The 115,343-nt window shown below is 40.2% G+C and carries 91 protein-coding genes and 10 pseudogenes (2 of these 101 cut by a window edge); 30 read left to right on the top strand and 71 right to left on the bottom strand.

The genetic code is table 11. From position 1 onward, the window contains the following. Positions 1 to 30 carry the 5' end (the start) of an IS4 family transposase gene (locus tag NST97_RS03475; protein ID WP_094245809.1) on the bottom strand. Its footprint begins 1,332 nt before the window's first position, so only the first 30 of its 1,362 coding nucleotides appear in the window; the start codon lies at positions 28 to 30; its stop codon lies beyond the left edge, outside the window. 285 nt (positions 31 to 315) lie between these two features. On the opposite strand from NST97_RS03475, the gene NST97_RS03470 reads away from it, so the two are divergent. Next, entirely contained in the window at positions 316 to 471 is a 156-nt protein-coding gene (locus NST97_RS03470) for a helix-turn-helix transcriptional regulator (protein ID WP_261308713.1), read from the top strand. A gap of 45 nt (positions 472 to 516) precedes the next feature. Then, positions 517 to 762, top strand: a complete 246-nt coding sequence (locus NST97_RS03465) for a hypothetical protein (RefSeq protein ID WP_237282932.1) — start codon at positions 517 to 519, stop codon at positions 760 to 762. Positions 763 to 1,032: 270 nt separating this feature from the next. Here NST97_RS03465 and NST97_RS03460 read toward each other — a convergent pair whose 3' ends face one another. The 10 genes and pseudogenes from NST97_RS03460 to NST97_RS03415 all read right to left on the bottom strand — a co-directional run bounded on the left by NST97_RS03460 (position 1,033) and on the right by NST97_RS03415 (position 8,795). Next, positions 1,033 to 2,859: an IS1182 family transposase gene (locus NST97_RS03460; protein WP_341342927.1), complete on the bottom strand. Its 1,827-nt coding sequence runs from the start codon at positions 2,857 to 2,859 to the stop codon at positions 1,033 to 1,035. A gap of 417 nt (positions 2,860 to 3,276) precedes the next feature. Further along, entirely contained in the window at positions 3,277 to 3,837 is a 561-nt protein-coding gene (locus NST97_RS03455; RefSeq protein ID WP_327873931.1) for a sulfurtransferase TusA family protein, read from the bottom strand. Positions 3,838 to 4,142: 305 nt separating this feature from the next. Continuing rightward, positions 4,143 to 4,507 (bottom strand): annotated as a pseudogene (locus tag NST97_RS03450) (rhodanese-like domain-containing protein). Between the two features lie 10 nt (positions 4,508 to 4,517). Then, a complete protein-coding gene (locus NST97_RS03445; RefSeq protein ID WP_066246720.1) occupies positions 4,518 to 5,000 on the bottom strand; it encodes a DsrE/DsrF/DrsH-like family protein in 483 nt (160 codons plus the stop codon). Between the two features lie 53 nt (positions 5,001 to 5,053). After that, positions 5,054 to 5,281 carry a sulfurtransferase TusA family protein gene (locus NST97_RS03440; protein ID WP_066246718.1) on the bottom strand — a complete coding sequence of 76 codons (228 nt, stop codon included), beginning with the start codon at positions 5,279 to 5,281 and terminating at the stop codon, positions 5,054 to 5,056. A gap of 96 nt (positions 5,282 to 5,377) precedes the next feature. After that, the gene (locus tag NST97_RS03435) at positions 5,378 to 5,638 is read right to left on the bottom strand and encodes a metal-sensitive transcriptional regulator (protein ID WP_063389517.1); all 261 of its coding nucleotides are present in this window, start codon (positions 5,636 to 5,638) and stop codon (positions 5,378 to 5,380) included. Next, entirely contained in the window at positions 5,605 to 6,000 is a 396-nt protein-coding gene (locus NST97_RS03430) for a sulfurtransferase (RefSeq protein WP_339211506.1), read from the bottom strand. Before NST97_RS03430 ends, NST97_RS03435 begins: the two co-directional genes overlap by 34 nt. 224 nt (positions 6,001 to 6,224) lie before the next feature. Beyond that, a pseudogene (locus tag NST97_RS03425) lies at positions 6,225 to 7,120 on the bottom strand (MBL fold metallo-hydrolase); the annotation flags it as partial. Between the two features lie 22 nt (positions 7,121 to 7,142). Beyond that, a complete protein-coding gene (locus NST97_RS03420) occupies positions 7,143 to 8,000 on the bottom strand; it encodes a carbon-nitrogen hydrolase family protein (protein WP_339211503.1) in 858 nt (285 codons plus the stop codon). A gap of 429 nt (positions 8,001 to 8,429) precedes the next feature. Beyond that, the gene (locus NST97_RS03415) at positions 8,430 to 8,795 is read right to left on the bottom strand and encodes a winged helix-turn-helix transcriptional regulator (protein ID WP_339192796.1); all 366 of its coding nucleotides are present in this window, start codon (positions 8,793 to 8,795) and stop codon (positions 8,430 to 8,432) included. A 412-nt stretch (positions 8,796 to 9,207) separates the two neighbouring features. Here NST97_RS03415 and zwf point away from each other — a divergent pair. Both zwf and gnd read left to right on the top strand, forming a co-directional pair. Further along, a pseudogene (zwf, locus tag NST97_RS03410) lies at positions 9,208 to 10,664 on the top strand (glucose-6-phosphate dehydrogenase). Positions 10,665 to 10,767: 103 nt separating this feature from the next. Further along, positions 10,768 to 11,670, top strand: a complete 903-nt coding sequence (gene gnd / locus NST97_RS03405) for a phosphogluconate dehydrogenase (NAD(+)-dependent, decarboxylating) (RefSeq protein WP_181555732.1) — start codon at positions 10,768 to 10,770, stop codon at positions 11,668 to 11,670. A 172-nt stretch (positions 11,671 to 11,842) separates the two neighbouring features. Here gnd and NST97_RS03400 read toward each other — a convergent pair whose 3' ends face one another. The 6 genes from NST97_RS03400 to NST97_RS03375 all read right to left on the bottom strand — a co-directional run bounded on the left by NST97_RS03400 (position 11,843) and on the right by NST97_RS03375 (position 20,337). Next, positions 11,843 to 12,868, bottom strand: a complete 1,026-nt coding sequence (locus NST97_RS03400; RefSeq protein ID WP_339211501.1) for a LacI family DNA-binding transcriptional regulator — start codon at positions 12,866 to 12,868, stop codon at positions 11,843 to 11,845. A gap of 22 nt (positions 12,869 to 12,890) precedes the next feature. Then, a complete protein-coding gene (locus NST97_RS03395) occupies positions 12,891 to 15,254 on the bottom strand; it encodes a glycoside hydrolase family 31 protein (protein ID WP_339211499.1) in 2,364 nt (787 codons plus the stop codon). 12 nt (positions 15,255 to 15,266) lie between these two features. Continuing rightward, on the bottom strand, positions 15,267 to 16,772 hold the full coding sequence (locus NST97_RS03390) for an alpha-amylase family glycosyl hydrolase (RefSeq protein ID WP_339211497.1): 1,506 nt from the start codon (positions 16,770 to 16,772) through the stop codon (positions 15,267 to 15,269). 103 nt (positions 16,773 to 16,875) lie between these two features. Beyond that, positions 16,876 to 17,718 carry a sugar ABC transporter permease gene (locus tag NST97_RS03385; protein ID WP_012749390.1) on the bottom strand — a complete coding sequence of 281 codons (843 nt, stop codon included), beginning with the start codon at positions 17,716 to 17,718 and terminating at the stop codon, positions 16,876 to 16,878. Continuing rightward, positions 17,718 to 18,998 carry a carbohydrate ABC transporter permease gene (locus NST97_RS03380; protein ID WP_339211495.1) on the bottom strand — a complete coding sequence of 427 codons (1,281 nt, stop codon included), beginning with the start codon at positions 18,996 to 18,998 and terminating at the stop codon, positions 17,718 to 17,720. The genes NST97_RS03385 and NST97_RS03380 overlap by 1 nt, the downstream gene beginning before the upstream one ends. A 64-nt stretch (positions 18,999 to 19,062) precedes the next feature. Continuing rightward, positions 19,063 to 20,337, bottom strand: a complete 1,275-nt coding sequence (locus NST97_RS03375; RefSeq protein ID WP_339211493.1) for a sugar ABC transporter substrate-binding protein — start codon at positions 20,335 to 20,337, stop codon at positions 19,063 to 19,065. Between the two features lie 256 nt (positions 20,338 to 20,593). Between NST97_RS03375 and NST97_RS03370 the strand changes: the two genes are divergently transcribed. After that, positions 20,594 to 22,360, top strand: a complete 1,767-nt coding sequence (locus tag NST97_RS03370; protein ID WP_094245760.1) for an alpha-glycosidase — start codon at positions 20,594 to 20,596, stop codon at positions 22,358 to 22,360. Positions 22,361 to 22,394: 34 nt separating this feature from the next. Here the strand turns inward: NST97_RS03370 and NST97_RS03365 are convergent, their stop codons facing one another. Beyond that, entirely contained in the window at positions 22,395 to 23,258 is an 864-nt protein-coding gene (locus NST97_RS03365; RefSeq protein ID WP_013877336.1) for an AraC family transcriptional regulator, read from the bottom strand. Positions 23,259 to 23,382: 124 nt separating this feature from the next. On the opposite strand from NST97_RS03365, the gene NST97_RS03360 reads away from it, so the two are divergent. Next, a complete protein-coding gene (locus tag NST97_RS03360) occupies positions 23,383 to 24,735 on the top strand; it encodes an MATE family efflux transporter (RefSeq protein ID WP_341342926.1) in 1,353 nt (450 codons plus the stop codon). A 654-nt stretch (positions 24,736 to 25,389) separates the two neighbouring features. Here NST97_RS03360 and asnB read toward each other — a convergent pair. Beyond that, the gene (gene asnB, locus NST97_RS03355; RefSeq protein WP_341342925.1) at positions 25,390 to 27,252 is read right to left on the bottom strand and encodes an asparagine synthase (glutamine-hydrolyzing); all 1,863 of its coding nucleotides are present in this window, start codon (positions 27,250 to 27,252) and stop codon (positions 25,390 to 25,392) included. 305 nt (positions 27,253 to 27,557) lie between these two features. On the opposite strand from asnB, the gene NST97_RS03350 reads away from it, so the two are divergent. Then, positions 27,558 to 28,106 carry a DUF2777 domain-containing protein gene (locus NST97_RS03350; RefSeq protein WP_081188621.1) on the top strand — a complete coding sequence of 183 codons (549 nt, stop codon included), beginning with the start codon at positions 27,558 to 27,560 and terminating at the stop codon, positions 28,104 to 28,106. Positions 28,107 to 28,138: 32 nt separating this feature from the next. Here NST97_RS03350 and NST97_RS03345 read toward each other — a convergent pair. Next, a pseudogene (locus NST97_RS03345) lies at positions 28,139 to 30,987 on the bottom strand (EAL domain-containing protein). Here NST97_RS03345 and NST97_RS03340 point away from each other — a divergent pair. Next, on the top strand, positions 30,954 to 31,160 hold the full coding sequence (locus tag NST97_RS03340; RefSeq protein ID WP_339195746.1) for a YheC/YheD family protein: 207 nt from the start codon (positions 30,954 to 30,956) through the stop codon (positions 31,158 to 31,160). The pseudogene NST97_RS03345 and the gene NST97_RS03340 sit on opposite strands and share 34 nt — an antisense overlap. Here the strand turns inward: NST97_RS03340 and NST97_RS03335 are convergent. Further along, on the bottom strand, positions 31,117 to 31,521 hold the full coding sequence (locus tag NST97_RS03335) for a hypothetical protein (RefSeq protein ID WP_328268072.1): 405 nt from the start codon (positions 31,519 to 31,521) through the stop codon (positions 31,117 to 31,119). The genes NST97_RS03340 and NST97_RS03335 overlap by 44 nt on opposite strands. 103 nt (positions 31,522 to 31,624) lie before the next feature. Between NST97_RS03335 and NST97_RS03330 the strand changes: the two genes are divergently transcribed. From NST97_RS03330 to NST97_RS03320, 3 genes are all read left to right on the top strand, one after another. Then, a complete protein-coding gene (locus NST97_RS03330) occupies positions 31,625 to 31,813 on the top strand; it encodes a hypothetical protein (RefSeq protein ID WP_012749319.1) in 189 nt (62 codons plus the stop codon). A gap of 99 nt (positions 31,814 to 31,912) precedes the next feature. Then, positions 31,913 to 32,815 carry a PucR family transcriptional regulator gene (locus NST97_RS03325; RefSeq protein WP_205424048.1) on the top strand — a complete coding sequence of 301 codons (903 nt, stop codon included), beginning with the start codon at positions 31,913 to 31,915 and terminating at the stop codon, positions 32,813 to 32,815. 168 nt (positions 32,816 to 32,983) lie between these two features. Further along, the gene (locus NST97_RS03320; protein ID WP_339211489.1) at positions 32,984 to 34,096 is read left to right on the top strand and encodes an ABC transporter ATP-binding protein; all 1,113 of its coding nucleotides are present in this window, start codon (positions 32,984 to 32,986) and stop codon (positions 34,094 to 34,096) included. Between the two features lie 50 nt (positions 34,097 to 34,146). On the opposite strand, the gene NST97_RS03315 is transcribed toward NST97_RS03320, so the two are convergent. The 6 genes and pseudogenes from NST97_RS03315 to NST97_RS03290 all read right to left on the bottom strand — a co-directional run. Further along, positions 34,147 to 34,389, bottom strand: a complete 243-nt coding sequence (locus NST97_RS03315; protein ID WP_062753933.1) for a hypothetical protein — start codon at positions 34,387 to 34,389, stop codon at positions 34,147 to 34,149. A 295-nt stretch (positions 34,390 to 34,684) separates the two neighbouring features. Then, positions 34,685 to 36,058, bottom strand: a complete 1,374-nt coding sequence (locus NST97_RS03310; protein WP_044899598.1) for an IS1380-like element ISGsp2 family transposase — start codon at positions 36,056 to 36,058, stop codon at positions 34,685 to 34,687. 94 nt (positions 36,059 to 36,152) lie between these two features. Then, positions 36,153 to 36,338 (bottom strand): annotated as a pseudogene (locus tag NST97_RS03305) (thiazole synthase); the annotation flags it as partial. Between the two features lies 1 nt (position 36,339). Beyond that, on the bottom strand, positions 36,340 to 36,543 hold the full coding sequence (gene thiS / locus NST97_RS03300) for a sulfur carrier protein ThiS (protein WP_062753947.1): 204 nt from the start codon (positions 36,541 to 36,543) through the stop codon (positions 36,340 to 36,342). After that, a complete protein-coding gene (gene thiO / locus NST97_RS03295; protein WP_309218821.1) occupies positions 36,543 to 37,673 on the bottom strand; it encodes a glycine oxidase ThiO in 1,131 nt (376 codons plus the stop codon). Before thiO ends, thiS begins: the two co-directional genes overlap by 1 nt. 42 nt (positions 37,674 to 37,715) lie before the next feature. After that, a pseudogene (locus tag NST97_RS03290) lies at positions 37,716 to 38,123 on the bottom strand (DUF561 domain-containing protein); the annotation flags it as partial. A gap of 167 nt (positions 38,124 to 38,290) precedes the next feature. Between NST97_RS03290 and NST97_RS03285 the strand changes: the two are divergent. From NST97_RS03285 to NST97_RS03275, 3 genes and pseudogenes are all read left to right on the top strand, one after another. After that, positions 38,291 to 38,461 (top strand): YbdD/YjiX family protein, encoded by a 171-nt coding sequence (locus NST97_RS03285; protein ID WP_094245753.1) that lies wholly within the window; start codon positions 38,291 to 38,293, stop codon positions 38,459 to 38,461. A 153-nt stretch (positions 38,462 to 38,614) separates the two neighbouring features. Beyond that, positions 38,615 to 39,543, top strand: a pseudogene (panE, locus tag NST97_RS03280) (2-dehydropantoate 2-reductase). Between the two features lie 134 nt (positions 39,544 to 39,677). Beyond that, positions 39,678 to 41,342 (top strand): glycoside hydrolase family 13 protein, encoded by a 1,665-nt coding sequence (locus tag NST97_RS03275; protein ID WP_339195606.1) that lies wholly within the window; start codon positions 39,678 to 39,680, stop codon positions 41,340 to 41,342. Here the strand turns inward: NST97_RS03275 and NST97_RS03270 are convergent. The 8 genes and pseudogenes from NST97_RS03270 to NST97_RS03235 form a co-directional block, all read right to left on the bottom strand. Continuing rightward, on the bottom strand, positions 41,299 to 41,748 hold the full coding sequence (locus NST97_RS03270) for a serine hydrolase domain-containing protein (RefSeq protein ID WP_339195604.1): 450 nt from the start codon (positions 41,746 to 41,748) through the stop codon (positions 41,299 to 41,301). The two genes, NST97_RS03275 and NST97_RS03270, sit on opposite strands and share 44 nt — an antisense overlap. A gap of 177 nt (positions 41,749 to 41,925) precedes the next feature. Beyond that, positions 41,926 to 42,564: a response regulator transcription factor gene (locus NST97_RS03265; protein ID WP_339195602.1), complete on the bottom strand. Its 639-nt coding sequence runs from the start codon at positions 42,562 to 42,564 to the stop codon at positions 41,926 to 41,928. 108 nt (positions 42,565 to 42,672) lie between these two features. Then, positions 42,673 to 43,638, bottom strand: a complete 966-nt coding sequence (locus tag NST97_RS03260) for a GAF domain-containing sensor histidine kinase (protein ID WP_420534723.1) — start codon at positions 43,636 to 43,638, stop codon at positions 42,673 to 42,675. Positions 43,639 to 43,831: 193 nt separating this feature from the next. Then, a complete protein-coding gene (locus NST97_RS03255; RefSeq protein WP_094245749.1) occupies positions 43,832 to 44,554 on the bottom strand; it encodes an SDR family oxidoreductase in 723 nt (240 codons plus the stop codon). A 39-nt stretch (positions 44,555 to 44,593) separates the two neighbouring features. After that, a pseudogene (locus NST97_RS03250) lies at positions 44,594 to 46,342 on the bottom strand (phospho-sugar mutase). A gap of 668 nt (positions 46,343 to 47,010) precedes the next feature. After that, positions 47,011 to 48,807, bottom strand: a complete 1,797-nt coding sequence (locus NST97_RS03245; RefSeq protein ID WP_341342924.1) for an IS1182 family transposase — start codon at positions 48,805 to 48,807, stop codon at positions 47,011 to 47,013. A 141-nt stretch (positions 48,808 to 48,948) separates the two neighbouring features. Then, the gene (locus NST97_RS03240) at positions 48,949 to 49,389 is read right to left on the bottom strand and encodes a CBS domain-containing protein (RefSeq protein WP_062756343.1); all 441 of its coding nucleotides are present in this window, start codon (positions 49,387 to 49,389) and stop codon (positions 48,949 to 48,951) included. A 105-nt stretch (positions 49,390 to 49,494) separates the two neighbouring features. Further along, complete coding sequence (locus NST97_RS03235; protein ID WP_081189041.1) at positions 49,495 to 51,183, bottom strand: glycoside hydrolase family 13 protein; 1,689 nt, start codon at positions 51,181 to 51,183, stop codon at positions 49,495 to 49,497. A gap of 146 nt (positions 51,184 to 51,329) precedes the next feature. On the opposite strand from NST97_RS03235, the gene NST97_RS03230 reads away from it, so the two are divergent. Then, entirely contained in the window at positions 51,330 to 51,770 is a 441-nt protein-coding gene (locus NST97_RS03230) for a disulfide formation protein C (RefSeq protein ID WP_339195588.1), read from the top strand. Further along, positions 51,767 to 52,261 carry a thioredoxin family protein gene (locus NST97_RS03225; protein WP_341342923.1) on the top strand — a complete coding sequence of 165 codons (495 nt, stop codon included), beginning with the start codon at positions 51,767 to 51,769 and terminating at the stop codon, positions 52,259 to 52,261. The genes NST97_RS03230 and NST97_RS03225 overlap by 4 nt, the downstream gene beginning before the upstream one ends. 653 nt (positions 52,262 to 52,914) lie before the next feature. Here NST97_RS03225 and NST97_RS03220 read toward each other — a convergent pair. Then, positions 52,915 to 53,313, bottom strand: coding sequence for a YhcU family protein (locus tag NST97_RS03220; RefSeq protein ID WP_081189044.1), 399 nt, complete (start codon positions 53,311 to 53,313; stop codon positions 52,915 to 52,917). 125 nt (positions 53,314 to 53,438) lie between these two features. On the opposite strand from NST97_RS03220, the gene NST97_RS03215 reads away from it, so the two are divergent. After that, positions 53,439 to 54,353, top strand: a complete 915-nt coding sequence (locus NST97_RS03215; protein WP_339195742.1) for an RluA family pseudouridine synthase — start codon at positions 53,439 to 53,441, stop codon at positions 54,351 to 54,353. 27 nt (positions 54,354 to 54,380) lie between these two features. Here NST97_RS03215 and NST97_RS03210 read toward each other — a convergent pair. Both NST97_RS03210 and NST97_RS03205 read right to left on the bottom strand, forming a co-directional pair. Further along, positions 54,381 to 55,004, bottom strand: a pseudogene (locus tag NST97_RS03210) (hemolysin family protein); the annotation flags it as partial. Further along, positions 54,967 to 55,227: a rhodanese-like domain-containing protein gene (locus NST97_RS03205; RefSeq protein ID WP_341342922.1), complete on the bottom strand. Its 261-nt coding sequence runs from the start codon at positions 55,225 to 55,227 to the stop codon at positions 54,967 to 54,969. The gene NST97_RS03205 and the pseudogene NST97_RS03210, both read right to left, overlap by 38 nt. Positions 55,228 to 55,565: 338 nt before the next feature. Here NST97_RS03205 and NST97_RS03200 point away from each other — a divergent pair, with 338 nt between their 5' ends. Beyond that, entirely contained in the window at positions 55,566 to 56,231 is a 666-nt protein-coding gene (locus NST97_RS03200; RefSeq protein WP_341342921.1) for a hypothetical protein, read from the top strand. 469 nt (positions 56,232 to 56,700) lie between these two features. Here NST97_RS03200 and NST97_RS03195 read toward each other — a convergent pair whose 3' ends face one another. The 4 genes from NST97_RS03195 to NST97_RS03180 form a co-directional block, all read right to left on the bottom strand. After that, positions 56,701 to 57,300, bottom strand: coding sequence for a response regulator transcription factor (locus NST97_RS03195; RefSeq protein ID WP_339211483.1), 600 nt, complete (start codon positions 57,298 to 57,300; stop codon positions 56,701 to 56,703). Beyond that, positions 57,297 to 58,439, bottom strand: coding sequence for a sensor histidine kinase (locus NST97_RS03190; protein WP_144598002.1), 1,143 nt, complete (start codon positions 58,437 to 58,439; stop codon positions 57,297 to 57,299). Before NST97_RS03190 ends, NST97_RS03195 begins: the two co-directional genes overlap by 4 nt. A 95-nt stretch (positions 58,440 to 58,534) precedes the next feature. Next, complete coding sequence (locus tag NST97_RS03185) at positions 58,535 to 59,566, bottom strand: fatty acid desaturase (protein WP_339195571.1); 1,032 nt, start codon at positions 59,564 to 59,566, stop codon at positions 58,535 to 58,537. Between the two features lie 975 nt (positions 59,567 to 60,541). Then, positions 60,542 to 60,706 carry an anti-repressor SinI family protein gene (locus tag NST97_RS03180; protein ID WP_242009324.1) on the bottom strand — a complete coding sequence of 55 codons (165 nt, stop codon included), beginning with the start codon at positions 60,704 to 60,706 and terminating at the stop codon, positions 60,542 to 60,544. Between the two features lie 304 nt (positions 60,707 to 61,010). On the opposite strand from NST97_RS03180, the gene NST97_RS03175 reads away from it, so the two are divergent. Next, entirely contained in the window at positions 61,011 to 62,255 is a 1,245-nt protein-coding gene (locus NST97_RS03175; protein ID WP_340733413.1) for an IS110 family transposase, read from the top strand. A gap of 218 nt (positions 62,256 to 62,473) precedes the next feature. Here NST97_RS03175 and NST97_RS03170 read toward each other — a convergent pair whose 3' ends face one another. The 4 genes from NST97_RS03170 to NST97_RS03150 form a co-directional block, all read right to left on the bottom strand. Further along, positions 62,474 to 67,114, bottom strand: coding sequence for a helix-turn-helix transcriptional regulator (locus NST97_RS03170; RefSeq protein WP_144598000.1), 4,641 nt, complete (start codon positions 67,112 to 67,114; stop codon positions 62,474 to 62,476). 1,316 nt (positions 67,115 to 68,430) lie between these two features. Continuing rightward, positions 68,431 to 69,597, bottom strand: coding sequence for a KamA family radical SAM protein (locus tag NST97_RS03160; protein ID WP_144597999.1), 1,167 nt, complete (start codon positions 69,595 to 69,597; stop codon positions 68,431 to 68,433). Positions 69,598 to 69,964: 367 nt separating this feature from the next. Continuing rightward, complete coding sequence (locus tag NST97_RS03155; RefSeq protein ID WP_341342920.1) at positions 69,965 to 71,326, bottom strand: IS4 family transposase; 1,362 nt, start codon at positions 71,324 to 71,326, stop codon at positions 69,965 to 69,967. Between the two features lie 233 nt (positions 71,327 to 71,559). Next, positions 71,560 to 72,366, bottom strand: a complete 807-nt coding sequence (locus NST97_RS03150) for a Cof-type HAD-IIB family hydrolase (RefSeq protein WP_066246706.1) — start codon at positions 72,364 to 72,366, stop codon at positions 71,560 to 71,562. A gap of 436 nt (positions 72,367 to 72,802) precedes the next feature. On the opposite strand from NST97_RS03150, the gene NST97_RS03145 reads away from it, so the two are divergent. Continuing rightward, positions 72,803 to 73,096 (top strand): hypothetical protein, encoded by a 294-nt coding sequence (locus tag NST97_RS03145; protein WP_066246704.1) that lies wholly within the window; start codon positions 72,803 to 72,805, stop codon positions 73,094 to 73,096. A 103-nt stretch (positions 73,097 to 73,199) separates the two neighbouring features. Continuing rightward, a complete protein-coding gene (locus NST97_RS03140) occupies positions 73,200 to 73,766 on the top strand; it encodes a spore coat protein (RefSeq protein ID WP_063389527.1) in 567 nt (188 codons plus the stop codon). Between the two features lie 65 nt (positions 73,767 to 73,831). Here NST97_RS03140 and NST97_RS03135 read toward each other — a convergent pair whose 3' ends face one another. Together NST97_RS03135 and NST97_RS03130 are read right to left on the bottom strand one after the other, a co-directional pair. Further along, positions 73,832 to 75,277, bottom strand: coding sequence for a DHA2 family efflux MFS transporter permease subunit (locus NST97_RS03135; RefSeq protein ID WP_339199873.1), 1,446 nt, complete (start codon positions 75,275 to 75,277; stop codon positions 73,832 to 73,834). Positions 75,278 to 76,350: 1,073 nt separating this feature from the next. After that, complete coding sequence (locus NST97_RS03130; RefSeq protein ID WP_094245736.1) at positions 76,351 to 76,950, bottom strand: nitroreductase family protein; 600 nt, start codon at positions 76,948 to 76,950, stop codon at positions 76,351 to 76,353. A 168-nt stretch (positions 76,951 to 77,118) separates the two neighbouring features. Here NST97_RS03130 and NST97_RS03125 point away from each other — a divergent pair, with 168 nt between their 5' ends. After that, a complete protein-coding gene (locus tag NST97_RS03125) occupies positions 77,119 to 78,006 on the top strand; it encodes a hypothetical protein (protein ID WP_341342919.1) in 888 nt (295 codons plus the stop codon). Positions 78,007 to 78,116: 110 nt separating this feature from the next. Here the strand turns inward: NST97_RS03125 and NST97_RS03120 are convergent, their stop codons facing one another. The 4 genes and pseudogenes from NST97_RS03120 to NST97_RS03105 all read right to left on the bottom strand — a co-directional run bounded on the left by NST97_RS03120 (position 78,117) and on the right by NST97_RS03105 (position 80,512). Then, on the bottom strand, positions 78,117 to 78,527 hold the full coding sequence (locus NST97_RS03120) for an acyl-CoA thioesterase (RefSeq protein WP_063389531.1): 411 nt from the start codon (positions 78,525 to 78,527) through the stop codon (positions 78,117 to 78,119). Positions 78,528 to 78,636: 109 nt separating this feature from the next. After that, complete coding sequence (locus NST97_RS03115) at positions 78,637 to 79,545, bottom strand: ketopantoate reductase family protein (protein ID WP_063389532.1); 909 nt, start codon at positions 79,543 to 79,545, stop codon at positions 78,637 to 78,639. A gap of 609 nt (positions 79,546 to 80,154) precedes the next feature. Beyond that, a pseudogene (locus NST97_RS03110) lies at positions 80,155 to 80,304 on the bottom strand (alcohol dehydrogenase); the annotation flags it as partial. Beyond that, positions 80,270 to 80,512, bottom strand: coding sequence for a hypothetical protein (locus NST97_RS03105; RefSeq protein ID WP_340733689.1), 243 nt, complete (start codon positions 80,510 to 80,512; stop codon positions 80,270 to 80,272). The pseudogene NST97_RS03110 and the gene NST97_RS03105, both read right to left, overlap by 35 nt. 350 nt (positions 80,513 to 80,862) lie before the next feature. On the opposite strand from NST97_RS03105, the gene NST97_RS03100 reads away from it, so the two are divergent. Beyond that, positions 80,863 to 82,959 (top strand): DNA topoisomerase III, encoded by a 2,097-nt coding sequence (locus tag NST97_RS03100; RefSeq protein WP_341342918.1) that lies wholly within the window; start codon positions 80,863 to 80,865, stop codon positions 82,957 to 82,959. Positions 82,960 to 83,439: 480 nt separating this feature from the next. Here NST97_RS03100 and NST97_RS03095 read toward each other — a convergent pair whose 3' ends face one another. After that, complete coding sequence (locus NST97_RS03095) at positions 83,440 to 83,640, bottom strand: cold-shock protein (protein WP_339199864.1); 201 nt, start codon at positions 83,638 to 83,640, stop codon at positions 83,440 to 83,442. Between the two features lie 266 nt (positions 83,641 to 83,906). Next, positions 83,907 to 84,347: a DMT family transporter gene (locus NST97_RS03090; protein WP_340806405.1), complete on the bottom strand. Its 441-nt coding sequence runs from the start codon at positions 84,345 to 84,347 to the stop codon at positions 83,907 to 83,909. 496 nt (positions 84,348 to 84,843) lie between these two features. Here NST97_RS03090 and NST97_RS03085 point away from each other — a divergent pair, with 496 nt between their 5' ends. Then, complete coding sequence (locus NST97_RS03085; RefSeq protein WP_341342917.1) at positions 84,844 to 86,265, top strand: LysM peptidoglycan-binding domain-containing protein; 1,422 nt, start codon at positions 84,844 to 84,846, stop codon at positions 86,263 to 86,265. Between the two features lie 70 nt (positions 86,266 to 86,335). On the opposite strand, the gene NST97_RS03080 is transcribed toward NST97_RS03085, so the two are convergent. The 5 genes from NST97_RS03080 to NST97_RS03060 all read right to left on the bottom strand — a co-directional run bounded on the left by NST97_RS03080 (position 86,336) and on the right by NST97_RS03060 (position 91,411). Then, positions 86,336 to 89,461, bottom strand: coding sequence for an MMPL family transporter (locus NST97_RS03080; RefSeq protein ID WP_341342916.1), 3,126 nt, complete (start codon positions 89,459 to 89,461; stop codon positions 86,336 to 86,338). After that, the gene (locus NST97_RS03075; protein WP_063389539.1) at positions 89,458 to 89,910 is read right to left on the bottom strand and encodes a MarR family winged helix-turn-helix transcriptional regulator; all 453 of its coding nucleotides are present in this window, start codon (positions 89,908 to 89,910) and stop codon (positions 89,458 to 89,460) included. The genes NST97_RS03080 and NST97_RS03075 overlap by 4 nt, the downstream gene beginning before the upstream one ends. A gap of 398 nt (positions 89,911 to 90,308) precedes the next feature. Then, complete coding sequence (locus tag NST97_RS03070) at positions 90,309 to 90,530, bottom strand: hypothetical protein (RefSeq protein WP_063389540.1); 222 nt, start codon at positions 90,528 to 90,530, stop codon at positions 90,309 to 90,311. Beyond that, positions 90,514 to 91,050 (bottom strand): RNA polymerase sigma factor, encoded by a 537-nt coding sequence (locus NST97_RS03065; protein ID WP_094245727.1) that lies wholly within the window; start codon positions 91,048 to 91,050, stop codon positions 90,514 to 90,516. The genes NST97_RS03070 and NST97_RS03065 overlap by 17 nt, the downstream gene beginning before the upstream one ends. Next, positions 91,034 to 91,411 (bottom strand): hypothetical protein, encoded by a 378-nt coding sequence (locus tag NST97_RS03060; protein ID WP_339211463.1) that lies wholly within the window; start codon positions 91,409 to 91,411, stop codon positions 91,034 to 91,036. The genes NST97_RS03065 and NST97_RS03060 overlap by 17 nt, the downstream gene beginning before the upstream one ends. A 387-nt stretch (positions 91,412 to 91,798) precedes the next feature. On the opposite strand from NST97_RS03060, the gene NST97_RS03055 reads away from it, so the two are divergent. Further along, entirely contained in the window at positions 91,799 to 92,506 is a 708-nt protein-coding gene (locus tag NST97_RS03055; protein WP_340881395.1) for a DsbA family oxidoreductase, read from the top strand. Positions 92,507 to 93,163: 657 nt separating this feature from the next. Further along, positions 93,164 to 94,333 (top strand): ISL3 family transposase, encoded by a 1,170-nt coding sequence (locus tag NST97_RS03050; RefSeq protein WP_021292746.1) that lies wholly within the window; start codon positions 93,164 to 93,166, stop codon positions 94,331 to 94,333. A gap of 66 nt (positions 94,334 to 94,399) precedes the next feature. Here NST97_RS03050 and NST97_RS03045 read toward each other — a convergent pair whose 3' ends face one another. Then, positions 94,400 to 95,722: a hypothetical protein gene (locus tag NST97_RS03045; protein WP_341342915.1), complete on the bottom strand. Its 1,323-nt coding sequence runs from the start codon at positions 95,720 to 95,722 to the stop codon at positions 94,400 to 94,402. Between the two features lie 105 nt (positions 95,723 to 95,827). Continuing rightward, positions 95,828 to 96,430, bottom strand: a complete 603-nt coding sequence (locus NST97_RS03040; protein WP_063389544.1) for a TetR/AcrR family transcriptional regulator — start codon at positions 96,428 to 96,430, stop codon at positions 95,828 to 95,830. Positions 96,431 to 96,514: 84 nt separating this feature from the next. Between NST97_RS03040 and NST97_RS03035 the strand changes: the two genes are divergently transcribed. Then, complete coding sequence (locus NST97_RS03035) at positions 96,515 to 97,066, top strand: hypothetical protein (RefSeq protein ID WP_341342914.1); 552 nt, start codon at positions 96,515 to 96,517, stop codon at positions 97,064 to 97,066. 126 nt (positions 97,067 to 97,192) lie between these two features. Here the strand turns inward: NST97_RS03035 and NST97_RS03030 are convergent, their stop codons facing one another. Genes NST97_RS03030 through NST97_RS03020 form a run of 3 tightly spaced genes read right to left on the bottom strand, consistent with a single transcriptional unit; the run spans position 97,193 to position 99,591 of the window. Then, positions 97,193 to 97,441, bottom strand: a complete 249-nt coding sequence (locus NST97_RS03030) for a hypothetical protein (protein ID WP_063389546.1) — start codon at positions 97,439 to 97,441, stop codon at positions 97,193 to 97,195. After that, on the bottom strand, positions 97,434 to 98,846 hold the full coding sequence (locus tag NST97_RS03025) for a radical SAM protein (RefSeq protein ID WP_339195537.1): 1,413 nt from the start codon (positions 98,844 to 98,846) through the stop codon (positions 97,434 to 97,436). The genes NST97_RS03030 and NST97_RS03025 overlap by 8 nt, the downstream gene beginning before the upstream one ends. Beyond that, entirely contained in the window at positions 98,836 to 99,591 is a 756-nt protein-coding gene (locus NST97_RS03020) for a prolipoprotein diacylglyceryl transferase (protein WP_341342913.1), read from the bottom strand. Before NST97_RS03020 ends, NST97_RS03025 begins: the two co-directional genes overlap by 11 nt. A gap of 574 nt (positions 99,592 to 100,165) precedes the next feature. On the opposite strand from NST97_RS03020, the gene NST97_RS03015 reads away from it, so the two are divergent. Further along, complete coding sequence (locus NST97_RS03015) at positions 100,166 to 101,380, top strand: Gfo/Idh/MocA family protein (protein ID WP_341342912.1); 1,215 nt, start codon at positions 100,166 to 100,168, stop codon at positions 101,378 to 101,380. 129 nt (positions 101,381 to 101,509) lie between these two features. Here the strand turns inward: NST97_RS03015 and NST97_RS03010 are convergent, their stop codons facing one another. The 4 genes from NST97_RS03010 to NST97_RS02995 form a co-directional block, all read right to left on the bottom strand. Next, positions 101,510 to 102,085, bottom strand: a complete 576-nt coding sequence (locus NST97_RS03010; RefSeq protein WP_063389550.1) for a TetR/AcrR family transcriptional regulator — start codon at positions 102,083 to 102,085, stop codon at positions 101,510 to 101,512. A 196-nt stretch (positions 102,086 to 102,281) separates the two neighbouring features. Continuing rightward, on the bottom strand, positions 102,282 to 104,075 hold the full coding sequence (gene cstA / locus NST97_RS03005) for a carbon starvation protein CstA (protein WP_063389551.1): 1,794 nt from the start codon (positions 104,073 to 104,075) through the stop codon (positions 102,282 to 102,284). A gap of 170 nt (positions 104,076 to 104,245) precedes the next feature. Next, positions 104,246 to 104,977 carry a LytR/AlgR family response regulator transcription factor gene (locus NST97_RS03000; protein ID WP_063389552.1) on the bottom strand — a complete coding sequence of 244 codons (732 nt, stop codon included), beginning with the start codon at positions 104,975 to 104,977 and terminating at the stop codon, positions 104,246 to 104,248. Continuing rightward, entirely contained in the window at positions 104,974 to 106,725 is a 1,752-nt protein-coding gene (locus tag NST97_RS02995; protein WP_341342911.1) for a sensor histidine kinase, read from the bottom strand. Before NST97_RS02995 ends, NST97_RS03000 begins: the two co-directional genes overlap by 4 nt. A 1,187-nt stretch (positions 106,726 to 107,912) precedes the next feature. Here NST97_RS02995 and NST97_RS02990 point away from each other — a divergent pair. Next, positions 107,913 to 109,445: an FAD-dependent oxidoreductase gene (locus NST97_RS02990; RefSeq protein WP_327873835.1), complete on the top strand. Its 1,533-nt coding sequence runs from the start codon at positions 107,913 to 107,915 to the stop codon at positions 109,443 to 109,445. A 127-nt stretch (positions 109,446 to 109,572) separates the two neighbouring features. On the opposite strand, the gene NST97_RS02985 is transcribed toward NST97_RS02990, so the two are convergent. The 3 genes from NST97_RS02985 to ppx form a co-directional block, all read right to left on the bottom strand. Next, complete coding sequence (locus tag NST97_RS02985) at positions 109,573 to 110,520, bottom strand: aldo/keto reductase family protein (protein WP_063389554.1); 948 nt, start codon at positions 110,518 to 110,520, stop codon at positions 109,573 to 109,575. A 180-nt stretch (positions 110,521 to 110,700) separates the two neighbouring features. Beyond that, a complete protein-coding gene (locus NST97_RS02980; protein ID WP_341342910.1) occupies positions 110,701 to 112,812 on the bottom strand; it encodes an RNA degradosome polyphosphate kinase in 2,112 nt (703 codons plus the stop codon). A gap of 33 nt (positions 112,813 to 112,845) precedes the next feature. Further along, entirely contained in the window at positions 112,846 to 114,378 is a 1,533-nt protein-coding gene (ppx, locus tag NST97_RS02975; protein ID WP_066246661.1) for an exopolyphosphatase, read from the bottom strand. A 513-nt stretch (positions 114,379 to 114,891) separates the two neighbouring features. Between ppx and mmgD the strand changes: the two genes are divergently transcribed. Further along, on the top strand, positions 114,892 to 115,343 hold the start of the coding sequence (mmgD, locus tag NST97_RS02970; RefSeq protein ID WP_063389557.1) for a citrate synthase. 658 nt of this gene lie beyond the right edge of the window; 452 of the gene's 1,110 nt are visible here — the first part of the coding sequence; it begins with the start codon at positions 114,892 to 114,894; its stop codon lies off the right edge, out of view.

The raw sequence follows: 115,343 nt of genomic DNA, 5'->3' as shown, positions 1-115,343 counted from the left end.
TTGATTGTTCAGTCTGTTATTCGTTATCATAATAAGAGACACCTCACCTGCTTTTGGTAATGTTTTTTCTGGACAATTAAACTATACCAAAAGTTGAGGTGTTTTTTTTGCAAATTTTTATGTCAAGAAGTATTCGAAACAACCAACAAACCCATTAACCGTAAGGCTTAGAAATCCAATTTACTGTGAGAAAGTTGAGTTAGTAATATATTTAAATCACCTTAATGCTACTTTACGGTTACATACTGCAACTATAAGATTCTTTAAAAATACTTAAAACATTTTTAAAATATTTTAACAAGGAGTGTAATAACAATGGATTTTCATAAAATACTAAAAAAGAAAAGAATAGAAGCCCATTTATCACAAGAAGAATTAGCAGAACAATTAAACATAAGCCGACAATCAATTTCGAAATGGGAAAATGAGAAAGGATATCCAAATATTGAAACGCTCCTAAAAATAAGTTAAATATTCAACGTCACAGTAGATGAGCTTTTAAAAGGAGATGATTACTTGAAAAATAAAATAATTCAAGACAGTAAAAAGTTAAAATACCCAAAATGGAAATCTTTCTTCGATATTTTAACTTTCATAGGTTTGATATTCATAATTGCAAAAATAATTGTATTTATAATTACTAAAGTAACTGGCAACGAAATTGGTTTCTTATCAGGATCCATAATTTATTCATTCCTACCGCTACTTTTAATGATTATTGGAGCTATTGGTACTGATATATTAAGCAAAAAATATAAATGATGCTTTATTCCAATTGCTTTATTGACGTTGAGCCTCGGAACCCTTAACAATCCCAAAACTTGTCGAATGGTCGGCTTAATAGCTCACGCTATGCCGACATTCGTCTACAAGTTTAGTTAAGGGTTCTTCTCAACATCAATAAATTTTCTCGGCATAAATGCGTTTATTTGCTTTGTCTACTCAGTAGACCTAGTAGACCCGACATAAATAAATTTCAACATCCAAGAGCGCACTTACATACCAAAAATGGTATCGTGCTAAAACCAAAATTTACGTGTGATAATCTAATAGCCTTATTTTACATTTTAAAAGGCTATTTAAAGCAAACTTTAAAGAGGGCTTGTCTAAAAAGTCCATAAAAACAGAGCGAATGGAGAAAACAATGAGTTTTTCCATTCGCTCTGTTTCCTTATTTTTGAAATTGGTTTGGGAATTTGCGGCCCATTTCAGTATGTTGTGGGCCATTGCCACAATCCCGAATTCTGTTCGGACTTTATGAAGCCCCCGTAACAGAAATCGAGTGAAACGCAAATTGCCCTTGATGTTACCGAACACACTTTCGACATCCACTTTACGCTTCGCATAAAGAGCTGCCTTTTGTTCGTCACCAAGAGCTGCTTTGGCTTTCGCTTTCATTTCTTCATAAATCGTGTTCCAATATACTCGACGATTTCCTTTGGCTTTCGTACACCCATTCTTCAACGGGCAATCCGTACAATCTTCACACTCGTACACTTTCAAATCTTGTATGTATCCAGATGCATTTTTTCTTTTTTGATAATACTTGAATACGACTTTCCGATTGTTCGGACAGATAAAGCAATCGTCTTCTTCGATGTATTTCCAGTTTTGTACTTTTGATAAATCCTTTTTAAACTTTTTACTTTGTTCCTTCAAATAGGTTTGGTATGGGGCTAATAATTCAAAACGAGGTTCTTTTTCTTCGCCAATCGCATATAAATAGTTTTCTTCACTCGCATATCCTGCATCGGCAATGACATACTTGAGTTTCTTTTCCTTCGGCATCGATTCCAATAACTTTTCCATAAATGGTTGGAAACAGCGAGTATCTCCTGGATTTTGATAAATTTCAAATCCCACGATAAATTGATGTTGTGTGGCGAGTTGAACATTATAACCCGCCTTGAGTTGGCCGTTTTTCATATGGTCCTCTTTCATTCGCATAAAAGTGGCCTCATGGTCGGTTTTCGAGTAGCTATTTCGTTCACCTAGAATCTGTTTTTGTACTTTGTATTTTCGTAATCGTGGAAGATAATCCGTTTGAATCGTTTTCAGTTGTTTGGTGAGTTGGGATTTTTTAGAGCGAAGTTCTTTTTTTCTTTCTTTGTCTTCTTCCTGTTTATAATCTTTTTCCAAAGCTTCTATTCTCTCAGAAAGTTGTGCCGATGATTTTTCTAATTCTTCTTCTAATTGTTCTTCTTTTAATTCCTCCAAGGCGATTTGGTGCGCTTCTTGTAGAAACGATTGAATTTTGGCTCGTAGTTTCTGATCATATTTTTCTACGGATTTTCGCCATACAAACGTATATTTGTTGGCATTCGCTTCTATTTTCGTACCATCCACAAAAATATGGTCGAGGTCGATAAGTCCTTGTTCTACTAGTTGAAGGACAAATTGTTCAAATACAGAATCCATCATGTTTGACATACGAACACTACGAAAATCATTTATTGTGCGATGGTCAGGGGTTTGCAATCCCGCCAACCACATCATCGGAAGATTTTCTTTCACCATTTGCGCTATTTTCCGACTTGAATAAACATTTTGAGTGTACGCATATAAAATCACTTTCAATAACATTTTAGGGTGATAGGGTGCACGACCCCCACCAACATAATGAGTATACAACACTTCATCCGGAATCGATTCCACCATTTCATCCACTAAACGGGCGACATGATTTTCAGGAATATACATTTCGATATCTAAAATGCTCATGACTTGACGATTGCAATAAGGTTGGAAAACTAGTTTTTTGCGTTTCTTATTCTTTTGAACCTCTATTTTTTGAATACCCTCTAGAGTCATTTCTAATTGCGTGTTATAATTTTCTTGAATAGTCATTTGATTATTCATAAGAAATCGTCCTTTCTGTAGAATGTTTTTTGGTCAATTTCATTCTATAAAAAAGGACGATTTTTTTGTACCCTAAAAACAGAAAAAAGGGCTGAGCCCAAGGTCGATTCAATCGACTTTTCGGACAGCCCCCTAGTAAGTGAATTATCCTTTTTAATTCGAAAATGATCGATCATGTTCTTTTTTTCATCATCGTATGCCTATTGCTTGATGCCCAAGGCGATAAATGAATTTTCGTCCCAATGCAATGAACCATCGATTAATTCACAATAAGGGACAATTCAATATTGAGAAATTTTGCCTTTCATTTTCCAATTGCAAAATAGTTCGCATGTATACTATAAAAATGTTTTTTTGTTGTTTAAAGATTTTTTGTACCTTTATCATATATTTGTATATTGATAACCAACTGTTCAATCATTGTTCAAGCGATCCATTCCATTCTGACATACCGGGGACAATATTCCATACGTTTGAAAACCCTTTTTCTGCTAATTTCTGGGCTGCCAAACTACTGCGCGTTCCCGTGCGGCAGACGACATAAATGGTCTTATCTTGCGGGAGTTCCTTGATCCGTTCCTCCAATTCTCCAAGAGGAATTGACAAGGCACCAGGAATATGCCCAAATGCAAACTCTGCCGGTTCACGGACATCTAAAATGATAATTGACGGATCATTTATTTTGTCTGCTAATTCTTCATTGCGAATAACATGGGGGAATTTCGCTTCATTCTTTGCCTCGCTCTCACTTGCTCTACGAATATAGTGCTTTAATATCCCCTCTTCTTCAATTGTACCGAGATAGTGATGTCCAGTGCTTTCTGCCCATGCTTTCATATCCGCTTTCGATCCTTTGTCTGTTGCTTGTACCTCCAGTACTTGTCCAGGCTGCAACTTATGAATCGCTTTTTTCGCTTTGACAATCGGCAGCGGACAAGACAACCCTTTAGCGTCTATTGTCATATCTACTTGAATCATGACTTTCTCCTCCTTAAATGGGAACTATTCTACAGGATCTTCTTATTTATGCATCAATTTCCGCAACTTTCCGATAGTTTTCGGCTCGTCTGCTTTTTCCTTCAAACAGCAGGCGAGAGTATTTTCTTTTTCTGTATCTAGTTCATTCTCCGAAACTTGAACAGTCAGGGCGTAATATTTATGGAACTAGAAATTTTCCTAAATCGACTTCTTCTAGTTCATGAACATCAATAACATTGAATGTTTTCCTTTTATGGAACAACGCCTCAAATTTCTTTAGCAGAATAGTTGTTTCATAGCAACCTTTATGACCAAGAGTTCATGCCGCCTTTTACATTGGTTACACGCTGAAATCCTAATTTCTTTAATAATTTGCTTGCTTTGGCGCTTCTCATTCCACTTTGACAAATCACAATAACTTCTTTATCTTTTGATAGTTCATGAACTCGTTTTGGAAGCTCGTGAAGCGGAATATTTTTAAAACCAGGAATATGATTCGTATGAAACTCAATAGGTGTGCGTACGTCAATGTAATGAACATCTTTTTTCGTAATTCCTTCTTTAATTGCACTACAGATATGATTCGCACTCCTTTTATGGGCAGAAACCGATTGACAACGAACCATATCACCAATAGAACTAGACCAATATTAATAATGGTTTGAACCATAGGCCCCACCTTAAATAAACAAATTGACATTTCCTTCAGAAGCATCTGCTAAATACGCAGCAACCCCTGCAAATTCGATGCCGTCTATTAATTCATCCTGTTGGAGTCCTAAAAGATCGACTGTCATTTGGCAAGCAACCAGCTTTATTCCTTGTTCCTTTGCCATATCGATTAATTGCGGCAGCGGCACAGCATTATGTTTTTTTATCACCCGCTTAATTAACTTCGCTCCTATTCCGCCAAAGTTCATCCGCGACAGTCCCATGCGGTCAGCACCACGCGGCATCATTTTCGCAAACATTTTTTCTAATAATCCTTTTTTCACCGGAACTGTCGAATCTTTACGCAATGCGTTAAGCCCCCAGAACGTATGAAAAATTGTAACCTCATGGTCATAGGCAGCAGCGCCGTTCGCGATAATATACGCTGCCATCGCCTTATCATAGTCACCGCTAAACAAGATGATCGTTGTTTTTTTCTTTTGCTCCGACACTTTGTTTCCACCTTCTTCCCAAAATACTCATAGGGGTATAAAGATAGCAAAAATTATCCCTTTTTGATCCAAAACGTAAAAACGCCATTTTCTTCTTTCATATTAACAACCGTATGTCCACTTGCCTTTGCCCAAGCGGTCAAATCGTTTTTGGAACCTTTATCCGTTGTATGCACCTCTAAAACTTGACCAGCTTCTAACTCATCAATTGCTTTTTTTGCTCTTACGACTGGCATTGGGCATGCAAAACCCTTTGCATCTAATACTTTATCTGCATTCATTGTCAATGACCTCCTTTAATATTACCATTACCCCTATATGTATATTAATAGGGATGAAAAAATCTGTCAACTTTTCAAAGAAAAGTTGACGTTCTTTTATCTGCTTTTTACTAACAGCTCTACAGCTTCTTTTACAAGGTGTTCCGTTTTTTCTCCATTTTCTAAGCTTTCACGGATACATTGCTCTAAATTGGAACTTACAATAACAGCAATAGTGCGATCAATAGCGTTTCGTGCAGCAGAAAGTTGAGAAATCACGCTTTTGCAGTCCTTTTCTTGTTCCATCATACCAATAATCCCTTTTACTTGTCCTTCAATTCGTTTTAGGCGGTTTTTGATTTCTTTGCTGTATTCCATTTGGCATTTCTCCTTTCTTTGCAAGGACAATCGGCCATTGAATAGCTCTTCACTTTAAAACCGCGGCTGCGCAAAAAGCGAATGCCTAAATTTTTTCCTACTTCATCACTTGCAATCACATGGATTGGTTTATCAGGAATTTCATAAACATGCCGTTTTAAATAAGCAAACGGTATGTGAAAGGAATTCGCAATGGGATAATGATTTGTTTTTTCGTTGTAATCACGAAGATCTAGAATCGTTAAAGAATTTATACTTTCATCGCGGTAGTCAACACACGGAACTCCTCTTATTGGATAATACCGCCGATAGACAGATATTGATAACAAAATAAATAAAGCCAAAAGCAGTATTCCTTCCAATTCTTCTTTCCACCTCATTCATTGTTTTTATTTATGAACAATTATATACATGTATAAGTATATAATCAACCGATTTATTTTTCTAAACAAATTTTTGGAACAGAGGCATTTTCTTTATTTGTTAGTTATCAATATAGCTTTCCCTTTACTTAATTTAAAAAATATTTGCGGAGGGAGAAAAAGGAGACTCGGCATGAATGACTCAAGTCTCCTTTTTTTAATCATTACCGGACTGCCCAACGGTTTGGACCGATTTCCATCTCGCGTTGCTGCTCTTCATCTGGATGAAGCTTTCCCATATTTGTTTGCCGAATTTCCTGATAAGCATTCGGTTGCGGAGGCAAGTTTTCCGTCACCGTTTTTCGAAACTCTTCTTCGCTCGCGATATTGAGACCATGATTTTTTGCGTACAACATACCTAATGTAGTACCAACACTACCATCGTCATTCATTTCACCCGGTACCATAAAATGTGCAGGCAAAACCAACAGGTCATCTGCTAATTGTTTATAGCGCTCATATAATGTCTTGCGCAAATCCCCACCCAATCCTGCGCTTTTCCAGCCAAATCCGGACGACCGATCGAATCGATAAATAAAACATCTCCCGTTAGTAAATATTGGTCATCTATAATAAACGAAGTGCTGCCAATTGTATGTCCCGGTGAGTAAACAGCTTCGATCACTGCATGACCGACCTGAATGCGGTCCTCATCTTGAATCGATGCATAGGAAAAGGTCACTTCTGTCGCATCTTTTGGAGGCAAATAGTACGTCGCTCCCAATTGTTCAGCTAACTTGCGGCCGCCGGAAATATGGTCTGCGTGCAAATGGGTATCAATGACATATTTAATAGAAATCTCGCGTTCCTTCGCAAACTCAACGTATACATCCGTCATGCGATTTGTATCAATAAGCGCACCTTCTCCGTTTGATTCGATCAAATAGGACAGGCAGCCTTTCCCGAGACGGACAAATTGATAAATCGCACCGCCGTTTTTCAGCTCAGCGATTTTGACCGGTTGTAAATGCTCGCTCCACGCTTTCATACCGCCTTCAATGGAATAAACATGTGAAAAACCTTCTTGTTCAAGCTGTTCGGCAACAAATAGCGATGATCCTTATAGAGCAGCTAGTCACATTTTATTTCCAATCCGGATAAAGATCCGTGCGTCGATCACGCCACGTGGTGACAGAACCGCTTTCGCGAACCTGATATAACAGCTCTAAATCGAGATCAGCGGTTACAATCATATCATGATTGATTTCTCCTTCTACCAAGATGCCGCGCGGAGGAAATGGGATATCGTTCGGTGTAATCACCGCCGCTTGCCCAAAATTTGCCCTCATGAAATCAACCGTAGGAAGGGAACCTACCGTACCAGTGGTGACGACATAAACTTGATTTTCGATTGCTCTCGCATGGCTGGTGTAACGAACACGATAAAATCCGTGACGATCATCGGTGCATGAAGGGCAGAAAATGACATCAGCCCCTTTCGCCTTTGCCATTCGAACGATTTCTGGAAATTCGATGTCATAGCAAGTCAACATCGCAATGGTTCCCTTGTCTGTTTCGAACACCTGCAAGCTTTCTCCAGGAGACATATTCCATTCCTTTACTTCCGTCGGAGTGATATGAAGCTTTGGCTGTTCGGCAACTCTTCCGTCTGGATAGAATAAATAAGCAACGTTGTATAATCGTCCGCCTTTACGGATGACATGGGTTCCTCCAATAATATGCATCTTTGTTTGCTTAGCCAAATTAATAAATAAAGACCGATATTGTTCTGTAAAATCAGGAAGATCTTGAATGGTCAAAGGTTGCCCTTGCTGGTTGCCAATAGACATTAGCTGGGTGGTGAAAAATTCCGGAAACAAGACAAAATCCGCCCCAAACTCTTCGGCTGTTTTAATATAATGTTCTACTTGTTTGGCAAATTCCTCAAACGATTGGATGGTATGAAGATGATATTGAACTGCTGAAACTCTCAGTTTCATAGTCTCCCCCTCTCTTGTTATCCATCTAGTAACGTTTCGCCCCAGTCAGTGGCGATACTGATATTATTAGACACATCATTCAATTTAACAAGTACACACTTTTGTGTTACATAGTGTGGAAAAGTATACTAAAAGAGGATAAACGAAAAAAAGGAGAATAAAAAAGAAGTCTGTAGAAACGATGAGGGATCTGATGATAGAGGCGATGCTTTGTGATCTGCAACCACATACATACAAAAAAACCAACGGACAGTGGATCTTTCATAAAGATGGTTGTCCGCTGGTTTTTTAACGTCTAATATAAACTTATTGCTTTCTTCATCTCTATATCGATAAGTGTGCATTTTCTATGAAAATTGCCTGCCTATAAAAGTATATTAAGGAGTACGAGCAGGGAGTTTTCGAAGCTTTAAAGGAGGAAAGTTTTTTCTACTTGGCGGCCTCATTGATTTTTACTTGACCTTTGACAACAGTCTCCATATAGTTTCTGCCCCATTCATACATAGCATCAAGAATTGGCATCAGACTTTTTCCATGCTCGGTCAGTGAATATTCTACTTTTGGTGGAACAACAGGATAGACTTCGCGATGAACAATTTGATCTTCCTCCAGCTCTCGCAACTGGTTAACAAGCATTCTTTGGGTGATCCCCGGCATGAGAGCTTTTAGTTCACTAAACCGCTTCTTTCCCCCTTTTCCTAGATGCCATAAAATAAGCATTTTCCATTTACCGCCTATAACAGAGAGTGTTAATTCTTTTTCACAGTTATACGTCTTGCCGCAAACGTGTCCCATCGTTTCACCTCCCATGTTTATTACAGCCCATGGTATACTCATTTTCACTTTATAATAATAAAACACATACTGTCAAATAAATGTATAAAGTGCGTACTTCTCAATAAATTTTATACGCATTATACTAGCATCTGTAAACCAATTACGAGCACTGGAGGGAGCAGCATGAATCGTTTTACTATTCCGCGCGATATTTATTTCGGAGAGAATGCTCTCGATGTTTTAAAAACGCTGGAAGGAACAAAAGCTGCCCTCGTCTTTGTTGAACTTTCATGAACGAAAAAATACAAGAACAAGACCTTCTTCCTGTTCACAAAAATACCAATTCTTGCAATGTAGTAAACCTTGTTACATCTGCTCTATCAGCTTTATTCTTTTTGAAAAATGTTTCAAAAAGACAGGGGGGATAACATTGGATTCGATGACCTTTGTCTTGTTTGGGGCAACAGGTGATTTAGCTAAACGAAAAATTTTCCCTGCATTATATAATTTATTTCTCGACCAAAAAATGCCTCAGTCGTTTTCCGTTATTGGGGTGAGCAAAAGAGAATTATCCGATGTTGAATTTCAAGCATATGTGGAAAATTCATTAAGAACATTTTCTAGACGTTTGACAAATGACCGTTCCAAAATGGAAGAGTTTCTCCATGCGTTTCGTTATACTTCTTTAGATGTAACGAATGCCCAAGGGTATAAAAAGTTGCTTGAAATGGTTCAACGACGTGAAAAAGAATTGAATATTCCTGAAAACCGCATGTTTTATTTATCTGTTGCGCCGGAATTTTTTGAGGTGATTGCAGCAAACATCAAGGAAAGTGGACTAGGATCCGCCAAAGGTTGGAAACGCCTGATTATCGAAAAACCGTTTGGTCACGATGTAAAATCAGCGCAAGATTTAAATAAAAAGTTAAGTCAAGCTTTTGAAGAAGACGAAATTTATCGAGTAGATCATTACCTTGGGAAGCCGATGGTCCAGAACTTGGAAGCTATAAAATTTGCCAACTCTGTATTTCAAGCAATCTGGAACAATCAGTATATAGCCAATGTACAAATTACAGCTAGCGAAACGGTTGGAGTTGAAGAAAGAGCAGGTTATTATGACCAGGCAGGGGCCATTCGCGATATGGTTCAAAATCATATGTTACAATTGTTGATGATGACCGCTATGCACCTTCCAAAACGGATCAGCGCAAAAGACATCCGGAATGAGAAAAGAAAAATCATGGAATCTCTTCGGCCAATACAGAAAGAAGAAGTAAGTTTACACGTTGTTCGCGGTCAATATGGTCCTGGAGAAATCGATGGAAAACCAGTTGTCGGATATAAAGAAGAACCCGGAATAACTGCTTCTTCAACAACGGATACGTTTGTTGCGGCTCGTTTGTGGATTGATGATGAGGTTTGGAGAGGGGTACCATTCTATATCCGCACAGGTAAAAGAATGAAGGAAAAGTCCACACGTATTGTGATTGAATTCAAAATCCATTAAAGGAATGGTATTTACCGAAAAATGAGAAAACAGCTCCTAATCTTTTAGTGATTCAAATCAATCCGAACGAAGGAGTTTCATTGCAATTAAATAATAAAAATGTATTAAACGATGGAAGGATTGAACCCGTCCATATGCACTTTACGACTAATCAGAAAGATGTACCCGAAGCCTATGAGCTCTTGATTTTCGACTCTTTATGCGGTGATTCGACTTTCTTTGCTCATTGGAACGAAGTTGAACTATCTTGGAAGTGGGTTCAACCCATTTTGGATGCATTTGAGGAGAATCTCCTTCCTCTTCACTCATATCTTGCAGGTTCGATGGGACCAGAAGCTTCTCATCAATTATTGGAGGAGGCCGGATTTCATTGGTGGTAGTTAAGCATGACTATAGGTTGTCAATATAAGAAATAGAAGCCACATTTAACAACAAATTTTCCTTACCTTATAAGATTAAAGACGTTTTTAGGAGGTCATTAACATGAAAATCGGGTTAATCGGTTTAGGAAAAATGGGATTCAACTTAGGTAAAAATCTCATCGACCATAAGCACGAAGTAGTAGCGTTCGATGTAAATGCAAATGCGGTTGAAGAAATAAAAAAATATGGAGCCAAAGGCGTATCTAATTTAGAGGAGCTCGCTCTATCATTAGAAAAACCAAGAATTATTTGGATCATGGTTCCACACACAGTGGTTGATTCGGTAATTGGCGAAATTACACCATTTTTAAGCAAAGGAGACATTGTCATTGATGGCGGCAATTCTCACTATAAGGAATCGATTCGTCGTTATAACGAACTAAAGGAGATTGGAATTCACTTTATGGATGCCGGAACCTCTGGTGGAGTGGAAGGTGCTCGTAACGGAGCGTGTTACATGGTTGGAGGGGATTCTGAAGCTTGGAACGTTGTCGAGCCTCTTTTCCGAGATACCGCTGTGGAAAATGGGTATTTATATACAGGAAAAGCAGGTAGCGGCCACTTCTTAAAAATGGTCCACAATGGGATTGAATACGGGATGATGGCGGCCATTGGTGAAGGATTCGAAATATTGGAGAAAAGTGAATTCGATTATGACTACGAAAAAGTGGCAAGAGTGTGGAATCACGGTTCTGTTATTCGTTCATGGCTCATGGAATTAACAGAACGCGCCTTTTCTAAGGATGCAAAATTAGAGGAAATCAAAGGGATTATGCATTCTTCCGGTGAAGGAAAATGGACAGTCGAAACGGCTTTAGATCTACAAACCGCTACTCCTGTCATCGCTATGTCTTTATTGATGCGGTATCGTTCATTAGAAACCGATACATTTACAGGCAAAGTGGTAGCCGCTTTACGCAACGAATTTGGTGGACATGCTGTAGAAAAAAATGAGGAGGAATAAGCCGTTATAATCATTTGAAGCATCTCCAGAAAAAACTTTTAAGGAAACAGCATAAAACTCCTCTATTTTCGATCAGAGAAATACAACTATCCATTCATGATAAATGAACTTCTCAATTTGAAAAAGCTGACTCTAAACGATCACGTGTAGGGTGACCGTTTGTGCCAGCTTTTTATTTCCGATAATAATCGCACGAAAACCGTCTGACAAGCCGATGCGGGATAATAATGCGCTTAATCGGTTCGTTCGGGTTAGCGATTTTTTCGATTAAGTTTTTCGTTGCTTCGTAGCCGAGTTGGAAGATATGAATGTCGACCGAGGTTAACGGCGGGCGTGACATTTCCGCCAGCAGCGTGTTGTTGAAGCTGACGATCGAAATGTCATCGGGAACGCGCAGTCCCATTTCATCCAATGTCTTCAGCACGCCTAAGGCCATTAAATCATCGGCAACGACGAGCGCTGTCGGCGGCTCAGCGAGCGAAAGCAGCTCTTTCATCGCTTCTTGGCCGCCTTCCTGCAAAAATTCTTCGTGCATGATATAGTCTTCGCGATAAGGAAGGCCCGCTTCTCTCAAAGCCTCCTCGTAACCATGCAATCGGTCGACAGTCACTAAATATTGCTTATTGCCGCCGACAAAAGCGATTCGTTCATGGCCGCGCGCGATCAAATGCTCCGTCGCTTCTTTGCCCGCCCGGTAATTGTCATTATCGACATGGGTGATTTGTTCTTCCTTTTGATGCGGCTTCCCGATGACGACAAATGGGAATTGATGTTTTTGCAAATATTTCATCAGTCTATCATTGATGCGCGAATATAATAAAATCACTCCGTCGACGCGGCGGCCTTGAAGCATGTCCACAACCCCTTCGTAAATTTCTTTTTCTTTTTCGCCTGTGGACATTTGCAAAGCGTATTTTTTTTCATGTGCTACTTTGCTGATGCCGCGGATGACTTCTGGAAAGAACGGGTTTTGCAGCGCCTGTTCCGCTGCGCTTGGCATGACAATGCCGATCACCTGTGTTGCTTGATTGGCCAAACTGCGCGCAATAAAATTCGGATGATAGCCAAGTTCTTTCATTGCCTGTCGCACTTTTCGCTTCGTCTTCTCACTAATTCGCGGACTGTCGGCAATAACGCGGGAAACCGTGGAGGGAGCCACGTTTGCTCGTTTTGCAACATCTTTTATCGTAACGTTCATCATTTACTCCCCCATTCGATGCTCATTCACTTTGGATGAGTAGGATACGCTGATGAGGATCAAATATCGCATTTTGTTCGTTTCCATCGATCGTGACTTTCGTCTGTTCCGTCGCGTGATGAATTGCAAAAGAGAGCTTCCAACTTGGTTGATACGTTCCTTCGCTTTTCGTTACGATATGCACGGAATTTTCGCCATATTCGACCTCAATATACATGCGTAAATAATCTCCCTTTTCGTAAGAGAACGTTTGTCCATCATCATCATACAGTACATACGTCGCTTTGCCACCATTGGCCTTATAAATATGAACAGTCCGATGTTCGTCCGGCATTTCTGTCGAACGCTTAACGTCACCTAAGGCAATAGCCGATCCTTGTTTAATGAAAATTGGCAATGTCTCTAAATCCGCAGAAATTAAATGGTATTGGCCGCCTTCTAGCACTTCGCCTGTCCAATAATCCACCCAGTTTCCTTTCGGGAAATAAGCGACGCGACGGGTCGTGCTCGGCGTCATGATCGGCGCAATTAATACATTGGCACCAACGAGAAATTCGTCATACAGATTATACGTGTTTTCATCATCCGGGTACTCGAAAAACAATGGTCTCATGACAGGTGCCCCTGTTTCATGTGCCTCCGCAAACAATGTATATAAATGTGGAAGCCACTGATAGCGCAATCGAATATATTTTTTTATGATGCGCTCATATTTTTCCCCAAACGCCCACGGTTCTTGACGGCGGAACCCAATCGCGCAATGATTGCGAAAATATGGCGTAAACGCCCCTACTTGCATCCATCGCGTCAACAGCTCTCCATTCGTGTTATGGGCAAAACCGCCAACATCCGGACCGCAAAACGCAACTCCAGATAATCCTAAGTTCATACACATCGGCAGTGACATTTGCAAGTGTTCCCAGAAGCTGCGATTATCCCCCGTCCATACCGCGGCATAGCGCTGAATGCCGGAAAAGCCAGCGCGTGTTAATAAGAACGGGCGCTTTCCGTTTAATAATTTTTTCATTCCTTTATACGTTGCTTCTCCCATCATAAAGCCATACACGTTATGAAGCTCGCGATGCGTTTTCGGATCGCCGTCGTTGTCGTGTATCACTTTGACGTCCATCGTTTTCGTTTCGTTAAAAACGGATGGTTCGTTCATGTCGTTCCAAATGCCTTCAATGCCTAAATCCGTATAAAATTGGTGCTTTTCTCCCCACCATTTTCGCACCTTTTTATTTGTAAAATCCGGAAACGCGCTCTTGCCCGGCCAGACTTCTCCAAAATAAACGTTTCCTTCGATATATTTGCAAAAATAATCATGGCGAATGCCTTCCTGGTAAATGACGTATTCTGGGTCTTCTTTCACTCCGGGGTCGACAATCGGAACAACACGAATTCCTTTTTGTTTTAAATCGGCAATGAGCTGCTTCAGATTCGGAAAACGGTTACGGTCAAACGTAAACACGCGATAGCCATTCATGTAATGAATATCTAAATAAATGACATCAAGCGGAATGTCTTTTTCGATAAACGTTTGTGCGATCTCTCTTACTTCTTGTTCGGTTTCATAGCTATAGCGGGATTGATGATACCCGAGTGCCCATTTTGGCGGAAGCGGCATTCGGCCGGTAAGATCCGTATATTGTTCTAACACGTCCTTTGGCGTTGGACCAGCAAAAACGTAATAATCAATGGCCCCTCCTTCTGCGGAAAAACAATACTCATCGGTCGCTGTTTGAAAATCAAATGTTGTTTTGTACGTATTGTCAAAGAAAATGCCATGCGCACTTCCATTTCGCACCGTCATAAAATACGGATGGGATTGGTATAACGGGTCCGTTTCCGGATTGTGTGGCGCATACACATCCGTATTCCACATCGTCATTGTTTCGCCACGCTTATCGAGGAACCCTGTTTTTTCACCAAATCCGTAAAAATGGTCAGCTTCATCCATCATTTTAAAACAGCATACTTCTCCTTGGTAGGTAAACGCCATCCCCTTTTTTCCTTCCGCAACAAGCAGTCGTCCATGATTGTCGTAAATGCGGGCGCGAAACGGTCGTTTTTGCAAAACAACCGTCAGTTTTGCCGATGTTAACGTCACCTCTTCCTCGGTTTCATGTACGGAGGCATCTACTTTTTCCGGCTCTTTTACGACAGCGACACTTGTGGACAAACTTGTTTCGCCAAAAGGGTTGAAGGCGATACGGACAATATCTTCACGGTAAAATCGAATTTTGACGATTCCTGTGTCGCAATGGAATGAAAATACGTGTTCCGTATGAGAAAATGTATGCATATTCCCGATGTCGATCCGGTGCGTTTCTTGCGTTTTGTCATCTTGTTCCGGCTGAATGGCGAAGCTTGTATCCTCGAGCATCTTTTTTCCCTCCTAGATTGTCTGTTTTGACCTTTTCTTTACATAATATAAAAACAACCCAAATAGCACATAAATGGCAATTAACGTTGCAATAAATGGAATATTGAGCCCCGTCTTTTTCGCAAGCACATAAATTTCCGCTGTCTCGCGATTTAAAATGAGATCATATCCGTCGCGATCGCTTCGGACTAAATCTCCTGCCAGCAGTCCGCGTAGTTCTTTTCCCGGGGCAAGTTGATTGTTTGTCAAATGAACCTTTCGTGTTTTTCCGGTATTGTTAATGGCAATGACCGCTGTTTCGTCTTTATACGTCCGCTTAAAGACAGCCATACCGTTTTTTTCATATAACAATGTAAAATCGCCGCGCCGTAGCGATGGTAGCTGTTGGCGCAGTTCCCCTAATTTTTTAATATAATCAATGATTTCCTTGTCAGTACGGAAATTCATTAAGCGACGATTATCCGGATCGTTCCCGCCGTCCATTGCAATTTCTGTTCCATAATACATAATCGGAATGCCCGGTGCAGAGAACAAATACGTTAAACCGAGCTTAATTCTCGTTATTGGATTTTGCTTATTTTCTATCGCAAGTCTTGTAAAACGTACCGTATCATGATTGTCTAAAAATGTTCCAAGCAAATACGGGCGATCGTAAAATGTTTTGTCATACTCCCATACGTCGTAAAGCGGCCGCAACGATTGATCGCGCTTGCTGAACACTTTCGTGATTTCGTTGTAAAGCGGATAATCGACAAACCCGTCGATGCCGTATTTTCCATAGTCGGCAATATAACGCGGGTCATCATTCCATACTTCTCCAAGCAGGAAAAAGTCTTTTTTCACCGATTTCACTTCTTTGGCAAACTCTTGCCAAAACGATTTCGGGACGTGTTTGACTGTATCAAGGCGATAACCGTCAATGTCCGTTTCTTTAATCCACCATTTGGCCATATTGATTAAATAGCGCTTTACTTGTGGATTTTCTTGCGCTAAATCAGGCAGTCCGAACACCCAGCCGTTTTCCACTTGTTGTTGGTCATCCCAGTTAAAAATGTCGTTTTTCTCATGAAACCAATCTTTCTTCGCTGGGTCGTTCAGCCATGGATGGTGGTAGCCGGTATGGTTGGCGACAAAATCCAGAATCACCTTCATGTTGCGTTTATGCGCTTCTTTCACTAACGTTTTTAAATCTTCCATCGTGCCAAAATGCGGATCGACTTTGTAAAAGTCTTGAATCCAATACCCATGATAGCCGCCCGGTTCATTTTTAAAAATCGGTGTCAGCCAAATCGCCGTAAATCCCATATCTTTAATGTAGTCTAGTTTGGCGGTCACTCCTTTTAAATCACCGCCGTGATATCCTTTTGGATCATTGACATTAACGTCTTGGTCATTCGTCGGATCCATGTTGTTAAAGCGGTCGACCATAATAAAATAAATTGCCTCATCTTGCCATGTCCGTTCTTCTTTTTCAGCAGCTTGTACCGGAACCGCACAAAAAAGAAGAAACGGAAGCATAAATAAAGCGAATACTCGATTCCCTATTTCCGCTTCCCCCCTTTATCTCTAGTATCGTTTGACTCATCGGAAAGGGGTAATACCAATTCTATCATAACGGTTATTACCCTTTTGTTCCACCTGCTGTTAAGCCAGAAATTAAATAACGTTGCAAGAATAAGAATACGATGGCAATCGGCGCAGCAATTAAAATAGAACCAGCGGCAAAACGAGTAAAGTTATTGGCAAATCGGTCGCTAATAAAGTTAAACAATCCGACTGCAAGCGTATATTTTTCTGGATCGCGTAAAACGATTGATGGCAATAAGAAATCCGTAAACGGTGCCATAAAATTGAACAGCGCCACAACCGCTAAAATCGGTTTCGCAAGTGGAAGCATAATTCGGAAAAACACAGCCAAATGTCCTGCACCATCAATGCGTGCCGCCTCATCAAGCTCACGTGGAATCGTGTCAAAATACCCTTTAACAAGCCAGGCGTTAAACGGAATTTGCCCACCGACATAAATGAGAATAAGTCCCCATAGAGAGTCTAAAAGCCCAAGCATATTTAGTAAAATATAAAGTGCGACCATCGCCATCAATGACGGAAACATTTGTAGCACAAGAAATAAATATAATCCCATTTTCCGTCCAACAAATTGGTAGCGGGAAAACGCATAAGCAATTAATGCTGTAAAAAAGACAGATAAAATAGAATTGGCAAATGCAACGAATAAGCTATTTTTATACCATAGCAAATAATCACTCTGCGGGCTTGTAAATAACCATTTATAATGTTCCAAAGACGGCTTTTCTGGAATTAACGATGCAGAATATAAGCTCGTTCCCGGATTGAATGACATGCTAATGGTCCAAAGAAGCGGATATGCGATAATAACAAACATAAATGCAATAAATAAATAAATCAACGTGACTTCGATTCGTGATTTTGTTTTTCGACTCATTAAATGTTCCCCTCCTCTTTAAAGGAACGTGTACGTCTAAATTGGTATAAAGCAAAGCCGCCCACAATCAATCCGATAATAATGGAAATCGCTGCAGCCATATTGTAGTTGTTTGTCGTAAACGTTAAATCATATACCCAAGAAATTAAAATATCGGTTCCTCCGGCATTTTGACCACGCACTGCCGGACCGCCATCGTTGAATAAATAAATAATATTAAAGTTATTAAAGTTGCCGGCATACTGCATAATCAATAGCGGAGCCGTCGCATAGAGCACATGCGGCAATGTAATCGAGCGAAACTTTTGCCAGCGAGAAGCTCCGTCGATGTCCGCCGCTTCGTACCAATCGCGGGAAATGCTTTGCAGCACGCCAGTAAATAAGGCAAATACGAACGGGAAGCCTAACCATGTTTGAATCAAAATTAAGGCGACTTTTGTCCAAAACGGGTCGTTCATCCATGGAATCATCACGCCAAATGCGCTTAAAATATCGCGGTTAATCGCTCCGAATTTATCGTTAAACATCGCTGCAAACACGAGAATCGTCACGAACGCTGGAACCGCCCACGGCAAAATTAATACAGTCCGAATGAACCGTTTAAATTTAATGCGCGGGTCATTGACTAAAAGGGCTAAAAATAATCCTAGCGCAATTTGCGAAGTGGTAGCGACAATTGTCCACACAATCGTCCAAGAAAATACGCTGAAAAATGTATTTTGCCAAATTGGCACGGATACTAAGTTTTTAAAGTTTTCAAACCCAACCCAATGCAACAAATGGCGCGGTGGAGAATTATATAAGTTATAATCAGTAAACGCTAGGGATACCATAAAAAGTAGAGGTAGCACGACAATAAATACCAGCATGACAAGACCAGGAGTGACAAATACATATGGGAATCCTTTATCCCAAGCGTTTTTGCAAGATTCGATCAGCGACGGAAACGGTTCTCCACGTTGAAGGCGAAGCGCATCTTTCCGCGCGTCCATAATATTAAAATAGTAAAGAGCGGCCGCAAATGCGATGATAATGACAGAAACTAGACCTTGAATTAACAAGAAAATCGAATGATCGACTTTCGGAATTTCCCCTAATGTAATGAGTCCCCATAATCCAATGTTTAAAAAGTTATAAAACGTCATCAAAAAAGCTGCTTCAATGATAATAAATAAAATCCCTTTGACATAGCGCCGATTGTATAATTGCCCTAAGCCAGCAAAAAGGACCGATAACACAACGGCAACAACCGGATTATGCCGCACCCTTTTTTCAGGCATGTTGTATCCCCCCTATACGTGATAAGAATGGTGGATAGAGAGCTCTATCCACCAAATTATTACGTCATTTTCCACCGCTTGCTGCGATTTTATCTTGAATCGTTTTTACTGCTTCCGTTAATACTGCTTTTGGATCATCACCTTTTGCGATGAATTGTAACGCATTGCCCATTGGATCCCATACTTGTGACATTTGCGGTACGTTTGGCATTGGCTCTCCGTATTGAATTTGCTCTGCAAATCCGGAAATTAATGGGTTATTTTTAATTTTTTCATTTGTTAACGCTTTTTCATTTGCTGGCATTTCACCCGCAACTTCATAGTAATGAAGTGAATTTTCTTCGTTAGTCACAAATTTCATAAAGTCCGTCGCCCATTCTTTGTTCTTCGAATAAGCAGATAACATCCAAGTTTTCACACCGACAAACGATTTTGGATGTTCGCCGTTTTCTAATACTGGAAGTGGAGCAGTCGCTAATTTATCCCCTAACGCATCACGATATGTGGCAATGTTCCATGGGCCACTAATAACCGTCGCTACATTTCCTTTTGTAAATAAGCCGTTCATAATATCTTCGTTAATTTCTTTTGGAATGTATCCATTTTTAAACCAAGATTGAACAAGTTCGGCCCCTTTTACAGCTCCATCATTTGCCAACCCGATATCGCTTGTGTCCACTTTGCCATCTTTGTTATGGAACACGTAGCCTCCATACCCTGCAAAGAATGGATAGACAAAATAGAAGTTTGCTGCTTCCATCAAGAAACCATATTGGTCTTTTGCAGCATTTGTTTTTTCTTTCGCGATTTTCATAAGATCTTCCATCGTTTTCGGAGCTTCAGGTACTAAATCTTTGTTGTAGAATAGACCGTATGTTTCCACGACAAAAGGTACACCATAAGTTTGACCGTCATAAGTAACCGCATCAATTGCTGTTTTGTTATATTCGCTTTTTGCATCGCCAAGATCAACTGGATCAGCTAAACCTTGGAGAACAATGTCACCAATGCGGTCATGCGGCTGGAAAAACACGTCTGGACCTTTTCCTGCCGGACCGTCCAGCGCTATTTTTTTCGCTTGATCAAGCATGTTCACAGCGACCATTTCAATTTTGATTCCTGTTTTCTCTGTGTATTTTTTAAAGATATCGCTTAATGCCTGTTTTTGCTTTTCTTCATCATTTACCCAAACAACTAATTTTTCTGGTTTTTTTACATTTTCTGTTGTAGTTTCCTTTTTGTTTTCTTTCACTTGTTCGGTATCACGCTTTGGACCACACGCAGCCAAAACGCCGATCAGAAGAATCATCACCATAAACAATGAAACAACTTTTTTCATATATCCCCCTCCTAAAAGTTAATTCACTTATAGCGCAATCGCTTGTATTAGGAAATCGTTTGCACAAAACTACAAAAAAAGAGTAAGTTATCCATGAAAACGATTGCACCGCTCACTTTCATTATATCGTCTATTTTTTATTTGACAAGTTTTTTTCAATAAAAATTTGACTTTTTTGTTCAATTATCCTACTCTTTAAGTACAAAAACATATTTATGTGCAAACGATTGCTCTTGTTAAAGGAGTGGCAAAGAAAATGTTGAAAGAAGCCATTTATCATCGTCCAAAAGATAACTTTGCTTATGCGTACAATGAAAAAACGTTACATATTCGCCTTCGTACGAAAAAAAATGATATCGAAACCGTTTACCTTCTTTATGCTGATCCGTATGAATGGGTAAACGGCGTTTGGCAGCTGAACCGTGCTCCCATGGTGAAAAGCGGGTCAGACGATTTGTTTGACTACTGGTTTATTGAAGTTGTTCCTCCATACCGCCGCCTTCGTTACGGGTTTGAATTAACAGCAGGCAGTGAAACGATAGTATATACGGAAAAAGGTTTTTACAACGAGGCACCAACAGATGATACCGCTTACTATTTTTGCTTTCCTTTTTTAAATAAAATCGATGTATTTCATGCGCCCGAATGGGCAAAAGATACGATTTGGTATCAAATTTTCCCGGAGCGCTTTGCAAATGGAAATCCGTCTTTGAATCCAGAGGGAACGCTACCTTGGGGAAGCGAAGAACCGACACCAACAAGTTTTTTCGGCGGCGATTTTGAAGGGATTATACAACACCTTGATTATCTTGTTGAGCTCGGTATTAACGGCATTTATTTTACTCCTATTTTCTATGCGCCATCTAATCATAAATATGATACGATAGATTATTTTGAAATCGATCCACATTTTGGAGATAAACAAACATTTAAAAAACTTGTTGATCTTTGCCATCAAAAAGGAATAAGAGTGATGCTAGATGCAGTATTTAATCATTGCGGTTACTATTTTGCACCGTTTCAAGATGTACTAAAAAATGGTAATAATTCAAAATATAAGGATTGGTTTCATATTCACGAATTTCCGTTACGGACAGTCCCAAGACCAAACTATGATACGTTCGCATTTGTTGAGCAAATGCCAAAGTTAAATACGGAAAATCCTGAGGTAAAGCAGTATTTATTAGATGTAGCAACATATTGGATTCGCGAGTTTGATATCGATGGATGGCGATTAGATGTAGCAAACGAAGTAGACCACCAATTTTGGCGAGAATTCCGTCAAGCGGTGAAAGCAATCAAACCGGATGTTTATATTCTCGGAGAAATTTGGCACGATGCAATGCCATGGCTTCGAGGCGATCAATTTGATGCTGTCATGAATTATCCATTTACGAATGGCGTTATCCGCTTTTTCGCCAAAGACGAAATCCGTGCTGAACAATTTGCTAATATAATTATGAACGTTCTGCATTCTTACCCAGCAAACGTCAATGAAGTCGCTTTTAACTTGCTTGGCAGTCACGATACACCAAGGATTTTAACGACATGTAACAATGACGTACGAAAAGTCAAACTGCTATTTTTATTCCAACTCTCTTTTACCGGTTCTCCATGCATATACTATGGTGACGAAATTGGTATGACAGGTGGGCAAGATCCAGGATGCCGCAAATGTATGATTTGGGATGAAAGTAAACAAAACCGCGATATATTAGAACATGTGAAAAAACTCATTTCGCTTCGCAAGACTCATCCTGCTCTTGGAAGTCGAGGAAATATTACATTTATTGATGCAAATAATGAAACAAATCATTTAATATATACGAAAACATACAAGCACGAAACGATTTTAGTTATGATCAACAATAACAACAAAAATATTGAAGTCACGGTCCCATTGTCTCTTAAAGGAAAACGGCTAACGAACTTATGGACAAACGAGCAATTTGCTGTAGAAGCAAAAACATTGCGTGCAAACATTCCTCCATACGGTTTTCTCCTCTATCAAGTAGAAAATTGATAAAAGGCGAGAAGGAAGTATCCTCTCGCTTTTTTTACATCCGATGCACAGTACGGCGATATTCTGTCGGTGTAACTCCTTCTATTTTTTTGAATAGCCTTGAAAAATAGGCGCCATCTTCAATTCCTGCTCTCTTGGCAATCGCTTCAATCGTTTCATTCGTTTCTGCCAACCATTTTTTTGCTTTTGACAAGCGATAATAATTCAAATATTGCACAAAACTCATGCCAATTGTTTTTTGCATGCAACGGGTAATGTAGTCAGGATGAAATCGTAATGATTGGGCGAGCTGCTGAATCGTAATCGGTTCAGCATAATGCCGTTCGATGTAAGCAACCGCTTCGGCACACACTTTTTCAGAAGCGCTTGGAATATGCAGCTCCTGTTTTTGCAATTGCCAAATGAATTCAACAAAATAGAGTAATTGCTTTAATGAACGATCTGGATCTCTTTCCTCATTCAGCTCGACTAATTGTTGAAGCAATTGTTCGATGCGTTCCCTTTGCTTTACTTTCGCATATTGCCGTATCCAAAAACGATATTGAACCGACTCGACATATGTTGCTTCCCTCTCAATGACATTTTGCCAGCTTAACGACTGTTTTGGAACAATGTCATATCCTCCTTCGATCGTAAAATGAAGCCAAACTAGTTGTGTTTCTTCCGTGCAAGGATAATGCCCGTAATGCTCTCTTCCCGGAATAAGAATAAGATATTCTCCTTCTTTTACAGCAAATTCCTTGTTTTCTTCTGTCATATATAAGCATCCCTTTTTCACATATAACAAATCAAACACAGAAAACGTCCGTCGAAAATGTTTTTGTCCTTTTGGAAATACGCTTTCTGCCCCTTTAATAAAAATCGGAAACGGCGGAAAAGAAAATGTTATGTATTCCATTCCAAACATCCTTTCACATGTCGGAAATATACAAATCAAATCGCTCTTTTCTCTTCTTATTATGCAATAAACTAGATAAACTTGATATAGTTTTAAAGTCGGAATGATTAAAGGAGTTGTCTTGATGAACACCGATCAGAAAAAACTTTCCTTATTTGCGCTGACATGGCCGATTTTTATTGAAACGCTATTATATATGGTCATGGGAAATGCCGATACATTGATGCTAAGCCAGTATTCGGATCACTCTGTTGCCGCTGTCGGCGTAGCGAATCAAATTATTGCTGTGATTATTGTCATGTTTAATTTTATTGCCTTAGCCACTGCCGTCTTAGTGGCGCAATATTTGGGGGCTGAAAGAAAGCAGCATGCAGTGGAAGTTTCGCTCATCTCTATCGCTGTTAACTTTTTGTTCAGCCTTGTACTTAGCAGTGTGCTATTCTTTTTCGGAAAGCCAATTTTATATACGATGAAACTATCGAACCATTTGCTTACAGAGGCGAACGACTATTTAATGATCGTCGGCGGATTTTTATTTATTCAAGCGCTCATTATGACCATTGGAGCTATATTAAAAAGCTATGGTTTTACCCGTGAAACGATGTACGTAACCATCGGCATGAACATACTGAATGTGATTGGCAACTACTTATTTATTTTTGGACCGTTCGATTTTCCAGTATTAGGAGTAAAAGGGGTGGCAATCTCGACAACCGTCAGCCGTCTCATCGGATTGATCGTTATCTTTTCTTTATTATTGAAACGGACAAAAATGCCATTTTCATTATCTGTTCTTCGTTCTTTGCCATTTCATCATATCCGGGATCTATTGAAAATCGGAATTCCATCCGCTGGAGAACACTTGGCGTACAATACGGCGCAAATGCTTATTACGTATTTTATTACTTGGCTTGGAGCAGAAGCGTTGACAACGAGAGTATATACGCAAAATATTATGATGTTTGTTTTTTTATTTGGCATTGCGATAAGTCAAGGGTCGCAAATTCTTGTCGGCCATCTCGTCGGGGCCGGACGCTATACAGAAGCATATACACGTTGTTTAAAAAGTTTGCGCAGCGCCATCGTCATCTCGATCACGATGGCATCGATTAGTTTCATTTTCTCAAGACAGCTGCTTTCATTGTTTACAGATAATGAACAAATTATCGAAACAGGCCGATTGCTTCTCTTATTGACAATAGTATTAGAGCCCGGACGTTCGTTTAATCTCGTTATCATTAGTTCACTGCGAGCAGCTGGAGATGTTAAATTTCCAGTATATATGGGGATATTGTCCATGTGGGGCGTTAGTGTTGCCATTTCCTATTTTCTCGGTATTGAGGCTGGTTTAGGACTGATTGGGGTATGGATTTCCTTTATTGCTGATGAATGGCTGCGTGGATTGCTGATGTTATGGCGTTGGCGTTCGAAAGTGTGGATGAGAAAATCACTTATACCAAGCATAGAAACTGCATAGACAAAAAGAGCTGCGACAAAGGCAGCTCTTATTCTTGTGCGCCCGGCATGGGTGTAATCTATAGGGTGAAAGTCCCGAGCTGCGAAGGCAGAAGTAGCAGTTAGCTTAACGCAAGGGTGTCCGTGGTGACGCGGAATCTGAAGGAAGCGAGCGGCAAACTTTGGGTCTCTCGGAACACGAACTTCATATGAGGCTAGGTATCACTGGGTGAGTTTGCAAGACAAAACAAAGCCCTTTCTGCCGAAGGTGATACAGAGTAAATGAAGCAGATGGATGGAAGGAAAGATTACACTCTTACCCGGGGAGGTCTGGCGGATATGTGAAGTACGCTTCATAACCTACTTAGTGATAAGTAGCTGAACCGTCAGAAGTCAGCAGAGGTCATAGTATTAGTTGGTCTAGAACAACTAAGAAGGACCGAACAATTAAGAGAGAATAGCCCTTGGCATTCAGTGAGTCATGATGAACACAGAAAACGTAGTACCTCACTTGAGGGAGGAAGCGGTGAATCCCGTGGGAGATCTCTTGGAGGGTGGAGTGACCACTGGCATAAAGAGAACAGCTATTCACGGAAGTTATAAAGACTTGCGTCAATTATCTTAATTGAACCGCCGTATACGGAACCGTACGTACGGTGGTGTGAGAGGACGGGAGTTAATCGCTCCCTCCTACTCGATTTATGGTAATGCCGTATTTTTGGAACCAAACATGCACTTGGCCAAGATACGCCAATAGTTGTGGTCCTGTCATTAACTGTCCAAACCAAGGCGCTTGGAATGATTTTCCTTCTGTTTCCACTAACTCTTCTATTTTTTTCGCATCAAAAAATTCATAAAGAATCGATGAGCGGTCGTGCAATAATTCTTTTACCCAATTTTTTACTAGCTTCGTATAAAGCGGATGGTGGGTTTTCGGATACGGGCTTTTTTTGCGATATAACACTTCCTCTGGTAAAATTCCTTCCAATGCCTTGCGCAAAATGCCTTTTTCGCGGTTGCCGTACATTTTCATCTCCCAAGGAATATTCCAAACATATTCTACTAACCGATGATCGGCAAACGGCACGCGAACTTCCAAACTCGCGCCCATACTCATGCGGTCTTTTCGATCCAAAAGCGTTGTCATAAACCAAATCATGTTCAAATAAAACAATTCGCGCCGCTTCGCATCTTCCGCACTTTCCCCTTCCAGTCTTGGAACCTCCGCGATCGTTTCACCAAAGCGCTTTTGTACATATTCATCCAGCTGCAATTTCTTTCTCCAATCTTCTTTTAATAAATCCATCCGTGCCTCTGTCGAACGCATCCAAGGGAATCCGTTCCGCGCTAAATCGTCAGGACGGTGAAACCATGGGTAGCCGCCAAAAATTTCGTCCGCACATTCCCCGGATAAACTAACGACAAAATCTTTTCTTATTTCTTTGCAAAACCATAGCAACGAAGAGTCCACATCCGCCATGCCTGGGACATCACGGACGATCACCGCTTCCTGTAAATGATGAAACAAATCTTCCTGACTAATGACACAATGATGATGGACGGTTTGGAATGTTTTTGACATTAGTTCAATCCAAGGCGCATCGGCATTTGGCTGAAAATCATTTGCTTTGAAATATTGGTCGTTCCCTTCGTAATCAATAGAATACGTATGAAGCTGTCCTTTTCCTTCTTTCGCAAACACCGTTGCGGCAATGGCGGTAATGGAACTCGAATCAATCCCGCCGGATAAAAAAGTGCAGACAGGAACATCGGAAACAAGCTGGCGCGTAACAGCATCAATAAGAAGAAAACGCAATTTTTCCACCGTCTCATCCAGCGAGTCTCTATGCACATCGCTTTGCACATTCCAGTAGCGCCATACTCTTATCCCTTCGCGGGAAAACTTTAACGCGTGCGCCGGGCGCAATTCTTTCATTCCGCGAAACACGCCATGCCCTGGTGTCCGTGACGGACCTAATCCAAACACTTCTGCTAGTCCTTCATAGTCCACTTCTGCTTTTACTTCCGGATGTGCCAAAATTGCTTTCATTTCTGAGCCAAATAAAAGACTATCATGGACATGCCGATAAAAAAGCGGCTTCACGCCAAGTCGGTCCCGCGCTAAAAATAGCTGTTCGCGCTGTTCATCCCAAATCGCAAAAGCAAAAATTCCGTTAAAATAATCAACACAGTGCTCTTTCCACTCTATATAAGCGTTTAATAATACTTCCGTATCCGAATGCCCTTGGAATGTATACCCCTTTTTTAATAGTTCTTTACGAATGTCTTCTGTATTATATAATTCTCCGTTATAACAAACGGTATAACGATACCCATTTTTCATTCTTGTCATCGGCTGTTTGCCGCCTGCTGGGTCGACCACGATAAGCCGCTTATGTCCAAATGCGGCATGTTCGCTAAACCAAGCATTTGTATCGTCAGGTCCACGTTTCGCTAATGTTTCTGTCATTTTAGAGATAATCTCTTTTTCCATTCGCAAGTCGCGCTGAAAATCAACCCAACCGGTGATACCACACATACGAACCAATCCTTTCTTGATAGATAACAAAAAAGCTATTTTTAACATAACACGTCTCGAACGCCATACCTTTTCTTTTCCTTAGCTAAGCCAAGCTATCTCGCGCTTGAGGGATTTTATCATAGTTCTTCCCGCCTTCGCTTTCTTTTTAACCTTCGCTTTCTTTTTAATTTGGCATTCTCCGTATTGGCATGATTCCATTTTATGCAGCACCTCTCATTTCGATGAATTGTCCGATTGTAAGAACGATGTGAATAAATGGAAGACAATTTGGCAAAACAGGAAATAAAGGAGGAGGAGGAAAAGTGAACATCGAACATCGTCTTCAATGCATAAATGAACAAAAACGAGCTTATATACAAGGAACGATTGAATTCGTAAACGACGAGTGGATCTTTTTTGATGAAGAAGATGAGGAAGCATCATTACTTGAGGAAATGACAGAAGGAAATATAGAGATTTTCCGCCATGGTCATTGGATGTGCGGCCAATTACAAAAAGACGGGATGGTCGATATAGGGATCGAAGTTTTCCCTCTTCAAAGCGGCGAACACGTCCGTTTTCGAAAGCGGCTTCCATACGCTTATCAACAATGGCTCGAATCGCTTTCGGATAAAACGTTTTTTCATTTTGTACAGTGGCTAAATGAACTCGGCTTTTCTTTATACGATTGTTTATACTGCTATAATGGATTGTTATTTAAAAAATATTCTGGTGTTAATTTTATTATTTATGATAATACTGAATTCATTAGCAACGTCCAACATTACTATGAGCGTGGAGATACATATAAAGACCGCTTTGAAATCACATTTAATACCGGAAAACGGTTTATTTGCGCGCACATCGGATAATGGGGAAAGAGTTGTTTTCTTTCCCCAATTCTCTATTTGTGGCTTACCGTCATATATGTTGACAATTCTTCTGCGGTTACCGGACGATACAATGCATATCCTTGTGCGTGATGGCAATGCAGCATTTTTAACAATTCCAGCTGCTCGACCGTTTCCACCCCTTCGGCTACTGTTTTTAGCCCTAATCCGTGCCCCATCGTAATAATTGCCTTTACGATCGCGATATCCGAAGAATTTGTATGCATTTTCTCAACAAATGAACGATCAATTTTTAATATGTTTACTGGTAAATTTTTTAAATAACTAAAAGAAGCGTATCCACTTCCAAAATCATCAATAGCAATACCGACACCGAGCTGCTGTAATTCTTTCATTACTTGAATACTGTAATGAAGATTACGAAGCATAGAGTTCTCCGTTAATTCTAAATGTAAGCAATTTGGGGAGAGCTGCGATTGCTCTAGCGCCTGTTTTACATCATCAATAAAGCCTTCATGCTGAAATTGTCTCGCCGACACATTCACAGAAACGAAGAGTTGTTGATTCCATAATTGCTGCCATTTTTTTGTTTGTTTGCAAGCCGTTACTAATACCCATCTTCCAATTTCATGAATGAGCCCCGTCTCTTCTGCTAGTGAAATAAATTCATTCGGTCTAACAAGTCCTAGCTTTGGATGGCGCCAACGAATTAATGCTTCGTTTCCGACAATAACACCTTTATGTATATCAATAATCGGCTGATAGCATAGAAAAAATTCTTGATTTTCCAGTGCTTTTCGCAAATATCTTTCCATCTCTAAACGGTATAACGTTTCTTCATTCATTTTTGCAGAATAAAATTGTATTCGATTTCCCCCACTCTGTTTTGCTCTATTTAGGGCGATATCAGCACTTTTGAGCAATGAATGTTTATCCACACCATCGTTTGGATAGAAGCTGATTCCAATACTTATAGTGATAAAAAATTCTTTGTTTTCATATACAATCGGCTTCATCACTTCTTTTGAAATGTGCGCTGCTGTTTTAAACACTCCTTCTGAATCGGTGCGCTCTGTTAAAAGTAAACAAAACTTATCCCCATGAAACCTTCCTAAATACGCTCCAGCTGGCAAAACATGCTGAATGCGCTGAACGACTTGTTTTAAAATTTCATCTCCCGCATAATGCCCTATACTATCGTTAACTAGCTTAAAACGGTCTAAATCGATGAATACGACTGCTAGCTTCCTATTTTTTTGCTTCGCCTTTTCTAACTGTTCATCGATGATTTCCATAAACTTTGTCCGGTTTGGAAGATGGGTATCCGGGTCATAATACGCTAAATATGAAATTTTTTCTTCCGCTTTTTTTGTTCGGTAATATCTCTTCCAATCCCGTAAATGCCTACTTTTTTCCCATCAACGATAATTGGAACGTTTTTAATTTGGAATAATAATGTTTCCCCTGATTTTGTAGGAATCTCCAAATTATAATATTGAATTTTTCCACGCAAAGCTCGATAAAAATGTCTGCTAACACGAGGTACATCATTCGGATGCATGTATTTTAAAGCGTTCGTATGTAAAATTTCCTCTTTTGTGTAACCTAGAATTTTCTCGAAAGCGGGATTCACGTTCGTAAAATTCCCATGTAAATCAGTAGAATATACAATATCTGTATTATGTTCAAAAAGTGATTGTGATATTTGTACATGAACGCGAAGCCTCTCCATTTCTCGAGAGGAGGTGGACATTAAATTCGCTAGCGTCATCACCCCTTGAAACATCTCAGGAATAGATAAAGAAACGGAAGCACTGCTATTCTCTCCGTTCTGATTTCCCTCCGATAACGCAAGCATGCTAAAAGTGGCTGAACGTATATCTCTATCCTTGATCACCAGTTCTACAAATATAAATGGCGTAAAAGTAGGAGCAACTTGCTCCAGCGTTGTCGTTATTTGCTCTAGCACTGGATATGCATAGCCTTGTACGGCGATGCTACGATAGAAAAAAATCGCTTCCGTGTATTTTTTCGTCAATTTGTTTAATTCATCGGATATAGTCCAAACCAATGACGTTAAATGAACGTAGCTAAACTTAACCTTCTCCCCTTGATGGACGTAACCGTTTAGTTCAATAGAACCATCCTCATTTACTTTAACGATGGATAAACATTCTTTATGGCCATTTTTCTCAATAATGAACGGAAATTCCGCTCCGGAAAAAGGCAATCGATCGATAAATTCCTTTCCTAAATAACGTTGCAGCAATTTTATTGCTTTTTTTCCATCAAGCTCGTATAACTTATTTCCGCTGCATTTCGTTATTCGAAAAGCAGTGCCAACTGGTTCCCATAAAAACGGATGTGATGATTGAACACGAAAAGAAGAACCGTTAAAACTAATTGCCAGCATACCGCCAGTGACAAATCCTTCATGCGAAAACAAACGCTCTCCTTCATTAATTCGCCCGGCAATCACAACCGTTTTTTCATTTGCTAGTGGTATATGGCGAATAAGGGAATGAAGATTGCTATTCTGGTCAGTAAATAAAAGAAGAAGATTTGTTTCTTCCGTTATAAGCGTATCCGAAATATATGTTACAAGCTCAAGTTCATTTGCAAATTCTTCGTATGATAATAAAACAGAGTGAACGCTAACTTTTTCGAACACAGTAAAACATATAAAAAATTTGTCATCGAAACCAAAATGTTCGCCGTATGTGACGCCAAATAGCTGCGCTTGTGGAAGATAACGCTGAAGCAACCCAATCATTTTCCGAAGTTCAAGCTGATCGACTTTATTGGCTGCAACTTGTACAAAAATATGTTCATATTGGGCAAGGTGGTGCTGTGCGATAAAGTCATACAATTCTTCTGTATTATGACAATGTAGACGGTACATGTCGTTTTATTGGCGAGTTTTCCGCGGATATTGGCCTTAGCAAAGATGGACAATTGTACATGTACGAACTGAACGCCAAACCGATGATTTTCGACGAACCGGACATTCAACATCATGGTGCCAAACAGCTTATCTCCCTATTTGATGAATTAGCTGGTTTTTTATCATCGTAAAAAATAGCTGGCTATATTGAATGGCCTGCTGTAATGAGTGATCTGCCGCTTTTTGTGCAGCTCCCGATAACATCTCACTTGCTTTTCGACACAACATTCCTTTTTTTAATTCATTGGAACAAAGCGCATACAACAGTTCGGAAACCGAAGCTGTTACGATCTTTTCACTGTCGCTTTCTTCATATGCCCCGGCAAGTAAATAGTGAATATATTGCCATAGCTTATATTGACGTGTTATATCCTCTAAATACAGAATAAATTGTTGTTTCCACGTTTCATCGCTCACTATTTCTGCCATCTGTTCTGCTAGTTGCGTTGATGTTCTTGTTATGTACAGCAGTTGTTTCACCGTGCGTATCATTGTGTTCCCTCCTTGCTTGTCCTGCTTTTTGACATATATATGATGAATACGAATAATCTATGCTTTTATAATACAAACTACAAAAAACAAGGAGGGACGCATTATGACGGAACGAAACAAACGGAATTATCAAGATTCCCAATATGAAGGACGCGATGAACACTATATGGATATCGACCGTATGATCAATGAGGGATTGGCAGGGGGCTATGTCCATGGCCACGGTGATGCCGTAAACATCGAGGAAGCGCGCGACTTAGCAAAAGAAGAACCTCCTCATGAAACAACGTAGCCATTCAAAAACCGATTTTCCTTTTTATTGGGAAAATCGGTTTTTCTTTTTGTATAATAAGTGAAAGGAATCATTCAGATGTAGAAAGGAAACATCGCCATGCTCAAACAGCTAAAATCCTACTATAAGGATGCAATCGTCATTAATGAACAAGTAGCCGACACTGATGCATATGAATGGTTTTATACAAAAGATGGAGATAAAATTGGAATTTGCAAACAACGTCTATCGAAACAGGAAAAACAGCTATTATCGATTTTTCTCACGCCGATTCCCGATGTCAGCCGTACGATTAGCGATGAAGAAATGGCGTGGCATCGTTGGGTCACGCATGGAGATTCAACGTTGCTGCAGCATTTTTCCTCCCACTCCCCGTATTATCGCTTTATTCATTTTTTCATAAAAGGTTCTGTTGTCAACAAAGATGATTTTTTCGATGTCATCAGCGGGTTGTTTTCCGAACATATTATTATCGTTTGGGAACACGACTACCGAGGTGTCATTATTGAAAAAAAACAAAAACCAACCCTAGATCCTTTGCCGTTTGCTGAAATTATTGATACATTATCTACCGATTTTTATATCACCATTCATCTATTTATCGGGCACATCCATCCATATGGTGACCATCTTTATGAATTATTTTGCCACGAAAAACAATGTTTCCAGCTAGCACAAACGTATATGCCAACACAAACGGTATATCAGATGGAAGATGTGATTCCGCTATTGCTTATCCATGGTTCCTCGGAACTTGAAATGATCAAGAAGTCGCTTCCTTTTCTCGAAACATTGGATGACGAGTCACTTCATATCATCAAAACGTTTTTTCAATGCAATCTAAACGTTTCCTTAGCGGCAAAAAAGTTATATATGCACCGCAACAGTTTACAATATCGCATTGATAAATTTATTGAAAAAACAGGAATCGATATTAAACATTTTAAAGGAGCTGTCGCTGTGTATTTAGCAATATTATTACAGCAATATGCGGACAATTGAACTACAGTAAAGCCAGGATCACCATACGAGGCAAGCGCATAGTCCGTCTATTCGTCATCTTGCCTGAAATCTCCCTCTTTTTTTGTGCATGTTGTCCATTTACGAATTCTGCTATTTTCGGTACGCTTAAAGCAGTTGAAAACGTTTTCTAATAGGGGGAGTGAGAATATGGCAGAGCTTCGTTTAGAGCACATTTATAAAATTTACGATAACAACGTAATCGCTGTAAAAGATTTTAACCTACATATTAAAGATAAGGAATTTATCGTCTTTGTCGGTCCATCCGGCTGCGGCAAATCGACAACATTGCGAATGATTGCCGGTCTTGAGGAAATTTCAAAAGGCGACTTATATATTGACGGCAAGCGCATGAATGATGTCGCGCCAAAAGACCGCGATATTGCGATGGTATTCCAAAACTACGCGCTTTATCCGCATATGAGCGTTTACGATAACATGGCGTTTGGCTTAAAATTACGGAAATTCCCAAAAGCAGAAATCGAACGCCGCGTCCGCGAAGCAGCGCGCATTCTTGGCCTTGAGCAATACTTAGATCGCAAGCCAAAAGCGCTTTCTGGCGGCCAACGACAACGGGTGGCATTAGGACGCGCCATCGTCCGCGACGCAAAAGTATTTCTAATGGACGAACCGCTTTCGAACTTGGATGCAAAACTTCGTGTGCAAATGCGTTCCGAAATCGCTAAATTACATCAGCGTTTAGAAACAACAACGATTTACGTCACACATGATCAAACGGAAGCGATGACAATGGCAACACGGCTTGTTGTCATGAAAGATGGTGTCATCCAGCAAGTCGGCACACCGAGGGAAGTATATGAAAAACCAGAAAATATTTTCGTCGGTGGCTTTATCGGCTCTCCAGCGATGAACTTCTTAAAAGGAACATTGCAAGATGGCAAGTTTGTCATTGGTAATATTACTATTAGCGTTCCAGAAGGAAAAATGAAAGTGCTTCGTGACCAGGGCTATATTGGTAAAGAAGTCATTTTAGGCATTCGCCCAGAAGACATCCATGATGAACCACTCTTCCTTGAAGCATCGCCAAATACGAAAATTACCGCCCGCGTTGAGGTAGCCGAGCTGCTTGGTGCAGAATCGATGATTTATTCCAATATTAATGGACAAGAATTTGTCGCACGCATCGATGCCCGCACAGAAATCAAGCCAGGCCACCAATTAGACCTTGCCTTAGATATGAACAAAGCACACTTTTTCGATATCGAAACGGAAAAACGAATCCTTTCTGCGGATGAAAAATAACGATATCGTTCCCCAAAATATTGCACAGGCTCTAGCGATGATGCTAGAGCCTATTCTTTAATAAACCGCACTTCTTCGTGACAGCAATGCAGACAATAAAAAAGATGCACACATTCGTGCCGAATCAATGTCTTCGGATACCCATCGACCAATTTCATCATATCAATATCCATATACGGGCTGTAATCATCAAAATAATCCGTAATTTTTCCTTGATCCACCATTTGCTTCTGACAGCGCGAACAATGCACTGCCACATTACGTAATCCGTTGCATAGCGGGCAAATGTTCATGATGTTTCCTCCTACTAAAACAATACCTTATTTTACATATTCCCTAATATCCTCAACCATAAAACGTCAAAAATTACCATAAAAAAATCCTGAATCCGTGATGAATTGAAATCGACTTTGATTTTGTTGTAATTTTGATGGATTGATAATCCATAAAACCCCTTTTATGCTTATGACCTATGTCATCTCTATTTCCGAAAATGGAACAAATCTCTTTTTTAGGTATACGAACCAAAAAAATAGACAAAAAAGCACAGGGAGTGACGTTGGACATCAGTTCCCGAACATTCGTTCGTTATCTTGCCTCTCTCCATTTCTGATAGACGTTCAGTAGGGGCTCGCTATAGCCACTCCTTCGCGTCAGTTTCATCCAGATCTGTCGTGATCGACGGACGAGTCGCCCTGCCATCGTGATCACCGTCTGAATAATCGTCTTGATGCGGCGGCGTTTCACTTTGTGGTGCAACGGATGTCTCGGATCGCTTAATAGATCTTGTCCAATCAGACGAAGAAGATTGTAAACGAAGGCTCCCATGACCAACACGAGCGCATTCGTTTTCATCTTCCCAGATGGAAGCCGCTCTAAATCTAAGTCGCTCTTCAGTTCGCTATGAAACTGTTCGCATGTCGCATGGTCATGATACAACGCGAGCACATCGCTCATTCGAACATGCTCGTATCCTTTGAGCCGCACCCAATAGCTTTCCACTTCATAATCAGGAACGAGCATCAGCTGTCCATTGCGTTCCATCGTCCGTTCCGTCACTTGGGTGACTTGAACGTACGTATACGTGTTCCCATCGATCGCTGCCTTCTGTGGAAGGCATAGCTCATAGGTTTGTACTCCTTCGCTTTGTCCATCATCGACACGTTTGCCCTTTTGCGAAGCGATCTGGAACCAAAGCGCTTTCGATTCTCGGCGTAAGTTTCGCTTGATGACAAAGTCCACGTCTTCCTTTAGGCATACGTGCACATTCGCTTCTGCATCGTTTCCTGCATCCATGCGAACAAGCAGACGAGATGAAGTCAGTTGACGAGCTCGACGGATAGCGGTGACTAAAAACGAGGGCATGTTGTCTTGCACATGTTGTTTCCCTGGACGCAACTCGGCATGAACGAGATACCCTTCCTTCCCTGCATACGCAAACAACGGTGTAAAACCGTCAAATCCTTTATACGTTCGACTGACTCCTTCTTTTTTCGTATCGGAGTTGTCAAATGGGGAACCATCTATATCAAGGGGAAGCCATGTCGTCTTTCCTTTGGTCCAACAAGGGGACAAAGTGGCATGTCGTTGAATCAACAGACGTATGGACTCCTCCCAAAGAATCGTTTCGGTCATCGGAAGACAAGCGAGCTGATCGAGTCGTTGTCGCAAGGTTGGAGAGGAAGGCACGTGCTGAATCCCCATCGATGCCGAAAAGATATCGTCCTGACGATACGCTTCGATATGATCGAAATCCGTTTTTCCTGTGGCAAGCAAGCCAATCATCGAGCGAATGACATCGCTATGGGAAATGTGCACTTCTCGACGAACCGTTGGAAGCCGAAGTGCGTTTACCCGTTTATCCAGTTTCGTTCGATGGAGTAAGTAGCCAACGAGAGCAAGCCCAGCACTTGGGGTAATCGCTTCATCTGTCAATACAAACCGAATCGGGAAATCTTTCATCACATCACCTACTTGATGAAGAATCGTCAACGTCGTTTTCCCTTATCGTATCAACGGTTTGCGACCATTGTAAAGATGTTTTGTCACGGATTCAGGTAAGATCTAAATTTTCCAAAAAATTAGGCTGGTTTGGTTCAAAAATGTTCATGCGTCGAACAGCAAACGTTAAAATTTCCGCACCTGACACTTCCACTGCTTGCTTTTGTACTTCCAAGTCTGGATATTTTCCTGTTCCTAGCAACAATCTTGATTGAAATTCATATGGCCCGATTTTTAACATATCAACCGCCTCCTACAAAATGAACGATTTCTACTTTATCGCCGTTGCATAACACCGCTGTTTCATATTGCTGTTTTGGGATAATCGTTAAATTTACTTCGACAATCGCAATTTTATTGTTTAACTGAAAATGGGCAAGCAAATCGCTAACCGTTTTCACTTCATCTGGAACATGAATCGATTCGCCGTTAATAATGAGTTCCATCACTTTCCCACCTTTGCTTGATGTCTTGTAAGTGAAAATGGAGCAAGGTCGACCTCGCTTCCTTTTCCTTCAATGAGATCGGCTAACAATACGCCGGTAATCGGACTTAACAAAATTCCGTTTCGGTAATGACCTGTCGCGATCCATACATTCGGATAGCACGGATGCTCCCCTATGTATGGCAAGCCATCGCTCGTTTGCGGGCGGATGCCGCTCCACGCTTTTTCCCATTCCGCATTTTTCATTTCTGGAAGAAGATGATGCGCACGTTCAAGCAAATTCATGATTCCATGAATCGATACTTTTCGGTCAAATGTGTGCGGTGTCGAAGTTGCCCCTATCAACAGGCGATTTCCTCGTTTTGGAACGATATAACAACCGTTTTTCGCAAATACGGTCGCTTGAATTAACGGTTTTTCTGTTTTTACAAGAAGACATTCCCCTTTGACTGGATACATCGGCAGCGATATGCCCGTTTTGGCAAGAACACGCGAAGACCATGCTCCTGCCGCAATAACCACAACATCGGCTGCGATCGTTCCATGATTGGTGTGAATCATGTATGAATAATCTGCTCGTTGTAAATCGATGACTTCCGTATACTCATGCCACTTTGCTCCATAGACAATCGAGGCATTCGCAAAAGCGATAGCGAAATCAGAAGCGCTCACTTGTCCGTCTGATGGGATGTACATCGCGCCCGCTAAATCACGGGAAACATTCGGCTCTATTTCCGCTGCCTCATCCACCGACAGCCATCGTACTGGATAATCGGTATGCTGCCAAAATTCGTAATGACGGCGAAGGGCGGCTGCTTCTTCCTCCGTTACTGCCACTTTCAACATGCCTTTCTGTACAAGCCCAATGTCGATTCCGGTGAGTTCCTTTAATTCCTCCGCAAGCTTAGGAGTCATGCCCCTGCTTTTGATCGCGAGAGGAATAAGCGGACTTTCTTCGAAAAATTCAGATTGCGCCCCAAGCATTCCTGCCGCCGCGCTTGACGATTGGCTCGCAATCCGCCCTTTTTCGAGCACACCGACGCGAAAATGACGTTTCGCCAACTGAAAAGCAATAGAAGCGCCAATAATTCCGCCGCCAACGATCACAACGTCATAATGATAACGTTCCATTTAAATCCCCTCTTCTCTTTTTCCTAACGATTTCCTCCACATTCATACCATTTTCTTCACAATTTTTGCGAGTTTCTTTGCTTCGCTAACAGGATCGTCGGCAAAAAATACCGCTGACATGACGGCAATCCCTTGCGCACCAGCTTTCAGTACTTGTTCTGCATTATTGGAATGGATGCCGCCAATCGCGATAACAGGAATATTCACGTGATTGACGACACTTCGCAATGATTCTATTCCGCGCGGCGGTACCCCTACTTTGCTTCCAGTAGCAAAAACGTGGCCGTATATACAATAATCAGCACCGCTTTCTTCCGCTTCCATCGCTTCCGCGATCGAATGAACCGAACAACCGATAGACAACGAAGGAAAATGATGTTTTACTTTCCGCACAGACAAACTATGGTGCGCAAGCTGGACTCCTTTTACTCCAAAAACCACCGCCACATCAGATAAGCTGCGCTCCATATTGCTTTGCAATATGTCTAGCGACGATTCCCGTTAAGAATCGTATGAAGCCACTTACGCATAATGGTGGAGCATTATTTACATTATTTTATCGATCATTTTGGATATATCGGCATTATTGTAGTCGTTCATAATGATTTGCCGCATTTGTGCTTCATTGGTTGCAGGTGCTGGTTGGTGTTCCAAACTACGAGAAATATGTAGAACATATGAAAACACATCATCCAGGAGAGCCGATAAAATCAAGAAAAGAGTTTTTCTGCGAAGTGCAGGAAGCGCGCTATAACGGCAAAGGCGGAAAAGTATCACGCTGTTGCTGACATAAAAAGGGGAAACTATTCCCCTTTTTTCCTTTTTCGTATTTATTTCAAGTTAAATGAGGACGAGCTTTTTCGTTTGTGTTTTCCTGTTCATTCACTGTTTTGTCATAAGAAAAATAACTTTCTTTTTGTTTTATAAGGGGGAATAAATATATGCGTATACTTGTAGTCGGTGCAGGCGCGGTTGGCGGTTATTTCGGCGGAAGATTGCTCGAAAAAGGAGTGGACGTGACATTTCTTGTTCGCAAGCGAAGAAAAAAGCAGCTGCAAGAGAAGGGACTAGTGATTCATAGCGTTCACGGCGATGCGGTGCTGTCTCCGAAGCTGCTTGTAACGGGTGAGCAAGCCGAGCCGTTTGATGTCGTCATTTTTTCCAACAAAGCATACCATTTGCCGGAAGCGATTCGCGATGTGAAACCGTATGTTGGAGAAAAAACGATGATTTTACCGCTGTTAAACGGCATGGCGCATATGGAAATACTTTGGAATGAGTTTGGAAAGGAAAACGTGTTAGGAGGGCTTTGTTTTATTGAAACAACGCTGAATGAGCATGGAGAAATCGCGCAAACAAGCGCTTCCCATGATGTTCGATTTGGGGAATGGTCCGGGGAGCGGACGGAGCGCGTTCTTGCGTTGGAACAATTATTTTCCGGCTGCAACGCCCGTTTTCGTTTAAGCGAGCATATTGCGACAGATATGTGGAATAAATATTTATTTATCGCGACAATGTCAGGGGTGACGACGCTGTTTCGAGCGCCGATTGGACCAATTCGTTCTGGAAAGTACGGACAAGAAATTATTTTCGGATTGCTAAAAGAGATTGCGGCCGTGATGCGGGCTCATGGAGCACCAATTGCCGCGATGATATCGAAGAAAAACAACTGGCGCAATTAAACCGAATAGAAGCGACGATGAAATCATCGATGCAGCGGGATATGGAAAAAGGACAACTCATTGAAGCGGATCATTTGCAAGGATATTTGCTTTCATTGGCGGAACAATACGAAATCGAAACGCCACTGTTAAAATTGGCGTACCATAATTTAAAAATTTACGAGGCGAATCGCTCCAAAACAGAGTAAGAATAGAAAAAGCGCAGCTTTCTATGTATACAAAAGAAGGCTGCCTTCTTTTTTGCAAAAAAGATTGTATATTGGCATCATGTAGTGTACAGTTAATAGTGAAAACGTATGCACAAAAAGAGGAGGATACAGCCGTGAAGAAAGCTTGGTGGAAAGAAGGAGTCGCGTATCAAATTTATCCGAGAAGCTTCATGGATTCAAATGGCGATGGAATTGGAGATCTTCGCGGAATTATCGAGAAGCTTGACTATTTAAAAGACCTTGGAATCGATATCATATGGATTTGTCCAATTTACAAGTCGCCAAATGCCGATAACGGATATGATATTAGCGATTATCATGCGATTATGGAAGAATTCGGGACAATGGAAGACTTTGATTTATTGCTCGAGGAAATTCACCGGCGCGGCATGAAAGTGATTTTAGATTTAGTCATTAACCATACAAGCGATGAACACCCATGGTTTATTGAATCGCGTTCATCAAGGGATAATCCGAAACGGGATTGGTACATTTGGCGTGATGGAAAAAATGGCAAAGAGCCGAACAACTGGGAAAGCATCTTTGGTGGATCGGCGTGGGAGTACGATCCGAAAACTGATCAATATTACTTGCACATATTTGATGTAAAGCAGCCGGATTTAAACTGGGAAAACGAAGAAGTGCGCCAAGCGTTGTATAAAATGATTAATTGGTGGCTGGATAAAGGAATTGATGGATTTCGAGTGGATGCCATTTCACATATTAAGAAAAAGCCGGGATTGCCGGATTTGCCGAATCCGAAAGGGCTAGATTATGTTCCGTCTTTTGCTGGCCATATGAACCAAGAGGGAATTATGGATTATTTAAGAGAGCTCAAAATGCAAACGTTTGCACGCTATGATATTATGACGGTTGGAGAAGCGAATGGCGTTACCGTCGAGGACGCGGAAGAATGGGTCGGTGAGGAAAACAGTATTTTCAATATGATCTTCCAGTTTGAACATTTAGGGTTATGGCAAAAAGGAACGAATGGCGGAGTGGATGTGCGCCAATTAAAGCGTACGTTGACAAAATGGCAAAAAGGGCTGGAAAACCGCGGCTGGAACGCATTGTTTTTAGAAAACCACGATCAGCCTCGTTCTGTCTCGACATGGGGAAATGATAAGGAGTACCTTACCGAAAGTGCGAAGGCGCTTGGTGCGATGTACTTTTTGATGCAAGGAACACCGTTTATTTATCAAGGACAGGAGATTGGGATGACGAACGTCCAATTTTCGAATATTGAAGACTACAATGATGTTGCTATTAAAAGAATGTATCAAATCGAACGGGAAAAGGGTCGCTCCCATGAAGAAATTATGAAAGTGATTTGGAAAACAGGGCGCGACAATTCGCGAACCCCAATGCAATGGTCCGACGCGCCAAACGCGGGGTTTACGACGGGAACGCCATGGATGAAAGTGAACGAAAACTATAAGACCATTAACGTCGAGGCGCAATTGCGCGACCCGAACTCCGTCCTTCAGTTTTACAAAAAAATGATTCGGCTTCGCAAGGAGAACGAAGTGTTTATTTATGGAACGTACGATTTGATTTTAGAAAAGCATCCGACGATTTATGCGTACACAAGAACGCTTGGAAACGAAAAAGCGGTGGTTATTGTCAATTTAAGCGATAAACCAGCGCTGTATCGATATGATGGCATTCGATTAAGCTCAGAAAATTTGGTGCTGCAAAACTATGATGTAAAACCGCATAAAAACGCAACACGCTTTAAGCTGAAACCGTATGAAGCACGCGTATATTTGCTGAAATAGACAAAAGCTGCCGTTCATTTCTCGGCAGCTTTATTTTGCTTCGGTGAGGAGAGATGGCTTTAGGCTGCCCGTCAGCGTCAAATCCCTCAAGAACCTTAATCTCGGCAATCTCAGGAACATACTTTTTGACTGGATCGTCGAGACTGACTTTTCCTTCCTCGACCAATTGCATCAATACTGTGCCGGTGATGGCTTTAGTGGTCGAGAAAAGAGCAAACACTGTGTCGGTGGTCATCGGCGTTTCCTTTCCGAGTTCGCGCACCCCGGCTGCACCTTCGTAGATGTTGCCCTCGCGATCAGTTATCATTGCAACCACTCCTGGTACGCCTCCAGCCCTGCCTACAGCTTTATCCAAAACTTTGTCAAGAACATCCTTGAGAGCATTCTTGATTGCTTGCCTCGTCATATTTTCGTCATCCCCCTCATAAGCTCTATTAACTTCCGTTCACTACAACGATATGCGTGGCATTTCTCTCCTTTTTTCCTTGTTTTTCTGATTATAGTGTAATCAAAGGAATGGCTTCTTTCACCGGCAAATCGGGGGAGCTGTACATACGAAAGTAGCCGAAGCCTCAAAATACAACTAAAGTCTGAGATGTTTTACAGCATAAAGAGCCGCTTGGGTGCGATCCGCAAGATTTAACTTAGCCAGTATATTGGATACATGCGTTTTGACCGTTTTTTCTGTAATCATTAATGCTGCGGCAATCTCTTTATTGCTTTTTCCTTTCGCAATTTCCGCAAGCACTTCTTTTTCCCTCTTCGTCAATACTTCAATAAGTTGTTCCTTACGATCCCCTCCCTTTGACACATGAGTCATTAAATGCGTGGTGACTTTCGGGTGAAGCTGATTTTCGCCTCGGTACACAGATATAATCACTTGTACTAACTGATCTGGTTCTACATCCTTCAATTGATACCCCGACGCGCCGGCACGAATGGCGGGAATAACATGATCCACATCAGAAAAGCTTGTTAAAATGAGAATTTTCGTATGAGGAGACAGCTCCTTTATTTTTTTCGTGGCTTCCACGCCATCCATAACCGGCATGACCAAATTCATTAACACGACATCTGGTTGCAGTTCTTTCACCCGTTCCACCGCTTCTTTTCCATTGGACGCTTCACCGACTACGTTAATTTCTTTTTGCGTGTTGAGGAAAAATGCTAATCCTCGCCGAACAACATGATGATCATCCACAATAAGTACATTGATCCCCATTATCCTCTCCCCTTTTTCAACGGAATGATGACATCAATCGCCGTTCCTTCTCCTGCGGCACTTTTAATATGAATTTCTCCATTTAACGATGCGACCCTCTCTTTCATACTATTTAAGCCGAGAGAAAAGTCCGTCAAGGAGAATGGCATGGCTCTGAAGCCTCTCTTTCATACTATTTAAGCCGAGAGAAAAAGGATGTCCATCCGTCTTGGAAAATCCGCATCCCTCATCATGTATTTTCATATGGACATAGTGCTTTTGGACGTGGATCGCCATATCAACCTCAGACACTCCCGCGTGTTTTTTGCAGTTATTCAATGCTTCTTGTCCCACGCGCCATAAACACTCTTCGACTTCATTAGATAAATCGATCAGTCCGTTAATATCCACGGTTACTTTTAACCCGAGCATATCTCCGTAATGCTGAAAGGCGTTGGCTAGCCCATGTTCTAACCCGTGCGGACGAAGCTGCCAAATAAGCGCCCGCATTTCCTGAAGGGCTTCTTGCGCTAATTGCTGAATGTAGGCGAACGTATCTTTTATTGTTTCGCCTTGAGTCATTTCTTTTGCGCCGCGGGCCGTCAACTGCAGCGAAAATAATAATTGGCTCACCGAATCGTGCAAATCTCGCGCTAAGCGGTTGCGTTCTGCTATTAACGCGAGATTTTGTTCATTTTCGGCGAGCTTGATTCGCTTTATTGCTGTCCCGATTTGATAAGCAACCGCTTCTAATAATGCCAGTTCCTCATTTGTAAAGCTCGTTTTATGCGGAGCAGCTACATTGAGCACTCCAAATTTCTCATCCCCTGCACGAAGAGGAATGCTCGCGTGGTGGGTAACGCCATTGGTATCTCCCCATTGCTCTTCGATTGCCTTTTCAAGCCGCTTGCATTCAATGACATTCGCTGCCCGCTGCAGCCGCCCATCTCTGTACCGTTCCAAACACCAACAGCCTCCTTCGCACATCGGCTTCTTATTTTCCCATGTCAGTGCAGGAGGTAATTGATAGTCAGCAATAAGAGAGTATCCTTCTTTTGGATGAACAAAAAAAATCCAGCCGCATTGCAGTTTCATCACTTGTATTAATTCCTTTAATACCGTCTGCAGCATTTCCTTTAAATCATTGCACTCATTCAATGTTTCGGCAATGGATTTTAATGTAAGCAATTCTTGAATATCCTGCTTGTCCTTGCTCATTTTTCTTCCCCCTTCGCTCCAATCGTATAGAAAAAAAGACAACGCCGCCATCGGCATTGTCTTTTTTGTCTTATGCAATAGGATATTGTTGAATGAGCGGATGAAGAATAATCTCATCAATAAGCATATGCTTTGGAGCGCTTGCCATATACACGACCGCTTTTGCGACATCTTCGGCTTTCAGCCAATCGCGTTTTTCCGGAACGCCTTGAATCGAATTAGCAAAGTACGTATCAACCATTCCCGGGTTAATCGTGCCAACGCGAATGCCGTACTTTCTTACTTCCTGCGCAAGCGAACCGGAAAATCCTTGAACGGCGTATTTGGTCGCGGTGTATGCCGCCCCGTTCGGAATCGTGTAGCGGCCGACATCGGAAGAAATGGTAATAATTGTTCCCGATTTTCTTTCTTTCATATGCGGAAGCACGGCTTTTACCCCAATAAACACACCTTGAACATTGACGGCAAAGATGCGCTCCCATTCTTCCACGGTCGTCTCTTCCACTTCTTTAAAAAATCCGATTCCTGCATTGTTGACGAGAATATCGATTTGTCCAAACTCTTCTAATACTTCTGTGACCATCTTTTGCATCTGCTGTTCATTGGCAACGTCCACTTGGAACGCCTTCACATAAGAGAATCCTTTTTCTTTCAGCTCTTTTTCCGTTTCATAAACCCCTTCAGAACTTCCCGCCAGCGCCAATTTTGCTCCTTGCTCCGCTAATTGAAATGCAACGGCTTTTCCGATTCCTCGAGAAGCCCCTGTAACAATCGCTACTTGATTTGTTAACATATAGCATGATCCTTTCTGTATGCGTTCGTTTATTTACGGTTAAGATAACGAAGCAGTGCGAAGAAAGTCATGAACTCGTTTCATCACTACATTGGAAAGTTGCTGCAGCTTTGCTTCACTGTCGGCCAATGACTGTCCCTTCACACCGAAATACACTTTGATTTTCGGCTCCGTTCCCGAAGGACGCAAGCAAAACCATGAATCGTCCTCCAATATATACTTTAATACGTTGGAAGTTGGAAGGGTAATCACTGTTTTTTCGCCCGTCAACGTATGGATCCGTTCTTTCGTTTTATAATCTTCGATCACGGTTACTTTTTTTCCTGCTGCTTCTGTCGGAGGCTCATTGCGGAACGATGTTAAAATCGCTTGAATCGTTTCTGCTCCTTCTTTTCCTTTTAACGTTAATGACTGCTGTCCTTCCCGGTAATAGCCGTATTGGTCAAACAATTGTATTAATCCTTCATACAAAGACATCCCTTGTTTTTTGTAAAATGCGCATACCTCCGCAGCCAATACCGCTGCTTGCACCGCATCTTTGTCGCGGGCAAAATCACCGATTAAATAGCCGTAGCTTTCCTCATAGCCAAATTGGAACGTATATTGCCCCGTTTGTTCATATTCTTTGATTTTTTCGCCGATAAATTTAAATCCTGTTAATGTATCCACCGTATCTAAGCCGAAAGATTGCGCAATCGCGCGGCCAAACTCGGAGGTTACAATCGTTTTTAGCACCACGCCATTTTGCAGCAATATCCCTTTTTCTTTCTTTTGGGATAGCAGGTAATGAAGCAATAAGCCTCCTGTTTGATTTCCGGTCAATACAACATAGTCGCCTTTTTCATTTTTTACGGCAATCCCTAATCGGTCGGCGTCAGGGTCTGTCGCAATTAACAAGTCAGCATTGACTTTTTTGCCGTACTCTATCGCTAACGCAAATGCCGCATGCTCCTCTGGGTTTGGCGATGCAACTGTGGAAAAGTTCGGATCTGGCTGCTCTTGTTCCTTAACAACAAATACATTTCGGTATCCAAGTTCCTTTAACGCGCGGCGAATCGGTTTGTTTGATGTGCCGTGAAGCGGTGTAAAAACGATGTGAATATCGACTTCTTCCGCAAGCTTCGGTTGAAGGGAGACCGTTTTTACAGCGTCAATATAAGCATTGTCCACTTCTTCGCCGATGATTTGAATGAGCCCTTTTTCTTTTAAAATTGCTTCGTCCTCAACATGGATATCAAGTTCATTTTCCACTTCATTGACGTATCGAATCACCGCATCTGCCGTGTCTGGAGGAAGCTGCCCCCCATCTTATCCATATACTTTATATCCATTATATTCTGGCGGATTATGGCTTGCGGTGATGACGATGCCGGAAAATGCTTGCAAATAACGAACAGCAAACGAAAGCTCCGGCGTTGGTCTCAGCTCATCAAATACATATGTTTGAATGCCGTGAGTAGCCAATGTTTTCGCTGCTTCCATCGCAAATTCCCGAGACTTATGCCGCGAATCATAGGCAATGACAACACCGCGTTTTTTTGCTTCTTCGCCAAAGGACTCTATGTATCGCGCCAAACCTTCTGATGCTTTCCGAATCGTGTATATGTTCATCCGGTTTGTCCCCGGACCAATTTCTCCCCGCATGCCGCCTGTGCCAAATTCTAAGTTTTTATAAAAACAATCTTCCAGCCATTTCAGGTCGTCTTGACGCTCTGTTAATAAACGCTTTAATTCTTTGTCTAATGACTTATGTGCTAACCATTGTTCATATTTATTTTTCCAATCCAACGGACATCCCTCCCTTTCTTTATATATTCGTTATCATCATACAATATCCTTCATAAATCGAGTAGGAGGGAGCGATTAACTCCCGTCCTCTCACACCACCGTACGTACGGTTCCGTATACGGCGGTTCAATTAAGATAATTGACGCAAGTCTTTATAACTTCCGTGAATAGCTGTTCTCTTTATGCCAGTGGTCACTCCACCCTCCAAGAGATCTCCCACGGGATTCACCGCTTCCTCCCTCAAGTGAGGTACTACGTTTTCTGTGTTCATCATGACTCACTGAATGCCAAGGGCTATTCTCTCTTAATTGTTCGGTCCTTCTTAGTTGTTCTAGACCAACTAATACTATGACCTCTGCTGACTTCTGACTGTTCAGCTATCTATCACTAGATAGGTTACCAAGGTTACTTGGCGTGCCAGCCAGACCTCCCCGGGTAAGAGTGTAATCTTTCCTTCCATCCATCTGCTTCATTTACTCTGTATCACCTTCGGCAGAAAGGGCTTTGTTTTGTCTTGCAAACTCACCCAGTGATACCTAGCCTCATATGAAGTTCGTGTTCCTCAGACCGGAAGTTTGCCGCTCGCTTCCTTCAGATTCCGCGTCACCACGGACACCCTTGCGTTAAGCTAACTGCTACTTCTGCCTTCGCAGCTCGGGACTTTCACCCTATAGATTACACCCATGCCGGGCGCACAAGAAAAAGGGCTTGTCTAAAAAGTCCATAAAAACAGAGCGAATGGAGAAAACAATGAGTTTTTCCATTCGCTCTGTTTCCTTATTTTTGAAATTGGTTTGGGAATTTGCGGCCCATTTCAGTATGTTGTGGGCCATTGCCACAATCCCGAATTCTGTTCGGACTTTATGAAGCCCCCGTAACAGAAATCGAGTGAAACGCAAATTGCCCTTGATGTTACCGAACACACTTTCGACATCCACTTTACGCTTCGCATAAAGAGCTGCCTTTTGTTCGTCACCAAGAGCTGCTTTGGCTTTCGCTTTCATTTCTTCATAAATCGTGTTCCAATATACTCGACGATTTCCTTTGGCTTTCGTACACCCATTCTTCAACGGGCAATCCGTACAATCTTCACACTCGTACACTTTCAAATCTTGTATGTATCCAGATGCATTTTTTCTTTTTTGATAATACTTGAATACGACTTTCCGATTGTTCGGACAGATAAAGCAATCGTCTTCTTCGATGTATTTCCAGTTTTGTACTTTTGATAAATCCTTTTTAAACTTTTTACTTTGTTCCTTCAAATAGGTTTGGTATGGGGCTAATAATTCAAAACGAGGTTCTTTTTCTTCGCCAATCGCATATAAATAGTTTTCTTCACTCGCATATCCTGCATCGGCAATGACATACTTGAGTTTCTTTTCCTTCGGCATCGATTCCAATAACTTTTCCATAAATGGTTGGAAACAGCGAGTATCTCCTGGATTTTGATAAATTTCAAATCCCACGATAAATTGATGTTGTGTGGCGAGTTGAACATTATAACCCGCCTTGAGTTGGCCGTTTTTCATATGGTCCTCTTTCATTCGCATAAAAGTGGCCTCATGGTCGGTTTTCGAGTAGCTATTTCGTTCACCTAGAATCTGTTTTTGTACTTTGTATTTTCGTAATCGTGGAAGATAATCCGTTTGAATCGTTTTCAGTTGTTTGGTGAGTTGGGATTTTTTAGAGCGAAGTTCTTTTTTTCTTTCTTTGTCTTCTTCCTGTTTATAATCTTTTTCCAAAGCTTCTATTCTCTCAGAAAGTTGTGCCGATGATTTTTCTAATTCTTCTTCTAATTGTTCTTCTTTTAATTCCTCCAAGGCGATTTGGTGCGCTTCTTGTAGAAACGATTGAATTTTGGCTCGTAGTTTCTGATCATATTTTTCTACGGATTTTCGCCATACAAACGTATATTTGTTGGCATTCGCTTCTATTTTCGTACCATCCACAAAAATATGGTCGAGGTCGATAAGTCCTTGTTCTACTAGTTGAAGGACAAATTGTTCAAATACAGAATCCATCATGTTTGACATACGAACACTACGAAAATCATTTATTGTGCGATGGTCAGGGGTTTGCAATCCCGCCAACCACATCATCGGAAGATTTTCTTTCACCATTTGCGCTATTTTCCGACTTGAATAAACATTTTGAGTGTACGCATATAAAATCACTTTCAATAACATTTTAGGGTGATAGGGTGCACGACCCCCACCAACATAATGAGTATACAACACTTCATCCGGAATCGATTCCACCATTTCATCCACTAAACGGGCGACATGATTTTCAGGAATATACATTTCGATATCTAAAATGCTCATGACTTGACGATTGCAATAAGGTTGGAAAACTAGTTTTTTGCGTTTCTTATTCTTTTGAACCTCTATTTTTTGAATACCCTCTAGAGTCATTTCTAATTGCGTGTTATAATTTTCTTGAATAGTCATTTGATTATTCATAAGAAATCGTCCTTTCTGTAGAATGTTTTTTGGTCAATTTCATTCTATAAAAAAGGACGATTTTTTTGTACCCTAAAAACAGAAAAAAGGGCTGAGCCCAAGGTCGATTCAATCGACTTTTCGGACAGCCCCTTCATTTTTTTATCCTTGTGGTTGCGACGGCTCAGAAATGTTTGTCAATGCTTGTCCCGCCGCTTGATCGGACGCGCTGTTTGTCGCGATATCGCCTAAAGCGACAATTCCTTGAATTTGGTTATTTTCGACAATTGGCAAACGACGAATTTGATGTTGCGCCATCACACTTGCCGCCTCTTGAACGCTCATATTAGGCGTACCAGTGACCACGCGATTCGTCATTATTTCCGATACAGGAGTGGAAGCTGGATCTTTTCCTTGCGCCGATGTACGAAGTGTAATATCACGGTCCGTGATCATTCCTTTTACTTGACCGTTTTCCACTACTGGAAGAGCCCCAATATTTTTTTGGCTCATGATTTGCGCAGCTTCTTGAACTGTTTGGTTAGGAGAAACTGTCGCTACATTTTTCGTCATAACGTCTTGAACTTTGTTGTTATTATTCATGTGATCCTCCCCTTTCACCGATTATTATGGGCGGATTGGCGGGAGGATATAGGTAGAAAATAATGTTTGTATCGCTTAGTATTGGCACCGGAAAAAGCAAATGTTTCATGACAAACGGATTTTATATACGCGCGCCTCCCATGGACGCAAGCGAATTTCTTTCAGTTCTTCCGTTTCATCAACATCGTAATTGCTGATAAGCAGTTCTTTTGTTTTGTAGGTGATATCATCCGGAAGCCGGAAAACAGGAGTTTTTTCAGAAAAATTAGTAATAACAATCAGCTTTTCATTTCCCAATGTGCGTGTGTATGCGTAAATATACGGATCGTCTTCCAAAATTAAGTCATATGTTCCATAGACAATAATGTCATGCTGCTTGCGAAGTTGAATTAATTTTTTATAATAATGAAACACCGAATTTGGATCCGCTAAAGCCTCTTTTACGTTGATTTCCTTATAATTTGGATTTACTGGAATCCATGGCGTCCCCGTTGTAAATCCTGCGTTTTCGCTGTCATCCCACTGCATCGGTGTGCGCGCGTTGTCACGCCCTTTATAATAAATTTTCTCCATCACTTTTTGCGGATCTTCACCATATTCTTCCACACGTTCTTTATACATGTTCAATGTTTCAATATCGCGGTAGTATTCAATCGACGGGAAGCGCACATTGGTCATTCCGATCTCTTCACCTTGGTAAATATACGGTGTTCCTTGCATCATATGGAGAAATGTTGCAAGCATTTTCGCCGATTCCACACGATACTTTCCATCATCGCCAAAGCGAGAAACAGCGCGTGGCTGATCATGATTGTTTAAGTAAAGACTGTTCCATCCTTTTCCTTCTAGCTCTTTTTGCCATTTTGTCATCGTTTTTTTCAAATCGGCCAACGACCATGGACGAATATCCCATTTTCCTCCAGGTCCGGAATCTAAACCAACATGCTCGAATTGAAACACCATGTTCAACTCATGACGCGATGGGTCGGTATATAAAATTCCCTCTTTTGGTGTGACTCCCGGCGTTTCTCCGACCGTCATAATGTCGTATTTTGACAATACTTCGCGGTTCATCTCTTGCAAAAACTCATGAACGCGCGGACCGTTCATAAAATACTTGCTTCCCGAAGCGTATTTCTTCCCTTCCTGCGGTTTTCCGTCCGGTAATTCTGGCACTTTCGAAATCATGTTGATGACATCCATTCGGAAGCCGTCGACGCCTTTATCAAGCCAAAACTTCATTATGTCATACACTTCGCGGCGCACTTTTGGATTTTCCCAGTTTAAATCTGGTTGTTTTTTTGAAAAAAGATGCAAATAATATTCTTCCGTCGTTTCGTCATATTCCCACGCTGAACCGCTAAAAATTGACTCCCAATTGTTCGGTTCCTTTCCATCTTTTCCAGGCCGCCATATATAGTAGTCGCGATACGGATTGTCCTTTGACTTTCTTGATTCGATAAACCACGGATGCTCATCTGATGTATGATTGACGACTAAATCCATCACTAGCTTAATCCCGCGTTTGTGCATTTCCTCAAGCATTTCTTCCCAATCTTCCATCGTACCAAATTCATCCATAATCTCCCGATAATCGCTTATATCATATCCGTTGTCATCATTTGGCGATTTATATACCGGAGATAGCCATACCACATCCACGCCAAGTTCTTTTAAATAATCAAGTTTCGCGATAATGCCGCGGATATCGCCAATGCCATCCCCGTTGGAATCGTAAAAACTGCGCGGATAAATTTGATACACAACCGCCTCTTTCCACCATGCTCGTTCCAAATTTCTCACCTCTATGTCCAGTTGTACACAAGCATTATACTATAAAATAAAAATAGCGGCTTATATATTTATTAAAATTTTACATTCTCCTTTTCGTCCAATATAATGAAAATGGCAATAAACATGAGAAATAAGGGGACTACAGTATGAATAACAATGCCAAAACATTGGAAAACGCGCTTATCGGCGCTTGGGGAATTTCATTGATCGCGACGCTTGGTAGCCTTTACTTTTCCGAAATTTTAAAATTTATCCCTTGTGATCTTTGCTGGTTTCAACGCATTTTTATGTATCCACAGGTGGTTTTGTTAGGGCTTGCGGCCATTCGGAAAGAATATGGCATCGCTCGCTATAGCCTTGCATTATCCATCATCGGTGGAGCGATTTCTCTTTACCATTATGCTCTGCAAAAAATTTCGTTTTTCCAAACCCATGCGATTTCGTGCGGCCGCGTCCCTTGCACGGGACAGTACATTAATTGGCTTGGCTTTATTACGATTCCATTTTTAGCGTTAGTTGCATTTTTTCTCATTAGTGTATTAAGCATCTTCATTATTCGTAAAGAGAAAGAAGGGAAAATAAGTTGAAAAAGCTCCTTATCTTCGGATCGATTATTGTAGCGCTGTTTGCGGCGATCTCCTTTATCACATCGTATCAGCAAAAACAAGCTGCCAAAAATAATCCTTATCATAAAGAAGAACTTGACCCTGCAACTGTTGCGCAGCTTGATGATCCAAATTATCAAAACATCATTTTGCCGAACGAATTAGAACAGAAGTTAAAAAACAAAGAAACGGTCACCGTCTATTTTTACAGCCCGACTTGTCCGCACTGTAAAAAAATAACTCCGATCGTCGTCCCTTTGGCAAAACAAATGGGCATTGACTTAAAAATGTTTAATTTGCTTGAATTTGAAGATGGATGGGATAAGTACCATATTGATGGAACACCAACCCTTGTTCATTATGAAAAAGGGAAAGAAGTAAAACGAATCGATGGCTATCATGAAAAAGCAGTTTTCCGTGACTGGTTTTCTTCGATTCAACATAGCAATAATCGAGTAGGAGGGAGCGATTAACTCCCGTCCTCTCACACCACCGTACGTACGGTTCCGTATACGGCGGTTCAATTAAGATAATTGACGCAAGTCTTTATAACTTCCGTGAATAGCTGTTCTCTTTATGCCAGTGGTCACTCCACCCTCCAAGAGATCTCCCACGGGATTCACCGCTTCCTCCCTCAAGTGAGGTACTACGTTTTCTGTGTTCATCATGACTCACTGAATGCCAAGGGCTATTCTCTCTTAATTGTTCGGTCCTTCTTAGTTGTTCTAGACCAACTAATACTATGACCTCTGCTGACTTCTGACTGTTCAGCTATCTATCACTAGATAGGTTACCAAGGTTACTTGGCGTGCCAGCCAGACCTCCCCGGGTAAGAGTGTAATCTTTCCTTCCATCCATCTGCTTCATTTACTCTGTATCACCTTCGGCAGAAAGGGCTTTGTTTTGTCTTGCAAACTCACCCAGTGATACCTAGCCTCATATGAAGTTCGTGTTCCTCAGACCGGAAGTTTGCCGCTCGCTTCCTTCAGATTCCGCGTCACCACGGACACCCTTGCGTTAAGCTAACTGCTACTTCTGCCTTCGCAGCTCGGGACTTTCACCCTATAGATTACACCCATGCCGGGCGCACAATAAGGAGCTCGCCCTGTGATGGACGAGCTCCATCTTACATTAACCAATCGCTTTGTGAAGGCAAATACATACTGCATGGGTAATGACGCTTGCTCATAAACTGCTCGATCATAAACGGAAACGTAATACCGTACCGCCTAAGTAATTTGACGTTCCGCTCAAATAGATCACGATACCGTTCGCAATCTCCGCTTTCTCCTACATATTCGATCACAGTAATTAACGATTGAAGTGATGAAATAATTTGAAACGCTTCTTTCATCGTTCCATTGTATGTAACGTATTCCCTTGGTAATGAAAGGATTTTCGAATTTTCAAACTTATTAATTTGTTCATCATCAAAATAATACGGAAAAATGTTTGTGTAAAAATAATTGACTAAATAATTCATATATTCCTCTTGTTCTTTCGTGGCTGCATAAACCATTTTCATGTTCTTACCACCTTTTCGCACTTGCATAACATACTATAAAACGCTACTATGAGTGTATCATATCTGATACATATATTGAGGTAGAAAGTGTTTCCACTGTTTTGAAATTTTGGAGTGAAATAATGATGTGGTCCAAAAAAGGAGACTGGCTTGAATGTGTCATTCCTTCTTTTTGGGAAGGACGTACGATTGAATCGTTGCTAAAAGAAGTATGGTGCGCCTCTAAAAAGTTAGCTCATCAACTGCGAATGGAAAAAGGAATCAAGCTCAACGGAAAAGAAGTATCATGGCAAACGCCATTAAAAGAAAAAGACCGCCTGCAGTTGTATCTTTATAAACCTGAACCTTCCATCATTATTCCTGAATATCGAGAGCTTTCCGTTTTATGGGAGGACGAGCATCTCCTTATTATTAATAAAGGCGCTGGAATCGATATCCATCCTTCTGAACCTTCTCAAATAGGGACTTTAGCGAACGCGGTCGCTTTTTATTTACAATCACAAGGGATTTTGACGAAAGTACGGCATATTCACCGGCTTGATCGTGACACATCGGGAACGATTTTGTTTGCCAAACATACGCTTGCAGGAGCCACGCTTGATCGGATGTTGGAAAGACGGCTCATCAAACGGACGTATGTAGCGCTCGTCCATGGCATCCTAAAAAATAAATCAGGAACGATTTCTGCACCGATTGGACGCGATCGCCATCATCCGACGAGACGCAGAGTTTCGAAAACGGGTGCAAAAGCGGTAACACACTACCGCGTCTTACATACGTTTCCCGATGAACAAACATCGCTCGTAGAGCTTTCCCTCGATACCGGGCGCACTCATCAAATCCGCGTCCATATGAGTTACATCGGTCATCCGTTAGTCGGAGATGTTCTTTATGGCGGAAAAGACACATTTCATCGACAAGCACTTCACGCCGTTAAACTATCATTTTTGCATCCTTTTACGAACGAAATGATTTCATGCATCGCTCACGTTGATGATTTTCCTGTTGATATCGCTCGGTTTTACATGGATCCACCATAAAAGGCAGACGTCCTATAAACGTCTGCCTCATAAATGCAATTCCTCTTTTTCACCGAGTTCATTATCTGCTTCTCTCTCTTCTTTTTCCTGCTTCACGACTTCTAGCGTCTTCACGTGGTGACCATCCATCTCCTTCACCGTAAACAAGTAATTGTCGATTTCGACGCTATCGCCTACTTTAATATCATAATGCTTCGTTAAAATCCATCCTCCAATCGTATCGACATCCTCATCATCAATGGAAAGGCCAAACAAATCGTTCACTTCGCTAATCAGCACTTTCCCGTCGATAATCGTACGTGTTTCATCAATTTTTTGGATCAACGGAATTTCATCTACATCAAATTCATCTTGAATTTCTCCAACAATTTCTTCTAAAATATCCTCGACAGTAACAAGTCCCGACGTACCGCCATATTCATCGACTAAAATGGCCATGTGGATGCGTTCTTTCTGCATTTTCACAAGCAAATCATGGATCGCGATTGATTCAATCACTTGAATGATTGGGCGGATATAATCTTTCATTTGTTTTTCTTCGGATGGATTTGTCACAAGATCGGTAAACACTTCTTTCACATTAATAAGTCCAAGAACGTGATCTTTATCGCCATCAATAACTGGATAACGAGTATATTTTTCCTTTGGCACAGACCACATAAATTTCGTTTTCTTTCTCTTTAGGCAATTGCTCAAGAAATGGATCCACACCGTCAAGAACTTCAAAATAAGGAATATTTACAACTTGTACGTTCTTTCCTTCAATTCTCCAATCAGCATACTCCTCTTGATTGCGTACATCGACTATAAACAAGTCTTCCCCGCGAATGATTTTGTTTGCAATTTCTTTTACCGTGATAGTTTTTACCGTCATATTCCCTTCTTCCTCCTATCGAATGTTGTAAATTTGGTTTAAACTAATCATTTTACATATACATGTATGGGTATTTATGGTCTCAATATTACAAAACATTGCTCTAAAAGTCAACGCTTTTTATTTTTAGATGCAATTACTTCCTTCAGTTCGCCGTATTGTTCTATAAACGATAATGGAGGGATTGAAGATGTTTGCTTAAAATAAACGTATGATTCGAACGAGATTGGGAAGGTCGGAAAATTGAAACGATCAATGAAGAAGACACCGATTTTACATATTCGTAATAGAATTCAAGCTTATCCCTTTTTTAAATAGGAGAATTAGGTTTTGTCGCTATGATAGGGATTATCTCGTTTCCACCGCCATCGATGCAGCAACGTTTTGCCATGATGGCAAAAGAACGAGTTGCCGCAATCATCAGCGTAACTTTTATAACAAGCATTGCCAGCTTGGGACTCTATACGTATATTTCAACCATTTTGGATAACTTAAAAGACACCCCCAGCCTTGCACCTTATTTGTGGGCATGGGGCATTGGGGGCGTCATCGGGAGCTTTTCCGTTGGGTATTTCATTGACCGGACAGCAAGACCGAAAATGCTTATGGCCGGCATTTTAACCATCATGGCTTTCGCTATGTTCTGCATACCATTTGCACTCCCTTTTCCGATGCGATCCTTTTTACCTTTTGTTCTATGGGGGGCGATGGGCTGGGCTTCGCAAGCCCCGCAACAACATGAACGGCTTCGTTACCAGCCTGAGCATGACGCTGCTGTTGTAGCTTTAAACAGTTCCGCTAATTATTTAGGAAGTGCAGTAGGTTCTTCTCTTGGAGGGATTGTATTGCGTGCAGGATTGGCGCCTTCCTCCCTTCCGTTTGCTGCCAGTTGTCTAGTTTTGGCGGCTTTACTAGTACAATGTTTGATTATGTTCAGTAAAAAAGTAAGCGCATATCAGAACTTAAGAAATAAACTTATCTATGAAAAACAATTCTTTCTATAATTCGTATACCGAGAAGCATGACGCACACAGGCTCTCACAAAGCGATTGTTTGGCCCGCGATGCTTGAAAACTCATAAATGGTATAACGAGAATCATATAATAATCATTTTTTCTAGAAAAATATAAATTCAAACAAACAGGGTGCCGTTATCGGCTTAACCAGAATGAATATGATACGTGAATTTATTGGCAGGCGGAACCTGAATCTCATCGTTCCACGAAATATATTGAGGAACTTATCGTGTTTTTGGGAAAGGTATTAATAACTGTTCATTTTGTTCGCTTGCAAGATTTCGGTTCCGTCTCTTATCATGTTTTGATTTAGTTGCGAAAAAACAATTTTTCTTATGTCTATAGTTGACGCTTAAAGTCTTCCTCGTACCGCCTTTGTTTTTTTGTCATGTAGACACTTCATTTTTCAGTCTATTATTACTATAATAATCTGTGTCTACTTTTTAGTCTAACATCACTATTTAAACCATCCCCTTTCTTTAGATTGTTTAATCGCTTCGATCCGGTTCGTTACCTCAAGCTTATCCAAAATCGTTGAAATATAGTTTCGGACCGTTCCGGTTTTTAGTTTCAGTTCGTCCGCGATTTTTTTTGTGTTTTTCCCATCGGCTACAAGTTCTAATATTTCTTTTTCCCGTTCCGTGAGAGGATTTTCTTCACTGTATACATCATCCATTAGTTCTGGTGCATAGATTCGCCTGCCTGCCATGATGCTTCGAATCGAGCTTGCCAGCTCCTCGCTGGGGCTGTCTTTCAATAAATAGCCGCTGACACGAGCTTTTAAAGCCCGTTGGAAATAACCAGTACGGGCAAACGTTGTTAAAATGATCACTTTACATTCCAGGTCTTTCAGCTCTTCAGCTGCCTCGAGGCCACTTTTTTTGGGCATTTCGATATCCATGATGCAAACATCAGGCTGATATTGCTTCACAAGTGAAACAGCTTCTTCTCCGTTAGTCGCCTGCCCCACCACTTCCATATCCTCTTCCAAATTAAGCAAAGTCCCTAAAGCGCCCAGCATCATACGCTGGTCTTCAGCTATGACAATTCGAATCATGATTTCAGTCCCTCCTTAACGGTCTGCTTTACTACATTCGGTATTTTCATGATTAATGTAGTCCCTTTTTCCGAATAAATATCCAGACTGCCGTTTACAAACTCCAAACGTTCTTTTATTCCGATCAGTCCATTTCCTTTTGCAAGATCCCGTTCCTCCTTAATGCCAATTCCGTCGTCTTGCACCGTCATACATATTTCGTTCCAAGATTGCTGAATGGCAATCCGGCAAGTGAAAGCTTTGCTATGCTTGACGACATTTGTTACTGCTTCTTTCAAACACATACTTAAAATGTTCTCAATAAACGGGGATACGTTTGATAGTGTGAATTCTTCTTCATTACTGACTAACATGATTTCAGCTGCTTGGAGTAGTTGTTTTATATGTATGATTTCCTCTTTCAATCGAACCCCGCGCATTTGCGAAACTATTTTCCTTACTTCATTCAATGCAGTTCTGGCAGTTTGCTGAACGTCTTTCAATTCGCTCCGGGCTTGTTCAGGGTCTTTGTAAATTAATTTCCTTGCCAAATCACTTTTTAGACCGATGAGGGACAGCTTTTGGCCTAACGCATCATGAAGATCTCGGGCAATTCGTTGACGCTCCTCCTGTTTAACGAGCTCGGAAATTCTTTTGTTGGCGTCTTCGAGCTGTTCTTCAAGCTGCCCTTGCTTTTTTCGATTGTAAATATTGAATGGGAGAAGGATGACGCTAATCCAAATAATGATGACGAATGGCAATTGCTTTAAAAATAACTTTTCCTGCAGAACCACGTTATAGTTGATTGAGATGGTCGTTGCCGCTAAGTGAATGATGTACAATGTTAAAAAAGCAATTCGGTTTTTGATATGGCCGTTATAATAAGCGATATAAAAGGCAAAATAGATAAATTGAAAAAGAATCGTCATCGCGATGGAAATCCCAATCAAGATAGACGTCCACAAGTAGACGGGCCACTTTTTGGAAATAAAAGCTAAACGATATACAAAGAAAAAGATAATTGTCAGCACGATCCCTGCAATGATTTCCTTAGTGGAGGAAGATTGAAAAATAAAATAAAACGGCAAAATGCTAAAAACGCTCCATATATAAGGAGAAATTCCCGAGAATTTCTCTAAGATCATATACTTTTTTGTCATGGTCAAATCCTCTTAAATAAATTTGTTTTACATGTTATCTTATCATAAAAAGGTACACTGCGTCTTCAAAACTTTGCCGCTATTCTCTAAAGATTTTACAATTCAGGTTCAATATGGACTTTCGGCTTTTTTTCCTTCTTTTTCGATAAGTCTTTAAACCCGACAAACTTTTTCGCTTGCTCATCCCATAAGCGGAATCGGAGTGATTTTAAGCTTGTCGCTAGAGTGATGGTTGGTACATTCTGTAAAAGATACGTTTGATTGTGTGCCTCTTCCAGCTTATAATTGGGTATCCTTGGGCTCAAATGATGCACATGGTGAAATCCGATGTTTCCGGTAAACCATTGCAGCGGTTTCGGAAGCTTATAGAATGAACTCCCTTCAACAGCTGCCTTCACATACTCCCAGTTTTCATCTTCTTCAAAATAAGAATCTTCAAATGTGTGCTGTACGTAAAAAAGCCAAATGCCTAAAGTGCCTGAAATGAAAAAGATTGTGCCTTGAACGATAAGAAACGGCCCCCATCCGATCGTCCAACCAAGCAGCCCAACTAAGGCAACGATTGATATGTTTGTTATATATGTGTTGATGCGTTCCTTTAACCTCGCATTTTTTCTGTTAAACCGATTTTTAATAAGGAAAACGTAAATCGGTCCTAGCCCAAACATCACGAACGGATTTCGATACATCCTGTAGGCGAATTTAGTTAAAGGCGGTGCTGACAAATATTCATCAACTGTCAAAACCCATATATCCCCTGTTCCGCGCTTATCTAAATTTGAGCTGGTTGCGTGGTGGACTGAATGGTTGTGCTGCCATTTGCTGTACGGAAACAACGTTAAAATACCAGCTATTGTTCCAAAAATTTTATTGGCAAGGCGGTTTTTAAAAAAGGAATAGTGACAGCAATCATGGAAAATGATGAAAAGTCGAACTAAAAATCCAGCTGCGATCATGCAAATAGCGAAAGTAAGAACATAAGAAATGGATAAGCTTTGATAAGCTAAAAACCATAACAGAAAAAACGGCACAGTTGTATTGACTAACTGCCAAACACTATTCATAGTGTGAGGTTTTTCATAAGGAGCCATTTGCTTTCTCAAATTTTTTTGCATTTGTTTCGTCATTTTTTGATTCCCTTCTTTATTTGATATTTCTAATCATATAAGAGGGAAATCGATCTGTGAAGTCATATATGTCATATTCAGAATATGATAAATGTCATATATCGTTTTCTATCATATTCGTAATTGCTGACGGACATTCAAATTTTGGGAAAATGTTTTTTAACAAAACACATCTTGTAACAAGGTATTTTGCAAAGGATGGGCCAACAAGCAAGAGACGAAAAGCAAATTGTGATGATAACGGCATTTGCGGAACTTTGTGGATATTTTCTGAAGAGACTTTTGCAACGAGGAAAAGGCCGGACATTGAGTTTGAATGAAAACTTGAAGTATTCTCCATTTCATGTCTACTCGACATAATGCCGTTAGTTAACGGGTTCTTTTTAAAAGCTCCTTAAAAAATATGAAACCACAGAACTCTTCAATGAATTTCTGTGGTTTTTTACAGTAATAGGAGCATTTCCCTTCCATCTTTAGGAAGTTGTGAGCCTTGCCGTTTTAGATAAAACACAATATCGCTTTTTCCAGAATCTTAGCGAAAAACGGCTGAAGCACCGATGCCTTTAATATAACTGAACACTCCTTCTGCCTAGACTTTGAGTTTGTTCCCTTTGTCTCACATAAGGCCCTTTTTATTTCTTTATAAAAGGGATTATAGCGTAAATGGGGTTGTCCATTGCATTTGTAATAGCCAGCCCAAACAATTGAACAATTTTCAAATTCATGAAGTCACTCGTATTTACGTGTGAATAAGTGCATATTAGGCATTTTTCACGATCCATCTCCTGTCATTCGATCAAAACGTACATAACTATTTACTAAATGAACAGTACCACCATTTCTTGGCTTTTAGTCATATGCTTTATGTAATTTCATTTATTAGAATAATACGTTCTGTATTATCATCTTGTTGAAAGTAGTGATTTAAATTGACAGTTAAAAATATTCATGGATGCATACTCTAGTTTATTTTAATTATTTTGTAGATATATCTTTTTTCATCCAATATTTATAAAATTCACTGTTATGTAAAAAATGAAGAATTTCATCAGCTGTTAATCCGAGTTTTTTAGCTTCTAATATAAGCTCAACCCATTCTATATCCAATATTTGTTGTTCTTCCAATTCTTTATTGTTCATGTTTATATCCATTCCTTTCGCTTCGCTCAAGGCACAAAACGTAATGAAACAATTGTGCCGCCGGCGTTATTTTTATTATTCTAAAGTCATAGGGATAACAATCAACTACAAATCACGCGGAGGTGAGTGGGCCACTCTGGTTGCAGGGTGACCGCATGTTTATATGTGTAGATTGCCTTTCCAAGCACAAATAAGTGTGACTTCGAGCACGCAGACTTATCTTTGTATAAACAACTACTCGTTTATTGCTGGGCAATCAGTCAATGCTGTCTATCCCTATAATTCTCTGAAAGGATCATTCCCTATGGCCTTAAAAATTGTATACCCTATCTGTTGTGGAATCGATGTCCACAAAACCTTTGTTGTTGCCTGTATTGCCTCAACAATCAAAGGAGTTACAACTTACAAACGCCATCGCTTTTCTACCTATACAAAAGGATTGAATGAGCTGTCACAATGGCTTTGTGAAAATAACTGTAAGGATGTCTGTATGGAATCTACCGGGAAATACTGGATTCCTGTGTTTAATGTACTTGAAGCTTCCTGCAACATCACTCTTGCACACCCTAAGTACGTCAAGGCGATCCGTGGCAAGAAAACAGATAAAAAAGACGCCAAATGGATTGCTGATTTATTTAAGCATGACCTTGTGGCTGGAAGCTTTATGCCACCACTTGAGATTAGACAGCTGCGTGACCTTATGCGCTATCGTTTTAAACTGACTAATTTTATGTCAAGTGAGAAGAACCGTCTTCAAAACAGTTTAACCGTGTCTAACATCCAGCTTGGAAATGTTGTTTCAGATACCTTCGGCAAAAGCTCTATGAACATCATTGAAAAGCTCCTTAAGAACCCTTTAGACACTTCTTTTGATATTGAACCTTTAATCCACGGCTCCATGAAGAGTAAACTGCCTGAATTGGAGTTAGCCATTGACGGATTTATTACACCGGAGCAGGCTGAAAAATTAAAGGTGATGAAACAGCACTATGAAGACCTTCAATCTCGTAAAGCTGACCTTGAAAAAATCATTCTTTCCCTTGCCGCGTCCTACACAGAGGAAATGAACTTGATCTTAACTGTTCCGTCCTTTAAGAACATCTTTTCCGCCATTGCCGTGGTTTCAGAAATAGGTGTCAATATGAACGTGTTTCCGACAGCTAAGCATTTATGTTCCTGGGCAGGACTTACACCCACAAATAACGAGAGTGCCGGCAAGAAAAAGTCAGTAAGAATTTCGAGAGCAGGCTGCTACATCAAGCCTCTTTTGGTACAGTGTGCCACCGCTGTAGTCAAAAGTGAAAAACATCCCGAAATTCGAAACCGCTATTTGAAACTCAAAAAGCGCAGGGGTCACAAACGAGCAATTATTGCCATTGCACGTATGCTTTTAACAGCTATCTACAACATTCTCAAAAAGAAAGAACCATATAATCCGAATTTATATAAAAAAGCTGATGTTCTTCCAGTAAACCGTGAAATCACGGTAGAACAAGCTCTTTTATTAGCTAAATCCCAAGGGTTTCGTATAATTACTGTTGCAACCTAACCTTTATATCCAAATATTTCCATCAAGGTCATCGATCGATGGCTTATTTTACTATGCCCTCTATTTCAGTGGTCGCCCGTAAGAGATATTTCAGACTTCCATCCTCCTTTCCATCTGTCACTGAAAACACAATACATTGATTTCTTGAAATTGTCATATATCAAAAGTTATAGATGGGCAAATTTCGCAAAAAAAAATGAGCCACTTTTGCTCATTTCTTACAACAAGTTTAACTCCTTTGCTTGGACCACTGCTTTTGTTCTGCGATTTACTTGCAATTTGCTGAAAATATTGTTTAAGTGGACTTTTACCGTTCCGACAGCCAAACCAAGTCTTTCTGCAATTTCTTTATTCGTTAAGCCGATTGAAACAAGGTTTAACACTTCCAATTCGCGTTCTGTCAACGGATCAACCAACTCATTCTTGATCGTCTCTGCTTTTTTCTCGACTGCGATTTTTGTTTCTTTTCCAAATGAATACAGCAGTTCAAGTACATAGACAGCCTGTGATGCGATGGTTGTCAACACTTCCATATTCTCGGATTCAAAGGCGTTTTTTAACTGATTATTTTCTAAATAAAAGATCCCCTTGACCGTTTTTTGTTGGACGACAGGAAAACATAACACTGACCTGACTTTGTTTTTTTGAATATAGTGATCTTTTGAAAAAGTAAAATCATTTACTGCATCCTGGAGCTTTATCGTTTCTTTTATACGGTGCACATACTGGATAACAGAAATCGGAATGTTTTCGCCAACGTTTTGATCCATTTCGTTTGTTTCGCCATGTGTGGAAATGACTTTTTCAATCGAAAAAACGGTTTCTTTTCCATTTGGCCTGATGAAGCATACCTTTTCAGCCCCTTTAAATCTGGCAATGAGCATTAATAATTTCCCGAGCAATTGCTCTAAGTTCATGTCCTCAGACAAAGAGGCTGCTGCTTGAATGATGGCGGACAAGCCCCGTTCCTCACCTTTTGTTCGTTTGGTCCCTTCCCACGTTATCATGCTTTTATGATCGTTTTTTGTTTGATTTGTTTCCTCAATCAAAGTAAATTCAGGATAATCGTGCTGCAGCTGTTCCGCTTTGTTGTGCGCCCCCCACAGCCGATAACATCGATGCGCTTCACGTAAGTATGTTTGCGCAATGCGATGCATGCCTTTTTTGGCATAGAAGTCCCCTGCCAATTCATTAGCGAGTGCTTCAATCTGAATGTCAGAAGAAGTTTTTGCGGAATGAATTGCCTCATCATACCATTTCATGGCTTCTGTCTCTTTTTTTTGCAATCTGTCCCATTCCGCCAAAAGTAATTGCTGTTTATGTCGAAAATTGTCAGGGCAATGCTCAGACCATTTTTTAAATTGATTCAAAGCCCGTTTCAGCTGTTTTTTAACTATTTTCATGTTTTTCCTGTCTTTCTGTTCGCAACGCCTGATTAACAATAAACTATGATAAAAGTAAAATTCAGGCGAAATGATGAGCAACAGTGATTTTTTGACAAGTTTTTCAAGACGGACCGCCAGTTGATATGCCAGCTCATCTTCTTTTAACAAAAATGCGATTTTCAATTGAATGGTATCATAAACGATAACCGATGATTCATCTAGATTTTCTCTTTCTTCATACATAGTAAATTTCGCATTAAGATGAACGAGACATTGCAGCCAAGATTTCACCGCTTTTAAAAACTTAATGGAATGTTCCAATTTAATTTGCAAGACAAACTCTAGCTGCTTCTCAATTTCTACTAACAACTGATTGAGCGGTTCCCCCTTAATCAACATTGTAATGATCAGAAATGAGCTCGATTCCCCGGCCAGATGAAGGTTGCCGGATTCAACGCAATGTTTTTGTGAACGTTTAATATAAAAAAGATTGTCCTCCATCGTTTTTTTCCAGTGGTTCACAAATGTGCCAAAAACGAAATCGACCCGCCCCATTAGGTGTTTTGATTGAAATCGGGTAGCTGTGTGTAAAGCAAGCTGTCCAAATTGAAAGCTTCCCTCATAATCTTGAAACCCGGCGCTTAAAAATAATGCATAATTGTTGTAAGCAAGAGCGGACACATCAGTCATTCCATGTCGTAATGTAAGCCGGAGCGCCCGAAGCATGAGAATGCTGACTAGATATTGATCATACTGGTAGCTGGCTCTGTTCAAATTAATTAAAATCTCCATTAGTAAACGTTTGTTCCTATCTGTCATCGTCGGCAAAGCGGTGAGATCAGCAGCCGAACGTCCTCTAAGCGCTGTTTTTGTTAAAATCATCTCGAGCAGCACTTTAAACTTGCCCGGATGCTGCGGGAGCTTCCATCCGAACAATCGAAGGCCTTTTAACCCTGCCTCAACCGCTTTTTCAAACTGCTGTTGATGAGAAAACAGCAAAGATTTCATATTGTAGACTTTTAATTGATCTTCCTTTGTTTTGGCATATGTTAACATTTCGTTAAATGTCCTTTCCGAATCCCGAAAAAGTCCATTTAAATATTCGCTTTCCCCTTTGCCTAAAAAAAGCTTGTAACTTAATTCATAACAGGATTCCCAATAATTTTCGGGTAGCAATTCAATCCCTGTTTGAAAATAATTCAATGCTTGATCAAATAACGCTGCGTTTTTCGCTTTTTCACCCGCCGACCAATTGAGCTCAGCCAAATCTGCTTTTCTTTCGGGATGTTGAATGAACCTCCGGCCCAAGTTAAGATGGTTGATCATTTCAAAAAACTTTTCATGTTCTTCTTTACTTGTTCTTTTGAAGAGGAATTGACCTGCTTTATAATGAATTTCTTGTTTTTTCCTTTGATCAAGCAATGAATAGGCAGCTTGCTGGACACGGTCATGAATGAACTGATACCTTCCTTGATCTGAAACCTGGATTATCATCCCTTCCTGGACTGCTTCGGACAATGCGTCGGTCATTTTCTCCGTATTGATTCCATCATGAAGAAAAGACAAAAACTGAAAATCGAAGCGATGTCCAAGACAGGAAGCTGTCAAGATAAGTTTTCGGGTTAACGGCGACAGTTTTTCAATTTTGCTGACAATGAATCCGATCATTTCATCGTATTCGGGCTGCTCCTTCACTTTGTTGAGATTCCATTCCCATTTTCCTCTTTTTAAGTTGCACCATAGAAACTTTTCATCGTATATTGTTTGGAAAAGCTGTTTAAAAAATAATGGGTTTCCCGCTGTTTTCTCATATAGTACAATGGCAAGCTCGCGAACATCGTCCGGGCTGCATCCCAACGTTTCCGCAATGATTTGGTTAATATGATCAACATTCAGCATGCCGAGTGGAAATTCCCTAATATTTTCTTTGCTTCTTTTCATTTCTTTTAATTTCGTTAAGAAAGGATGTCCTTCTTTCATTTCATCATCGCGATAAGCCCCAATGATGAGCAAACTTTCAAACTCTGGATCGTTCAGTATGGATTGCAGCAATTCTAGCGATGCTGTATCACACCATTGAAGATCATCTAAAAAGAATAACAATGGATGGCTTTTTTTCGCAAATGTTTGCATAAAACGCCTGAATGCCCAATGAAAACGAAGCTTCGATTGGGAAGAAGGCAATAAAGGTACAGCGTCTTGTTTGCCGATCAACAGTTCCAGTTCAGGAATGACCTCCGTGATAACCGCCGCTCCTGAACCTAAATGTTCAAGAAGCTCTCTTTTCCAACGTTGAAGTTCTTCTCTGCTTTCCGCCAATAATTGATTAATCAGCTGACGAAATCCGCGAATAAACGGTTCATATGGAATATCCCGCTGAAATTGATCAAATTTTGCGGAAACAAAATAACCATTTTCTTTTGCGCATAACTTTTCAATTTCATTCACAAGCGCTGTTTTTCCTGTTCCGGCGCTTCCTGAAATAAGCACCATTTTCGTCAAACCAAATCGAACCATTTTCAGTTCTTCCATTAAGCTTTGTATTTCTTTCTCCCTTCCGTATAACTTGCTTGTAATTTGAAATTGTGAAGAAAAGTCGTATCGGGCAATCTGAAATGATTGGACTGTTCCGTTTTGTTCCAGCATCTTTAAGCAATGGAAAATATCTTCTTTCAGTCCGAAAACCGACTGATAACGATCTTCAGGTGCTTTTGCAAGCATTTTCAAAACGATGTCGGAAACCACATTCGGCACATCTTGACGTCTTTCAGACGGATGAATGACCTTTTTTGTCATATGAGCATGCATCCATTCAAAATCAGAGTCAACGTCAAAAGGCAGACGGCCAGTTAATAGTTCATAGAAAATGACACCAAGCGAATAAATATCGCTGAGATGGCTGGAGGATGGATTGATTTGTGCGCTCTGTTCCGGCGAATGATAAATATCGTAAATTTCATCATCCTCTTCGGCTCCTCCAATATCAAAAAATTGCACATCTAGTTTTTCAGGATGAATGAAAATGTGAGCTGGACTTAGTATAGTGATGGAAATGTTTTGTTCGTGAAGGACGATTAATTTTTCTGCAAGTTGTAAAGAAATTTGAAGAAATTCGCTAATTCGTGGACGATGAATTTTGATATATTCTTTTAATAACATTCCCCCAGGATCTCGGTAAACAAGTGCATACGTGTTCCCCAATTGCTCAACTTCTATAGGCGTCACAATTTCCTTCATCTTCAGCTGCGAGTAGAAGTCATATTGGTGCAAAAAAGATGCATGATCAATTATCGATGGGGATTGTGATGTTAAAACTTTCAGCAAAACGCATTGATGATCACGATCGCGTATCCCCCGATAAACAGAAGCTTTTTTTCCTTTTCTCAGCAATGATATATAACTGTAGCCTGAAATATCTGACATTGACTTTTTCCCTCTTGGCAAATGCCGTAATATTTCGTTTTCCTTCTCCATACAGACAGGCACATCCTTTCATAAAAAAATTTCTCTTCCAGTATTCGCAAAATTTTCCGAAAACCCTTCTTTTTTCATTGAAAGAAGCGGTATTTCGTCTATAACTGCAACTTTTCCCTTCAATATTCTCGTATATAAGATGACATATGAAAAGAGGAATGATTCTGCTTGAATACAAATGGAGTTCGGTGTTTTTCAGGAAAACTGAAGAAAAATTATGAGGAAATAATCAGGATTTACTAAATAATGGGTGGCGGTTACAGACATTTGCACCGTTCTCTTCCGGCGCCTTTGTGCAGCCGCAATCCATTCAGATTATTTTTAAAAAAGTTCTGAAGAAATCATACACGTATGACAAAGAAGCAAAGCTTTTATCTTTTGGAATTTTCTTTGTAACGATGATGGGAGAAGCTGTTTCTTTTCCAAATACAACTCATCCCCCGCTTATTTGTGGAGCTGCTAAAAAAAGGGTCTTATTGTCTTTACAATATCGCTTCCGTTTAGTTTTACAAATGTTCGTTAATTCATATAAAACGCTTGGCGCCGTTTCGAAATCTCCATTACTTCTGAGATGACGGTGTTTAAAATGATGTAAAAAGTCTTGTAGAAAAAAATTACAGGACACTTACTCGGTCTAAAAGTACATTCGAGCCATTTTTCCGATTTTCAAATTCATTTCCTCAACTTTCTAATTCATTCCAAATGATAAATAATTTAATAGACTAAAACCATTTCTTACACATGCGGTTCAAAAACTTTTTGTGATAGGATAACCGGAACTTGCTCGATCATTGAATCGGTGCCGTAAAAAGGGCAAATGGCAGTCTTTTCATCATCGCACCATTTTAGAAGGATGAAATATTTTTAAACAATAAAAACAACCGCAAATTTCATCGTTTTTCAATTCTTTTCGATTAAAACTGATGAATCGGTGTGCTGTTCTGCACAGACTTCCCTTCAATTTATCGCCTTCCTAATTTTTGCAAAAAAATTCTCTTGCTATAATATCTGAACGGCCATACCAAGGGGTAAAATCTTCTATTGTATACAAATGCATCATACATGCTATTATTGAACAAAATTCTCATCAGCTCCACTTCATTCACAAGAACAACCTGTACCTTCTTTTCGTTATTTTTTTCACGTCATAAATTGCCTTTCTTATAATGTATTTTTTTAAAAGTGGTTATCCAGAAAGTCAAATCCCTATCGAAAACAAAAAATCATAAACGTCGATATATCAACGTCTCTAAAACATTAAGGGGCGTCTATAAGCCGGAAAATCGACTTATTAGACAGCCCCTGTCCATCACTTTTTATTGTGCTATTTTTTTAGGATGATCTGGCAATTCATTGACTGAAACAACTTGGTCTGTTTTCTTTTTTGGTTTTTTCCAATACTTTTCGTTGCCAGGCAGATCATCAAACCATGTTGCATCATCAGGGCAATCAAGCACCATAAATTGTCCATAATTGCCATCTCTAGATTGGTGATATTTCAAATACGCTTTTCCGTTTTCGATAGCTAAAATCTCGATTTTCCCAGAGGTATGGCTCATTGACAGGCGGACGCGCTTGCCTAGACCTGACGTTCTTGCTTTTGCTTGTTCAACGATATCGTAAACTTCTTTCAATGTTAATACAAAGTCACTGTTGCCAGCAACAGGTCGATTCACAAAGAAATAATAAGGTGTTACTCCCGCCCATGATAACTTATCTAATAATTCGCCTAAAACAACAGGATCGTCATTAATTCCTTTTAATACTGGAGTTTGGTTGACCACTATTGCTCCGGCATCATGGAGCGCTTCAAAAGCTTTTTTTGCTTCTTTCGTAATTTCTCTCGGATGGTTGACGTGAGCCATAATGTAGATTCGTTTTTCAGGAGATGAAAACTCTCTAATGAGTTGGAGTAAAGATTCATCTTCATAAATTCTCATAGGGTTAAAGACAGGCATTTTGGAGCCGATGCGGATAATTTTTACATGCTCGATTTCTCGTAAGCTTTCAATGATCATGCGCAATTTTTTCGTAGCAAGGATTAAAGGATCCCCTCCAGTTAGAAGAACATTGTTGATTTCAGGAGTTTTGCGAATATAGTCAATACCAGGCTGTACGTCTGCCATCGCTTCTTTTACATCACTTCTAAATAATCTTTTTCGAAAGCAATAGCGGCAATATGCTCCGCAAACCTCAGAAACTAGCAGCAATGCTGTTGTTTTGTACTTATGCTGGCAGCCAGGAACGACATAGTTTGTATCTTCATCTGATGCGTCCCACCTCCCATACTCTCGCATTTCTCCTTCATTTGGAATAACTAATTTTCTGATAGGGTCGTTTGGATCATTCCAGTCGATCAGGCTTAAATAATAATCATTGACCCGAAACACATATTTTTCTGTGATCGGCTTCAGCTTTTCCCGTTCCTCTTTTGGGATTTGTTCAATTTTGTCGATGTTTGTTATATATTTTGGCATCGCCACATGTATCACTCCCCCATCATTTGTTAACAGTTCTATGATAACATATAGTAACAAATTATTTAGCAATATGTCCAAAACGTTCATTATTTTTTTGCAAATTTCGATAATATTTTTCAAAAAAATTTGCCTTCCAGCAAGGAAAACTATTAAGCTAGTTTTCCAATGCGGACTTTTCTCTAATACAAGTCAAAATAGAAGGCAGATTCCACTACATTTGCTAAAACAAGGAATAAACATCTGACATATCTTGATAAGCTTTCACTAAATTTAGAATCCTTTTTTGCGAGTCTTTATCCCCGCTCAAACAATATATTGACTTAAGCCAAAAATGGAAAAAAAATCGTTTTCTATATTTTATATAAATAACTCAACTTTCGCAGCTCAATTTTGGTAAATAAGCCTTGATATAATTAGGCAAAACTACAATCCATTTACGTAATTGACTTTCGATGAATTTTTTAATCTTTTGATTTACATTTTGAAGTGCATCTTCAAGAATTTCAATGAGTAGTTGAAGTGCAAAGGCCCAATCTAGTTCATCGATTTCATCACAAAGTTCATAAAAAATGCCGCCTAATGTTCGATAATCTGTACTTACTCGGTTTTGCCAAGACAAAACAATGTACCTTGTAAACACAATAGTGGTATGGCTGATCATGGAATCATAAGATCTTCCTTGGAACTCTTTTTGGAGTTTCAATAAGGATTTGACTGTTTTGAAGAATACTTCAATATCCCAACGTATCCCATAAATACGAATGATTTCTTGATCCGATAAAGTACAGTCTGTACTCAAAATAGCTAGCCACTGTCTCTTTTTATGACGATTACGGACAAATACCACTTTAACAGGTACGCCATTTGCCATCGTTGTGTGAATAGAGCGCAAAATACCCTTTTGATGTTGTGATGGTTTAGCTGTTTGGTATAGTTTTTTTAGGCTCACCCATTCACCGTTCACTTGATATCTTTGTTTTGTATCCTTCACCATTCCAATAACATCCAACCCTTGATCCACAATGGACTTGATCAAAGGCTGTTGGGTAAACCATGTATCCATTAAAACGTATGAGGCATCGATTCCTTGAGAAAGTGCCCGTTTAATCATATTGGGAATAACTTCCGGCGCTTTTTGTAAAGCTTCGACACGCCGCTTATAACCGGATGTACGCTTATCGATTCGGTTATCAATCCCATTGATTTGGGAATTCGTAGAGCTTAATAAAGCAAAATCAATAGGCAAAAATGTAGCACCATCTGACCAGCCGAGTGTAAGCATACGAAATCCTTTGTAATAACGCATTTTTTGAGAAGAATGATCGAAACAGCGAGCAAGCAGTTCAACCTTTTTACTGCGATTTCGTTCATAAGATGAGTCGTCCACGATCAGCACTTTCGGACGGTCGTGTCTCGTTAAACTACTTACCTTCATAATGGTGAAAGTACTCAAAACAAGTAAAAACCTGCGCCAATTGTATTGAGGGTTATTTAAGAAGCGATAAATAGCGTTTTTTTCCGGCAAATCTTTAGCTTTTTTACTTTGAAGAAGTCGAAACAAATTTTTGCCTTCAAAAACTAAACTAAAAACTAGCTGGAATAAATAGGCGCAGGAATAACCGAAACCCTTGTTAATTCCCACTTTCCTTAAATATTTTAAGATTTCAAGTTCATCAAATATAGCTTTTACTTCTTTTGGTAGTTGATTGTTCAGTCTGTTATTCGTTATCATAATAAGAGACACCTCACCTGCTTTTGGTAATGTTTTTTCTGGACAATTAAACTATACCAAAAGTTGAGGTGTTTTTTTTGCAAATTTTTATGTCAAGAAGTATTCGAAACAACCAACAAACCCATTAACCGTAAGGCTTAGAAATCCAATTTACTGTGAGAAAGTTGAGTAAATAAGTAAAATAAGCGGCTTCCTGCTTTACATGAATTCTTTCGGGCAGCATGAAGCATTGCTTAAACTGATACAGCCTTCAACAGTTCTTTTACCGCATAGGCAAAGCCGTTCTCATCGTTCGTTTTCGTGACAAAATCGGCTTTTTCTTTCACTTCCTTTGGAGCATTTCCCATTGCAACCGATGTGGTCGCGATCTCGAATTGGGAAATGTCGTTGCCTCCGTCGCCAAACGCATAAATTTCTTCAAATGTCAGCTGCTTCATTTTTTGATAGCGTAAAATCGCTTTTCCTTTATGTGCTTCGCTGGAGGTAATTTCAATATTATTCGGAAATGATGAGGCAATGGAGAGGTCGCTTCTTTCGCTTAAAGCTTCCTTCACTCGATCGATTTTTTCCGTTTCATCATGATTCACTAATCCAATCAGCTTATAGATTTTTACATTTTCCAGCTTGAAAATAGAGTCATAATCAAATTGGCGAAACATCTCTTCGATCTCTTTCCAGCTCAGCTTATGCAAAGGCGGTAAAGTGGATGGAAAGCCACCCTGATTGGTGTAAACGAGAATTCCGACATCCAGAGCATTTACTGCTGCAAAAATTTCTTTAAACGTTTTTTCATCTATTGTTGCTTCATACATCAGCTCTCTTTTATCGGAATATAATACAGCCCCATTAACACAAAAAATCGGCACTTGGAGCTCTTCAACCGCTTTAATCTTGATGACGTCCGGAAATGCACGTCCCGTATTTAAAATGACTTCATGTCCTTGCTTTTTCAATTCATGTAAAACTGATAAATTTTCATGTGAAATTTCATGCTGCGAATTTAATAGTGTGCCATCTAAATCAATTGAAAAACATTTCATATCCTCATCCCAATTCCTTTCTTTTTTTAAAATAATAAAGAAACTTCTTATTTTTCTCTTACCTATTTTATCAAAATCGTCCTGATCGCTGTAAAGATTTCCTGTTTACAAGAAAATCACTGCATTATCGGTCAAAGAGCTTGATTTGCCAGAAAGTCACTTTCCGCTCGGTTGATGGCTGCCCAAAAGATTGAAGAGGTTTAGAAAATTAAAAAGAAAGCTTCAGTACAAAATGGACAGTGACATCTATGCAAAAATAGCTGGATTCGAAGCATCGGCTGGGTATACAACAAATGACAAGAAGATGGCAAATAGATACACGCACAACTAGGCTATAGATGCAAATTGTCTGGCTTTTTTACCTTCAACTGGAAAAATTTTTTCATAGTGATTCACTCTTCAATGTTATAAGTTTTTATTAGGGAGTGAATATCAAATGATCTATCGAAGTGTCAAACAACTGGAAAAAGAATATAAACTAAAAGAAGCCCTTCGTTCTGTCAGAGATTTATGGTATCAACTAACGGAAGGGTATGTAACGATCCCTGAATCGACTGAAAAGCTTCAATCTTTCATTGAATATTTTGAAGGAGAATTGCCTGCAGGATGGATCCTCACAATGGATGAACAAGGAACGATACAAGCACGTACAAATTATTCTAATAGATTTAGTCAGATGTTAGTATGTAAAAGCTTTTCTGGAAAAGAGCGTGTAAAAATAATTTCTTAAATGTTTTCCCTCAGTATCGCAGACTGAGGGGTTTTTTGTATAAAATTAAAAATTTCAAACATAATACTAACTGTTAAAAAATTACTTAGGAGGGATTGAAGGTATGAATCAATTAGGTGCTCATGAATTAATGGAAGTACATGAAGTTTTAACAAACACAATTGATGGAATTAACCAATTTCAACTTTATCAGCCCCATTGCAAAGATCCAGAGCTGCAAAACATTTTGCAAAATCAAATCATTTTTATGACAAATGAATACAATTCAATCGTTCAAATAGTAAGAAACAAGAGCAGTCAGCAAAATTTCAGCACTTACCGCCCATTGAAAAATGCAAGCCCTTCCTTTGGCACCTCAGGCGGAACACCGGAAGCTCCCAACAGCTCAATAAACGAGATGAACGACCATGATGTTGCGTCAGGAATGTTAGGATGTTTAAAAGCGTCAGCAGCATTAAGGATGCATGCTGCATTGGAATGCTCAGATCCGGAATTAAGAAATGTCGTGCTCCAAGGGGCGAAAAATTGCGCAGAGCAAGCTTATGAAGTTTGGCAATATATGAACCAAAAAGGTTATTATCAAGTGCCGGTCTTTCAGCAAAATACTGCTCAAGCGATCATCAATCATTATCAACCGGCTGGCAATCAAATGAACAATCAGCAGACATAAAACGATAAAGCAGCAGGGCTTACCCTGCTTCTGCTTTATTTTTTAGCTATTGCGAAGAAAAAAATTTAGCTTTCGCTCATAATTTGCTTGTTTTCTTTTTCCTCTAGACTTCCGTCTTTTACTTCTTGCGAATTTTTCATAAAAAACGATAAGACGAGAGCGATCGCAGAGAATATCCCTGCCACTACAAAAGATATATTTACTCCATGTATCATTCCTTCCATACCTTTTTCAGGCAAGGCTGTATTTGTCATGACTGTCACAAGCAAGGCTGTTCCAACTGCACCAGCTACTTGCCGCATTGTGTTGTTCATCGCAGTTCCGTGTGAAATTAAATATGTAGGCAGTTGATTTAAACCGGCGGTTGTCACCGGCATCATGACCATCGCAACACCGACCATCCTGAAAGCATTTACTGCCGCTAAATAGGTAAACGTTGTATGTAAGGTGAGGTGCGACAGCATAAACGTCGTGATCGTTAAGGTAAAAAATCCAATAATCGCCAGCCATTTGGCACCGAATTTATCAAATAATCTGCCTGTTATCGGGTTGGCCACCCCTTGGACAAGTGCGCCTGGCAAGAGCACCAGTCCGGACTCAAATGCTGAAAATCCCAGCATATTTTGCATAAACATCGGCAAAATAACTGCTCCGCCAATCATAGACATAAACACAATCATGCCTAAAACAGTTGTGATCGAAAATGTCTTGCTTTTAAATACTTTGAATTCCAGGATCGGCTCATCCAATTGCAGCTGTCTAATTATAAACCAAGTAAGAGTGGTCAAACCGATGAAGAGCGATAAAATAACTTGACCGCTCCCCCAGCCGCTGCTTCCAGCTGCGCTGAATCCATACAATAAACCGCCGAAGCCTAACGTTGAAAGGATGATGGATAAAATATCGATTTTTGGGTAAGTTTGCCGCGTAACGTTTTTTAGGATGAAAAAAGCTAAGATAAGATCAATGACTACAATAGGTAAGAGCACATAAAACAAGCTTCTCCATGCAAAATGCTCTACAAGGTAACCGGATAAAGTCGGACCAATTGCCGGCGCAAATGCAATAACGAGTCCAAACATCCCCATTGCCGTTCCTCTTTTTTCAACGGGAAAAATTAAAAACAAGATTGTCTGCATCAGCGGCATGATAATTCCGGCACCAGCAGCCTGCGCCACTCTCCCTGCCATTAAAACAGAAAAATTGGGAGCAATTGCACAAATTGCAGTTCCAACAGCAAAAATTCCGATGGCTGTAAGAAACAGTCCTCTTGTCGTAAAACGACCAATCAAAAACGCGGTGATCGGTATCATAATCCCATTAACAAGCATAAAAATCGATTGCAGCCATTGAACTGTATTGGCATCAACTTTGAAATCCATCATTAAATGCGGCAAAGCAGTTCCAAGCAACGTTTGGTTTAAAATGGCAACAAAAGCACCGGACATTAACACAATCATGAGCGGCACTTTATTAAAGGTTTCCTGTGCCAGGTCTCGTTCTTCTCCCATATAAATCCTTCTTTCTAACAATTTTTCTATATTATTTAGCGATACAAATAGACTGCTTAATACATGTTATTGTAATATTTTTTCTTTGTAAAATCGAGTAGGAGGGAGCGATTAACTCCCGTCCTCTCACACCACCGTACGTACGGTTCCGTATACGGCGGTTCAATTAAGATAATTGACGCAAGTCTTTATAACTTCCGTGAATAGCTGTTCTCTTTATGCCAGTGGTCACTCCACCCTCCAAGAGATCTCCCACGGGATTCACCGCTTCCTCCCTCAAGTGAGGTACTACGTTTTCTGTGTTCATCATGACTCACTGAATGCCAAGGGCTATTCTCTCTTAATTGTTCGGTCCTTCTTAGTTGTTCTAGACCAACTAATACTATGACCTCTGCTGACTTCTGACGGTTCAGCTATCTATCACTAGATAGGTTACCAAGGTTACTTGGCGTGCCAGCCAGACCTCCCCGGGTAAGAGTGTAATCTTTCCTTCCATCCATCTGCTTCATTTACTCTGTATCACCTTCGGCAGAAAGGGCTTTGTTTTGTCTTGCAAACTCACCCAGTGATACCTAGCCTCATATGAAGTTCGTGTTCCTCAGACCGGAAGTTTGCCGCTCGCTTCCTTCAGATTCCGCGTCACCACGGACACCCTTGCGTTAAGCTAACTGCTACTTCTGCCTTCGCAGCTCGGGACTTTCACCCTATAGATTACACCCATGCCGGGCGCACTAGGAAGAATATACACTTGATGGGGATGAAACTTGAAGAGCGTTTTCCATAAATGAAGCAATTGTTGTCTTTATATTTATATTAGCGTACATTACCATAGTGAAGGAAGATGAAGAAAAAAGCAATTGTTTCGCTCACCTTTATTTTCTTTTTTGATAATAAGTAGGAAACGTTTGAAAAAATTTTTACATCATAAGTGTTAAAGAAAAAATATCACTCCTTCCAATATAAAAAAAGAACAGCCGTTTTTTCTCTTTCGGTTTGAATTGCTTCAAATGCAAAACCCCTTTTCAGCTTTACTTTTTGAAAAGGGGTGACAACAATTTGAAAACAAAAGCATCTTATTTAAATATTTTCAATCGCTCTTCTATTGGTTTTATTTCTTTATCACCGGGCTCAGCTGTCGGTTTTCCGAACGGCATTTGAGCAATTAGTTTCCATTCATTTGGTATATTCCATTCTTTCTTCACTTCATCATCGATGAGCGGATTATAGTGCTGCAGCGAGGCGCCCAATCCTTCAATTTCCAACGAAGTCCAAATCACAAATTGCAGCATTCCAGAAGACTGTTGTGACCAAATCGGGAAATTGTCCGCATATAATGGGAATTGTTCCTGCAACCCTTGAACAACGCGGTCATCTTCAAAGAACAATACAGTACCGTATCCATTTCGGAATGAATTTATTTTTTCATCTGTTGAAGCAAATTGATCCGCTGGAACAATTTTTCGCAACGTTTCTTTCGTTATATCCCACAATTTGTTATGATGCTCGCCAAGCAAAAGAACGACTCGGGCGCTTTGGGAATTAAAAGCGGATGGTGTATATAGAACTGCGTGGCTGATCACTTCTTGAATACGCTCATCAGAAACAGTTGATTCTTTACTGATTCCGTAATAAGTGCGTCGATGTTTGACTGCTGAATAAAAGTCATTTGACACGTTCATCTCTCCTTTTCTGAATTTCAATATTTTTATATCATTCCTTTTAAACGCTTTGCCTATTACACTTCTTAGTAACGTTTTGAATAAAATTTTTTCTTGTAAGAGCCGTATTTTGAGGGATATAATTTACATGAAATCAATAATATTAGAAAAGGCGGTAAAAACTTGAAACAGCGGAACTTATTTTTCTACATTTTGATTTTTGCCATGATGTTTCTGTTCGGATGTACATCAAAAGAATATAAATCCAACATGGAATCTGGTATTGAAGCGCTAAAAAAAGAACAATACAGCGACGCCATCTCGTTTTTTAACAAAGCTCTTCATGAAAAAAACACTGAAGAAGTTCAATTGGCGCTGGATTTGTCAAAACAAATTAAAGACAGCGTTGCTGCCCTTGAAAAAGGAGAATTTGAAACCGCCATATCATTGGCAGAAAAAATCAAAAATTCAAATGAAACCTCCAAGGTTCTTGATATTCTCAAACCGAAAGCTGAAAAAATAATCGAAGAGGCGGAAAAAACGAGCGCCGCTTTAAAAGAAATGGAATCTGAACTTGTGTCAGGGAAAGCATTGTTGGAAGAAAACAAGTTTGACGAAGCATTCGCCATATTTAAGAAAATTGCGGAAACAACATCAAATAACGAGAAGATCGTCAGCGTTACCAAAAATGCAGAACAATTCATGAATCAAGCGGCTGCGGCGAAAAATCAATACTTGCAGGAGCAGGAGAAAAAACTTCAAGAAGAGCGGCAAAAAGCTGAAGAAGAAGCAAAAAAGAGAAAGGAAGAGCAAAAAAAGGCTGAGGAATCAAAGAAAAGCCGTCCTATAAGCCATACAGAAGCTGAACAGCTAGTTCGGGAGTATTTAAAAATTGAAAATACTTCTAACGTTTACGTTGAATATGATCATGATAATGAAAAAGGCGAATATATTATTCACGTTTATGAAATCGTGATCAGTGATCCGGAGACAAAAGAGGGACATACTTCTACATGGGGCTGGTATGCAGTCGACCCGGTCAAAAAAGTTGTGCGTGATGCGTTTGAATAACAAATTTTAAGGATTTTCCGGTGGATACATTCGGAAAATCCTTTTTCTTTAGTTATTTCATCAGAATGATATTAATTCAACTGATAAGGCTTACAAAATTGCCTTGCTCATTAAACAGCTACTAAGTATTGTTCAAGGATCGAACGCATTTCAGGAGTTAAAGGCTCAGAACGCTGCAACTTAAAATTGTAATGAACGATAACTCCTTCCCCTTTTGCGATCAATTTCCCCGTTTCTGCATTTTTTATTTCATGCTCCATCGAAAAGCTTTTCGTTCCAATCCGCGTAATTTTTGAAGTTACCGTTAATGTATCATGGGCATACGCTTGGGCAAGGTAATCACATTTTGTGGATGCTAAAATAAATTTCCAGTCTTGGTTCCCTACTTGTTTTGACATGTGTTTTAAAAATTTAGTCCGAGCTTCCTCCATATACAAATAATAGCTTGTATTGTTAACATGGCCTGACGCATCCGTTTCGCAATATCTTACATAAATTTCTGTATCTGGAATGGTCTTCATGCTAAATCGTCCTTTCTTTTATGTCTTATTTTTCTGTTTTTATCAATCGATCGATATTTATGTATGAATGGAATTGAATCCTACATGTGTATAGGAATTGTCCATCGGATCATCGATGTGTTTCAAGAAAAAGCAAATTGCTGTACAACGTTTGAAGAACAGGCGTTTCAACACCAATCTGCCGCCCCTTTTTCACGATAAACCCGCACAATGATTCGATTTCCATCCTTTTTCCTTTCAATCGATCTTGCAGCATGGACGGCTTATGCTTCAGAGCTGCTCCTGAATTGGCAAAAGTGCGATGAAACATTTCTTCATCTAATGGAATCCCGATTTTATTGGCTACTCGCATCACTTCTCGGCAAGCATTTTCAGCTGTTTTCCTCAATTCTTTATGCTCCATAATTTCACCGACAGTCGCTTTGGATAAAGCAGCAAGCGGATTGAAGGTTGCATTCCACAACAGCTTTTTCCACTTATCCAGCATGATATCATCTGTTGTTTTTACAAAAATTTCAGCTTGACGAAAAAGATCTGCCACTTTATCGCGGAACGAAATGAGAGATTCATCCAGAGCACCGATTACTAGTTTTGCTCTTCCGCTATGCTTTATGACCCCAGGCTCTTCCACATGTGACGACAGATAGGTTGCAGCTGACAAGAGCCTTTTTCCACCTAAAATTTGAGCGAGCTTTTCTTCATTGTCGACTCCATTTTGCAGCGTCAAAACAACTGCGCGATCATTCTGCAAAGAGGCAATCTGTTCTGCTGTACTTTCCGTGTCTGTTGATTTCACACAAAACAGTATCAGCTCACAATCAGCAAAATCCTCTATTTTATCTGTAAAAACACCGTCTATTGTGAGGAGTTGATCATTCGTTTTAACCACTAAACCTGATTTTTTCATTGCCTCTAAATGCTTGCCCCTTGCAAGAAAAACAACATCATGTCCGGCTTTCTTTAACAAAGCTCCAAAATAGCCGCCGACCGCGCCAGCTCCAGCAACAGCGATTTTCATAACATTCCCCCTTCAATTGAATCAAAAAGCTTATGAATGACAGAATAAACAGAAAATAATGAAATGCAAGTTTTGCACCTCAATTATTAACCTAATCTTTTCATTAATCAAGTGAAAGCATTCGGGACTGAAAAGTCTTGAGTGTTTAAAACCAATAGTAAAAACGAGCCTCCAAAACAGATAATAATCTTGAAATCAATATCAGACTCTAGACTATTATGATTTATTCTATGTTCCATGAGGATTCGCAAAGCGCGCAGATCACAAACACTCATAACTTAAAATGACGGCAATGCTATAAAAAAAGAAGCAGAAGTTGAAAAAAGCCTTTCCAAAATGAACGAACTCCGTGAAATAGCTTCTCTCCCCCACCGAATCGTTGACTTAGCTTTCGAATAAAATACGCCTAATTTATTTTCAAGTCTTGTAAACATACAGCAGCTGGCACGTTTTTGCTTTCTTAAATTTTACAGTTTATATGAAAAATGAACAGATAGGTTTAAGCATCCATCCAACACACATAACCCCGTTCTAAGTTTAGGACGGGGTTACAATAAAATGGTTTACTTTTTAAGAACAATGCTTCACTTACATCAAGATTTTTAAAGGTTAATCATTGGATAAAATGACTTTCATCGCTTTTTCTTTAGCCGCATTGCGAAATACTTCGTATGCCTGCAAAATCTGGTCCAGCGAAAAACGATGAGTGACTAACTGTTCCGGTTTAATTTTTCCTGACTGCACCGTCTTTAGCAGCAACTGAAAAATTCTTTTTATATATTACTGCCATTAAAAGCGGAACAACGATTGCCAAGTCTATTAAAGTGCCAAGGATGACCCATCCCATTTCCTCAGGCAATACCATAATCGACAAAGGCGACCTATATATTAGAAAATTGGAACAAAGTACCAGCACCAATAAGGACAACCATATATACCTTTTTTTATCAAATTGCCAAGCTTCCACAAATCCACCCCTTTTTACCTATATTGTAACAGATTTTAAAATATTTCGTTTTTTATTTTTGTTAATTTTCAAAATTGCCAGCTTTCTCCTTGTCTCTGCTGATTTTAAGAAACGAACATGTTCCTAAATGGAGTGTGATTGATTTCTTGAGGTAATACGAAAGAACTAAATTTGAACATGCATCCTCTGTATGTGAACAGTCAATCATCCCATAGTACAACCTTTACAAGAATTCATTGCCTTAAGAGATATAAAACTGAAACATATTATGCTTTTTCATTCAACTAATGCAAACCTCCCTCCATTCCGTTATACTTAAAACGTTGTTGATTGAAAGAAAGGAGCATTATATGAAATCTCTCGTTTTAGCTGAAAAGCCGAGCGTTGCACGTGAGATAGCCCGTGTGCTTGGCTGCAAAAAAGAGCATAAATTTCACTTTGAAGGAAGCAAGTATATCGTAACGTGGGCGCTCGGTCATTTAATTGAATTGAAGATGCCGGAACATTACGATCCAAAATATAAAACATGGCGGCTGGAAGATTTGCCAATTATCCCAGAAAAAATGGGGTTAAAAGTAATTAGACAAACGAGCCGGCATTATAAAGGCATAGAACTGTTGGCGAAACGAACGGACATTAAAGATTGCATTATCGCAACAGACGCCGGACGTGAAGGCGAACTTGTTGCAAGATGGATTTTAAAAAAGCTGAACTGGAAAAAGCCGATTTTGCGCCTATGGATTTCATCTCAGACCGATAAAGCCATTCGTGACGGTTTCAAGCATTTAAAACCTGGGAAACAATTTGAAGCATTATATCAGTCTGCTGTTTGCCGTGCAGAGGCAGATTGGCTCATCGGCTTAAATGTGACAAGAGCTTTGACGACGAAATATAATGACCCGCTTTCGGCAGGGCGCGTGCAGACCCCAACCCTTGCCATGATCATGAAAAGGGAAACAGAAATTCAAAAATTTGTACCGAAGCCGTATTGGACGATTCATGCAAAAATCGGTTCCATTCATACCATCTGGGAGCGAAACGGCGAAAAAAGAATTTTTTCCAAAGAAACGGCTGAACATCTATTGGCAAACCTGAATGGTAAAAAAGGTACAGTCATCAAAGTGGAGCGCAAGCAAAAGAAAGAACATCAGCCGCTGCCATACGACCTAACCGAGCTGCAGCGGGATGCCAACAAGCGTTTCGGCTTTTCCGCAAAGAAAACGTTAACGATACTGCAAAAGCTTTATGAGCATTATAAGCTTGTCACATACCCGCGGACAGACTCCCGTTATTTAACTGCGGATATGGAATCGACAATGTTTGACAGGCTTCAGGCAATGGCTTCCGGCTATAAAGACGAAATCCGCCCTCTCCTTTCCAACAAAGGAAAAATTTTATTAAAACGGGTGTTCAATAATGAAAAAGTGACCGATCATCATGCCATTATCCCGACGGAGGAACCGCTAAATATGAGCCAGCTTTCCAATGATGAAAGGAAGCTGTATGATTTGATTGCCCGCCGGTTTTTGGCGCTGTTTTATCCTGCTTACGAATATGAAACCGTCCATGCGGTTTTTGATGTGAACGGAGAAACACTCACTGCAAAAGAGACAATTGTATTGAATAATGGATTTAAAGCCGTTTTAGGGAAGCAGCAGGATGAGCCGGAAAACAGAAACATCCCTGCTTTGGTTAAAGGACAATCTTTTGCTGTTCATCAAGTAGAAATAGAAGAAAAATTGGAAGAACCTCCTCTTCGCTATTCAGAGGCGGACATTCTTACGCAGATGGAAAAGTTCGGACTCGGCACTCCTGCAACTAGGGCGGATATTATTGAAAGACTTATCGAAACAGAAGCGGTTGAGCGAAAAAACGGAAGGTTCTACCCAACGAAAAAAGGTAAACAACTGATTGAACTTGTCAATGATGAACTAAAATCACCTGAGCTGACAGCGCGCTGGGAAAAAGAGCTTGAAGCGATCGCACGGGGAAAAGGAAATCCTGAATTTTTCCTAAACAACATTCGCAAGCAAACGAAACGGCTCGTTAATGAAATAAAAAATAGCGACCGAAGCTACAAAGCACACAATTTAACCGGCTCCATGTGCCCGGAATGCGGCTCCTTTTTAAAAATACGTTCTACAAAAGAAGGACGTTTATTAGTATGTTCGAACATGGAATGCCGCTATAGCAAACGAAAAGATCCGAAGCTGTCCAACCGGCGCTGTCCACAATGCAAAAAACGAATGGAAATCCATAACGGCAAAGCCGGTGTTTACTTCCAATGCCGCCGCTGCAATGTGGTTGAAAAAGCGGAAGAAAAGAAAACAGCAGTCAATAACCGCAAAGATCGGGCTTTAATTCAAAAATACAGCCCGAAAAGCGATTCTTTTGGCACAAGTTTAGGTGATTTGTTAAAACAGGTGTTGGAAGAAAAACAGCAATAAATAAAAAAGCTTCCGGATGCTGCGTTTACGACAAAAAGTTAGCTTGTTTCTATTTAAAAAACGGTGTCACGACGAATCTGGAATGGTATGCAGTTTGTTTCAAATTTTAAAAGGGATTTGTCAAATAAGTCATTTTTTCGGCTTATAGACAAACCCCTTTAATATTTAGAAACGTTCATATCGATGTTTATGATTATAATGGACTCCACTTTCTGGACAGCTCCTTATCATTCGTTAACTACACGCGAATTAAAACGTTATGTACTATTTGTTCCCCCCTGCATTTCTAAAAAGCTCAAAACAGTCAACCACATATATTCGAAAATGGTCTCCCCTCTTTCGACCTCCCCAATATATTTAAAAATCAAGAATGTTTATACACATGCTGCAGGGTCTTTATCGAACAGTAATCCTCAAGTCGAGATGTTTATAAATTTCTAAAAAAAAGCGGCACCTAAATAAGGCGCCACTTTGAAAGGATTAGTTTTTTTGTACGTTTGCCGCTTGAGGTCCGCGTTGGCCTTCGACAATTTCAAATTTAACAGTTTGCCCTTCTTCTAACGTTTTAAAACCATCGCTTTGAATCGCCGAAAAATGAACAAACACATCGTCTCCACCATCGACTTCAATAAATCCAAACCCTTTTTCACTGTTAAACCATTTTACCTTACCTGTGTTCATGCTTTTTCCTCCAAAAAAAGATTTTACCATTCATTGTTTGTTTTTCATAAGAAAAAAAGCCGTACACTCATGAGAAATGCAGACCATATAAGATCGCCTGCATTTCAATATGAGGTACGACTTATAATGGATCCATGATAAAACGAACTAAATGGCTAATTCATTATAACCAATCAAACATTAAGAGTCAAGAAAATGTAAGAATGTTCTTGACTCTTTAAGGGTGATACTTTACGTTATACGCTGCTTTCCCCTTAAAACAAATCTCATTCACTGCCGCGGTAAAGAAAGAACAGAGCTGTCAGCATTAGCCCGATCCCAATCAGGCGGTTTATGTCTATTCGATTTTTCGGCATTCCAAATAATCCAAAATGATCAATGATGACGCTGATGGCCATTTGACCGATGATTCCTGCAAGGAGCGTTACGGCCACCCCAACCTTCGGAACAGAAATAATGGTAAACGTGACGAACATCGCGCCTAAAAATCCCCCAAGCAAATTCCATTTTGGAACTTGAAACAAATCGGTAATGTGGCCCTTTCCAAAAAATAAAACAAGGAACGCTAAAACCATTGTTCCAACAAAAAAAGAGACAAATGCTCCTTCAACAGCACCGATTTTTTTGCCTAGACTTCCGTTAACCGGCGACTGTATTCCTATCATCATCCCACCCAGTATCGCTAAAAAAATGTAAATCCATTTCATCCTGAACCCTCCCCAGAAATATAATTTCTCTTCTACCCGCTTGAACTCCTTTACGTAAAAACGTTCTTAAGTAAAAAAGTTGATTTTCTAAAATTTTCATTTTGTAAAAAAAGAAGAGACTTAAAAAAACGGCGCTTTCGTAAAAGCTCTTAAAATGATGAAAGACAACAGAATTTTTCAATAAATTTCTGTTGTCTGAAAGTGCAAACCTGCCGTTCAGATGAGAATCAAACCCGTTAAATAATTTTCTAGCACCCACACAGAAAATGACGCTGTAAAGGAGGAGATTAAGACCGATCTATTTGTTTGATGAAGAGCACAACGTTTACAAGTATATTCGGCCTGATGATTAGTTCAATTATCCATTAACGACAATTTACTACACTTGTTATATGTAAAGACCTTAAAAAATTATATTCAGCAAACTATTTTCTCTCATGTCATTTTCTAGATCAACCATTTTCAACATATATATAAACAAAAAAAGGAGGCACTTATGATCATTCATATTATACAAAGAGGAGAGACTTTATGGAACATAGCTGAACGCTACGGTATCAGTCTTTCAGAAATTATTGCTGCAAACAGTCTGCCCGATCCTAATCGATTACTGATTGGCCAATCACTTGTGATTCCCATTGCTTTTCGTCAACATATCGTCCGAGCAGGGGAAACATTATGGCAAATTGCCCAAAAATATGGAGTTGCCGTCGGGTCTATTGTTCAGGCTAACCATATTAGTGATCCTTCAAAAATTAATCCGGGAATGATTTTAAACATTCCGCCTCGCATCCATACTGTGAAGCCTGGAGAGAATTTATCGCAAATTTCTCAAATTTACCGTATATCCGTACAGGAAATTGCCAAAGCCAATCGAATTCAAAATCCCGACCTTCTTTATCCGGGGACAAGATTAACGATTCCTTTTGTAAAACCAGTCATTGACGTAAATGCATATACGATCCATGCAGGTGAAGAAGGAGGCAAAGAAGTTCGAGAAGCTGGCAGCTTTTTAACATACGTTTCTCCATTTGCCTATATCATCCGGGAAGACGGCGGACTCGATGCAATAAACGACACAGCGATTCTTCAATCTGCTTTAGCAGAACAAGTGATACCAATGATGAGCATAACAAATTTTACGTTCAGGGACCCCGGGTCACGGCTGGCTCATGTCATCCTTTCAAATACGGAACTGCAAGATCGATTATTGACCACCATTATAAACACTATGAAAGAAAAAGGTTATCGTGGATTAAATATTGATTTTGAAAATGTATATCCTGACGATCGTGAGTTATATAATCAATTTTTACAGCGCGCCGTTGACCGATTGCACAAAGAAGGATATTTTGTTTCGACCGCGCTCGCCCCTAAAACGAGCCCAGAACAAAAAGGAATATTATATGAGGCGCACGACTATGCCGCACACGGCAGGATTGCAGATTTCGTTATTTTAATGACATACGAATGGGGTTATAGGCTTGGACCTCCTCAGGCGATCTCTCCGCTTAATCAAATCAAACAAGTGCTAGATTATGCTGTAACCGTCATTCCAAGAAATAAAATCTTTATGGGCTTCCAAGTATATGCTCGTGACTGGCTCCTTCCCCATGTTCAAGGTCAGGAAGCAGAAACATTTGATATGCAAGAAGCGATTCGTCGAGCAGTTCAACACGGTGCTGTGATACAGTATGATCGAACATCTCAATCTCCGTTTTATCGGTATGTGGATGAACAAGGCCGTACGCATGAGGTCTGGTTTGAAGACGCGCGCAGCACCCGGGCAAAATTTGATGCGGTAAAGGATTACGGTTTACGGGGATTTAGTTATTGGGTACTTGGCTATCCGTTCCCGCAAAATTGGGTATTACTTGAAGACAATTTTCAAGTGCGGAAATTCCGTTCAATTCATTGATAGCAGAAGTCTCTCATAGCACAAATGAAAATAAGGGAACCTACGCACAAAGCGTATGTTCCCTTCTCGCTTATTCCTCTTTCATAAACGGCCACCAGTTCGCTTTACCAAACATTTTGACCATCACCGGTACAAATAGCGGCAGTACAACAAGAGCATATAAAAATAATCCTGTTAAAACAATTGTGGCAATTTCGAGCAGCGACAGCACACCGGACGGAAGCATCGCCGCAAATGTTCCGCCTAAAATGACCGCGGCGGAAATAATGACCGTTCCCATATGACTCATAGCTGAAAGCATCGCTTCTGTGACAGGCAAATCTCTGTATTCGTTGAAGCGGTTCATAAGGAAGATGCTGTAATCTATGCCAAGCGCAATTAAAATGACAAATGAGAAAAATGGAACTGCCCAGTTCAAACCGTCGTATCCAAGAAGGCGAACGAAAATGGCTTCTGACACTGCCATTGATGTGTAATACGTTAGAATAAGCGATAAAATTAAATAAATCGGCATGACAAACGAGCGCAGCAATGCAATTAATATAAGAGCAATCCCTATCAGCATCAATACAACTGTGCGGGAGTAGTCGTTTGCTGAAATCTCGTTCAAGTCGGAGTAAATGCTAGTAACCCCGTCATAGGCAATTTTCGCATTTTCAAGCTTCGTGTCTTTTACGGCAAACTCCACCGCTTGTTTGACCTCAGTAAGCTGATCCATCGCTGAAGTTGAATATGGATTTTTCTCGAAAACAACATCAATGGTTGTCACTTTGCCGTCATTCGATAAGTAAGCTTCTTTCGCATCCGCAAATTCTTTGCTTTCAAGCACTTCCTTCGGCATGTACCAGCCTGCCATTTCCTGATTTGAAGAAGAAAGACCAGATAAGTAATTTTCAGCAGAACCGAGACCATCGGCTACTTGATTTAGACCATCCACGCTTTTGTCAAGGCCTGAAATCAGCTGATTCATTTGTCCATCCAGCTGAGAAAAACCTTGCAGCAATTCCTCCTGTCCATTGTTGACTTGGCTTAAGCCGTTAGACAGCTCCGGCAATTTTGAAATGATGGTTTGCTGTCCAACCGCTGCCTTATCCAACCCTTTTTGCAGCTGATCAAGCCCGTTGATGAGCTCTCCCATTCCATTAACAAGCGCTTTTTGACCTGAAAGTAATTCAGAATATGAACGGTTCGCCTGCTCTATTCCATTTGTCACTCGCTGAAGCGCTCCGTTAATTTGCTGAAATCCGCTTCTCATTTGTTTTGCTTGTTCACTAAGCTGGGAAGCTGCCATTTTCACCTGTTGATACTCAGCATCCTGCTGAAGCTGCTGATGTCGTTGTTCGATGCGGTTTAAAGAATCACTCATACCGGATAAATGTGTTGACAATTGACCGAGATGTGATTCCATCTGTTGATATTGTTTCAGCAATGAATATAGACTGCTTCCGGCTGTTTCATATCCTTTCAAAAGCTGTTCTGCGCCGGATTGCAGCTTTTTCGCATTGTTTTGAACGGTCTCAAGCCCTTTCTTTATGTCACCGGCACCCATTGATCCGCTCTCGATCCCCTGTTTAACTTGCGAAAGCCCTTTTTCAAGATCACCGACGCCGGCTTTTAATTCATTTGTTCCGGAAACGAGCGCTTCAATACCGTCTGTTGCTTGTTTTAATTTCGGAGATGATGCAGAAAGCTCTTTGCTCGCTTCATTCAAACCGGAGCTGATTTGTTCAAGCCCTTCATTTCCCTGAACAATTCCGTCTTTCAGCGTTTTCGCCTGTTCTGTCACAAATAATTGGTCGATCTGTTCGCCTGTCGGTCTCGTTACTGAGCGGACCGTCTCGACACCTTCAACTTTTTCGATGCTTCTGCTTATTTTTTCAATTAAAGCAAAGTATTCCGTCCTATTCATGTTGTCATCATTTTTGATCACAATTTTTGTCGGCATCGCTTCGCCTGGGTTGAAGCTTTTCGAAATAATATTAAAAGCCTTGACAGAGTCGTAATCATCCCCGATTTCTTGAAGGGAATTAAACGACAGCTTGCCGTCATAGGAAAGCAGCACTGGGAGGGTAATGATTCCTACGATGATTAAAGAAACAAGCGGTCTGGTGAACGAAAAACGTCCTGCAAAGTCCCATAGCTTGCTCTGTTTATGTTCCAGATTTCCTTTAACTGGCCAAAACAACACCGGGCCAAGCACAGCCATGAAAAACGGAACAAGCGTCATAAGTGCTACCAGCAGGATGGCGACTCCGACAGCGACTGCCGCAGCCGATTGATAAAGCTTAAATGATGACAATCCGATCGCCGCAAAGCCGATCATAACGGCTAAACCGCTGAAAAACACTGTTTTTCCTGCCGTGCGATAGGTTGTTATAATCGCTTCAGTTCGGCTTTCTTGTTTGCCAAGCTCCTCTTTAAAGCGGCTTAGCAGTAAAATGCAATAGTCTGTACCGATCCCGAACAAAATGGCGACCAAAAATGTTTGCGTAAAAGTGGACAATGGAAAATTCACCATTTCAACTAAAAAGGCGACAATTGACTGTGATGCCAAATATGTAATACCGACTGTCAAGAGCGGCACAAATGGCGCTATAAGCGAGCGGAAAACGATCAGCAAGACGATCAAAATAAACACGACTGTTATGCCTTCTGTTTTTTTCACTCCTTCCTGCGAGCTGACAATAACGTCTTCATCGATGATCCAGCTGCCGGTATAATAATGCTCCAATGAAATATTATCGATCACTTTATAAAGAGCGGATGTCATTTCTTTTGCCGTTCTTCCGTCTCTTTCCATTTGTATTGACGTCAAGATGGTGGTTTTATCTTTTGAAACAAGCTGATCCTTTAACTCCTCTTGATGAAAAGGCGAAACAATTTCTGTAATCCGTAAATTCTTGCTGTTTTGTTCAAGCTGTTTTACAGCTTGTTCCGCTTCTTTCCAATCTTCCTTTGTCAGCCCGTCCTCATTATGCAGCACAAGGGCGACTGATATTAGATCTCCTGAATGCTCTTTGCTCTGAATTTCTTTTAAAATGTCATTCGCAATCGAAGAGGAATAACCTTCCGGAACCGTAATTTGCCCTTTTTCGCGCACAAGCTCCTCCATGTTTGGCGATGTAAAGAGCAAACCAATAACAGCAACAAGCCATAAAATGAGTACAAACCATTTTCCTTTCAGGATTGCCCTCATGACTCAACCTCCAGTTCAAGCAATACGTTTGCCAATTTTTCATAGGTTTGAATAAACGATTCGATCTCGTCCTCCGAAAATTTTGTTATGAACGATCCTACAACTTTATGAACTCTCTCTTCTGTGCTTGCAAACAAATTGCTCCCTTTTTCAGTCAAAGCCAAATAAATAACCCTCCTGTCTTTTTCATCGCGAATTCGCTGAACAAATCCTTTCTCAACAAGCCGATTAATCATCGCTGTGATCGCGCTTTTGTTCACTCGAAAAACATTAGCTAGTTCTGTTGAAGTGCACCTTTCCTTTTGATGGATATAGCGCAAAAGATAGTGTTGTTCGTTTGTGATATCTGGATCAATTTCACATTTCACAAGTTCTTCCGCTCTTTTCGTCACAATGAACGAAACCTTAATATACCGTTCGATCAATTCATCTATTTTTTTTCGATCCATTGTCTGCCCCCTATTTTAAATAGTTCAACTATTTAACTATTAAACTATTTAACTATCAACCTGTCAATCAATTTGTATGAAAATTGGCAAACTTCCTCTTCTTCAAACGCGTGAAAGGTGCATTCCAATAAATGAAGGCTTCCCTAACGTGCTGAACGCTAGTTTCCATTCTCTAAAATATGTTCTTAGCATAGAAAAAATGTTGTGTGAGCTAAGCTTTCATACTGTAAAAGATCCGGGTCACATAAGAGCAGATTCGCCGAGCAGCAGGCAGGACTGTCCGTTGCACTCTCAATGCTTTCGTTATCGAACTGAGAAGCTCCTGTTTCAAGTGAGTTAAACGGCGAGCAATTCATGGAAAAAGGGATCAACCTGCAAAGATGATCCCATCCATCGGTTCACAAAATCATCCAAACCGAAACAGCTAGCGAAGCAACAATTGGAATAACCTGAATACATACCATTCCTTTAAAGGTGATTCGTTCTTCAGGAATCGGAAATGAAGCCTTTTCACAAAGCCAATTAGCAAGCTTCTCCATTTTTGACTTTTTCATTGGAAAATCCGGTACTTCCACTGTATATTTTTTTAATAATTTATCAATTTCACGATCCTTTTCCATCAGATTCGATCCCCCATTCTTTCCTCATTTTTTGAACCGCTTGATGCAGCCTTGATTTCACCGTGCCCAAAGGTATGTTTAAGATGCGCGCAATATCCTTTTGTGACAGATCATGATAATAAAACAATACGATAACAGCCCGCTGTTCGTTTGAAAGCGATTGAAGCATCCGCTCGACCTCCATTTTTTCATCGGAACGGGATATGTTGACAGGCTCTTTATATAAAAACGGAAGAAGACGGTGCCACCTTGCTCTCATATTTATTTTGCTGATCATCGTATGATAAGCAATTTGAAAAAGATATGTCTTCAGCCTCCCTTTTTCAGGGGAAAAGTAATGCTTTTTTTGCTGCAGCTTCAAAAATGCATCTTGAACGACATCCATGCTAAGCTGGTCGTCCCGTGTACAACGGTAAATAAAGCGGAAAAGCGGTGCTCGATATCGTTCATAAAGCTCGTTCAAAGCTTCCGTATCACCGTTTTGAAATTTTTCCATCAGCTTTTCATCTGTTAAATTCATCTGACCACCGCTCTTTAATTCCTTTGAACACATACAGGATTCTTCCGATAAACCAAAGAAACGTCATTAAAGTAAACATAAACGATTGATGAAGGAAAAATTGAATGACAGGACTGTTAATGTTATCTCCCTTTATTAGAAAGATAAAGAGTCCTGTGAGGCAGCAAAATGAATAAATTGCGGATATAACCGTAATCGTATCCCAACGGGTCCAATAGAAATAAAGATCGGTTTTTTTAAAATCAATGTTTCCCCATCGATCCCGAACGACCTTTTTATTTAAAGAAGCGATCGAAACACCGAAAATCGTTCCGATGATTCCGCCTACAATTAAACTGATTACCCAGCCGGTTACAGGCATAATTGTCATCTCCTTTCCCATCATTCATTTGTTTATACAAATCGTGAAAGGAAAAAGTTCATTTTTTTCCGTAATTTTTTAATAAAAAGGCTTCAGGTTGATTTCATCTGTAATATTAACAAAATTGCTGTTAGTTCTAATGTTTCGCTGGCCGTTTTACATGAAACGCTCCGATTCCATTCCGTTGATCAACATTTTACATCTTCTTGTAGATAAATCTCACGTTTTTTTCGCAAACGTCATAGGTCCGAAACAGATTCAATCATTTTAATGTTTTATGAAAAATGAAGTTTTCCTGTTTCTTTCTGTCAAGTCGAAAAAGTTGAAGTTGTTTCTTTTCATTCGATACAATGGATGTGCGATTGATTCATAAAAGAAGGTGAAAACGTGAAAATTGAAATATGGTCTGATTATGTTTGCCCATTTTGCTATATCGGAAAACGGCGTATGGAAAAAGCGCTCGAGCTGTTTCAGCACAAGGAGCAAGCGGAAATCGTGTTCCGCAGCTTTGAGCTTGATCCAACCGCCAAAAAGGAATACGATCTTTCCATCCATGAAATCATTGCTCAAAAATACGGTATTTCCGTTGAGGAAGCGAAGCGGGCAAATAACGATGTTGCCAAACAGGCAGAGTCCGTCGGATTGACATTTCGCTTCGAGGAAATGAAGCCAACAAATACGTTCGATGCCCATCGATTAGCGAAATATGCAGATAAAAAAGGGAAAGGAAGAGAAATGCACGAACGGCTCTTTTATGCTTATTTCACTGAATCGAAATTAATCAGTGACCATCAAGTTTTAGTTGAACTCGCAGAAGAAATCGGCTTGGATGGCGACGAAGTCAAGCAAGTGCTTTCAAGCAGTCAATTGGAAGAGGAAGTTAGAAAGGATGAACAGGAAGCCTCACGTCTCGGTGTCAGAGGTGTGCCGTTTTTCGTCATCAACCGCAAATATGCCATTTCTGGGGCGCAGCCAACAGAAGTATTTTTGAAAAGCTTTCAAAAAATATGGGATAAAGAAAACTCTTCTTCGCCGCTCAAACCACTGGCAGCTGATGGCGGAGGACTATGCAACGATCAGAGCTGTAAAATGTAATTCGTCCTGACCGCAAATGGACAGGAGGAACAACGGTCATCAAAAACGACGTGTCCTCCTTTTGTATTTCTTTCAGTTCATGACGATCTGTCAATTGCTCACATCGCAAAGTTTGTTTAATTTATTTACTTAAATTCGTTTGTTAACACATATAAAAGAACCGAATCGTCAGGTTATCAATGTTTACATCCTTTGTTACATTGACTAACCTTCCCAAGTTTTCTTTAGAGGAACAATTCTTACTTTACTCCTCAAACTATGAAATTTAGGCGGTGCGGCTGCTCATTATGTCTTCATAACGGTGATGAATCGTTTAACTATTTTTCTTGTTGATCTGCTATTCCTTTTTTCTTGAATGATGCAAAGACCTTTCCATTTTATTACACTTGCACCCGAAATAAAAAATCCACGTCAAAGTCCTAGAGGTAAAATACTGGGATTTTGACGTGGATCTCTATTTTCCCTTCAAATTTATGAATTTTTCATCCATCGCAACATTGTAAATGATTTCAAAGAACGGACTTTTTTCCATTTAATGGGCTCTTCACCACAAAATGTACTTGACAATCAGGTTGTTTTCTGATCAAGGGTACAAAAAATGCGAAATTTCCTGTATGGTAAAGGTGACCAAACCATCAACCATGGAGGAAATTTCGCATGCAATCTCAGTTTATCAAAGATTTGATCACTTTACCAGGCTTTCTTATTCATGGAGAACGAAAAGAGGGAGAACGATGGATTTTTGAACTTTCCCTCCCTCCTCATTGTCCGATCTGCCCGACTTGCTTCGGACGGACAACCAAAATATCATCGAAACGAAAACAATGGATTCATGGCTATACAAATACGGTCGGTTTATTTTGGATTGAACTTCCCATAGAAAGACGGCGTTGCCAAGCCTGTTTTCTGACGTTCACCGTTTCTTATCCGGGACTTCCGTCTCACAGTATCGCGACGGAATCGTTTCAACATTGGGTCGCCCAGTTATGCATCGGAAAAACGATTCAAGAAGTCGCTCGCTTGTTACAACTCGCCTATACGACAGTAGAACGCTGGTTTTATCAATATGCCCCGGCTCTTTTACCAACATCGAATCCTACAGTAGTATGTGTGGATGAATTCGCTTTCCGAAAGGGACATGATTACGGAGTAGCGGTGATGGATACACAGACTCGGAATGTCCTTTCCATTGCTTCTGGAAAAAATGAAGAAGCCATTGTGGAGGCGCTTCAACCCGTCGCCTCCAAAGTGAAGTATGTTGTCAGCGACTTGGCTCCTGCCATGAGAAAAGCCATTGAAAAGGTATGTCCAAAAGCCATCCATGTTCTTGACCACTTCCATGTGATTCAGTTATTCACCGATGCACTGGAACGTTGTCGCAAATACCTTGCCAAAGGCGGAACCAAACATGGAAGCGTTCGCCGCGTGTGCCGATTGTTAAGCCAACGTCCAGAAAAATTAACAGAAGAAGAGAGACAGGAAGTTCGACAATGGTGCCAAGAAAGTGCTTATTTACGTGATGTCTATCAAGCACTTCAACATTTCCGTTACGTATCCAAAAGCCAAACAAGAAAGCAAGCCGAAACTCGTTTGACCCAATGGTTTGACCGGTACCTTTTTAGCGACTGTGCCGCCGTACGTAGTATTGCCAAGGCACTCATCACCCGAAGAGACGCAGTGCTTTCTTGCATCGTTTTTTCTTACTCAAATGGTCCAATGGAAGGAATCAACAACAAAATAAAATTGATCAAAAGGCGAGGATATGGGTATCGAAATATCCAGCGTTTTACTTTGCGTGTCCGTCTAGAGACCTCTATCACATTTTAACGTAAAAATCAAGTACATCTTTTGGTGATGAACCATTTAATGTTTGATTATCCATTTCTTCATAAATTAAATTCTCGCTTCAAAAATGACCGCCTCTTGATCAAATTTCATATCCAATAGACCCTCTGTTTTATTTATAAAAGAGTTCCAATTGTTGATAAGATTATTGTAAGTAAATGGATAATACGCATGATGCGCCGACCAATCATTTTGAAAAAACATGTCCCAGTCGTTTTTTGAGGAATGATAACGGACAAGATCATTCCAATTCGCATCATTTGTTTTTTGTTCATATGAAACGTAAGCAGACGGTATAATATGCAAAAAGACATGATCTATATTTTTTTCTTTTGCGTGCCTTCTCATGCTTGAAATAATGTCATCGATGATTTTCGAATCAAGTATGGAATAAGCCCTTTTGCTCCGTCCATATGCTTCTTCCCTCTTTTCCTCCTGGAAGCGGTTGTATGATTCAATCGTTTTTTGGATAAATGAATGGTATACATGCTCAAGGTTGCCGCGCATTTTTTCAGACAATGGTGTATGAAGCAATGCTTCCAGCTTCATCCCTAATAATCCGAGTTCAATCCCGATTTGTTCTTCGCTTTTTGCAGCCGTATAGCCATGTTCAGTTCGGACCGCTTCTTGATAAAAGGATCCAGCCGCTTCAAAATCATATATCGTATAATGATCGCCGGTTTCTAAAGCGTTTTCCTTCTGTAAAAATTGTTGGCGGAGCGCCTCCAACTTAAAAGTATGGCTGCCCCTTAACAGCTGTTCACCATCCGTTCTGTCGATTGGGGCATAATCCTCATGCTTGCGTAAAAAAGATGTATATTGTTCGATGCGCTGTTCATAAGCTTTTAAAATATCGTTATACATCTCCTCTTTCACGACTGGGAGACCATGCTTCACAAAAAAGCCGCCAACTGATTTTGAAAAAGAATCAGCTAACTGTTGGATGCTTTGTTGAAAAAAATGATCGAGTTTGTCGAGCCGCTCTTTTCGTTGTTCACCAAAAAAATTTTCTTCAATCCAGTTTTTTAAATAAACATATTCTGAAGCTAGATCATCAATTTTTTCACCGAGGCGGTCAAAACGCCCAAATCCTGCCCGCCCCCTTGCTTTCGCGTAGAACTTAGTTGATTTCCAAGGAACGATTAGAGCGTTTGACTTCCCCCTTTTTAACGTGATTGTTTTCAGAACAGATCCGTGTGCCAGCGCTTCCTTCCTCAAATCTTTTATGTTGTCCTTTTCTGATTGGGCCCCAAGATTGGATTCATATATTTTTTCGACAATAGACTGTTTTTTCTCATGTTCTTTCAATGATTGCTGCAGAGCAACAATAGGTGCAAAACTGAATTGATCTGTGTAATAAAGCTGAACCATTGTCCCACCTCCTTTTATATCAGAAGCTAGAAAGGATTCCTAAACTTTCATTTTTTTGCGGGTGCGAGTTTGTTTGATTTATATTCTTAGTTTCGACGGAAACCATTATAAAACCTCTTGTTTGCACAAAGATTTTAAGTGACTGTCCAAAATGGATTCGATCATCTCATTAGATAAATATTCCGGATGCATTAATCCATGAATGGCCAAGCCATCGATCAGCGCATACAGACGGTCCACCTCCAGCTCTACATTGATATTCGGCCGCGCAAGATCAAGTTTGACTAAAGTCTTGATGACCTGTTCAAATCCATAACGCATTTTAAGATATACTTCTTTGCTTAAAGGCTGAAGTTCCGGCTCCGAAAGAGCTTTCTGGGTAAAAGCAAACCATACCTCCATTTCTTTCTTTGTATCATCTTCAAGCGGCAAAACCTCCCGGATCATCCTTTTCATTGCATCAAGCGGCGGCATAGAAAAATCAATTTCGTTAATTCGTTGACTCACCCTTTCCGACACCAATTTCATTGCAAATGACAGCAATTCTGCTTGAGTTGAAAAATAATGTCTTAATGAACCAACGGAAACTCCTGCTTCTCTCGCAATATTGCGAACGGTTGCTTTTTCCATCCCGCCTTTCGCAATGACATTCCATGTCGCTACAGCAATTTTTTCTCTTTGTTTTACGTGATCCACTTTTTTCGGCATATTTTTATTATATCATGGTTGTTTTTTTAATACACTTGTGTTAAATTTTTATTTAATACGTGTGTTTTAAAAAGGAGTGGAATCATGATCGGTTGGCTCATTGTCATATGCGAAATTTTGTTTTGGATATTTGTCGGCGCCGGATTATTCGCCAGATATATTCTAGGCTGGAAAAAAATCGGGTCGCTCCTTCTATTGTGTACGCCTATTATCGATCTTGTTTTAATCATCGCAACGGTTTTCGATTTGAAAGACGGCGCAACAGCTCATTTTGTACACGGATTGTCTGCTGTATATATTGGGGTTTCGGTTGCATTTGGCAAACGGATGATTCAGTGGGCGGATGAACAGTTTGCTTACCGATTTGCTGGAGGAAAGCGGCCAAATAAACGGCCTCAATTCGGAAAACAGCATGCTGCTTATGAACGGAAAGGCTGGTACCGCCACCTTCTAGCATGGATTATTGGGAATGCCCTTCTCCTGTTCATGGTTATTTTTGTCAACGATTTCCAGAAAACAGAAGCACTTTTATCATTTTCGGCAAAATGGACGTTCATCCTGTTTATCGATTTTTTATGGAGCTTCAGCTATACAATATGGCCGAAAAAAGAGGCGAAAGGGCATTATGAAAGTTAAAAATGCAATCCTATAATTTGACCATTTTCCCCTAGATTAGCGCTACAGAGCTTGTAGAGAAGGACAATATTTTTCTCTACAAGTTTTATTTACAGCTTTTTATACCATGTTTGTAAACTCTTTACGTTAGTACCATCCCATCATAAACACTCCGAAACATGCTGTATTCACTAAAAACGTAATCCCAGCTGCGATCAGTATTCCTTGAGCAATCGCTGTTTTTCTTTTCATTAAGGCGATCACGACTGCTGGAATGATATAAATCACCTGAACAAAACCGATAAAAAAGATCGTAATCGGAAAAATCAACAATAGCCCATGTAAAAGAAGCACAATACCGATGCCTTTCCAAATGTCTTTTGTATGCTCATTCATGCACAGTCATCGCCATTTCTGTTTGAATTTCTTTCAGCCGGTTTTCAAGGCTGTCCCTGTAAAACAAGTTATACGTGTCAAACGGAATGATGCGGCCGTCGTGATGTACAATATGAACACAGGATTTTTTAACTGAACGAACATCAAAGTTGTAAGCATCTAAAAATTGCATAATAATTACACGAAACACATTGTTATAGCTGATATTTTCCGGTATCGCTACTTTCGGCAGACAGCATAATAAATCTTTTAGTGACATCGCGGAAGAGCCGGGAGAATGATTTAAACTGAATAGCTCAAAAACTTTATGTTTCAATTGTTCATCTTGTTCAAATACGATCGTATTTTGATCTCCTTCAAGGAGAATATGCGGATCGATCATACCCGTCAGAGGCTTTACTTCCCCGTTTAACTTCAGCGCATACCCCATTGCCAAACAGTCAGGATGGCAAGGGACGGGAATAATATCGTCTGCTTGAAAAACCTCCGATTGCTCGATAATCATGCTGCGAACTTCGCTCAACGTTAATCGGTCAGTTGCAGGGTTAAAATTTTTTGTTCTTCCGGCAATTTGCACCGGCTGAAAGGTGACTCCCCTGACTGCCTGCTGCGAAAGACCGTATTTAATGATTTTTCCGACCTCCTGATCGTTTACACCCTTTTTTAACGTGACAACTAATGTTGTGGAAATGTTGTATTCATTTAAATGTTCTATTGCCTTCTCTCGGACTGCTCGCAAATCTACTCCGCGCAGATCGATTAACGCCTCTTTTTCAAAACTGTCAAACTGCAAATAAATTTCAAATCCGGGCATGTAGCGAGCCAGCTTTTCAGCAAATTTTTTGTCCTGGGCAATTTTAATTCCGTTTGTATTCACCATTATATGCTTAATTGGCTTCGATTTCGCCATTTCTAATATCTCGAAAAACTGTGGATGGATCGTTGGTTCACCGCCGCTGATTTGAACGATATCCGGTTCCCGCTCATTTTTCACAATCGCATCAAACATCTTCTCAATTTCCTCTAGTGGGCGCCATTTCTGTTTTTTCGGGGAAGACTCCGCATAACAGATCGGGCATTGCAAATTGCACTGATCCGTAACTTCCACCAATGCCAAGCAGCTGTGCTGCTCGTGATCCGGACATAAGCCGCAATCATACGGGCACCCGTATTGAATGGAGGTATTCCAGCGATACGGCATTTCTGCACGCTTCAAAAATTCACGGCATTTTTTGTAATATTCGATATCGGTTGAGATCAATACTTTTTCTCTTCCATGATGACGGCAATGTTTTACTAAAAAAACTTGATCATTCTCAAATATGACTTTTGCTTCCGTTTTCCGCAAACATTTCGAACAAATGCTGTTCGTTAATTCATAGAAAATGTATGGTCTATTTGGCATACTGAAATTTCTCCCTTCTTTTTTTCCTTATAAGGAACAAATAGTACATCAATCCGACGAAAGCTGCTAACTGAATGTTGTTTAACCCAAAATACGGGTGAGGTGTCGGCTTGATAAAATCAATAAAAAAGCGAAACAGCAAATAGGAAACCATAAAAAACTGGAACAGAAACCCTTCCCACGGAGCTGTTCTCTTTTTTCTTATGTATAGAACGAAAAAACCGATCAGCCATAAATAGGCAATTTCATATATTTGAGTTGGATGTCTCGGCACGCCGTCTCCAAAATCAACACCCGTCACCCAAGTCGTTGGGGTGCCGTGCGTATGGTCTGAGAGGCCGGTGAAAAAACAGCCTATTCTGCCAATGCTCATGCCAATAATAAGCGGTAAGACAAAATCATCGCCTGTCGAGCGCTTCCAGCCGATTAGCTTTTTTGCGGTTTCAACTCCGATCAATCCTCCCAGCAATCCACCGACGATCGTTTTCCCGGCCATTAAATAGTTGAGATTCGTCACATTTTTCAGCGTTTCAACAGGATTTTCAAGCCAATACAGGAGCTTTGATCCTAACGCAGCCCCGGCTATCGCACCGATCACGACCCACATCGCCTTATCAAGCGGAATTCTTTCTTTATTTCTCGTATGCAAGTAAACTCTGAAACCGACAAAATAAGCCAAAGTCTCAAAAAATAAATGCGGATGAATCGAAACAGGACCCAAATGTATATAAACAGGAAAATCCATTTTACACCTCTTTTTGCAAAACCTTACTTTCATCATATCAAAAAATATGAATTGATTGTTTTAATATTTTAAACATTACAAAAAAATTTCGTTGCAGCAGTTATATTTTTTCCCCGTCTCAACTAAACTAATGGAAGCGCCGGCAAATATTTTCGAAAGCTGATTTTTGTTCAACAAGCTTAGCATCAATAAGTGATTCCAAACTGTCCGCATCAGCCCATTTACAGAAAAGCTATATTTTCTAATGTTTATAATCAAGGCAGATTGGATTTTTCCGGAAGCAAATCCCGAATTTCCTTTGAATCATGATGGCAATCGCTTTTGCATACAAATAAATAATTAAAAGTTATTTGTTAGGAATCGTTGTTTGAGCAGGTTTCCTAGATTTGATTCAACGATCATCCTGTCATTTCCTTGCTCTCATTCACGCAAATCTTTCAAACTTTTTTTACACTTGACAGAATCGGTTTTGAAAAATATACATCCTACTAATTGTGCAATTCAAAATTTACGAGACTATATTTTCGTTTATAATGAAGTTGTCAAATTCCATAACGTAAAGGGGGAAAACACCATGTCTGGCAAGATGAAGACTTACCGAGTGGGGATCGCAGGTGCGGGCGCTTTTGCCACTTTTTTGTCCGGTGCGCTTGCACGGCTGCCTGAATTTCAATTGACAGCTGTCGCAGGAAGGACGGATACAAAACGGGAGAGCGTGATGGCTGCTTTTCAAAAACAGAGACATAATGCGATAACGCCAAAAGAATATTATGAGGCAGCCGACCTTATAGCCGATCCTGAAATCGATATTGTCATTTTAGCAACACCGCCTCATCTTCACTCCTCACTTAGCCGACTGGCTTTAACACACGGAAAGCATGTCTTGTTAGAAAAACCTGGTGCCCTTTATGCCAAGGAACTTTTGGAAAATGCGAACTATGCAAAAAAACAAAAGCGTGCATTCGCCGTGAACCTTGTATTGCGTTACAATCCGCTAGTAGAAGCTGTTGAATGGATCGTCCGCCATCGGCTGCTTGGATTCGTGCATCATGCAAGTCTCACCAACTCGGCTCATCACGTCGCCAATGGCCATTGGTTTTGGAATGATCAACTAAGCGGAGGCATTTTTATTGAACATGGAGTTCATTTTTTTGAGGTCGGTCGCCACATACTCGGAGAAGCGGTCGATGCGAACGGTTTTGCTCTGACGGAGGAAAACGGTGAAAAACAGCGTGTTTGGGCAAGCGTTCTTCATAAACCAGTTTATCAACAAGACGAAAAGAGTTCGGAAAACAACATATATTCTTTAGTTCCTGTTCAATATTACCACGGCTTTACGATGGATCCTGACGCACCGGAATCGACAAAATGGGAAATTCATTGCACTCATGGACGGATTGTACTTGAAGGATGGATTCCCCAAAAATTATATTTAGAGGGCAAAATCTCAAAAGAACAGGGCGAGCTGATCGATCAAATACTAGACAGCATACCGAAAAAACCGGTAGAAAACGCTGTTGAAAAAGTACGCTCTTCAGCCTTTCATTGTTTCAAAAATAAATCGTTCCCGCTTGAAGCACTATCCAGCATTTCATACGAACGGACAATCAAATTGGAGCAGCGGCAATTGTGGTATGAGGCAATGGTACAAGACCGTTTCCTTGATTTTTGCCGAATCATTGAAGAAGAAGGATGGGAAGGATTTGTTACAGCTGAAGACGCCGTGAAAGACTTAGAACTGGCAAATCGTGTAACGTTTAATAAAACGGAGCAGCCGCTAACCGAATAAATTGGTTAGCGGCTTTAAATAGCATTTTATCCAATGGAAAACGACTGATCTAATCTCGTTTTTTTATTTCACATATACACTAATGCGAAATGATGTTAACGTCATTCCAGCACCTTTCATGTTCCCCTTTTAATTTTTATTCAAAATCCCCTCTAAGAACAAAAGGGACACTTGGTCCGCAAGTTCATTTTCTGTTTTTTCTCCTGTCATTACATATCGTTCAATAATGTGCTCGATCACTGAGAGAAATGCTTCACCGGCAAATTGAGTGTCAATTTCCGTTTTAACAATTCCAAGTCTTTGATTGTTGCTCATATTTGCTGCTATTTTTTCAACAATGATGCTTCGTAAACGATCATCTTTGTTCTCCCTGAGTGCAACTTTCGTTAAGTGAGGATTTTTTCCGAGAAACTTCAGAATGTCAGCGATTGTCTCACGGACATGGTCTTTCACATGCTCCGGTTGTATATCAGCCACTTTTTTTCCTGCATCACTAAAATGAATTAACTGCTTTTCAAAATCTTCAAGCATTTGTTCGAAAATTTCTTCCTTGCTGTTGAAATAAAGATAAAAAGCTGCCTGCGTGAGCCCTGCTTTTGCCACAATATCGCTGATCTTTGTAGCATGAAAACCTTTATGAGCGAACAGCTCCGCAGCAGCTTGAAATATTTTCTTTTTGCTCTCTTCTCCTTTATTTCTCGCCATAAAAATCACCCTTTTTTATACAACTAACTAATTAGTTAGTTGTTATTGTACATGATATTGCTTTTACGATCCATTACTTCCATTAAGTTTTTTTGCCATCGTTTGATCATTTCTCCTCCTCTGTCGCCACCGCTGTTGTGATGCTTAAACAAATAAAGAGCGGCATCAACAAATGAGCCGCCCAATTACCCTTGTGTCAGGCTGATTTAGCCTCCATTTGAAAGCCCGGATCATTCCATATTTCAATCCATTTTTTCAATGCCGTTGCCAAGATGACAATACCAAGAACGAGCATAATGATGGATAAAATTCCGTTTAATACGTTGTAGCCTGCAGCTTCCGGATTCAAATAAACATTTACGGTCATCCAGTAGCCAGCATAGTTTACTGTAGCAAATAAATAAGCTAACGGAATGAGGCAAGTAAGCATATATCTTCGTTTATCGGCAATTTTTAAAATGACTGTCGCACCGACAATCAGTCCGATGGATGCCATCAGCTGGTTCGATACGCCAAACAATGCCCAAACCGATCCAATATCTCCTGAGTAAAGCAGGTACCCCCACATAAAACAGGCTAAAGCGCTTGCAAATACGGAAGCCGGAACGGAGTCTACCTTTTTTAATGGTTTATACACTTCACCGAAGAAATCTTGAATTAAATAACGTGCTACACGTGTTCCTGCATCAATCGCAGTTAAAATGAAAACAGCCTCAAACATTATAACAAATTGGAAAAAATACGAAGCCAAATTCTCAAACCATGGAATCGCAGTAAAAATATAAGTCATTCCAACTGCAAGTGTAACCGCTCCACCTGTTCTTCCTTCCAAATTTAAACCTATTTCCTGGCTTAAAGCTGGTAAATTAATAACATCCATTCCAAGTGTCCGGAATACTTCCGGCGCGGAATTGATCGCAAAATAATCTGCCGGATGAAGAGCTGTTGCAGCGATCAGCGCCATGATGCCGACCAAACATTCCACCAACATGGCTCCAAAGCCGACAACTTTTATATCGCTCCACTTATTAAGCATTTTCGGCGTTGTACCCGATCCGACAAAAGCGTGAAATCCTGAAATCGCACCGCATGCAATTGTAATCGATATAAACGGCCAAACAGGTCCAGCTAAAATCGGCCCTCCGCCGTGGATAAATTCTGTAAAGGCCGGCATTTCAATAGAAGGATTAATGATAAAAACACCAATGATCAGCGCAATGAACACACCGATTTTCATAAAGCTGCTCAAATAATCACGAGGAGCAAGCAGCAGCCAAACCGGCAAAGCCGCAGCAAAAAATGCATAGATTGGTAAAATAAGCGCCAAAGTTTTAGTATCGAATGTCAACCAATCCCCAAGAGCTGTTTCTTGTATGGAAGGTCCTGCGAAAACACCTATCATTAATAAAATAAAGCCAACTGTTGAAGCTAATTTTAAATTGCCTGTTTTCTTATAGAAAATTCCGACTCCCATTGCAATAGGAATGGTGATTCCGACTGCAAACGTGCCCCAAGGGTTTTTTTCCAATGCATGAAGAACAACCATGGAAAGACCAGCCATTGTTATGGTAATAATGAACAGCATGGCAAGTCCTGTGCAAAAGCCGGCTACCGGACCTAATTCTTCTTTTGCTACTTCCGATAATGATTTCCCTTTTTGCCGCATGGAAGCAAATAACACGACTGCATCATGGACGGCTCCCCCAATTACGGCACCAATCAAAAGCCACAGCAGACTGGGCAAATATCCAAATTGTGCGGCCAGGATCGGTCCGACGAGCGGTCCTGCTGCAGCAATAGCGGCAAAGTGATGCCCGAAGCTTACCCATTTATTCGTCGGAACATAATCCTTTCCATCATTTAATTCGTGAGCTGGTGTCGGTTTTGAATCATCCAGCTTCAACACTTTTACAGCCATAAATGTTCCGTAAAGACGGTAGGCGATCATTAAAATACACATTGAGGCAATCACGATTGTAATCGCATTCATTTTTTTGCAACCTCCCCTTTGTTCTTGCTTTTTACATTCATTGTATTAAATAAACATCTTCATGATCGGTTTTCAAAACAAAATGCAAGAATCCGGGGATAAATCGTCAATTTCTTAAATTGAATTGCAACAATTTTGTCACAAATATTGCTTAAAGCTTTCAGCTTTTTTTAAATGCCCAATCGCTTTTTCAGTTCCTTCGTATAAGTTCTGCTGACCGGGATCGATTCGCCATTTTTCATGATTACATGATACGTGGAGTTGAACCACGGCTGAATTTCAACTATTTCATTCAAGTTGACTAAATAAGCTCTATGAACACGCATGATGTGCGTTTGCTGCAGCTTTCTTTCAAAAGTGACAAGCGATTCTTTAACTTCATATTTTTGATCGCGGCAAGTGATAATGGTTTTTCCGTCATTAAACTCAATATAAAGAATATCTTTCACGTTAATAAGCAGAATGCGGTCGTCTAATGACACAGGAATCTTTTCATCCTGCATTTGAAAATATTGCGGTCTTTTTTCTTGGCGAGCTTCCAGCCGCTTTGAAATTTTTTCAATTGTATGAAATATCCTTTCTTCATCAAACGGCTTCAAAATGTAATCAACCGCATTCAGCTCAAATGCTTTTAAAGCGTACTCATCATAAGCGGTTGCAAAAACAATCTCAGGTCTATGATCAATCTCCATTAGCTTTTCAGCAAGTCTAATCCCTTGTTCATGAGATGACAGCTGTATATCGAGAAAGATCACATCCATGTCGGTCTGGCGGATTTTTTCAATCGCTTCATCCATTTGTTCCGCTTCCCCAACAATCTCTACCTGCTTGCTCCTTTTAAGCAAGTAAATAAGTTCGTCTCTTGCCAACGGTTCATCCTCCACGATAAAAGCCTTGATCATACGGCTACTTCTCCTTTCATTTCTAATGGAAACTTAATCGTCACTTTCGTTCCATTTTCATCACTTTTAATATGGAAGGCTCCGGCGGAATCATAAATTTCTTCTATTCGTTTTTTTATATTCCAAAGAGCTGTTCCTGTTCCATCATTCGATTGAACGGTCTGATTTCCCAATTGGCGCAATAAATGATCAGGAATGCCGCTGCCATTATCTTCGGTGATTAAGATCATTTGATCATTTTCTGCATACGCCCGAATGGACACTTTCCCATGCTCCTTATTGGCAAAAGCGTGCTTGATGGCGTTTTCGACGAGAGGCTGAAGCGTAAACGGCGGAACCATTACTTTCTTTAAGCTTTGGTCAATATCAAAACTTACATGATATTTATCAGGGAATCTTGTCTGTTCAATAGATAAGTACGCTTCAACATGCTCAAGCTCTTTTTCAAGCGGAATGACAAATTGTCTAGCTCCCTGTAAATTACTTCGGAAGAACACGCTTAATTTTAAAAGAAGCTTTCTAGCTTTATCCGCATCAGTTCTGATCAAGCTGGAAATCGTGTTTAACGAATTGAACAGGAAATGCGGATTAATTTGCGCCTGCAAAGCTTTAATTTCTGCATCTTTCAGCAGTTTTCTCTGCAGTTCTGCATCAGCAAGCTCCAATTGGGTAGAAAACAGCTTGCTAAGTCCTTCCGCCAGCTCTTGCTCCACTTTATCCATAAGACTCGGGTCTAAAAAATAAAGCTTTAACGTGCCAACCGTTTGGTTGTGTACTTGAAGCGGCATAACAATCGCTGACTGAAGCGGACAATCAGAATTTGGGCATTGGATTTCCTCCTTCGATTTTGCTTTAATGATTTTACCCTGCTCTAAAACCTTTTTTGTCAGCTTTGTTACTAAAGTTTGCCCCTGCTTATGATGATCAGAACCGGCACCGATATGAGCGAGGACAATTTCCCGATTGGTAATGGAAATGGCATCTGCTTTCGTCCATTTTAAAATAATTTCCGCTACTTTTTTACACGAATGCTCATTTAAGCCTTTTCGGAAAAATGGCAAGGTCTGCTGCGCGATGTAAAAAGATTTATGTGTTTGAAGCGCCTTCGTCCGCTCTTCCTCCACTAGAATCGAATGAATAATTAAAATAAAAATAAGAGTCCCAAATCCGTTAATCGTAATCATCGGAAGAGCGATTAATTCTACAAGCTTAACTGCGGATTCAAACGGGCGGGCAAGTAAGAGAATAAGTCCCATTTGAGTACATTCCATAAAAATTCCGGTCAAAACAGCTTTCCAAGGTGAAAAATTGTCTTTTATTCTAAAACGCTTCCAAAGGAAACCGGTCACGAATCCAGCCAAAATAGTAGATGCTCCGCAAGCAAACGCGGTAAATCCTCCTAATGTCATCCGATGCAGTCCTGCTACTAGACCAGTGCCGATGCCGACGAATGGACCGCCAAGCAATCCCCCAATCACTACTCCCATAATTCTTGTATTGGCAATTGCGGCATCTCCATCCACTTCTATTTGCCATGTTTGTGAGCTGATATTGCCTTGAGCAATTTCGACACCAGTATAATTACTAATAATGCCAAAAGATCCAAATACGGCAATCAGCATTAGCTTTTCGCTTAATCCATGCTCATGATGAATCATTCGCCGAAATGCCTTCATCCTTGATAACAAAAAAGCTAAAATGACTAAAATTCCCACTCGCTCCAGCATTAAAGGCATTAAATCAAACAAGACAGACACACTCCTTTACACCGATATTCCAGCTTTTGTTCGCTCGCGGTGTCAATATTCATTGTACCTATTAAAGGGTGCTGAATAAAGTTTAATGTTCACAATGGTTATCATTACTATTACATTTTAAGCTTCTCAAAATGGATTTTTAGGCAGTACTCATTATAATATGGGTGTTCTAGTGAAAGTCGCACAGTTGCTTAGAGCGGGTGGAGATGCGGTATTTGATGCGGCAAGACATTTTAACATAATAGACGCAGCTACTGCCAGAACGTTTAAAAATAATAGTAAAAAATCGGAAATTGGTTAACGCAATTTGAAAATGCTGGTTCAGATGCAGCTGCTATGGTTAGAACAAGACTTCCAGTTTACTTAAAAAAGAATACTAGAATGAGTAAAACTACCGCTGAGAACATTGCAATAGCTGTAAGCTGAGCTATTCGTATGGCAGATGTCTTATTTTTTTAGGAGTGATACTTGTGGGGATTTTAGCTGTAAGTGAATGGATGAAAAAATGGTTTATATGAAGATGATATACATTTTATCGAAACAATTTTGACTTTTGCTTCAACATTATAAAACCCAGTGGCTGAGAGTGAAGAATCAATAACAAAGTCAATAATAAAATAAATAGCCTTTTCCCTGAAACAAAGGTGAAAATTAATAGAAAGGGCACTTATCAAGATTTTAAAAATATATTAAATGAAAATAAAATATTCATAAACCTAAGTGAATTATTGAGTAGATACCATTCTCAAGGAATTTGCAAGGATTTATGTGAAAAATTACTTAAAGAATACAATGATAATAAAAATGTGTCATTTTAGTTATTTCGGTTGTAGTCATATAATAACTATTCGAGTGCTCTTCGTAAAGAAACTTATGCTTTAATGTTTGTCCATTATAATTTATATTGTCTAATTAAGGAAAAAGCCTAATTTCTCATCATTTAAAATGAGAGAATTAGGCTTTTTATTTCGGAATTTACTTAGTGGTCTTAATCTGCATTTTCCTACAGCAACCCTAAGTAGAAGCAAGGAATGATTGGGATCAGCAACTTATTTCTTTGAAACGTAGCATATCTTAATTGAAATAAAAAGGCCGCTCAAAATTATCAGATGCACATAACAACCCAAATATTAGGCAAAGATAAAAGCATCATCAGATCTAATAGGAGGAACTTTTTTATGAAAGAAGCCGTTAGTAAAAATGAACTTCCTAAGCTTTCGAAACCGTTCTGGCCAGATTCTGTTCAGCTGCCCTCCTTCAACAAGCTTGACAAAGATATTTTTGTTGATGTAGCGATTGTAGGCGGCGGGATCACAGGCATCACAAGCGCCTATCTGCTTGCGAAAGAAGGAATCAAAACCGCGCTGATCGAATCGGATCGTATTTTAAATGGTACGACCGGGCATACAACCGCAAAAGTCACCGCACAACACGGGCTGATTTATGATGAATTTATACAGCACTTTGGGGAAAGCAATGCAAAGCTATATTATGAAGCAGCCAGCGATGCGATGGAGTTTATCAAACAAACGATACAGGAGCACAACATCGAATGCGATTGGAAAGAAGAGGATGCATATGTTTATACGAATTCAGAGCAATACATAAAAAAAATCGAAAACGAATATAAAGCATATGAAAAGCTTGGAATTCAAGGAGAGCTTGTGGAAAACATCCCTGTTCCCGTACAGGCAAAAACAGCAGTTGTGATGAAAAATCAAGCCCAATTTCATCCGTTAAAATATTTGCAAAAGCTTGTGGAAAACGCGTCGGAAAAAGGGATAGACATCTATGAGAATACAGCAGCTGTCGATATAAAACACGGCCCACACCCGAAAATTTTGACAAAAGACGGTTATCACATTTTGTGCAACTATGTATTCATTTGTTCGCATTTTCCTTTCTATGATGCCGCCTTTTATTTTTCAAGAATGTATGCGGAAAGATCGTATATTATTGCTGTCAAAACAAAAATTGAGTATCCCGGCGGCATGTACATCAGCGCCGAAAATCCGGTTCGGTCGCTTCGGTCCGTCACGATCAATGGAGAAAAGCTTGTGCTGATCGCAGGTGAAAATCATAAAACTGGACAAGGAATCCCGATGATTCAGCATTACGAGTCCCTTCAAGCTTTTGGCGATCAAGCATTCGGCATACAAAAAATTCCTTACCGATGGTCTACTCAAGACTTAACAACGTTGGATAAAATTCCTTATATTGGACATATAAACGAACAGAAAGCAAATATCCTGTTTGCGACAGGGTTTCGAAAATGGGGAATGACAAACGGCACAGCCGCCGCACGACTGCTTGTCGATATAATTAAAGGAAAGGAAAACCGATATCGCGAGCTTTTTACCCCAGCAAGATTTCAAGCAGATCCAAGCGTGAAGCAGTTTATTTCAATGAATACGGATGTTGCAAAGCATTTGATTGAAGGAAAGCTTGAGTTTGCTCTAAGAAAGCCGGAAGATTTAGCCCCTGATGAAGGAGCAGTCGTTTCCTATAACGGAAAAAGAGCCGGTGCCTACAAAGATGAAAATGGCAGCCTCCACATCGTAGATACTACCTGCACCCATTTAGGCTGTGAATTAGAATGGAACAGCGGCGAGAAAACATGGGATTGTCCATGCCATGGTTCGAGATTTTCAATAGACGGCGATGTTGTAGAAGGTCCGGCACTCAAATCAATTAAGAAATTAAAGGGGTGACTGCATCGCTTCCAAGTCCAAAAAATGAAAAATAAAAGGGAGAAAGACTTGTTGAACAAAAACAATCCTTTCTCCCCTTTTTTATTGAAACGTCTGTTCTTCAATCAAAATTCTGCCATAAGGAGAACTACGACAGGATTTGCTCAATTTCCTCGAGCACATCTTCCGTTAATTCCACATCAATTGCTTTGACGTTTTCTTCGACTTGCTCCGGCTTGGTGGATCCGATCAGAGCGCTGGCAACATTCGGCTGCCGCAATACCCAAGCAATCGCCAATTGGGAAAGTTTAATTCCTAATTTATCCGCCACTTTTCCTAATTTTTCTACCTTCAATAAATTTTCATCTGTCAGCAAATCATTGATATATTTATTTGCTTTTGGATCACTCGCACGGCTTCCTTCTGGGATGTCTCCATTGCGCTTATATTTCCCCGTCAGAACACCTTGTGCAAGCGGCGAAAAAACAATTTGGCTAATACCGTTATGTTCGCAGACTGGAATAATCTCCTTTTCAATATAACGGTTCAGCATATTATATTGCGGCTGGTTGACAACGATGCGGTCCAGCAAATATCGATCTGCTGTGCCAAGAGCTTCTTGTATTTGCTGAGCAGTCCATTCACTGACGCCGACATATAACACTTTTCCTTGCCGGACAAGATCATCAATTGTGCGCAGCGTTTCATCGATCGGTGTTTCCGGATCATAGCGGTGGCAGTAATAAATGTCAACGTAATCTAATTGAAGGCGTTTTAAACTGGCATGGAGCTGTTCAAACACATGCTTCCGCGATAAGCCTTTGTCATTGGGGCCATCTCCCATCGGCCAAAATACTTTCGTTGCCAAAACATATGATTCACGCGGATATTTCCGCAATGCTTCACCGACAACCTTTTCCGCTTCCCCAGTTGCATAAACGTTCGCTGTATCAAATGAATTGATGCCTAGCTCATACGCTTTGTCAATCGTCCGAATGGCCGTTTCTTTTTCGATGGAGTTTCCGTATGTAAGCCAGCTTCCCAAGCTGATTTCGCTAACCTTTAGCCCCGTTCTTCCCAATTTGCGATATTTCATTTATTCATCCCCTTTTTTCAAAAAATAGCAAAAAATTCATTCAAGACTCATTATAATACTAAACATTTCGAATCTGAAAGCAATTTGTTTGAAGGGGACAAAAATCTATCATTTTAATGGGATATGATCATTTCCGCATGTGAAAAAGTTCTCTAGTTTTCATAAAACTTGCGCTGCTGATCAGTCAGCGTCATGGTAGCGAACCACTTCTTCATAAAAAATTTTTTGCGAGTTAATGACTGGCTCGTTTTCCGGCCGTTCAACATAATGATAATCGCCGTTTGCATCCTGAAAACGCGCTTTGACGTTGTCCTTTAGTTGTATGTCCAAGATGTTTTTCAAACGCTCTTTTAAACGGACATCATAAATCGGAAAAAGAATTTCAACACGTTTAATCATGTTTCTTGTCATCCAGTCAGCAGAGGATAAGAAAATTTTCTCCTCCCCAAAATGGTGAAAGTAAAAAATACGGCTATGCTCCAAAAAGCGGCCGACGATGCTTCGCACTTGAATGTTTTCGCTCACGCCTTTTATTTGCGGTCGCAAACAGCAAATTCCCCTTACGATCAAGTCAATTTTGACTCCAGCCTGCGAAGCTTCATAAAGCTTCATGATGATCGTTTTATCTGTTAAAGAATTCATTTTGGCAATAATCCGGCCTTTGCCGCTTTTCTGGTGCCATTCGATTTCTTGATTGATGAGTTTGATAAAGGTCTCCCGCATATCATATGGCGATACAGAAAAATGATTCCAATCCGGTTTTTCCGCATAACCGCTCAAATAATTAAAAAAGTTGGTTGCATCGATCCCAAATGTTTCTTCGCTTGTAAAAAAGCCGATATCCGTATACAGTTTCGCCGTGACGTCATTGTAATTTCCCGTGCTCAGATGAACGAAGCGTTGAATTTTACCCGTTCCTTCTTCCTGCCGGACGACAAGGGTAATTTTGCTGTGCGTTTTTAAATGGTGAAAGCCGTAAATAACGTGAACTCCGTGCTGTTCAAGCATTTTTGCCCAATGGATGTTGTTCTCTTCATCAAATCTTGCCTTTAATTCAACTAAAACCGTCACCTGCTTCCCGTTTTCCGCCGCTTTTGCCAATGCTTGAACGATCGGCGAATTTCCGCTTACACGATACAGCGTCTGCTTGATTGCCAACACTTGAGGGTCATCCGCTGCACTTTCAATAAATTCAACAACAGGCTGAAAGGACTCGTACGGATGGTGTAATAATAAGTCCCGTTTTAATATAGCTTCGAACAAATTTCCGTTCGGCAAGTCGAGCGGGGGTGGTGGAATGAACGAATCATGAACAAGGTGCTCAAAATCGGTCAGCAAATGGGTATAAAATGGAAATAAAAACGTTAAATCGATCGGGCCGTCCACTTCATAAACATCCATTTTTTGAATTTCCAGCACATCCATTAAATAATTTAAAACACGTTCATCTATCGTTCCTTTTTGAATTTCAAGCCTGACCGCCGCACCCCACTTCCGCTTTTTCAGCTCCTTCTCAATCACTTCCAGCAAATCCCGCGCCCCTTCTTCATCAATGGTCAAATCTGCATTCCTCGTAATGCGAAACGGTGAGACCGAAATGATGTTGTAACCGAGAAACAGTTTGTAAATAAAACTGCTGATCAAATCCTCAAGAAATACAAACTGCCTCTTTCCATCTTGATTCGGCACTTCAATGAATCGAGGCAAAACAGCAGGAACTTGAACGATCGCAAAAAAAGGGTTTTTCCGCTCTTTTTTCTTATATTGAAGCAATACGGCCAAGTTCAACGATTTATTTAAAAGCATTGGAAACGGTCTGTACGCATCGATCGCAAGAGGCGTCAAAACCGGGAAAATTTGCTCATCAAACTTTTGTTCCAAAAAGCGGAATTGTTCGCCAGTTAATTCATTAAGCTTGAGAAATTCAATCCCTTCCTCTTTTAATTCCCCCTGTACATATTCATTAAATATTGCATATTGGCGTTTGACCAATGTGTGGCATTTCGCCGAAATGGCGTTAAGCTGCTGCTTTGGCGTCATGCCGGCTTTATTTTCCGGTAAATTAAAACCAGCTTTTTCTTGATCTTTTAAACCAGCAACCCTCACCATGAAGAACTCATCTAAGTTCGAGCTGAATATAGCTAAAAACTTCATCCGCTCAAGCAAAGGATTTTCAAAGTCAATGGCCTCTTGCATGACACGCTCATTAAATGCAAGCCAGCTTAATTCCCGGTTATTATAAAATTCTGGACGGCTTATATCTGGAATCAATTGTTCTTTCTTATCTTGCATAATTTCGCCCACCTTTTACCTTTCGTAAGTCCATTAGACGAGTGTAAATGATAATTCGACTTGGCAGTTAAAAGCGCGTTCCATATGCTTTTTTTGCTTATTTGCTTCCTGCTCTTCAAAAGTATAATCACTGTTGCTGGCTAAAGATATTTCCATCTTTTCCCCCTCCTTTTTGTTCACCTCCAGCTCGGAAATGATGCAACGGTGTGTCGTGTTGAGGGAATAAAGGAATTTCAAAATCGCGCCTAATCGCTCCAGCGATAAAATTTCTTCTTCCGTTAATAATGATTTGTAAGGAGAGATATATTTCATCAAAGTTTTTTTGGACTTAAAGGAAGCGACGCATGCGAGTTTCAACCGCATTTTATGACTGATTCCGTCAAGCGATCGATTTGTCAAAATATAAAACGTATGCTGACTGCTTGAATGATGATCGATAAATTCCCCGAATTGAACCAGCTTTGTGCTTTTAAACAAAATTTCTTTTTCCTCTTGAGTAAAAGATATAATTTTCTTTGCCTCACATTCACTGACAAATACGTAAGCAAGACGAAGGAGAAATGATGTATTCTTCAAGTTGATTTTATAATCACTTGCCAGCTTGGAAAATGTTTCGTCCGCTACTTGAGAAAAAGACCGGACGTTTAAGTTGGAAAACACCTCCTCAAAAAAGACCCCTTCCCTTAAGCCTTTGCTGCTCATTGTAAAAAATGGAGCTGATACGATTTCCGTCAGCGTATAAATTGCTTCAATTGCAGGAATGATGATATCCGCGCGTTCCTTCGACAGTCCATCTAATTTTTGACGCTCCGAGACAGTCATTCCGATCAGCCATTGATTTATTTTTTTAATTTCATTCGGTTCCATTTCATATTGATGAATACCAAATAACGGGTAATTGGTTTTATTTTGATGAAGCCGTATTAGATTTCTGGCGCTGCCGCCTATCCCGATTACCGGAACATTTTTGTTTTTAAGCCATTTTTGCGAAGAAAATTCATTTCGCAAAAACACTGTCAGCTCTTTCATTTCCGATTCTTTCGGTTCGCTGTTGGCAATAAACCTTTTCTTTAATGTGAGGGCCCCAAACGGAAAACTGTATGAATGGACGAGCTCCCGATTTTTAAAATACGCAACTTCCGTGCTTGCTCCGCCTATATCAATGGTTATGCCTTCAGTTAAATATACGGAATGTATAACAGCTAAGTAGCCGTAATAGGCTTCTTCTTGGCCGGAAAGGACGCGAAAATCGAAATTCGTCTCTCTTTTTATAGCCTCTAAGACCATTTTCCGGTTTTTGGCAGATCTAATAGCTGCCGTTGCAACCCCTTTCGTTTCTGCCACTTGATGAAATTGAACGATTGGAACAAATTTTTTTAAAGAATCGATGACAACCTCGATCCCCTCGTTGGACAAATTTCCTTCGGCGTCAATATACGTAGCTAAACGGGCATTGATCTTAAAATTGTAAAGCTCTTTATATTGTCCATTTTGATCAATATGAAAAATAACGAGGCGAATGGAGTTCGATCCTAAATCTATTATGCCGATTTTTTTCTCTGTCATTTTTCCCATCCTTTTATGAAATCCAATGAAGAAAGTATGTTATTTTTACTTATATCGTACTATTTTTCCAGTCTATTTAAAAGATTTGAATAGATATAAATAAGCAGTCAACATCCAAAAGACATTAAAACCGCAAAGCCTCCGATTGCTGGAAGCTGGCTTCCATTTTTAAAGTCAGTTCTTCAAATGAATTTTGTGAAAGCTGTCGTTTTACAAAAACGAAAATTCCGAAGATTCATTTTCTTTTTTTTAAAAATGTGCTATATTTGTTCCAGAAGTAAAAAAATGGTTTCCTAACCATTTAAGCTTCGACAAGTAGAGGCGGTCAATTATAGCAAGATCGCTTTGAGATTTGGGAGAAATGAATAGGCTTTAAGAAATGAACAATGTTATTGTCTCAGCAATTGCCCAATAACAAAATTTGTGAAAGCGATCGATCATCCCGATATTCATTTTTCCCTGTTTGCATCAAAAGTAAAGCGTTTTCGAAAACTTTTGAAGGAGGTATATTTGATGGAGTTTAGACCAGGATTAGAAAACGTAGTGGCAGCTGAGACAACGATTTCGTTTCTCGATGTAGAAAATGAAGAAATTGTCATTCGAGGATACGATTTAATTGAACTTGCCGAAACAAAATCATATGTCGAGGTTGCGTTTTTGCTGCTTGAAGGCAAGCTTCCGTCTGAACAAGAAAGAGCTAGATTTGAAAACGAGCTTCTAGCGAAAAGAGAGCTTCCAGACGTGCTTTACGACGTATTTTCCAAACTGCCGAAGACAACTCATCCAATGGACGCCCTGAGAACAGGCATTTCCATTTTAGCAGGATTTGACCCGCTCATTGATGACAGATCTGAACAGGCCAATAAAACGAAATCTATCAATCTTCTAGGACAGATGCCATCCATTCTTGCCAGCAGTTATCATCTACTCAATCAACAAGAAGTCATTCCACCAGATGAAAATCT

Origin of the sequence: Aeribacillus sp. FSL K6-1305, assembly GCF_038050115.1 — a bacterium.
GTDB classification, from domain to species: Bacteria; Bacillota; Bacilli; order Bacillales; family Aeribacillaceae; genus Aeribacillus; species Aeribacillus composti.
The sequence above is the reverse complement of the archived record's forward strand: the minus strand, read 5'-3'. Positions and strand labels throughout refer to the sequence as shown.

Bases quoted from the DNA above. Each gene is read 5' to 3' on its own strand.
- NST97_RS03195 (WP_339211483.1), bottom strand. From the start codon at position 57,300: ATGATTCGAATTGTCATAGCTGAAGACCAGCGTATGATGCTGGGCGCT.
- NST97_RS03420 (WP_339211503.1), bottom strand. From the start codon at position 8,000: ATGAAACTGAGAGTTTCAGCAGTTCAATATCATCTTCATACCATCCAA.
- NST97_RS03100 (WP_341342918.1), top strand. From the start codon at position 80,863: ATGAAATCTCTCGTTTTAGCTGAAAAGCCGAGCGTTGCACGTGAGATA.
- NST97_RS03010 (WP_063389550.1), bottom strand. From the start codon at position 102,085: ATGGCGAGAAATAAAGGAGAAGAGAGCAAAAAGAAAATATTTCAAGCT.
- NST97_RS03215 (WP_339195742.1), top strand. From the start codon at position 53,439: ATGTGGTCCAAAAAAGGAGACTGGCTTGAATGTGTCATTCCTTCTTTT.
- NST97_RS02980 (WP_341342910.1), bottom strand. From the start codon at position 112,812: ATGCAAGATAAGAAAGAACAATTGATTCCAGATATAAGCCGTCCAGAA.
- NST97_RS03395 (WP_339211499.1), bottom strand. From the start codon at position 15,254: ATGCTCGAGGATACAAGCTTCGCCATTCAGCCGGAACAAGATGACAAA.
- NST97_RS03025 (WP_339195537.1), bottom strand. From the start codon at position 98,846: ATGCCAAATAGACCATACATTTTCTATGAATTAACGAACAGCATTTGT.
- NST97_RS03380 (WP_339211495.1), bottom strand. From the start codon at position 18,998: ATGCCTGAAAAAAGGGTGCGGCATAATCCGGTTGTTGCCGTTGTGTTA.
- NST97_RS03155 (WP_341342920.1), bottom strand. From the start codon at position 71,326: ATGATAACGAATAACAGACTGAACAATCAACTACCAAAAGAAGTAAAA.
- NST97_RS03375 (WP_339211493.1), bottom strand. From the start codon at position 20,337: ATGAAAAAAGTTGTTTCATTGTTTATGGTGATGATTCTTCTGATCGGC.
- NST97_RS03460 (WP_341342927.1), bottom strand. From the start codon at position 2,859: ATGAATAATCAAATGACTATTCAAGAAAATTATAACACGCAATTAGAA.
- NST97_RS03310 (WP_044899598.1), bottom strand. From the start codon at position 36,058: ATGAAAGATTTCCCGATTCGGTTTGTATTGACAGATGAAGCGATTACC.
- NST97_RS03435 (WP_063389517.1), bottom strand. From the start codon at position 5,638: ATGGAATACAGCAAAGAAATCAAAAACCGCCTAAAACGAATTGAAGGA.
- NST97_RS03260 (WP_420534723.1), bottom strand. From the start codon at position 43,638: ATGAAACTGCAATGCGGCTGGATTTTTTTTGTTCATCCAAAAGAAGGA.
- NST97_RS03315 (WP_062753933.1), bottom strand. From the start codon at position 34,389: ATGAACATTTGCCCGCTATGCAACGGATTACGTAATGTGGCAGTGCAT.
- NST97_RS03140 (WP_063389527.1), top strand. From the start codon at position 73,200: ATGAATCAATTAGGTGCTCATGAATTAATGGAAGTACATGAAGTTTTA.
- NST97_RS03360 (WP_341342926.1), top strand. From the start codon at position 23,383: ATGAACACCGATCAGAAAAAACTTTCCTTATTTGCGCTGACATGGCCG.
- NST97_RS02990 (WP_327873835.1), top strand. From the start codon at position 107,913: ATGAAAGAAGCCGTTAGTAAAAATGAACTTCCTAAGCTTTCGAAACCG.
- NST97_RS03230 (WP_339195588.1), top strand. From the start codon at position 51,330: ATGAATAACAATGCCAAAACATTGGAAAACGCGCTTATCGGCGCTTGG.
- NST97_RS03115 (WP_063389532.1), bottom strand. From the start codon at position 79,545: ATGAAAATCGCTGTTGCTGGAGCTGGCGCGGTCGGCGGCTATTTTGGA.
- NST97_RS03050 (WP_021292746.1), top strand. From the start codon at position 93,164: ATGCAATCTCAGTTTATCAAAGATTTGATCACTTTACCAGGCTTTCTT.
- NST97_RS02985 (WP_063389554.1), bottom strand. From the start codon at position 110,520: ATGAAATATCGCAAATTGGGAAGAACGGGGCTAAAGGTTAGCGAAATC.
- NST97_RS03035 (WP_341342914.1), top strand. From the start codon at position 96,515: ATGATCGGTTGGCTCATTGTCATATGCGAAATTTTGTTTTGGATATTT.
- thiS (WP_062753947.1), bottom strand. From the start codon at position 36,543: ATGGAACTCATTATTAACGGCGAATCGATTCATGTTCCAGATGAAGTG.
- NST97_RS03075 (WP_063389539.1), bottom strand. From the start codon at position 89,910: ATGGATCGAAAAAAAATAGATGAATTGATCGAACGGTATATTAAGGTT.
- NST97_RS03390 (WP_339211497.1), bottom strand. From the start codon at position 16,772: ATGCTTCCGTTTCTTCTTTTTTGTGCGGTTCCGGTACAAGCTGCTGAA.
- NST97_RS03255 (WP_094245749.1), bottom strand. From the start codon at position 44,554: ATGTTAACAAATCAAGTAGCGATTGTTACAGGGGCTTCTCGAGGAATC.
- NST97_RS03205 (WP_341342922.1), bottom strand. From the start codon at position 55,227: ATGACGGTAAAAACTATCACGGTAAAAGAAATTGCAAACAAAATCATT.
- NST97_RS03245 (WP_341342924.1), bottom strand. From the start codon at position 48,807: ATGAATAATCAAATGACTATTCAAGAAAATTATAACACGCAATTAGAA.
- asnB (WP_341342925.1), bottom strand. From the start codon at position 27,252: ATGTGTGGTATCACCGGTTGGGTTGATTTTCAGCGCGACTTGCGAATG.
- NST97_RS03020 (WP_341342913.1), bottom strand. From the start codon at position 99,591: ATGGATTTTCCTGTTTATATACATTTGGGTCCTGTTTCGATTCATCCG.
- NST97_RS03455 (WP_327873931.1), bottom strand. From the start codon at position 3,837: ATGATTCAAGTAGATATGACAATAGACGCTAAAGGGTTGTCTTGTCCG.
- NST97_RS03120 (WP_063389531.1), bottom strand. From the start codon at position 78,527: ATGAAGACCATTCCAGATACAGAAATTTATGTAAGATATTGCGAAACG.
- gnd (WP_181555732.1), top strand. From the start codon at position 10,768: ATGAAAATCGGGTTAATCGGTTTAGGAAAAATGGGATTCAACTTAGGT.
- NST97_RS03060 (WP_339211463.1), bottom strand. From the start codon at position 91,411: ATGCCTGTAACCGGCTGGGTAATCAGTTTAATTGTAGGCGGAATCATC.
- ppx (WP_066246661.1), bottom strand. From the start codon at position 114,378: ATGACAGAGAAAAAAATCGGCATAATAGATTTAGGATCGAACTCCATT.
- NST97_RS03240 (WP_062756343.1), bottom strand. From the start codon at position 49,389: ATGAATAATAACAACAAAGTTCAAGACGTTATGACGAAAAATGTAGCG.
- NST97_RS03080 (WP_341342916.1), bottom strand. From the start codon at position 89,461: ATGAGGGCAATCCTGAAAGGAAAATGGTTTGTACTCATTTTATGGCTT.
- NST97_RS03015 (WP_341342912.1), top strand. From the start codon at position 100,166: ATGTCTGGCAAGATGAAGACTTACCGAGTGGGGATCGCAGGTGCGGGC.
- NST97_RS03440 (WP_066246718.1), bottom strand. From the start codon at position 5,281: ATGAATGCAGATAAAGTATTAGATGCAAAGGGTTTTGCATGCCCAATG.
- NST97_RS03070 (WP_063389540.1), bottom strand. From the start codon at position 90,530: ATGGAAAAGGATCGTGAAATTGATAAATTATTAAAAAAATATACAGTG.
- NST97_RS03030 (WP_063389546.1), bottom strand. From the start codon at position 97,441: ATGAATGAGCATACAAAAGACATTTGGAAAGGCATCGGTATTGTGCTT.
- NST97_RS03145 (WP_066246704.1), top strand. From the start codon at position 72,803: ATGATCTATCGAAGTGTCAAACAACTGGAAAAAGAATATAAACTAAAA.
- NST97_RS03135 (WP_339199873.1), bottom strand. From the start codon at position 75,277: ATGGGAGAAGAACGAGACCTGGCACAGGAAACCTTTAATAAAGTGCCG.
- NST97_RS03220 (WP_081189044.1), bottom strand. From the start codon at position 53,313: ATGAAAATGGTTTATGCAGCCACGAAAGAACAAGAGGAATATATGAAT.
- NST97_RS03265 (WP_339195602.1), bottom strand. From the start codon at position 42,564: ATGGGGATCAATGTACTTATTGTGGATGATCATCATGTTGTTCGGCGA.
- NST97_RS03045 (WP_341342915.1), bottom strand. From the start codon at position 95,722: ATGGTTCAGCTTTATTACACAGATCAATTCAGTTTTGCACCTATTGTT.
- NST97_RS03335 (WP_328268072.1), bottom strand. From the start codon at position 31,521: ATGATACGCACGGTGAAACAACTGCTGTACATAACAAGAACATCAACG.
- NST97_RS03270 (WP_339195604.1), bottom strand. From the start codon at position 41,748: ATGACGAGGCAAGCAATCAAGAATGCTCTCAAGGATGTTCTTGACAAA.
- cstA (WP_063389551.1), bottom strand. From the start codon at position 104,075: ATGAATGCGATTACAATCGTGATTGCCTCAATGTGTATTTTAATGATC.
- NST97_RS03190 (WP_144598002.1), bottom strand. From the start codon at position 58,439: ATGACAAAAAAGTATATGATCTTAGAGAAATTCTCGGGAATTTCTCCT.
- NST97_RS03180 (WP_242009324.1), bottom strand. From the start codon at position 60,706: ATGAACAATAAAGAATTGGAAGAACAACAAATATTGGATATAGAATGG.
- NST97_RS03415 (WP_339192796.1), bottom strand. From the start codon at position 8,795: ATGGGACACGTTTGCGGCAAGACGTATAACTGTGAAAAAGAATTAACA.
- NST97_RS03095 (WP_339199864.1), bottom strand. From the start codon at position 83,640: ATGAACACAGGTAAGGTAAAATGGTTTAACAGTGAAAAAGGGTTTGGA.
- thiO (WP_309218821.1), bottom strand. From the start codon at position 37,673: ATGGAACGTTATCATTATGACGTTGTGATCGTTGGCGGCGGAATTATT.
- NST97_RS03150 (WP_066246706.1), bottom strand. From the start codon at position 72,366: ATGAAATGTTTTTCAATTGATTTAGATGGCACACTATTAAATTCGCAG.
- NST97_RS03400 (WP_339211501.1), bottom strand. From the start codon at position 12,868: ATGAACGTTACGATAAAAGATGTTGCAAAACGAGCAAACGTGGCTCCC.
- NST97_RS03325 (WP_205424048.1), top strand. From the start codon at position 31,913: ATGCTCAAACAGCTAAAATCCTACTATAAGGATGCAATCGTCATTAAT.
- NST97_RS03170 (WP_144598000.1), bottom strand. From the start codon at position 67,114: ATGGAGAAGGAAAACGAAATATTACGGCATTTGCCAAGAGGGAAAAAG.
- NST97_RS03365 (WP_013877336.1), bottom strand. From the start codon at position 23,258: ATGGAATACATAACATTTTCTTTTCCGCCGTTTCCGATTTTTATTAAA.
- NST97_RS03385 (WP_012749390.1), bottom strand. From the start codon at position 17,718: ATGAGTCGAAAAACAAAATCACGAATCGAAGTCACGTTGATTTATTTA.
- NST97_RS03370 (WP_094245760.1), top strand. From the start codon at position 20,594: ATGTTGAAAGAAGCCATTTATCATCGTCCAAAAGATAACTTTGCTTAT.
- NST97_RS03175 (WP_340733413.1), top strand. From the start codon at position 61,011: ATGGCCTTAAAAATTGTATACCCTATCTGTTGTGGAATCGATGTCCAC.
- NST97_RS03090 (WP_340806405.1), bottom strand. From the start codon at position 84,347: ATGAAATGGATTTACATTTTTTTAGCGATACTGGGTGGGATGATGATA.
- NST97_RS03065 (WP_094245727.1), bottom strand. From the start codon at position 91,050: ATGAATTTAACAGATGAAAAGCTGATGGAAAAATTTCAAAACGGTGAT.
- NST97_RS03470 (WP_261308713.1), top strand. From the start codon at position 316: ATGGATTTTCATAAAATACTAAAAAAGAAAAGAATAGAAGCCCATTTA.
- NST97_RS03200 (WP_341342921.1), top strand. From the start codon at position 55,566: ATGATAGGGATTATCTCGTTTCCACCGCCATCGATGCAGCAACGTTTT.
- NST97_RS03085 (WP_341342917.1), top strand. From the start codon at position 84,844: ATGATCATTCATATTATACAAAGAGGAGAGACTTTATGGAACATAGCT.
- NST97_RS03320 (WP_339211489.1), top strand. From the start codon at position 32,984: ATGGCAGAGCTTCGTTTAGAGCACATTTATAAAATTTACGATAACAAC.
- NST97_RS03185 (WP_339195571.1), bottom strand. From the start codon at position 59,566: ATGACGAAACAAATGCAAAAAAATTTGAGAAAGCAAATGGCTCCTTAT.
- NST97_RS03000 (WP_063389552.1), bottom strand. From the start codon at position 104,977: ATGATCAAGGCTTTTATCGTGGAGGATGAACCGTTGGCAAGAGACGAA.
- NST97_RS03040 (WP_063389544.1), bottom strand. From the start codon at position 96,430: ATGCCGAAAAAAGTGGATCACGTAAAACAAAGAGAAAAAATTGCTGTA.
- NST97_RS03330 (WP_012749319.1), top strand. From the start codon at position 31,625: ATGACGGAACGAAACAAACGGAATTATCAAGATTCCCAATATGAAGGA.